At 37.6% G+C, this 115343-nt stretch carries 91 protein-coding genes and 3 pseudogenes (2 of these 94 cut by a window edge); 52 read left to right on the top strand and 42 right to left on the bottom strand.

Annotation, left to right across the window (positions count from 1 at the left end):
* Positions 1-313 carry the beginning of a PRC-barrel domain-containing protein gene (locus ACOWPH_RS12370; RefSeq protein ID WP_015215685.1) on the bottom strand. It extends 677 nt beyond the left edge of the window, so 313 of the gene's 990 nt are visible here — the first part of the coding sequence; it begins with the start codon at positions 311-313; its stop codon lies beyond the left edge, outside the window.
* 194 nt (positions 314-507) lie between these two features.
* A pseudogene (locus ACOWPH_RS12365) lies at positions 508-723 on the bottom strand (hypothetical protein); the annotation flags it as partial.
* Between the two features lie 559 nt (positions 724-1282).
* Between ACOWPH_RS12365 and ACOWPH_RS12360 the strand changes: the two are divergent.
* From ACOWPH_RS12360 to ACOWPH_RS12310, 11 genes are all read left to right on the top strand, one after another.
* Positions 1283-2266 carry a glycosyltransferase family 2 protein gene (locus ACOWPH_RS12360; RefSeq protein WP_015215684.1) on the top strand — a complete coding sequence of 328 codons (984 nt, stop codon included), beginning with the start codon at positions 1283-1285 and terminating at the stop codon, positions 2264-2266.
* A gap of 626 nt (positions 2267-2892) precedes the next feature.
* The gene (locus ACOWPH_RS12355; RefSeq protein ID WP_015215683.1) at positions 2893-4368 is read left to right on the top strand and encodes an NAD(P)/FAD-dependent oxidoreductase; all 1476 of its coding nucleotides are present in this window, start codon (positions 2893-2895) and stop codon (positions 4366-4368) included.
* Positions 4369-4560: 192 nt separating this feature from the next.
* Entirely contained in the window at positions 4561-5439 is an 879-nt protein-coding gene (locus ACOWPH_RS12350; RefSeq protein WP_015215682.1) for a glycosyltransferase family 2 protein, read from the top strand.
* 24 nt (positions 5440-5463) lie between these two features.
* Positions 5464-6642 carry a glycosyltransferase family 4 protein gene (locus tag ACOWPH_RS12345; protein WP_015215681.1) on the top strand — a complete coding sequence of 393 codons (1179 nt, stop codon included), beginning with the start codon at positions 5464-5466 and terminating at the stop codon, positions 6640-6642.
* Between the two features lie 162 nt (positions 6643-6804).
* The gene (locus tag ACOWPH_RS12340; RefSeq protein WP_015215680.1) at positions 6805-8013 is read left to right on the top strand and encodes a glycosyltransferase family 4 protein; all 1209 of its coding nucleotides are present in this window, start codon (positions 6805-6807) and stop codon (positions 8011-8013) included.
* 88 nt (positions 8014-8101) lie between these two features.
* Positions 8102-9373, top strand: coding sequence for a glycosyltransferase (locus tag ACOWPH_RS12335; RefSeq protein WP_015215679.1), 1272 nt, complete (start codon positions 8102-8104; stop codon positions 9371-9373).
* Positions 9370-10260 carry an ABC transporter permease gene (locus ACOWPH_RS12330; protein ID WP_015215678.1) on the top strand — a complete coding sequence of 297 codons (891 nt, stop codon included), beginning with the start codon at positions 9370-9372 and terminating at the stop codon, positions 10258-10260. The genes ACOWPH_RS12335 and ACOWPH_RS12330 overlap by 4 nt, the downstream gene beginning before the upstream one ends.
* Before the next feature lie 3 nt (positions 10261-10263).
* A complete protein-coding gene (locus tag ACOWPH_RS12325; RefSeq protein ID WP_015215677.1) occupies positions 10264-11544 on the top strand; it encodes an ABC transporter ATP-binding protein in 1281 nt (426 codons plus the stop codon).
* Positions 11545-11632: 88 nt separating this feature from the next.
* Positions 11633-12688, top strand: a complete 1056-nt coding sequence (locus tag ACOWPH_RS12320) for a UbiA family prenyltransferase (RefSeq protein WP_015215676.1) — start codon at positions 11633-11635, stop codon at positions 12686-12688.
* An 84-nt stretch (positions 12689-12772) separates the two neighbouring features.
* On the top strand, positions 12773-13639 hold the full coding sequence (locus tag ACOWPH_RS12315; protein ID WP_015215675.1) for a class I SAM-dependent methyltransferase: 867 nt from the start codon (positions 12773-12775) through the stop codon (positions 13637-13639).
* 147 nt (positions 13640-13786) lie between these two features.
* Entirely contained in the window at positions 13787-14968 is a 1182-nt protein-coding gene (locus ACOWPH_RS12310) for a glycosyltransferase family 87 protein (RefSeq protein ID WP_015215674.1), read from the top strand.
* A gap of 471 nt (positions 14969-15439) precedes the next feature.
* Here the strand turns inward: ACOWPH_RS12310 and ACOWPH_RS12305 are convergent, their stop codons facing one another.
* The 6 genes from ACOWPH_RS12305 to ACOWPH_RS12280 form a co-directional block, all read right to left on the bottom strand.
* Positions 15440-15793 carry a MarR family transcriptional regulator gene (locus tag ACOWPH_RS12305; RefSeq protein WP_015215673.1) on the bottom strand — a complete coding sequence of 118 codons (354 nt, stop codon included), beginning with the start codon at positions 15791-15793 and terminating at the stop codon, positions 15440-15442.
* Positions 15790-16074, bottom strand: coding sequence for a toxin-antitoxin system TumE family protein (locus tag ACOWPH_RS12300; RefSeq protein WP_242043186.1), 285 nt, complete (start codon positions 16072-16074; stop codon positions 15790-15792). The genes ACOWPH_RS12305 and ACOWPH_RS12300 overlap by 4 nt, the downstream gene beginning before the upstream one ends.
* Positions 16075-16323: 249 nt before the next feature.
* Complete coding sequence (locus ACOWPH_RS12295) at positions 16324-16674, bottom strand: DUF5615 family PIN-like protein (RefSeq protein ID WP_015215671.1); 351 nt, start codon at positions 16672-16674, stop codon at positions 16324-16326.
* Positions 16671-16907: a DUF433 domain-containing protein gene (locus ACOWPH_RS12290; RefSeq protein WP_015080100.1), complete on the bottom strand. Its 237-nt coding sequence runs from the start codon at positions 16905-16907 to the stop codon at positions 16671-16673. Before ACOWPH_RS12290 ends, ACOWPH_RS12295 begins: the two co-directional genes overlap by 4 nt.
* A 273-nt stretch (positions 16908-17180) precedes the next feature.
* Entirely contained in the window at positions 17181-17900 is a 720-nt protein-coding gene (locus tag ACOWPH_RS12285; protein WP_015215670.1) for a hypothetical protein, read from the bottom strand.
* A complete protein-coding gene (locus tag ACOWPH_RS12280; protein WP_015215669.1) occupies positions 17897-18793 on the bottom strand; it encodes a hypothetical protein in 897 nt (298 codons plus the stop codon). The genes ACOWPH_RS12285 and ACOWPH_RS12280 overlap by 4 nt, the downstream gene beginning before the upstream one ends.
* 567 nt (positions 18794-19360) lie before the next feature.
* Between ACOWPH_RS12280 and ACOWPH_RS12275 the strand changes: the two genes are divergently transcribed.
* Entirely contained in the window at positions 19361-20182 is an 822-nt protein-coding gene (locus ACOWPH_RS12275) for a Uma2 family endonuclease (protein ID WP_015215668.1), read from the top strand.
* Positions 20183-20196: 14 nt separating this feature from the next.
* Here the strand turns inward: ACOWPH_RS12275 and smc are convergent, their stop codons facing one another.
* On the bottom strand, positions 20197-23877 hold the full coding sequence (gene smc, locus ACOWPH_RS12270) for a chromosome segregation protein SMC (RefSeq protein ID WP_015215667.1): 3681 nt from the start codon (positions 23875-23877) through the stop codon (positions 20197-20199).
* Positions 23878-24159: 282 nt separating this feature from the next.
* Between smc and ACOWPH_RS12265 the strand changes: the two genes are divergently transcribed.
* The 3 genes from ACOWPH_RS12265 to ACOWPH_RS12255 all read left to right on the top strand — a co-directional run bounded on the left by ACOWPH_RS12265 (position 24160) and on the right by ACOWPH_RS12255 (position 25929).
* Positions 24160-24672 carry a GNAT family N-acetyltransferase gene (locus tag ACOWPH_RS12265; RefSeq protein WP_015215666.1) on the top strand — a complete coding sequence of 171 codons (513 nt, stop codon included), beginning with the start codon at positions 24160-24162 and terminating at the stop codon, positions 24670-24672.
* Between the two features lie 51 nt (positions 24673-24723).
* On the top strand, positions 24724-25392 hold the full coding sequence (locus ACOWPH_RS12260) for a ComF family protein (RefSeq protein WP_015215665.1): 669 nt from the start codon (positions 24724-24726) through the stop codon (positions 25390-25392).
* A gap of 78 nt (positions 25393-25470) precedes the next feature.
* Positions 25471-25929 (top strand): PPC domain-containing protein, encoded by a 459-nt coding sequence (locus ACOWPH_RS12255; RefSeq protein ID WP_015215664.1) that lies wholly within the window; start codon positions 25471-25473, stop codon positions 25927-25929.
* A gap of 494 nt (positions 25930-26423) precedes the next feature.
* On the opposite strand, the gene ACOWPH_RS12250 is transcribed toward ACOWPH_RS12255, so the two are convergent.
* Complete coding sequence (locus tag ACOWPH_RS12250; RefSeq protein WP_171815803.1) at positions 26424-26582, bottom strand: helix-turn-helix domain-containing protein; 159 nt, start codon at positions 26580-26582, stop codon at positions 26424-26426.
* A gap of 551 nt (positions 26583-27133) precedes the next feature.
* Between ACOWPH_RS12250 and rnhA the strand changes: the two genes are divergently transcribed.
* Positions 27134-28042 (top strand): ribonuclease HI, encoded by a 909-nt coding sequence (gene rnhA / locus ACOWPH_RS12245; protein WP_015215663.1) that lies wholly within the window; start codon positions 27134-27136, stop codon positions 28040-28042.
* Positions 28043-28263: 221 nt separating this feature from the next.
* On the opposite strand, the gene ACOWPH_RS12240 is transcribed toward rnhA, so the two are convergent.
* From ACOWPH_RS12240 to cruF, 3 genes are all read right to left on the bottom strand, one after another.
* The gene (locus tag ACOWPH_RS12240) at positions 28264-31059 is read right to left on the bottom strand and encodes an ATP-binding protein (RefSeq protein WP_422665725.1); all 2796 of its coding nucleotides are present in this window, start codon (positions 31057-31059) and stop codon (positions 28264-28266) included.
* A 141-nt stretch (positions 31060-31200) separates the two neighbouring features.
* Positions 31201-32376: a 2'-O-glycosyltransferase CruG gene (gene cruG, locus ACOWPH_RS12235; protein WP_171815832.1), complete on the bottom strand. Its 1176-nt coding sequence runs from the start codon at positions 32374-32376 to the stop codon at positions 31201-31203.
* 384 nt (positions 32377-32760) lie between these two features.
* Entirely contained in the window at positions 32761-33663 is a 903-nt protein-coding gene (cruF, locus tag ACOWPH_RS12230; protein ID WP_015215660.1) for a gamma-carotene 1'-hydroxylase CruF, read from the bottom strand.
* Between the two features lie 278 nt (positions 33664-33941).
* Here cruF and ACOWPH_RS12225 point away from each other — a divergent pair, with 278 nt between their 5' ends.
* The 9 genes from ACOWPH_RS12225 (at position 33942) to ACOWPH_RS12185 (ending at position 41728) form a co-directional block, all read left to right on the top strand.
* Positions 33942-34373 (top strand): hypothetical protein, encoded by a 432-nt coding sequence (locus tag ACOWPH_RS12225; protein WP_015215659.1) that lies wholly within the window; start codon positions 33942-33944, stop codon positions 34371-34373.
* A gap of 135 nt (positions 34374-34508) precedes the next feature.
* The gene (carA, locus tag ACOWPH_RS12220) at positions 34509-35666 is read left to right on the top strand and encodes a glutamine-hydrolyzing carbamoyl-phosphate synthase small subunit (protein ID WP_015215658.1); all 1158 of its coding nucleotides are present in this window, start codon (positions 34509-34511) and stop codon (positions 35664-35666) included.
* A 128-nt stretch (positions 35667-35794) separates the two neighbouring features.
* The gene (locus tag ACOWPH_RS12215; RefSeq protein ID WP_015215657.1) at positions 35795-36163 is read left to right on the top strand and encodes an STAS domain-containing protein; all 369 of its coding nucleotides are present in this window, start codon (positions 35795-35797) and stop codon (positions 36161-36163) included.
* Positions 36164-36614: 451 nt separating this feature from the next.
* The gene (locus ACOWPH_RS12210) at positions 36615-37097 is read left to right on the top strand and encodes a Mini-ribonuclease 3 (RefSeq protein ID WP_015215656.1); all 483 of its coding nucleotides are present in this window, start codon (positions 36615-36617) and stop codon (positions 37095-37097) included.
* Between the two features lie 96 nt (positions 37098-37193).
* A complete protein-coding gene (gene rlmB / locus ACOWPH_RS12205) occupies positions 37194-38306 on the top strand; it encodes a 23S rRNA (guanosine(2251)-2'-O)-methyltransferase RlmB (protein WP_015215655.1) in 1113 nt (370 codons plus the stop codon).
* An 87-nt stretch (positions 38307-38393) separates the two neighbouring features.
* Positions 38394-38696 carry a DUF1816 domain-containing protein gene (locus ACOWPH_RS12200; RefSeq protein ID WP_015215654.1) on the top strand — a complete coding sequence of 101 codons (303 nt, stop codon included), beginning with the start codon at positions 38394-38396 and terminating at the stop codon, positions 38694-38696.
* Positions 38697-39212: 516 nt separating this feature from the next.
* Positions 39213-39410: a hypothetical protein gene (locus ACOWPH_RS12195; RefSeq protein WP_015215653.1), complete on the top strand. Its 198-nt coding sequence runs from the start codon at positions 39213-39215 to the stop codon at positions 39408-39410.
* A gap of 177 nt (positions 39411-39587) precedes the next feature.
* Positions 39588-40586, top strand: coding sequence for a pentapeptide repeat-containing protein (locus ACOWPH_RS12190; RefSeq protein ID WP_015215652.1), 999 nt, complete (start codon positions 39588-39590; stop codon positions 40584-40586).
* A gap of 176 nt (positions 40587-40762) precedes the next feature.
* Entirely contained in the window at positions 40763-41728 is a 966-nt protein-coding gene (locus ACOWPH_RS12185; protein ID WP_015215651.1) for a DUF4351 domain-containing protein, read from the top strand.
* A 134-nt stretch (positions 41729-41862) separates the two neighbouring features.
* Here ACOWPH_RS12185 and ACOWPH_RS12180 read toward each other — a convergent pair whose 3' ends face one another.
* The 7 genes from ACOWPH_RS12180 to ACOWPH_RS12150 form a co-directional block, all read right to left on the bottom strand.
* Positions 41863-42690 carry an alpha/beta fold hydrolase gene (locus ACOWPH_RS12180; RefSeq protein ID WP_015215650.1) on the bottom strand — a complete coding sequence of 276 codons (828 nt, stop codon included), beginning with the start codon at positions 42688-42690 and terminating at the stop codon, positions 41863-41865.
* Positions 42691-42739: 49 nt separating this feature from the next.
* A complete protein-coding gene (locus ACOWPH_RS12175) occupies positions 42740-43444 on the bottom strand; it encodes a CAP domain-containing protein (RefSeq protein WP_015215649.1) in 705 nt (234 codons plus the stop codon).
* A gap of 277 nt (positions 43445-43721) precedes the next feature.
* The gene (locus ACOWPH_RS12170) at positions 43722-44468 is read right to left on the bottom strand and encodes a DsbA family protein (RefSeq protein ID WP_015215648.1); all 747 of its coding nucleotides are present in this window, start codon (positions 44466-44468) and stop codon (positions 43722-43724) included.
* A gap of 216 nt (positions 44469-44684) precedes the next feature.
* Positions 44685-45560: a sulfurtransferase gene (locus ACOWPH_RS12165; protein WP_015215647.1), complete on the bottom strand. Its 876-nt coding sequence runs from the start codon at positions 45558-45560 to the stop codon at positions 44685-44687.
* 493 nt (positions 45561-46053) lie between these two features.
* Positions 46054-48699 carry a DUF4114 domain-containing protein gene (locus tag ACOWPH_RS12160; RefSeq protein ID WP_042465152.1) on the bottom strand — a complete coding sequence of 882 codons (2646 nt, stop codon included), beginning with the start codon at positions 48697-48699 and terminating at the stop codon, positions 46054-46056.
* A 588-nt stretch (positions 48700-49287) separates the two neighbouring features.
* The gene (locus tag ACOWPH_RS12155) at positions 49288-51918 is read right to left on the bottom strand and encodes a trans-splicing intein-formed DNA polymerase III subunit alpha N-terminal partner DnaE-N (RefSeq protein ID WP_015215645.1); all 2631 of its coding nucleotides are present in this window, start codon (positions 51916-51918) and stop codon (positions 49288-49290) included.
* Positions 51919-52627: 709 nt separating this feature from the next.
* Complete coding sequence (locus ACOWPH_RS12150) at positions 52628-53707, bottom strand: Hpt domain-containing protein (protein ID WP_015215643.1); 1080 nt, start codon at positions 53705-53707, stop codon at positions 52628-52630.
* A 703-nt stretch (positions 53708-54410) separates the two neighbouring features.
* Between ACOWPH_RS12150 and ACOWPH_RS12145 the strand changes: the two genes are divergently transcribed.
* Positions 54411-54638, top strand: coding sequence for a hypothetical protein (locus ACOWPH_RS12145; protein ID WP_015215642.1), 228 nt, complete (start codon positions 54411-54413; stop codon positions 54636-54638).
* Positions 54639-54769: 131 nt separating this feature from the next.
* The gene (locus ACOWPH_RS12140; RefSeq protein WP_150111029.1) at positions 54770-55573 is read left to right on the top strand and encodes a hypothetical protein; all 804 of its coding nucleotides are present in this window, start codon (positions 54770-54772) and stop codon (positions 55571-55573) included.
* A 79-nt stretch (positions 55574-55652) separates the two neighbouring features.
* Here the strand turns inward: ACOWPH_RS12140 and ACOWPH_RS12135 are convergent, their stop codons facing one another.
* From ACOWPH_RS12135 to ACOWPH_RS12120, 4 genes are read right to left on the bottom strand one after another with little or no spacing between them, the layout of a single operon-like run.
* A complete protein-coding gene (locus ACOWPH_RS12135) occupies positions 55653-56543 on the bottom strand; it encodes a restriction endonuclease (RefSeq protein WP_015215640.1) in 891 nt (296 codons plus the stop codon).
* Between the two features lie 60 nt (positions 56544-56603).
* On the bottom strand, positions 56604-56816 hold the full coding sequence (locus ACOWPH_RS12130; RefSeq protein ID WP_015215639.1) for a hypothetical protein: 213 nt from the start codon (positions 56814-56816) through the stop codon (positions 56604-56606).
* A gap of 43 nt (positions 56817-56859) precedes the next feature.
* Positions 56860-57312 (bottom strand): hypothetical protein, encoded by a 453-nt coding sequence (locus ACOWPH_RS12125; RefSeq protein ID WP_015215638.1) that lies wholly within the window; start codon positions 57310-57312, stop codon positions 56860-56862.
* On the bottom strand, positions 57309-57593 hold the full coding sequence (locus ACOWPH_RS12120; protein ID WP_015215637.1) for a hypothetical protein: 285 nt from the start codon (positions 57591-57593) through the stop codon (positions 57309-57311). The genes ACOWPH_RS12125 and ACOWPH_RS12120 overlap by 4 nt, the downstream gene beginning before the upstream one ends.
* 149 nt (positions 57594-57742) lie before the next feature.
* Here ACOWPH_RS12120 and ileS point away from each other — a divergent pair, with 149 nt between their 5' ends.
* Both ileS and ACOWPH_RS12110 read left to right on the top strand, forming a co-directional pair.
* Positions 57743-60625 (top strand): isoleucine--tRNA ligase, encoded by a 2883-nt coding sequence (ileS, locus tag ACOWPH_RS12115; RefSeq protein ID WP_015215636.1) that lies wholly within the window; start codon positions 57743-57745, stop codon positions 60623-60625.
* Positions 60626-60797: 172 nt separating this feature from the next.
* On the top strand, positions 60798-61352 hold the full coding sequence (locus tag ACOWPH_RS12110; protein ID WP_042465149.1) for a Uma2 family endonuclease: 555 nt from the start codon (positions 60798-60800) through the stop codon (positions 61350-61352).
* A gap of 127 nt (positions 61353-61479) precedes the next feature.
* Here ACOWPH_RS12110 and ACOWPH_RS12105 read toward each other — a convergent pair whose 3' ends face one another.
* Positions 61480-62364, bottom strand: coding sequence for a ParA family protein (locus tag ACOWPH_RS12105; protein ID WP_015215634.1), 885 nt, complete (start codon positions 62362-62364; stop codon positions 61480-61482).
* 265 nt (positions 62365-62629) lie between these two features.
* Between ACOWPH_RS12105 and ACOWPH_RS12100 the strand changes: the two genes are divergently transcribed.
* Both ACOWPH_RS12100 and ACOWPH_RS12095 read left to right on the top strand, forming a co-directional pair.
* On the top strand, positions 62630-64141 hold the full coding sequence (locus ACOWPH_RS12100) for an AAA family ATPase (protein WP_015215633.1): 1512 nt from the start codon (positions 62630-62632) through the stop codon (positions 64139-64141).
* A 3-nt stretch (positions 64142-64144) separates the two neighbouring features.
* Positions 64145-65110, top strand: coding sequence for a hypothetical protein (locus ACOWPH_RS12095; protein ID WP_015215632.1), 966 nt, complete (start codon positions 64145-64147; stop codon positions 65108-65110).
* A 36-nt stretch (positions 65111-65146) separates the two neighbouring features.
* On the opposite strand, the gene ACOWPH_RS12090 is transcribed toward ACOWPH_RS12095, so the two are convergent.
* Complete coding sequence (locus ACOWPH_RS12090; protein ID WP_015215631.1) at positions 65147-66094, bottom strand: glycosyltransferase family 2 protein; 948 nt, start codon at positions 66092-66094, stop codon at positions 65147-65149.
* A 246-nt stretch (positions 66095-66340) separates the two neighbouring features.
* On the opposite strand from ACOWPH_RS12090, the gene ACOWPH_RS12085 reads away from it, so the two are divergent.
* Entirely contained in the window at positions 66341-67561 is a 1221-nt protein-coding gene (locus tag ACOWPH_RS12085; protein ID WP_015215629.1) for a glycosyltransferase family 4 protein, read from the top strand.
* Positions 67562-68029: 468 nt separating this feature from the next.
* On the top strand, positions 68030-69199 hold the full coding sequence (locus tag ACOWPH_RS12080) for a helix-turn-helix domain-containing protein (RefSeq protein WP_015215628.1): 1170 nt from the start codon (positions 68030-68032) through the stop codon (positions 69197-69199).
* Positions 69200-69455: 256 nt separating this feature from the next.
* On the opposite strand, the gene ACOWPH_RS12075 is transcribed toward ACOWPH_RS12080, so the two are convergent.
* Positions 69456-69590 carry a hypothetical protein gene (locus ACOWPH_RS12075; protein ID WP_015215627.1) on the bottom strand — a complete coding sequence of 45 codons (135 nt, stop codon included), beginning with the start codon at positions 69588-69590 and terminating at the stop codon, positions 69456-69458.
* A 117-nt stretch (positions 69591-69707) separates the two neighbouring features.
* Positions 69708-70088: a hypothetical protein gene (locus ACOWPH_RS12070; protein WP_015215626.1), complete on the bottom strand. Its 381-nt coding sequence runs from the start codon at positions 70086-70088 to the stop codon at positions 69708-69710.
* Between the two features lie 298 nt (positions 70089-70386).
* Here ACOWPH_RS12070 and ACOWPH_RS12065 point away from each other — a divergent pair, with 298 nt between their 5' ends.
* Positions 70387-71619, top strand: a complete 1233-nt coding sequence (locus tag ACOWPH_RS12065) for a glycoside hydrolase family 10 protein (protein ID WP_015215625.1) — start codon at positions 70387-70389, stop codon at positions 71617-71619.
* A 115-nt stretch (positions 71620-71734) separates the two neighbouring features.
* Here ACOWPH_RS12065 and ACOWPH_RS12060 read toward each other — a convergent pair whose 3' ends face one another.
* A complete protein-coding gene (locus tag ACOWPH_RS12060) occupies positions 71735-73231 on the bottom strand; it encodes a site-2 protease family protein (protein WP_015215624.1) in 1497 nt (498 codons plus the stop codon).
* A 716-nt stretch (positions 73232-73947) separates the two neighbouring features.
* Here ACOWPH_RS12060 and ACOWPH_RS12055 point away from each other — a divergent pair.
* Both ACOWPH_RS12055 and ACOWPH_RS12050 read left to right on the top strand, forming a co-directional pair.
* Positions 73948-75258, top strand: a complete 1311-nt coding sequence (locus ACOWPH_RS12055) for an efflux RND transporter periplasmic adaptor subunit (RefSeq protein ID WP_042466065.1) — start codon at positions 73948-73950, stop codon at positions 75256-75258.
* A gap of 96 nt (positions 75259-75354) precedes the next feature.
* Positions 75355-78522: an efflux RND transporter permease subunit gene (locus ACOWPH_RS12050; protein WP_042466064.1), complete on the top strand. Its 3168-nt coding sequence runs from the start codon at positions 75355-75357 to the stop codon at positions 78520-78522.
* Between the two features lie 48 nt (positions 78523-78570).
* Here ACOWPH_RS12050 and ACOWPH_RS12045 read toward each other — a convergent pair whose 3' ends face one another.
* Positions 78571-79359, bottom strand: coding sequence for a DUF874 family protein (locus tag ACOWPH_RS12045; protein ID WP_015215621.1), 789 nt, complete (start codon positions 79357-79359; stop codon positions 78571-78573).
* Between the two features lie 203 nt (positions 79360-79562).
* Here ACOWPH_RS12045 and ACOWPH_RS12040 point away from each other — a divergent pair.
* Together ACOWPH_RS12040 and ACOWPH_RS12035 are read left to right on the top strand one after the other, a co-directional pair.
* Positions 79563-80462: pseudogene (locus ACOWPH_RS12040) on the top strand (ISL3 family transposase); the annotation flags it as partial.
* Positions 80463-80645: 183 nt separating this feature from the next.
* Entirely contained in the window at positions 80646-81341 is a 696-nt protein-coding gene (locus ACOWPH_RS12035; RefSeq protein ID WP_015215619.1) for a C40 family peptidase, read from the top strand.
* Here the strand turns inward: ACOWPH_RS12035 and ACOWPH_RS12030 are convergent.
* From ACOWPH_RS12030 to ACOWPH_RS12020, 3 genes are read right to left on the bottom strand one after another with little or no spacing between them, the layout of a single operon-like run.
* Complete coding sequence (locus ACOWPH_RS12030; protein WP_015215618.1) at positions 81338-83185, bottom strand: hypothetical protein; 1848 nt, start codon at positions 83183-83185, stop codon at positions 81338-81340. The two genes, ACOWPH_RS12035 and ACOWPH_RS12030, sit on opposite strands and share 4 nt — an antisense overlap.
* Positions 83169-87485, bottom strand: coding sequence for an AAA domain-containing protein (locus ACOWPH_RS12025; protein WP_015215617.1), 4317 nt, complete (start codon positions 87483-87485; stop codon positions 83169-83171). Before ACOWPH_RS12025 ends, ACOWPH_RS12030 begins: the two co-directional genes overlap by 17 nt.
* A 57-nt stretch (positions 87486-87542) precedes the next feature.
* Positions 87543-88460 (bottom strand): histone deacetylase family protein, encoded by a 918-nt coding sequence (locus ACOWPH_RS12020; protein ID WP_015215616.1) that lies wholly within the window; start codon positions 88458-88460, stop codon positions 87543-87545.
* A gap of 492 nt (positions 88461-88952) precedes the next feature.
* Here ACOWPH_RS12020 and ACOWPH_RS12015 point away from each other — a divergent pair, with 492 nt between their 5' ends.
* Positions 88953-89960, top strand: a complete 1008-nt coding sequence (locus ACOWPH_RS12015; RefSeq protein ID WP_015215615.1) for a mechanosensitive ion channel family protein — start codon at positions 88953-88955, stop codon at positions 89958-89960.
* A 24-nt stretch (positions 89961-89984) separates the two neighbouring features.
* Here the strand turns inward: ACOWPH_RS12015 and ACOWPH_RS12010 are convergent, their stop codons facing one another.
* On the bottom strand, positions 89985-91502 hold the full coding sequence (locus tag ACOWPH_RS12010) for an S-layer homology domain-containing protein (protein WP_015215614.1): 1518 nt from the start codon (positions 91500-91502) through the stop codon (positions 89985-89987).
* Between the two features lie 194 nt (positions 91503-91696).
* On the opposite strand from ACOWPH_RS12010, the gene ACOWPH_RS12005 reads away from it, so the two are divergent.
* Complete coding sequence (locus tag ACOWPH_RS12005; protein WP_015215613.1) at positions 91697-92584, top strand: alpha/beta fold hydrolase; 888 nt, start codon at positions 91697-91699, stop codon at positions 92582-92584.
* A gap of 180 nt (positions 92585-92764) precedes the next feature.
* Positions 92765-93757 carry a serine/threonine protein kinase gene (locus tag ACOWPH_RS12000; RefSeq protein ID WP_042465144.1) on the top strand — a complete coding sequence of 331 codons (993 nt, stop codon included), beginning with the start codon at positions 92765-92767 and terminating at the stop codon, positions 93755-93757.
* Between the two features lie 154 nt (positions 93758-93911).
* Here the strand turns inward: ACOWPH_RS12000 and ACOWPH_RS11995 are convergent, their stop codons facing one another.
* The gene (locus tag ACOWPH_RS11995; RefSeq protein ID WP_015215611.1) at positions 93912-94994 is read right to left on the bottom strand and encodes a class I fructose-bisphosphate aldolase; all 1083 of its coding nucleotides are present in this window, start codon (positions 94992-94994) and stop codon (positions 93912-93914) included.
* 676 nt (positions 94995-95670) lie between these two features.
* Between ACOWPH_RS11995 and ACOWPH_RS11990 the strand changes: the two genes are divergently transcribed.
* The 4 genes from ACOWPH_RS11990 to ylqF all read left to right on the top strand — a co-directional run bounded on the left by ACOWPH_RS11990 (position 95671) and on the right by ylqF (position 98795).
* On the top strand, positions 95671-96477 hold the full coding sequence (locus tag ACOWPH_RS11990; protein ID WP_015215610.1) for an ADP-ribosylglycohydrolase family protein: 807 nt from the start codon (positions 95671-95673) through the stop codon (positions 96475-96477).
* 81 nt (positions 96478-96558) lie between these two features.
* Positions 96559-97293: a Uma2 family endonuclease gene (locus tag ACOWPH_RS11985; protein ID WP_015215609.1), complete on the top strand. Its 735-nt coding sequence runs from the start codon at positions 96559-96561 to the stop codon at positions 97291-97293.
* Positions 97294-97494: 201 nt separating this feature from the next.
* Positions 97495-97866 (top strand): glyoxalase/bleomycin resistance/dioxygenase family protein, encoded by a 372-nt coding sequence (locus tag ACOWPH_RS11980; RefSeq protein ID WP_042465141.1) that lies wholly within the window; start codon positions 97495-97497, stop codon positions 97864-97866.
* Positions 97867-97913: 47 nt separating this feature from the next.
* Positions 97914-98795 carry a ribosome biogenesis GTPase YlqF gene (gene ylqF, locus ACOWPH_RS11975; protein WP_015215607.1) on the top strand — a complete coding sequence of 294 codons (882 nt, stop codon included), beginning with the start codon at positions 97914-97916 and terminating at the stop codon, positions 98793-98795.
* An 87-nt stretch (positions 98796-98882) separates the two neighbouring features.
* Here ylqF and ACOWPH_RS11970 read toward each other — a convergent pair whose 3' ends face one another.
* Positions 98883-100412, bottom strand: coding sequence for a VanZ family protein (locus ACOWPH_RS11970; RefSeq protein ID WP_015215606.1), 1530 nt, complete (start codon positions 100410-100412; stop codon positions 98883-98885).
* A gap of 1026 nt (positions 100413-101438) precedes the next feature.
* Here ACOWPH_RS11970 and ACOWPH_RS11965 point away from each other — a divergent pair.
* From ACOWPH_RS11965 to ACOWPH_RS11945, 5 genes are all read left to right on the top strand, one after another.
* Positions 101439-103058: an adenylate/guanylate cyclase domain-containing protein gene (locus tag ACOWPH_RS11965; RefSeq protein WP_015215605.1), complete on the top strand. Its 1620-nt coding sequence runs from the start codon at positions 101439-101441 to the stop codon at positions 103056-103058.
* A gap of 337 nt (positions 103059-103395) precedes the next feature.
* Positions 103396-104763, top strand: a complete 1368-nt coding sequence (locus ACOWPH_RS11960; RefSeq protein ID WP_015215604.1) for an NAD-dependent succinate-semialdehyde dehydrogenase — start codon at positions 103396-103398, stop codon at positions 104761-104763.
* 156 nt (positions 104764-104919) lie between these two features.
* Positions 104920-106563 (top strand): acetolactate synthase large subunit, encoded by a 1644-nt coding sequence (locus tag ACOWPH_RS11955; protein WP_015215603.1) that lies wholly within the window; start codon positions 104920-104922, stop codon positions 106561-106563.
* 302 nt (positions 106564-106865) lie between these two features.
* Positions 106866-107393, top strand: a complete 528-nt coding sequence (locus tag ACOWPH_RS11950; protein ID WP_015215602.1) for a DUF192 domain-containing protein — start codon at positions 106866-106868, stop codon at positions 107391-107393.
* A gap of 516 nt (positions 107394-107909) precedes the next feature.
* A complete protein-coding gene (locus tag ACOWPH_RS11945; RefSeq protein ID WP_042465138.1) occupies positions 107910-108137 on the top strand; it encodes a DUF2949 domain-containing protein in 228 nt (75 codons plus the stop codon).
* A gap of 438 nt (positions 108138-108575) precedes the next feature.
* Here the strand turns inward: ACOWPH_RS11945 and ACOWPH_RS11940 are convergent, their stop codons facing one another.
* The 6 genes from ACOWPH_RS11940 to ACOWPH_RS11915 form a co-directional block, all read right to left on the bottom strand.
* On the bottom strand, positions 108576-109727 hold the full coding sequence (locus ACOWPH_RS11940; RefSeq protein WP_015215600.1) for a pyridoxal-phosphate-dependent aminotransferase family protein: 1152 nt from the start codon (positions 109725-109727) through the stop codon (positions 108576-108578).
* Between the two features lie 232 nt (positions 109728-109959).
* Complete coding sequence (locus tag ACOWPH_RS11935; protein WP_015215599.1) at positions 109960-110208, bottom strand: DUF5340 domain-containing protein; 249 nt, start codon at positions 110206-110208, stop codon at positions 109960-109962.
* 186 nt (positions 110209-110394) lie between these two features.
* Complete coding sequence (trpC, locus tag ACOWPH_RS11930) at positions 110395-111279, bottom strand: indole-3-glycerol phosphate synthase TrpC (RefSeq protein ID WP_015215598.1); 885 nt, start codon at positions 111277-111279, stop codon at positions 110395-110397.
* 99 nt (positions 111280-111378) lie between these two features.
* Positions 111379-112809, bottom strand: coding sequence for a dihydrolipoyl dehydrogenase (gene lpdA, locus ACOWPH_RS11925; protein ID WP_015215597.1), 1431 nt, complete (start codon positions 112807-112809; stop codon positions 111379-111381).
* Between the two features lie 284 nt (positions 112810-113093).
* Positions 113094-113534 (bottom strand): HNH endonuclease, encoded by a 441-nt coding sequence (locus ACOWPH_RS11920; RefSeq protein ID WP_015215596.1) that lies wholly within the window; start codon positions 113532-113534, stop codon positions 113094-113096.
* Positions 113531-113920 (bottom strand): hypothetical protein, encoded by a 390-nt coding sequence (locus ACOWPH_RS11915; RefSeq protein WP_015215595.1) that lies wholly within the window; start codon positions 113918-113920, stop codon positions 113531-113533. Before ACOWPH_RS11915 ends, ACOWPH_RS11920 begins: the two co-directional genes overlap by 4 nt.
* A 116-nt stretch (positions 113921-114036) precedes the next feature.
* On the opposite strand from ACOWPH_RS11915, the gene ACOWPH_RS11910 reads away from it, so the two are divergent.
* Both ACOWPH_RS11910 and ACOWPH_RS11905 read left to right on the top strand, forming a co-directional pair.
* Positions 114037-114624 (top strand): Uma2 family endonuclease, encoded by a 588-nt coding sequence (locus ACOWPH_RS11910; RefSeq protein WP_015215594.1) that lies wholly within the window; start codon positions 114037-114039, stop codon positions 114622-114624.
* A gap of 226 nt (positions 114625-114850) precedes the next feature.
* Positions 114851-115343, top strand: a pseudogene (locus ACOWPH_RS11905) (ISL3 family transposase) (it continues 799 nt past the right edge of the window).

Raw genomic sequence — 115343 nt, 5'->3', positions numbered from 1 at the left:
CCAATACTTCCCCAGTTTCGGTGATGACTTCCCAGTTCATCAAGTTGCTGAGGGCTTCTACTTCAATATCTTCAATCACATCTTCGTTATCAACTAAGATGACATCACCAATTTGGTTGATGCTGTTGAGATACATATATCGTGGCAGACCAGAAATAGAGATCAGGCTGTCTCGTAAACCAAGAGCCACAACCTCTCGCTGATCAATATCAACCCAGACTTGACTGATGATGCCTAGCCGCTTACCGTTGTCGCGGGTAATCACCTGGGTGTTTAATATGTCGGAACGCCTAATTACTTGTTCAGAGGTCATTCTATACCGAGTCCTGATCTCGAATCCGGTTTATGTATACACTATTTTTAACAGAAACTCAAGCTTTTATATTAACTCAAGTTGCTAATTACCTATTTTAGGCTGATTATGGGTAATTGGTAATGGGTGATTGGTAATGGGTGATTGGTGATTGGTAAAAATCATCTTTCCCTGGTCTCCCTGTTCCCCGTCACCTAAATGGAAGATTGGAATTTAATACCCAATATTTGAGTGTAGGCTCCCCGTGCTTGAGTTACGCCTATTGTGCATTCGGCTGATTCTATCATCGGACGATGCGATCTCACAATAATAAACTGTGCTTGTTGCGCCTGTTACTTAATCATTCTAGCTAATCGTTCGACGTTTGCCCCATCTAAAGACATATATACTTCGTCAAAGGTATAGAATGGTCTTAGGTGCATTTAAGCGTCGAGCATTCTGTTTTCGTTGTTTTGTCGCCAGAAGATTCATTAAAACATCGGCAGTTTCAAAGCAATTGTAGGGCGACCAGACGGCACATTCTTGGTTTGTAATATAACCTACAAGTGATTCCTAGAAACCAGATTTGAACGCTGATTCTAAAACGGCTCGGTTAACGGGACAAATGACCACAGACTGCTTGCTCAATGCTGAGAGTATGTTTGCGAGAAATATAGAAAATATCTTTCAGCGTTGTTGCTGTCACACAGCCTGGATGATTTTGCAATGACTCAATTATGGCACTTACTAACGCAAGGCGATAGCGTTGCAGGGAGAAAATAAAACGGTTCTTGCGTCTCTTTGATGATGATTGGGGATTGATTATAACAAAACCCTTACGGGGCAAGAGTTATAAACAATTATGCCCATATTTTCAGTTAAATGCCTACACTATAAGGCTTTCAATGGTTTTGAACCAGGTTTTCCATAAAAAGAACAGAAGAACCAATAAAACTTAATATAAAACTTAATGCCGTTAGGGTGGAAATCATGAATTTGCCAAAAGAGCTATCAATTTCAGTCATTATTCCGGTTTATAATGGTGGCGAGAGTTTCCGCCAGTGCTTGTTACGTATTAGCGCATCTATACTAAAGCCCACAGAGGTGATTGTGGTGGCTGATGGGGATAAGGATGATTCTTGGCAGGTAGCAGCAGACTGGGGTGCAAAAGTCATTAGACTGAAGGAGAATAGTGGACCGGCACAAGCGAGAAATGTAGGTGTTGTTGCGGCTGAAGGAGAAATTCTGTTTTTTGTAGATGCTGATGTGGCGATCGCTCCAGATACCATCAATCGGGTCAGATTAGCGTTTACAGAAGATGCAAGTCTAGCCGCTGTGATTGGTTCATACGATGATACTCCAGGAGCCAGTAATTTTCTATCTCAATATAAAAATCTTTTACATCACTATACCCATCAAAATGCTAATGAGGATGCTTTTACGTTTTGGGGTGCTTGCGGTGCGATTCGTCGTGATATCTTTTTGGCTATGGGGGGTTTTGATGAAAATTATCGCCGTCCTTGTGTGGAAGATATTGAATTAGGTTATCGACTCAAAGCCGCAGGTTATAAAATTCGACTCGACAAGGCTTTGCAAGTTAAACATTTGAAACAATGGGGAATAGTTTCTCTGGTTAAAGCTGATGTATGCGATCGCGCTTTACCTTGGACTCAATTAATACTCCGTCAAGGAGAAATGCGCTCTGATTTGAATCTTGCTTGGTCTAGTCGGGTAAGTGTAATTTTAGTTTACTCTTTATTACTAACTTTATTTGCTAGTTTTTGGCTACATCCGCTACTAATTTTCAGTATGATAATTAGTTTATTACTGATAATTATTAACTTGTCAATCTACCGCTTTTTTCTCTACAAGCGAGGCATTATATTTACCTTCAAGGTTTTACCTTGGCACTGGTTTTACTATTTTTACAGCGGGTTAGCTTTTATCATGGGCATGATTTATGTAAAATTTTGATGAGTATTGCTATTAGCTGTATATCTTGCTCAGTAATTATTCTGAAATTTTGATGAAGATAGCTATTGGCTGTATATATTTATCAGTAATTATTCTGAAATTTTGATAAAGATATCCAGTTGTTGTTTTTTTGATAAATATTTTTTTTGATAAATAATTCTATGGTATGTTGATCTCTATCCATAAATTCAATAGGTGAAACTTCAGTCAACAACCAAATAACCAACAGCAAATAAAAATACTGGATCTTCATTACATAATTATGCTAAATTGCCTTCACCAAAACTATGAAACACTAACTCTTTAGGTGTCTTTCATAGAGCATGGCTTTTGCTTTTATTTCTAAGCGCATTTTTGATGTTTAATTAATAGTTAAGCATACTATGTGCTGAAAACCAAAATACTTAACTATCTTGCTGCACAACAGCTTACCAACACGATTTGGTAACTGGTGTAGTGATTATTCTTAACGGATTTTCTACCTTACTGGTTGTCTTAAACAACAACCTCTAGATAGTTAAAACGTAATTTTTTCATGCTTACTCAGGGCTGACAATCTAATCAGAATAAATTGATCGGTCAGGAGGATGAGGCTGTGATGTATTAATTGAAAAAACCAAAAAATAATGAAACGCAATAAGATTAATAATCTTGAGCATAACAATCGTAATTTCCCCTTGAGTGTAATCATTGGTGGGGGACCGGCTGGATTAACTGCTGCTTATAAGTTGGCTAAACATGGCTTACATTCTGTAGTGTTGGAAAAAAGCGATCGCGTGGGGGGAATCTCTCGGACTGAAACCTACAAAGGCTATCGCTTCGATATTGGAGGACATCGCTTTTTTACCAAAGTTCCCCAAGTCCAACATCTATGGAACGAAGTTTTAGGAGACGAATTTATTAAAGTTAAGCGTTTATCTCGCATTTACTATAATGGTAAATTTTTTAATTATCCTATAGAACTATTTAACACTGTCAGTAACTTGGGAGTTTTGCAGAGTTTCTTAATTATTTTTAGTTATTTAAAAATCAAAATCAGTCCTTTACCAGTAGAAGAAAATTTTGAGCAATGGGTAACAAACCGTTTTGGCGAACGCTTGTATCAAACTTTCTTTAAAAGCTATACAGAGAAAATTTGGGGAATTAGCTGTATAGAAATTAAAGCAGATTGGGCTGCACAACGAATTAGGGGATTATGTCTGAACAAAGCAGTCATTAACGCTTTATTTAGTAGTAATAGCACCAAAACATTGATTAAGGAATTTGATTATCCCATTTTAGGACCAGGGATGATGTGGGAACGATTTCAAGAGAAATTAAATGTTCAAGGCTCTCCAGTATTATTAAATACGGAAGTAATCAGAGTAGAACGACAACAAAAACGTATTACCCGTATCATTGCTCAAAAAGGCAATCAAATCTTTGAAATTACCGGAGATCATTTCATTAATACCATGCCTATTACAGCATTGATGCACCGTTTAGATCCCTTACCTCCTGACAATGTTTTGAAAGCCTGCCGTAGGCTAAAATATCGGGATTTTCTGATAGTTCCCATAGTGATTAACCAAGAACACCTTTTTCCAGACAATTGGATTTATATTCACAGTCCAGAATTTAAAGTCGGACGCATTCAGAATTTTAAAAATTGGAGTCCACAGATGGTAGCAGATACCCGCAAAACTTGTTTAGGAATGGAATATTTCTGTAGTGAGGGAGATGATTTATGGTCAATGGACAATCAAGATTTAATTAGATTAGCCAGTGAAGAAATTGTCAATTTAGGCTTATTAGATAACATCCAAAAAGTTGAAGATGGGACAGTCATCCGTGAAAAAAAAGCTTATCCTGTCTATGATTGTGAATACCAACAAAATTTAAAGCTTATTCAAGACTATGTAGATAGTTTTGAGAATTTACAATCTGTGGGACGTAATGGTATGCACCGTTATAACAATCAAGATCACTCAATGTTGTCTGCATTATTAGCAGCAGAGAATATTATGGGGGCAAATCATAATCTTTGGACAGTCAATACAGAGCGATCCTACCATGAAGAATTTATGGTTACACACAAAAAAGAGCCTGTAATTTCTAGATAATTATTATTCATTTTCCGTAAGCATTCAGCCGTCAGCCGTCAGCTATGTACCTGAAGTATTGAAATACAAAGAATGAACAGAAACAGAAGCATATAAAATTTCTAAGATGAAAACGTCTGAATCCTTGCTATTGGCTGATTACTGATTACTGATAGTTGAATACTTACCATTTTTCATAATAATCAGTTGTGTATGTACAAATTTTCAATTATCATTCCCACCTACAATCGTACTGAACGATTAAAAAATTGTTTAGATTCCCTAACTCGTATCAATTACCCACGAGAGAATTTTGAAGTTATTATTGTCGATGATGGCAGCAATCATCCTCTTCATATCCTAGTGAGTTCCTATGAACACGAGTTTGATATTAGTTTAATCCGACAAACTAACTCCGGTCCTGCTAAAGCGAGGAATGCAGGTGCTAACTTAGCGAAAGGGCAATATTTAGCATTTACTGATGATGACTGCACCCTCGATCCAAATTGGTTTTCAGCCCTCGAAAATGCCTTTTCTAAGCAACCAAATACTCTTTTAGGGGGAAAAACCATCAACGGTTTGCCAAACAACCCTTACTCCACAGCTAGTCAATTACTCATTGATTATATCTACGATTATTACAATATAAATTTTTCTCAAGCTCAGTTTTTCGCGTCTAATAATTTTGCTGTTTCTAGGGAATTATTTAACCAAGTAGGACAATTTGATATTAATTTTCCCTTAGCTGCGGCTGAGGATCGGGAGTTTTGCGATCGCTGGCTATTTCATGGATATTCTTTATATTATGTTCCCCAGGCAATCATATACCATTCCCATGATCTCAATTTAACGAAATTTTGGCGGCAGCATTTTAATTATGGTTGTGGTGCATTTTACTTTCATCAGATTCGCTCTCGACGTAATCAAACATCCCTGAAATTTGAACCATTGCGCTTTTACTTGCAGCTACTAGCTTACCCATTTACGACAAAATACCAAATTATATCCAAAATTTTAATTTCCGGCTTATTATTTATTTCGCAATTAGCTAATATTGGGGGTTTTTTGAGAACAAAATTACCAAATTTTTAGTTGACAATAACTTAGAAAATATCCATGAAAATTCTGTTAATTACTGACTATGCTACCCCAACAGGAGGGGCTGAAATACTAACTATTGCACTTAGAGATGGATTGCGATCGCGTGGTCATGATGCCCGTTTATTTGCCAGTTCTGCCCGTCCTATGAATGCCGAAAGCCAAGCTGATTATCGTTGTTTTGGCACAACATCTAGTTTTCGGACATTACTGCAAACAGCTAACTTTTGGGCTTTTGGAAAATTAAGACAAGTCCTAGCAGAATTTCAACCTGATGTAGTTCACGTAACGATATTTTTAACTCAACTTTCACCCTTAATACTACCTCTACTCAAAAATGTACCAAGTCTTTACTATGCAGTTTGGTATCGGTCTATTTGTCCCACTGGGACTAAAATCCTACCTAACGGAACAGCTTGCCAAGTAAAAATGGGTATGCCTTGTTATCAGAATCATTGCTTACCTTTATGGGATTGGTTGCCATTAATGATACAAATGAAATTGTGGCAACGTTGGAGTAATGCCTTCAACTTATTTGTAGCCCCTAGTCAAGCCGTAAAACAGCATTTAATGGGGGCAGGTATAAATTCCGTCGAGATAGTTTGGCATGGTACACCAATTCAACCCCAACGTCCTCCCCTGACATTACCGCCAACAGTAGCATTTGCCGGACGATTAGTAAAAGAAAAGGGAGCAGAGGTATTATTAAAAGCGATCGCTCTCGTAGTCAATCAGATACCAGAAGCCAGGTTATTGCTAGTGGGAGATGGAGCAGAAAAAGAAGTTTTAAAACAACAGATCATTGACTTAAATATTACCGCCAATGTTTTTATGCCTGGATTAATGTCACGATTGGAGATAGAGAAATTATTCTCTACAGCTTGGGTACAGGTAGTTCCCTCTATTTGGCCAGAACCGTTTGGTACGGTTGTCATTGAAGCAATGATACGCGGAACAGCAGTTATAGTTAGTGCCTCTGGTGGTTTGCCGGAGATTGTTCAAAATAATGAAACAGGTTTGATAGTGCCACCGGGAAATTATCAAGTTTTAGCTGCTGCCTTGTTGCGGATATTACAAAATCGGGAATTAGCAGAACAGATGGGTAAAAAAGCAAGAGAAGTAGCTAAAACTCACTATAGTCAAGACATTTATGTAGATAAATTTTTAGAATTATATCAGAATTTATGTATAATTTGAGACTGGAATTTTCTAGCTTATTAAAGCAGATAAACTGAAATTTTTACTTATTTCCTATATTAAGTATTCAGCTAATACCAAAATACCTATCTATTTGATAATTAACCAATTTCCCAAACATTTTGATGATATTCTATTAAAAAAAATCCAATCAGGCAATCAATGTTAACATTTCCTTCTCCCAATCCAATAGTTGTCAGACAGCTTAATAAGTCTTTGACATTCATTTTTATTAGCTCTTGTGAATACTGGGGTGGCAGTGAAGAACTATGGTTTGAATCGGCTAGATATTTAAAAAGACAAGGTTTCACAGTCCATGCTTTGAAGAATCGCGTCCCCAAAAATAACCACATTCAAGAATTAAAAGCAGATGGAATTGAGGTAAAAAATATTCATTTTTTAGTTCAAGTGCTTCGTAAGTTAAGCTTTTTGATCAATATTCAATTTTTTGTAAAAACCATAAAACTGTTCAAATATAAAAATAACCATCGGCTATTCAAAAACCGACAACCATCTCTAGTCATAATTTCTCAAGGAGAAAATTATGATGGTGTAGAAATCGCTAAAATTTGTCTGGAACTGAATTTACCATATATCATTATTAGTCACAAAGCATCAGACCCAGTTTGGCCACATGGAATAAAACGTCAAATAATGCAGGATGTGTATCGACAAGCAAAGTTTTGCTTCTTTGTTTCCCAACATAATTTATCCTTAACAGAAGCTCAAATAGGCTACAGTTTGACGAATGCGGAAGTTGTCAGAAATCCCCATCAAGCTATAATTCCAGAAGCATTACCTTATCCCCAACCAGAAAATGATTATTTTAAAATTGCTTGTGTTGCACGGTTGTGGATTTTAGATAAAGGGCAAGATGTATTATTAAGAGTTCTAGCTCAAGATAAGTGGCAAAATCGTCATTTACATATCTCTTTTTTCGGAGAGGGAGTTGATCGAGATGCACTGATAGATATGACCAAACTTTTGGGACTAAAAAATGTGAGTTTCCCTGGATTTGTCAACAATATTTTAAATATTTGGTATCATCATCATGCCCTAATTATGCCTTCTCGTGCAGAAGGTTTACCCATAGCTTTAGTGGAAGCAATGATGTGTGGTAGACCAGGAATTGTTACAGATGTAGGAGGTATGGCAGAGATTTTAGAAGATGAGGTTACTGGCTTTATAGCTGCCGGTGCTTGTTTTCAAGAAATTGACAAAGTGTTAGAACGAGCTTGGCAACGTCGTTATGAGTGGGAAAATATTGGCAAGGAAGCATCTATATCTATTCGCAAGCTGATTCCACCCCAGCCAGAACAGGTATTTGCAGATAAGTTGGTGCAATTATGCCAAAGTTCTGAACTGTTATAGCAAGTTTCTTTCCAGAACACATTAACTCATCGTGATTGCAATAGTCCAACCTATATTTTTTGAAAATCATCCACTTTTTTAGCCTTTAATGTTAACAGAAACTATCCGCACCATCAATAACCATTCTTATCCCACACAGGTTGGTTGTTTTGTATTTATTAGCTCTTGTTTTGATGTGTGGGGTGGTAGTGAAGAACTTTTAGCAGCAACTGCTAAATACCTAAAGCAACAAGGACATGAAGTTCATGTCTTCAAATTACAAATTAGTGATCATCCCCGCATTTTAGAATTACAAGCTGCTGGAGTTAAGGTGATTGCTCTAAATTCTTTACGTTTGATGGGGATAAAACATTTTGTTTTCAAATGTATATACCATCTAGTTAGACTACTGAAGTTTTTACCTCTACCGGCAAGCTGGTATTTTATTCACACAGACCCACAGCGAACTTTTATATTACAGACTTTGAGACGAATCAAACCTTCTTTGGTGGTAATTTCCCAAGGAGATAATTTTGATGGATTAAACTATGGAGATATTTGTCTGGAACTTAAATTACCCTATGTGATGCTTTCTCACAAAGCAAGTCATCATATCTGGCCAGTTGATGCTTTACGTCCCATGATGCGAAAAGTATTTCAACAAGCAAAACGCTGTTTTTTTGTTTCTGAGCATAATCTATTTTTAACTCAGATGCAGTTAGGTCAAGGTCTTTCCCATGCAGAAGTTGTCAGAAATCCCTATCTAACATCTGCCACCGAATCTTTACCTTGGCCAGAAATTAAAGATAATTGTTTTAAATTAGCTTGTGTTGGCCGTTTGTGGTTAGTAGATAAAGGCCAGGATATTCTCTTAGAGGTTTTAGCTCAGGAAAAGTGGAAGTACCGCAATTTACAAGTGTCATTTTTTGGGGAAGGTGCTAATCGAGACACTTTAATAGATATGGCAAATTTATTAGGTTTAAAAAATGTAAATTTTCCAGGCTTTGTGGAGAATATTGAGAGTGTTTGGCAAGATTATCATGCTTTAATTTTACCTTCCCGTGCAGAGGGATTGCCGATCACGTTGGTGGAAGCAATGATGTGTGGCCGGATAGCAATTACAACGAATGTGGGAGGAATTCCAGAAGTGCTAGAGGATAATATCACAGGTTTTATAGCCAAGGGAACTTCTTTTGCTGCGATTGATGAAGCTTTAGAACGAGCTTGGCAGCGTTCTGATGAATGGGAAAATATGGGTACGCAAGCATCCATATCTATTCGCAAGCAGATTCCTAAAGACCCAGAGAGATTATTTGCTGATAAGTTGCTGCAACTATCTACTCTGGAAGTTAATTCTGCACATAAAGGAGCAAGAACATGAATTTGCGTCCTTCTCAGACTGATGAAATTAGTAGTGATTTGTCTGGTTTTGTGAAGATTAACAGTGGTAGGAGTCAGCTATTTTCAATCAGAGGATTTCTGATAGGTGCATGGCTAGATTTACGCTCATCATCAGCATTTGCTAAACGGCTATTTTTACAAAATATAGCCCAGCGTTATCGTTATTCGTCTCTTGGGCTATTTTGGGCATTTGTACCTTCAGCGTTAATAGCAATTTTACTGACATTGGGACAGAGGGATGGCATTTCTATTTTAATTGCAGGTACAGTTCCACCACAAGTTTATGGTATCTTTGGGCTAATTATGGCGCAAACGTTTCTGGAAGCTTTAAATATTCAGCGCGTTTCACTTAATCAATATATTCACTTATTGGTCAGACAAAAAATTCCCCTAGAAGCTATCATGATGGCTGGTTTGGCAGAATCCACCTTTGGCTTCTTGATGCGTCTGCCAGTGTTGATTGCTATTCTCTTAGTTTTTAATATTTCTCCTGCTTTGACATTCCCTCTCGCTTTCTTGGGTATTGCCTCAATTATTAGTTTCGGCTCTGGATTGGGTTTATTATTAGCTCCTTGGAATGCTTTAAGTAAGGATTTAGAAAATGTCATGCAGTTTTTCCCTTGGGTTCTATTTCTTGTTACTCCTGTGTTTGTAGCTATGCAACCAGGGAATTGGCTTTATTCTTTACATCAATTAAATCCACTTACCTATCTATTTGAAGGGACAAGATTTCTAGCTTATGGTGTGGGTACAGTCAATATTTTAGCTTTATTCATATTACTACCCATGACTATAATATTGCTTTTAGTAAGCTGGTTATTTTGTCGTTTATGCTTACCTTATATAATCGAGCGATCGCTTAATTAAATTATGAAAAAAATCCTGTTAGAAACAAAGCATTTATCAAAACGATTTTGTCGTGATCCCACGTTATCACTCAATTACACAATCAAAGATATTTTTTGGGAATTTCGCCGCAAACCAGAAGGAGAAAATTGTCTACGACCTGGTGAATTTTGGTCTATTTATGATGTCAATCTACAACTCAGAGCAGGTGAAGTTCTAGGGTTAATTGGACATAATGGTGCTGGCAAAAGTACATTAGTTAACTTAATCACGGGAATTTTACGCCCTACGCTGGGTCAGGTTATATGGCATACTAATCGAGTTATTATGATAGATGGTCAAGCTGGATTAAATTCCTTTCAAACGGGGCGAGAAAATATATATAATCTATTATCAATGTACGGAGTAAGTGAGAACCTCATCAAAAATAAGATTAATGATATTATTGACTATTCAGGTATTCAAAACTTTATTGATGCACCTGTCGGTACATACAGTACAGGAATGCGACTGAGGTTAGGATTTTCTATTTATACTCAATTACAACCAGACGTTTTTATTATAGATGAAGCTTTAGGAGGCGGAGATATTCGCTTTCAACAGAGGTTTCAGAATTATCTCCGGGACTATATTAAAAATGGTGGAGCAATATTACTGGTTTCTCATGAAATGTATCAAATACAATCTCTTTGTCAGCGTGTAATTATTTTTGAGCAAGGACAAGTTTATGACTCTGGTGAACCTGATCAAATAATTTACACATATACTGAATTGATGCAGGCAAAAGAAAATGATTCTCATCCAGTTTCATTAAATATTGAAAGCGAGAAAGTTACCCAACAAATAGATGAAGATTTACTACCTGGAGAAAAATTTGGCTTAGTAGAAATTGAGCAAGTGGAAATAACTGCCGTAGATGGAAAAGAAATTACTCCAGGAAGTAAAGTTCAATTTCAGATGATTTGCAATTCACAAGTTCATAGCTATCCCGTGATGATTCATTTTTCTTTAGGGCAAGATGAACTATTTCCAATGGCAATGATGAACGGGAAGTTTGGTGAGGAATGTTATCAACTCAAAAAAGGACAAAATAAATTTTATTGCGTGGTAGATAAAATACCACTTTTGCCAGGAAAATATCAATTAAAAGTAGCGATAGTAGAAAATGGTACTTATGATATATTAGGCATGAAAGGATACCAAGAAAAGCCATTCTATTTTGAAGTAAAAGGATTCAATAATCTCGAAATAAATTTTGCTAGAAGTTATAAATACCTATTCCATATTCCTACCGAATGGAAGTAAAAGCTTTTGGGAAACTAATATTTATTTGAAGTAGCAAACAAAAATCTAATTTCATTCATAAACCCTTGATGTAGACAGGATTGTCTTCATGAATCAACAAACCCTAAATCGTTTTCAACAGCTTATCAAACTCGTTCGAGCGAAAGAATGGTGGTCATACAAACTGGCTCCAGTTTTGGGAACTGCTTATGCTACGGCGGCAATTCTCAACATATCTTTAATTTCGCTTTGGAGTACGCTGTTATTTCTCCTGTTTGCTTTAGTGATTGGTGCAAGCTACGCGAGTTTAATTAACAATATATGTGATCAAGAAGAAGATCAAATCAGTGGCAAAGCAAACTACTTTATAGGGAGATCTAAATTCCTCATAGCTTTGGCTATGATTGGTTGTATCGTACTAGGTCTTATCGTCTCAGGACTACTAATTCAAGTCCCTCTAGCGTTGTGCTTTTACATAGGCAACTGGCTACTCTTCACTGTTTACTCAGTACCACCTATCCGTCTGAAAAACCGGGGTATTTGGGGGGGGTTAGCAATTGCAATGGGAGAAAGTCTTGTACCGCAAATATTGTCCATATTTTTAATTGCTCACAATACTGATAAGCCCCTATCCGCAACATGGCTAACGATGATTGCTATTTGGGCATTTGCATTAGGATTGAGGAGCATTCTTTGGCATCAAATACTTGATTTTGAGAATGATCATCTTGCCGGTATTAATACATTTGCTGTCAATACTTCTAAACAAACTTTGCAAAGACTTGGTAAATGGGTTGTTTTCCCAATTGAGTTTTTATCGCTGCTGGTAATATTACTGCTTTCTAATAATGTTTTCGGCTGGATTTTTATAGGCATTTATTTTTTCACAGAATTCCTCAGATACTACTTCTGGAAATTATCAATTGTCATTATTGAACCTACTAATAAACACAGACTTTTTCTATTTGAATACTACGATGTGTTCTATCCCTTGAGCTTCCTGGCTTTGTCCAGTTGTCAAGATCCTACGAATTTAATTATTTTGGGATTTCACTTATTATTTTACTATTCACGCATATGGTGGTGGATGAAAGATTTCTGGGGTTTATTAAGATGGGAAATTCCTAACAAATTTCGTAATCACAACAGCCATGTTAAATTGTAATTCAGTAGCACCTGATAATTAATTTCAGGGACTAGTTACAGCATATAATTTGTCATATAAAAACAAATTTCAGCAGAGGTAAAGATGAAAATTGAACAAGTGCTAGAAACTTATGATGAAGTCTATGCAGAGGCTTATAATGAAGCATTTCTAACGGACATTCATTCCCAGACAAAAACAAAGCATGAACTAAAAATATTAACACAGCTTTTGAGTGAGAAAGGTACTGAAGCTCGTTGGTTAGATGTTGCCTGTGGTACAGGGTACTATCTCAGTTGTTTTCCAGAAGTAAAGAAAGCAGGTTTAGATATCTCACCAGCCATGCTCAATATTTCTCGGAGAAAAAATCCTGATATTCCCTTAATTCAAGGTAATTTTAGAGATAAATCTCTGTTTAAAAAAGGAGAATGGGATGTTATCTCCTCAATGTGGTGGGCTTATAGCTTTGCAGAATCAATATCAGAAATTGAAACTTTGATTGAAAATATATGTCATTGGTTGACTGATGATGGTTTTTGTTTTATGCCTATTTGTAATCCTTCTAAAAATCTCTACAGTGGACAGACAAATGTTCCCTATGTTGCAACTGAAGATGCTCCAGCTTATGGAGGAAAAATCTTAGTTACTGGAGTGATATGGTCTTGGATTGAGGCTAGTGGTAAACGCCATGATAATATGCTTGTTCCGCAAATGGAATACATGGTTGAACTGTTTAAGAAATATTTCCAAAGCGTGGAAATTGTTGAATATGCCAATGGCTATTACTGGGGTATTCTCGCTGCTAAAAAGGAAAGACTATTTGACACTATCTGCTCTCAGTTCACTACTGAATCCCTTCATGTTACTACTGAAAAAAACGAAACACTTGTTGATAATCTACCACTAGCACCTGCTCGTCCTGCCAACTTTTTAAAGCGGTTTGTTCACAAATTTCTCAATCTCAACTCTTGATATAGGATTCCTATTTGATTATTGATAGCTTATGCGGAGTAGCCATACAAGACTCAGTACACACTGAAACCCTTTTTTCTTGTTAAGAGTTCTCTATTTTGGTTAGTTTCGCTTACTAAGTTTGGTAGAGCCAAATATTTTTTTCCAATGAATAACCAAGCAATTGCAGTTTTTTTGAAAAAGTTCAATCCTCCAAAAATTATATTTAGCCTGTCACTCGTTTTGAGTTTACTCTGTTTCGCTTATTTGTTCAGAGGGTTTTATTACTTAATAATAGATGAAATTGGTGCAGGAGATTTACATTCTCGTTGGCAAGAACAACAATATATATATCGAGGTTTATATCCTTATGATATTACCAAAGGTTCGCTGTTGATAGATCCCCAACTAGGTGCTGTGACATCTGGGGGATATCCACCTTGGGCTTTTTTCACAGGGTTCATATTTTTCCCACCTATTTCTTGGGAATTAACGCGCTGGTATCATGCTTTATTGAATACTATATCCTTAGTCATATTAGCCATTTTTGCATATCAAATTGGCAAACCTTATGGTAAATTAAAAAGCTGGTTTACAGTAGTTGCTTGTTTATCAATTAGCAGTCATTCTACTACTCTAGGTCTTGGTCAATATGGCATTATTATTAATGCTTTATTAATTGGGGTGTTTTGGCTATTGAAAAAAAACCATAATTTATCAGCAGGTTTGTTTTTAGGACTAGCTTTAGTTAAACCTAGTATTTCGGCACTGTATTTTTTTATTGTAATTATTCGTAAAAATTTTGATGCTGTATTGGCTTGCTGTCTTTATCTAGTTATTGCTAGTTATAGCATTGGAATTGTTACCCAAACTTCTCCTATTTATATGATTGAGAAAATGGTGAAAGTTTCACAATATTATGTTAGTACAGGATATTCGGCAATTAATATTTTTACCAATTTTGGTATTAACCCACTTGTAGCAACAATATTCTTAGCTGTACTTGCTACTGCTATAATTTTAGGCATCTTTTATTTATTTAAGGATAATTCTCTACTGTTTTTCTTTGCTATTGCTTCTGTTATGGGTAGATTATGTACTTATCATTTAATTTATGATAATGTGATGTTAGTTTTTGTATTATTAGCAATAATAAGTTTAGCTTTTCATAAGCCAAATAAATCAAATATTTTGATATTAATCTTGGTTCTCTTGAGTTTATTACTTCCTGGTAAATCTATGGATTTACCATTTGCGAAAATTCTTCAAAGTATAATTTGGATTGCTGCTTTCTTTTACCTTTTAATTAACCAAAAACAATTTCATAATTACTCGAATAATGTCAATTAGATAATACCTTGTCCTTATGATGGTAAGATTTTAAATCCTGCTTGACGAAAATGATTATCTAAGGTCAAGACTGTAGAAATTTTTCGATCTTGCATTACAATGAAGGATAAACAATCTGTGCAAGAGTAAGATTTATCGTGATATTTTTGAAAGTATTCCCATACTTGGTTGAATAAAATCTGATCTATCTAGTAACTGATTGCCAATTTCAACAGCTTTATGATGAGGATTTCGGCTGTTTAAAAAAGTGACTATTTCATCGAAAACTTGTAGATATATGAGAATTTTAGCGTGTTGTTGGGTTTTTCGCACTTGGTCAAGGCATAAATAGCGATTCCTGCGGAGCGCTTCGCTATCGCACTTTATTAATCCAACCTAAGAGCGATCGCACTTTCTGCACTAATCGCACAAATTATGTCAACCAGCAAGCGATTCCTGCGGAGCGCTTCGCTATCGCACTTTATCAATTTCTCACGCTGCTTTCGCTAGTGGCATGAATATTTCAACGGATTCAAACGGTACAGATATTTTGTCTTCTTCTGTCCGTTCAATTAATCCCAGTTCTTCCAGGCGATTTACGTCTGTGTGTACGTTTGAATAGTTTCTTTCGGCTGTTTTTGCCAGCGCGTAAATACTGCATGGCTCTATTTTGCTTAAAGTATCAAGCAAATCAAGTCGAGCAGGCGTTAGCTCGCTAAAAAGTGATTTTGCAGATTCAAATGAAAGTCTAAAATTTACTGGCCTTCCAATTTCGGAGTCTTTAATTTGTTGACGAGCGGCTCGGATTGCAGAACCACCTTTGGCTACTTCAATAATTGCTTTCATGATTCACTCCAGGTTTCAATGTCTTTTTCAAAATCGTCAAGCAATTTATCAATGCTTGTGAATTTGTAATCTATTTCGTGTGAGTTTATATGTTTATGATCTCCTTTTCCGCGTTCGTTGTCATATCGAATTCTACATTTTCCATTCTGCCCGTAAAATAATCTGTATTTGTATTTATGTGTGCTTGGTGGTATTGGTTCTGGTAATTCCCATATAACAACCTCGACGATTGATCCGTCGTCATGAACTTCTTTTGCTTTGGCGATTAGAGTGGCCTTCATATATTGCATTGTAGCAATATATTTAACTTCTGTCGAGTAGCAATATTATGATCCGAACGGCACAGTTGAGCGATAGCGTAAGCGCTGACTTGTCAGTTCGCTGATTACACTTAACCCCAAAAGGCGATTTCTAGGTCGTGCTTTACTGCGGAACACTACGTGAGCGCGATCGCACTTTATCAATCCAACCCACGAGCGATCGCACTACAAAATCACCGCTCGCACTTAACCCCAATAGGCGAACTCGCACTAATGAATAATCAAACTATCTCTGGTCATTTCTAAAAAATCATACGTCAAAAATAATTCGATTATTTGAGTAATATTTTGTAGAAAAAGTTGTTCAATTTGTTTGTTACTAATATTACCTGTCGTTATTAGTAGTAGTTTATAAGGTTCTTGTTTGATTAAAAAAGAATCTAAAAAATCTTTATCTTTGGTAATAACAATTCTCTGTTCCAGGATTGATAGTTTGTTGATTTCCGAATCTGGAGTTGCATTTTTTAAAGGAAGATTTTTGGTATGTATAACATCACAACCTAAGTTCTCTAATAAACTGGCAATTCGCATTGGTAATTGAGCATCAATCAAGAATTTCATGAAACTAATTGAAGGATACTTTTAACTTGAGTGAGTCGAGTAGCAAAGCTGAGAACCGCTAAAATGTCTTCGTATTCTAAATCATCATAATCTTCTAAAATATCATCAATATTCATGCCTGAACTCAAAAGTTCTAAGATCATTTCCACCGGATAGCGCAATCCACGAATACATGGTTTACCGTGACAAATATCATGGTTAATTGTTATTCTATTTAATAGAAGGTTATTCATGATATTAGATGTTATGTTGGCACTAAATTAATTGTACTTGATTTTTCGAGTTCTATGACAATAGAGAAAAGCGAACTGAAAATCAGCGTTGCGCGATTCCTAGGTCGCGCCTAGCGATCGCACTTGGTCAATCTAACCTATGAGCGATCATACTTTGGTCAACTCAACCTAAGAGCGATTCCTGCGGAGCGCTTCGCTATCGCACTTGATCAATCTAACCTATGAGCGATCGCACTTTATCTTGTAAATCCTGATTCAGATATTGAATTATCATTAAGTATGATGAACTTCCTGTTTTTGACGGATAAATTGAGAACGTCTCATTTTCACGATTTCGGGGATATATTCATTTTTATGCTCTTGTCCCTCAAATCCCAACCTTAAATAGACATTACCTCCTATTCCTGGAATTACTTCACCTTGTTCGGTGCGTTTATCGTCTTTAGCAAAGTAGAAAAACTTAAATTTATTATATATATTTTCTGCAAATTCATTTTTAAGTTTTTGCTCTGCATTTTGATAAATGACAGGTGCAACTATAAATATTTTCTCTGGCTCTATTTTTTGAATCAGGTTAACTAAGTTAGTTCTGACTACACAAGCACCAGAAATAATAGATTTAATTACAATCAAATATTTAACTTTCTCATGAGCAGGTTCTTGATATTTCTTGAGAATAGGAGCTACTTTTAAATCTTCTATTTCAAAAGGAGAAAATCGCTGATTCCAGAAACAAGCAAAACCAATATGATGTAGATTTTCTTCTAAAGTTAACATTATACCTTTAGCTAAGAAATCAGCATCTTCTACGGTACAAGCTAGGTATACATCAGAATTTTTATCATTAATTTCAGATAGTAGAAAATTACCAAGATTCATCCCTATCTTGGTCATAGTGTCTTTGTATTGGTCTGGTTTAACATTCTTATTGGCTAATGTTTCCAGTAATTGCTGAATATCTTGATTACAAATATCTGAATATAGTCTAGTCATATCAAGAATACCTCCAATTCTTCAAAGGAAGTGGGGTGATGTTTTTTGATAAGTTCCTGAAATTTTTGAAACCTTGTGGTTTCGATACTGTAAGATATTGTTCCTTCATTTAGTCCGTCGAAATACTCCCATTTTAAAAAGCCTCTGGTTAAATTATATGTGAAACTATCTATTTTATCAAAAATATCTATTACTTCTGGGTCTAGCTGTAGTTCTGCTTGAAAGGAACGAATATATGAAGGGATGCAATGTTGAGCTTTTTTGAGAATATCCATAAGAGATACTTTCGATTTATTAATTGCTTCCCAAGCACCAAGTAAAACTGTAGCCAGACATTCAATTTTATCTGGATCTGGATTATCAAAAGCACACAAATACTCTAATGAACGTCTAAAATCAGGTTCTTGAGCAATTATTTTAGGAAGGCTATCGGCAAAATAGAAGTAAATAACTTGGCTATAATTTTTAATATCATTGGGAATATTCGTTTGTAATTTATCTCGGATTTCTGAAGAAGAGACTACCAGCGCAAGTTCTGATGCTTTAGAAATTGATTTATTTAATTCATACTGTTTTTTAAAGTCGTCATTTATTGATTTTTCTCCTGTTCCCCAAGTTACAGCAGAACTATTTTTAAGTTGATAGTGTTGCAGCGAGTTTTCTGAGACAAGTTCAATAATTAAGTCATCAATAAAAGATAGACATTGGCTTAATAAGTAAATTTCTTTGTTACATTCTAAAACGCATTTAGATAATAAGGATATTTTGTAAATAGCAAAGATATTTTCGTAAGTGTTACCTTTACTGTTACTAACACCTCCTGTATTTTTATTTTTTATGTATTGTACCGTTGAATCTCCAAATAGATTTTTGATTTGCTCTTCTGTATACATGAGGTTTTTTATAGGCTATTATCATTAGTGACAAGATAAGGAAAAAGGCAGATTATCAAAGCAATTGCTGTTGGTATAACGGCACAATTTCGCGGCAAGCGATCGCCCCCAACTCAAAACTAAAATATAACAACATTGTCCACTTTAATGCTTTTTTATGCAGCGATCGCTTCACAATTATCTATCTTACGCAATTCTGCGGACTGGTTCAATGATCAGATGATTGTAGTTTAATACCCAAAACTTGAGTATAAGCACCTCTGGCTTGAGTTACGCCAATTGTGCGCTGTGCTGACTCTATCATCGGACGACGCAAACTCACAACTATAAACTGTGCCTGTTATCTCATGATTTTAGTGCAAGATGTGAGCTTTGGTCACGTCTATGTTAAGCTAGGTGCTTATAATAAGTTTAAATGCACAAATTGTGGACATTTTATTCTTAGAGATAGAAACGGCACACTACATCTGAGCATATCCACATATATTCAAGTTTCACGTATCTGAAGATAATTCTTAAATCACAATATCTTCAATCAGCGACGCTAAGGCAAGGAGCTAATCAATCATGTATCAAATAGATCCACCATTATCTCCTCAAGAAGTATTGCCAACTATGTATGATTTACCTAGTGAAAATCAGGAGGAACCAGGATTGCCAGATGAATTTCACCTATTACAACCAGAATTACTACGCAGTACATTTCGTCCGCCCAACTATACTGAAGATAATGTATTTACAGGTAGTGATTTAAACTTATATTATGATTCCCGCCATACCCAATGGTATAAACGCCCAGATTGGTTTGCAGTATTGGGGGTATCTCGATTTTATCAAGAAACAGAACTCCGATTAAGTTACGTTACTTGGCAGGAGGGAGTAAATCCTTTTGTCGCTATAGAATTGGTATCACCAGGTACAGAAGCGGAAGATTTAGGGAGAAGTTTAAGGGAAGTTAATCAACCTCCTAATAAATGGTCTGTTTATGAACAAATCCTGAGAATCCCTTATTATTTTGTTTATAACCGTTATAGAGATGAGTTTAATTGTTTCGGGTTGGTAATGAGTCGTTATCAACCTTTGCCCATCAATGGACTAGGAGTATGGTTAGAAGAAGCAGAATTGGGTTTAGGATTATGGCATGGAGAATATCAAGGATTAACCAGATTGTGGCTACGTTGGTATGATCGAGATAATAACTGGTTGCCTACACCAGTAGAACAAGAAAAACAACTTGCAGAACAGGAAAAACACCGCGCAGAACAGGAAAAACACCGCGCAGAACAGGAAAAACACCGCGCAGAACAGGAAAAACACCGCGCAGATTTAGCCGAAGCAGAATTAGCTAAATTAAGACAGTTACTAGCAGAAAAAGGGGTTAATTTATAGCATTTTTAGCCATATCATCTGTCACTTAACTTAATCCCCAAAACTTGAGTATATGCGCCTCTAGCTTGAGTTACACCGATTGTGCGTTGCGCTGATTCTATCATCGGACGGCGCAAACTCACAACAATGAATTGGGCTTGTTCTGCTTGTTGTTTAATCATTTTGGCTAATCGTTCGACGTTTGCACCATCTAAAAACATATCTACTTCGTCAAAGGCGTAAAATGGAGATGGACGATAGCGTTGTAGGGAAAAGATAAAACTTAATGCTGTTAAAGATTTCTCTCCTCCAGACATAGAAGCCAATCTTTGTACAGGTTTACCTTTGGGGTGTGCAACTAGGTTTAAACCACTGTTAAAGGGATCTTCTGTATTATCAAGTTGTAGGTAGCCGTCACCGTCGGAAAGGGTGGCAAAAATAGTTTGGAAGTTTTCGTTTACTGCGTCGAAAGCTTCTTTGAAGGCAATTTGGCGTAAGGTGGTAAAGTTTTCAATTCGTAAAAGTAATTCTGTGCGTTCTGCTTCTAATGTTTGCAGTTTATCTGTGAGTTCTTGGAGACGGCTTTGGACTTTTTCATGGTCTTCTAACGCTAACATATTCACAGGTTCCATCGCCTGTAAGCGTTTGGATAAACTTCGCAATTCTTTTTGTAGTTCTTCTAAATCGACTTGATTCGGAACTTCTGGAACAGGACTTGGTAATTCTGCACCTAATTCTCGCAATTGGGTTTGCAGTGCTGTTAGTTCTTCCCGGCGTTTTTCCTGGGTTTCTTGGAGTTTTTCAATTTCCCATTGTAGTTGTTGTTGACGCAATAAAAGCGATCGCACTTCGGTTTCTGTAATATCCCTTTTCTTCTTCTCTTCTCCTAAGTTTTCCTCCATTTTCTTCAAACTAACTTGAATTGCACTAATTTGATTATTCAGTTCTACTAGTTGACTGTTGACTGTTGACTGTTGACTGTTAAAAGTTGACTGTTCTTGCTGATATTCTAAAACCCGCGTTTCTGCTTCTTGGATTTTTTCTTGTAATCGCTGTTGTTGATTTTCGAGATTTTTTAATTGTTGTTGTAAATCCCTTAAAGCAGTTTCCTTTTGTTGTAATTGTTGCTCTTGGGTTTTAATGATTACTTGGATTTGTTGCCATTCGCTAGGGGTTTGGGAAGATTCCAACTCAGACAATGTATGTCTTAATTCTTGCAGTTGAGATTCTTGTCCCGGTAATTCCCGATCTAAAACTTGCAAACGAGATTGTGCAGTGGTGAATTTTTCAGTATTTTGGGCAAGTTGAGCGCGTGTAGCTTCTAATTGCGCTGTCAAAGCCTTCACATCTTTCTGCAACTGTTCCAACTTTAACTGCTGTTCCCGTCTTGCTTGGCGAGTTTCCGTCAGTTCTAGCGTCAGAAGTTTAGTCCGACTGGCTAAATTAGCGATCGCTTCTCCACAACGTTCTAAAACGCGTTCAATATCTACCAAGCGAGTTCTTAAATTTACTACTTCTTCAGATTCAGAAGGTTCTCCCGTACCAAAACGCAAAGCTGAACGCTGAGTATTACTTCCCCCAGTCATCGCCCCGCTAGTTTCTAACAATTCCCCTTGTAAAGTGACAATGCGATATAAACCTAGCTGTTTTCGCGCTTGTGGGAGACTGGCAAAAACTACCGTATTACCAAAAACATAGTTAAACACATCTCGATAACGGCGATCGCACTCCACCAAATCAGCAGCATAATTAACAAAGCCATCAGCATAACGCAAAGTTGCATCTTGAATAGCTTTCGATGTTTTAATTTTATTCAAAGGTAAAAAAGTTGCTCTACCGGCGCGTTTTTGTTTGAGGAGTTCAATACCTGCCGAAGCAATGCTATCATCTTCCACTACAATATGCCCCAAACGTCCACCAGCAGAGATTTCTAACGCCAACTGATAACGAGGATCTACCGTTCCCAACTGCACAACCAAACCACATAAACCAGGCATTCCTGACTGTAAAATTACCTTACTCGCCTGTGTCCCTTGTACCTCTTGTTGTGCCTGGGTTTGTGCTTCTAATTTATCTAATTGACGTTGTTTTTCCCGCTGTTCTTGCAAAAGACGCTTTTGGGTTTCTTGTTGAATTTGTAACTCTTGTTCAGTAGCAGCGAGATTTTCAGCTAATTTTTGGATAGGTTCACTAGAACGATGAAATTCTGTTTCCACTCCTGCACATTCAGCTTGTTTTTGAGCCAATTCAGGTTCTAAAGTAGCAATTAGCTGAGATTGTTCCTCAATAAGTTGCTGTAGCTGAGTATTTCGTTCTTGTAGTTGTGCTTGTTCAGTGCGTTGGGGTTCAAGAGTTTGCAACAAAGTCTCAATTTGCCGATTTAATGCCGTTTGTTGCTGTACCCACGCTTCCGAAGCAGTCGCAATTTCTGCAGCTGCTTGACGAGAAGAATCTAAAGCTTGTTGTGCGTCATTTCGTTCTTGTTGTAAATTCGTCACCTGCAAAGTTTCAACATTTTGTTGTTGTACAGCTTGAGTGAGAGACAACTGATATTGCTGAATTTCTTGCTGAGTTTGAATTAAACGCCTTGCAGATTCTTGTAAAGCCGTTTCTAAATCTCGTTGTTGACGCTGGAGTTGTTTACGTTCAGCCTCTTGAGTAGCGAGGTGAGACTGTACAGATAAAAGTTCATCTTCTCCCAAAGCTTTAACGCGGATATTGAGTTCGTCAAGTTCAGCAGTTTTTTGAATAATTTCCGCATTAGCAGTTGTTAATTGAGTAGTAAAATCGGTAAAATTGCGATCGCCTGTTTGAATTTGCGCCGTTAACTTTTCCTGCTGTGCTTGCAGAGAACGCCAAGATAGAACCGCTTCCCAAGACTGCTTCTGTACAAACTCCGTTTTTAGCTTTTGATATCTTTCCGCCTTAGCCTTATCTTGTGCCAAGCGATCGCGTTGTACAGTTAATTCAGTCTCAATAATTCGACAACTATCTTCCTTTTCCTTCACCTCATCCAAAGTTGACTTAGCTTGGATAATCCTTCGATCATACGCAGCCACCCCAGCCAACTCATCAATAATTTCCCGACGTTCCCGCGCATTCATCGAGATAATGCTAGTCACATCACCTTGCAACACCACATTATACCCTTCAGGATAAACCCGCAAATCCTGTAATTGCTCATGCAACTCCGTCAGAGTACAACCAACACCATTGATATAATAATTCGACGTATAAGTCCCTTGAGGAGTAACCCTTAACCGTCGAGTAACACTCCATTCTCTTGGGGACTGGGGACTGGGGACTGGGGACTGGGGATTGAGGACTGGGGACTGGGAACTATTCTCCTCTTCTCTTACTTCCCCAACTTCCTCATCCCCCCTGCCCCCTGCACCCTGCCCATCTGCCTCTTCACTTTGCGCCTTTGCGCCTTTGCGTGAGACATCATCCCCCAAATCAAAAGTCACCGTCACACTAGCTTCAAGTGACGAACGTCCCTTATGCTTTTGAGCATTATTTACCAAATCCGGCAAACGTTCAGCCCGCATACCCTTAGAACTAGCCAGCCCCAAACAAAACAGCAAAGCATCGAGAATATTGGATTTACCCGAACCATTAGGCCCAGATATGACAGTACACCCCGGCAGCAAAGGGACAGAAGTAGTACCGCCGAAGGATTTAAAATTGGTAAGTTCAACGCGCTTGACGTACACCATAGAGGCGCTGCCCAACTTGTAACTAGGCTGAAAGAACAAGTGTATCAATTATTTGCATATTCGCAACTCTTGAGAAGAGGGAATTTTGATTTATAGTATCCTATAATTGTAAATTATGTATTCAAGTTGTATAGTTTATGGCTAATATTCTCATTAAAATAAGTATTATTATATAAAATATAAGTTATGGATAATCACTTAATAATAAACTTATTCTAGCTAATTTGCTAATTATTTTCCCAATTACCGATTACCAATTACCCATTACCAGCCTCAACAGACATGAAACAATATTACCAAGATTTTTTAATTCGTAATTGGCAGGAAAGCGATGATCGCACACAAGCCGCAGAAGTCATTCGTTTTGTACTATCAGAATATGGTTTAGGTTGGGAACCTAACGGTGCGGACAGAGATGTATTGCAAATAGAAGAATGTTATTTAGCTACCGGGGGCGAATTTTGGGTAATTGAACACCAAAATAAAATAGTAGGTACAGGGGCATATTATCCTATTAAACGGGGTGAAAAAGCCGTAGAAATCCGCAAAATGTATCTTTTACCTAATGTGCGCGGTTTAGGTTTAGGGAAATATTTGTTACACGCGCTAGAAACAGCGATCATATCCCGTGGATTTCAGCAAATTTGGATAGAAACCGCCAGTTTCTTAACAGAAGCCGTCATTTTGTATGAAAATAATGGTTACATCCCTACCACAGGAGTAGAAACACAAAGGTGCGATCGCATTTATGTTAAATACCTTCAGACTAATAAAGAAAAGGATACAACCCCATAAATAAATTTAGGAGGATTTACCCTGTTTCCTATTCCCTGTTCTCTTTTCACAATGACCATATTCAAAAGCTTACTAAATCTCTTTCTGCAAGCCAATTGCCCCTTATGTCAACGCAGCACAGAAAGCGAACTATGTCAATATTGTACCAAGCAACTGCAAAGTTGTCATCTCAAAAATCCTCACTATTTATGGCAACAACCATTACCAGTATTTAGTTTGGGTAGTTATGGAGGTGCGTTAAAAAGAGCGATCGCTGCCATGAAATATGACAATCAACCCCAAATTGCCAGACTTTTAGGTAATTATTTAGGGGAAGCATGGTTATTACATACTCCATCAGCAAATCAAAACCCTGTAATTGTACCCATTCCACTCCATCCCAAAAGACTCAAAGAAAGAGGTTATAACCAAGCTGCACTAATAGCTCAAGGATTCTGTCAAACAACGGGTTTAAAGCTACAATTAAATGGGTTAGAAAGAATTAAAGATACAAAAGCGCAGTTTAGCGTTTCCGGTTTCGAGCGAGAAAACAACCTCGCAGATGCTTTTTCTGTAGGATCAGATTTTCGTCGTCATCCAAATGCACCAGTACTACTAGTAGATGATATTTATACAACAGGTGCAACCGCCAAATCTGCTGTGTCTGCACTCAATCAAAATGGCATATCTGTCCTTGGGTTAGCTGCTGTTGCCATTACCATCAAAGATAGATCAACCTAGAGTTGATGGGCAAATCCTGTCTGAGAAATCTATAATTAACGAAATTACACTGTATTTTTGGCAACACTATTTTAATTTATGAGTATAGTTTTTGCAGCGGCTTTACAAAAAATTATTATCCCTCCTGCTTCCATACTAGCTATAGGTATTAGCATCAATACAGCTTTTGCTCAAAAAAATTATTTGTATAGTCCCATTCCTTTAAATAGTAATATAGAACTTACTGATACTTTATCAATCAATGATATTCCCACAGGTCAAGGTGGATTTGCTCGTGATTACACAGTGAAGTTAAATAAAGGTGATAATCTAGCAATTGATTTATCGTCAGAAAACTTTGACAGCATTATTACACTATTAGCACCTGATGGTTCAACAGTGTCAGAAAATGATGATGGACCAGATGGTACTAGCAATTCTCTCTTATTTGCTCGCATCAACGAAACAGGAACCTACATCGTTCGCGTCCGTTCTTTTGGGGAAACTGGAGTGGGTACATATAAACTTAAAGTGACAAAACTGCAACCAGTGAAATAAAAAAGGCTTATAAATGTCCTTATTCCTTGGTAATGAAAGGAATTAGCTTTGTTTTATATCAAATTACGTCTGACTACGTTTTGTGTAGTAGCTAACTAACTCAGTCATAAAATTAAATAACATTCTATAATGGTAGTTAGTTGCATAAGTGTCTAATACTTTGCCTTCTGTTTGAAAAGAATATTAGGTAAGCTACACCCTAATTTCTTAACAGCAGAATGTAGAGGCTTTGACAGATTAACTTACTGGGAGAAGATTCATGTCTAAGGAAAAAAAAGGTAACAAAGAAGCTAAGAAGCCTAAAAAAGATCCCAAAGACAAAAAGGAGAAAAAAGATCCCAATAGATATGACGGTTTAACTAAATAATTGCAACAAAAACTAACTCTTGCATTGTCTAAACAAGCAGGAGTTTTTGTTTGCTTTAGATATAGCAATCCTATCCCTCTTCTGTCACTTTCCGAATAAAGCAAGTAGTAAATAAACTAATAGTCTGTCAAGAACTAATTGGATGAGGTACAAGGGCATTCTCTAAACTTTCTTCCACAAACCTCTGCCGGAAACGTTCAATCGTTCTGGTACTAATTTTGAAAACGTCGCCGATAGCTTGATCTTTCCATCCCCCATCTGGATTATTTACATCTGCCTTCAGCAAGATATGAGCGTGACTAATTTTGGACGCAGCAGCGTTACCTGTTCTGATTAATGTTTCTTTCCTTACCGCCAGCAGCAGTTAATCTTCTGGGGTTTCCTTTTGTTTATGATATGTATGCAAAAGTAAAATTTCTGAAAAATGCCGGATTTTTTAAAGGATAAAACATAGGATTATTTAATAATTTTAAAATATTATATTTTCTGATTTTATTTTTTGTAAACCATCAGTTTTTGTAGGTTGGATTGAACGATAGTGAAACCCAATAAATACCTGTAAATGTTGGGTTTTGTTCCATTGCTTCGCAAAGAAGAAAGCGAACAAACCAACCTACGTAGTTTCATTTTTTGAGCTTAACCGATAAGTATTGGATTCCTACTAAGCACTGTACGCGATCACAGGTGTCTCACTCAACCGAGAAGCGTCATATCATCACCCCACCTTTTACTTCAGCATTCTAACTGGAGTGATTGTCAGTATAATAGCCTGGATATTATTGACTCAAATTCGTCGCTAACCCTTTCCTTTATCTTCTTTGCGATTCCATTATTACCATGTCTACTCAACCCATAATTCAAAGCATATATACAGATGGTGCTTGCACCGGCAACCCTGGACCTGGAGGTTGGGGTGTCGTTGTCTACTTCCAAGATGGCTCAATTCACGAAATGGGAGATGCATCGAGCCATACCACCAATAATAAAATGGAAATGCAAGCAGCGATCGCAGCCTTGGAATTTCTGGAAACATCTGGACAAACTCAACCCATCACCCTCTACACCGATAGCGAATATCTGATCAACTCCGTTACCAAATGGATGCCAGGCTGGAAAAAGAAAGGCTGGAAAAAGTCAGATGGCAACCCAGTCCAAAACCAAGACCTTTTAGAAACCCTCGACCAACTCAACAGCCGACTCGTAAAATGGCAACACGTGCGCGGACATTCTGGTAACATAGGTAACGAACGTTGTGATGTGATTGCTCGCTCCTTTGCCAGCGGCAAAATCCCATCTCTTCAACAATTATCCTCTGGAAATGTTTACCAAACTTTACCCAACACGAAGGAACTAAATGTAATAAAAGGATCTGATTCTGCAATAAACTCCACAAAAATTAACAAAAACATTCTCGAAAGCAGTACTTTTCCATCAGACACAACCACTATGGAACCATCTACAGCATCAGCTGCAACTACAACCGATGAAAAACCTTCTGAAATGAGAGTTTTACAACTTCGCAACTTGGTTGAAACTCTGCGGATTGCTGACGAAATTTCTGAAAAAGGCTACTTAATCACTAGTTCTGAACTAGCAGACCTGATGGATGTCCACGCCAGTGCCGTCACCAGTCGGGGAGACCAGTGGCGTTGGCGCAACTGGATAGTTTCACGGGTACGACGTGAAGGTAATCAAATTCTGTGGGAATTAGAACGAGGTGATCAACTAGAAAGTGAAGCTGACTGAAGATATAGCCGGAGTTAGGAGTCAGAAGTGAAACTGGCTTGATGTATGGCTGTGAATTTAGACTCTGTAACTCATTTATCTGCAATCTACTGTAATTAATCACGACTTTGATGCAGAAGCAAGTAAATCCAAAACTGATTTAGCCGCTAAAAGTTGAGAAAATAGATCACCCTGACCGCAATCGCAGCCAAAATTTCGCAATTGAGCTAATAGCAGATATTTTACTCATTATTAATCTGGGTTAATTGCATTATTTTTTTGAATTGAAAATTGAGTGCTAATTCCCTCAGAGTAGTAGCTAAAATCTGATTTTCTGGAGTTATTTGTGTAATTAATTCTAAAACATTTTCATCACTACATTGAGAAGCAGCAAAATTTAAATGCTGCCGCCATTCACCAGACATTTTTAATAAAAGTAAAACTACTTGTGCTTCTGAAACTTTTTCTTGGTGATGAGATTCAATAATCTCATCATTTGTATATATATATTGCACTCCTATGTGCTGGCTAATCTTCTCTAATAAAATTTCCTCTCGGAAAGGTTTAGCAACAAAATCATCACAACCAGAAGCTAAAATAGTTTGGCGATTTTCTTCAAAAGCACTGGCAGTTAAAGCCACAATTTTAGTAGCTTGACCTTGTGGTGTAGCTTTAATTTGTTGTGTAGCTAAAAAACCATCCATTACAGGCATTCGCATATCCATAAAAATTAGATGAGGTTGCCAATTCTGCCAATCATTAACTGCCTCTTGTCCATTTTCAGATTCACGAATACTAAAACCTACTCCTCTTAGCAATTTAGCTAATAATAAACGGCTATCTTTGACATCATCAGCAATTAAAATGCGGTATTCTGGTTGATTAGGTGCTAAAGAGATAGGTTTACAATTTAGTTTGCGGACGGGAATTTCGTTAGCACTAGCTTCGTAAATTGGAATCTCAAACAGAAATAAACTGCCCAAACCGAGACGACTGCTAACTTGAATATCTCCTCCCATTAGCTGTACATATTTGCGACTAATAGCTAATCCTAATCCTGTACCCTGTTGATATTGGATACCTTTTACTGTTTGTTTAAAAGGTTCAAATATTGAGTTAATTTCTTCGCTTGCAATACCATGGCCAGTATCTTCTACTTCAAAGCTAATGTTGTAAGAGTTAGCTAATTTTTCATTTTTCAGATTTTCTTTTTGCTTCAAAAATCTAGCTTTGACTCTCAACTCAACACTACCGTTAGTTGTAAATTTAATGGCATTTCCTAATAAATTGAGCAAAATTTGCCGCAATTTACCTTCATCAGTACGCACATAGAGAGGTAGAGATTGATCATAATTAAAGATGAGTTGCAACCCCTTAGATTCGGCTTTTAATTGCAACATTTTTTGTAAATTTTCTATAAACACTATTAAATTAAAGCTGTTTTCGTTGAGTATGGTTCTACCTGCCTCAATTTTAGACATTTCGAGAATGTCATTAATTAGTGTCAGCAAATGTTCACCAGCCCGATTAATAATTCCTATTTCTTCTTGATGTTCTGTAGATAAAGAATTGTCACGGCTCAATATATGTGTAAAACCAAGAATAGCATTTAGTGGAGTTCTCAATTCATGGCTCATATTCGCCAAGAATTCTGATTTAGCGCGGTTCGCAGCATCAGCATCTAACAGAGCTTGTTGCAGTGCTATTGATTGTTTTTGAGTCCGTTCTAATAATTCAGCTTGTTGCAGTGCAACCCCTAATTGATTGCCAATTTGCACGACTATATTGACTTCGGATTCCTGCCATTGTCGGGGAACAGAATTTTGATAAATTGCCAATAAACCCCAAAGTTTATTGCTAGAAAAAATTGGTACAATAATATAAGCTCTAGCTTGAAATTGCTCTAAAAGTTGAATATAACAATCGTCAAATCCTGCTTGATAAATATCTTCTACAATTCGGTAACTCGTTCCTTGGCTATAAATACCACCTTGGGTTTGTTGGAGATAAGTATCTTTGACTAATATGGAATTTTTATTAGCGTCATCTTCATTATTACTATTAAAATCTCTGACTACACACCTTTCGTTTGATAGTGCATTTTTCTGTAGTTGGGCATTATTATTTTGTTCTTCCCATAAAGAAATCCAGCCCATACCTACAGATTCAGCAATGAATTCTCCACTCCAGTCAGAATTAAAACCATAAACAACAACGCGATCGCAATGGATAACTTGCCGTAATTCCGAGGTGGTAGCGGCAAAAATGGTTTTGATATCTAATGTTTGTCGCATTCTGCGAATTGCTATCGCTAATGCTTTTTCTCGTTCTGCACTTTTTTGTAATGCTTCTTGAGCTTGTTTTTCTGGGGTGATATTGCTGAAAGTGCAAACTAAACGCTCTAACTTTTTCTGTTTAGATATTTGTGGATCAATATTTAATAATAACCAGAGTATATTGGTTGCAGAATTGTGAGATAAACCAATTACATAATTACGTACAGGTTGCTGTTGGGTAAGGGCTTCTCTGATAGGTAAAGTTTTAGAGGTTAAGGGTTTACCATCTTTGTCTAGCATTTGCCAATTGAGTGCAAAAATACTTTTATTTTGTAAATCTGCCTCTGTTAGTAACAGCAGTTCTCTAGCAACGTGGTTGCTCAAAATTATTTTACCCTCTGCATCTAAAAGCAATACACCTACAGGCATTTCCCGAATTAGTGAGCGAAAAAGTTTTTCGCTTTCTTGTAATGGTTTTTGTCGGATTAATTGGTCTGTATATTGTCGATATAATATTAAAGTAACTAAAGTCCCAACTAGTATAAGTAGGATAGCAATACTAATTTGAATTCCCAACCAATAATTTGATGATTGCTCACTGATTGACCAAATACCAGCACCTATTGCTACAGAACCAATGAAGATCCGCAGCGATGATTTCAGTGTAACCTTCCCCGCCAACTTTACATCTGTATAAAAAGCTATCACGGTAATGATAAATGAGATCACTACCAAAAGGGTTTCGTGACTGTCAAAAATCATTTTATACATAAGTAAATCAGGCACTAGCTAGAACAGTGCAATTCAAAAATCGAATACTTAATGTTTCAGCCAAATTGCTAAGTAGGTAGGCAGAATAAAACCCTTGTTACCCTGCTCCCTTTCACTTTTCCTCCAACTAGATTAACTGGTGTACTTCCTTCCTCGCCACTCTTGGGGGACGCGGAACGCAGATAAAAAGATTCGTAACACCGCCACAGGATCAGCCAAGGGGGAAAACCAGAATAACCAACCTCCTTTGGCATTGTGCAGGTCATAGGAAGGAGCGATCGCTAATAATAAAGCAAAACGAATTATTAATAAAAATATATTCAGTCCCAATAGAAGGCGCAGGGGGAGTAGGAGAGGCAGTGGGAGCAGGGGAAGAAAACCGAATAAAATCAATATAGGTAAACCCTGAACTGACAATAATAGCCATAAATCACCCCAAATCTGAGCGCGGGAAGAAGCATCTTTTAAATCAAGGCTGCGCCCCCATTCCTTCCAAGTTTCCATTGCCCCCTCATACATCCTTACTTTCAGCACTTTTGCTCCATCCAAAAACCCCACTTTAAAGCCTTGAGCCGCAATATGTCGTGCCAAAGTCACATCATCACAAAAAGAACTCCTAGCACTGCTATAACCATTTACAGATGCTAAAACTGAGCGACGACACAAAAAACATTGTCCATTTGCCATCACTCTTTCTGGTTGTTGAGTGTGAATACCAGCAGGGTCAAATCTATACAACAAGGTCATCAATAAAGCTGGTTGTAACCAACACTCTCCCGGAGATTTGAGAATAAACTGAGGGGAAAGAGAAACTAAATCATAGCCCTCCGCTTGGGCTGTTTTCACCAGACTAGCTACCAAACCGGGATCAGGCTGGGTATCAGCATCCATTCCCAAAAACCACTCACTGGCCTCAGAGCTAAACAAAAAGCCGTTATGTAACGCCCAAGGACGACCCACCCAAGCAGGGGGTAAAGGATCATCTGTGATCAGGCGAAACCGGGGATCTTGTTGCTGTTTAGCTTTAACCAAGTCGGGAGTACCATCCTGGGAATTGCTATCCACCACAATAATTTCTCTGACTTCGTAGCTTTGCTGACTTAATCCAGTTAACAGTGGACTAATTCGCAGTGCCTCGTTTAGTGTAGGCACAACAACGCTTACACTCCCTAATAAATCTAGTGTTGGTTGTTCTGGTTGAAGCGGGGGATGTCGTCTTGGACCTTTCAACAGGCGTGAAAGTAAAATCGCCGTTGCGGGTACTTGAAGTAGTAGTAATAAGAGGGAAATAACGCTTTCTGTGATCAAGTTACTTAGTAGTTGCAATTTATAATTTTGACAATACCCGACCTCAAGGTGCAAGGTTTTTTAGTTCAATGAGTCTAGAATAGATGAAGTTGGACTTTCTTTTAATTACGAATTACGAATTAGGTATATTTATTTATCCACGTTTTTAGTTTATGTGGCTTACGCCACGCTTACGCTATCAGCAAGACCTATTGAGCTTTAAATTATACATAATTACAACTTCTTAGGCGAGCGAAGCCGCGTGCCGTAGGCAATGGGGGATGAATGGCTTTCTCGGTGAAGAGTCCCACCCCTGACTAATAACGACTGTTACTCGTAGAGGGATGGGGACGGGCGACGAGAAACGCCAAACCTTGAACTAGGGTTCTCAACGCGCTGGTTAGCTTACTTGAAAGCAACTTTAACACTGGCGACAGAAACTTCTTTTGTTGCTGGTCCAATAGATGCGGATGCGTCTGGGCCTCTTAACCAAAGTGCTACGGCTGGTGCAACACCAAGTCCCAATCCTAGTAATACAGGGATGGAGAATCCAGCAGCCAAGCTCATAACTGTAGCAAAACCAAAGTTAGCCAAATAAACTACTAAAGGAATATTAAGCTGCGATCGCTCTAATTTGATGGGGTTGTTTCTCCACAACAGCGCCGCTACTGTCATAAACAGCGCACCAGTACCCATCCAACCAGCAAAGTTTTGATAAGGCATTCCAAAGAAAGCCCCTGGTTGTTGCCAATACCAGAAGGGAAGAGTAGTTTGACTCATGGCCGGATCTAGGACAAAATCCCAAGATGTCAGCAATAAAGCGCCCACTGCGATCGCACTTACATGACGCAATAAGCTGGGTTTTTTGTCTACTTCTAAACCTACCCGCGCCAATAGGTAAGAAACGCATCCTACATAAAACCAGGACAAAGGAATTGTAAACGGTACTAAACCCGCAATTTTATAACCTAAGCCACTCAGATAGCTGTAGTGACCAAAAGGAAATCCTGTACTAGTTCCCAGTAATTCACTAGTCAAAGAAATTAAGATTGAAGGCACTAGAAACCCTAAAGTGCGACCTAAACCCAAAGTCCGGTTAGCATACAAGAAAACACCTGCTGCACCGAAAATCATATAAGCCACACCACCACCAGCCATGCTCCACTGCATGACAGTTTGCCCAACCTCAGATAAGCTCAAAATTACTTCGGCATTAGGAATAACTAGTAATATCCCTACTAGTCCAAATACCATAGACACGATATGACCAATCAGGCATACGCGCTCAACAATAACAAGTTTTTTCATGAACCAGTCCTTAACCTTAATAAAATGTGATATGCGGCCATTCGACTGCTAACAGTTTACAAATGTTTAAGATCATAATTTAACTAATTTTTACAAAATAATCCGGGAAAATTGAAACTCCATCAGTGATCTTGATTTGAAATAGTATAAATGCTTATTAATCGAGTACATATTTATTAAAATGGAGAAGGGACGATTATGAGTCGAATATGCGTATCTTTTGCTCTTAAATTTTAACTCCTAACACCGAACTCCTAACACCGAACTCAGGTCAATCTATGTCAGTCTTAAAAAGAATTCCTTGGTTTTCCCTAGCACTAGTACTACTGAGTTATAGTACCTTAGGCTGGGTGATATCTGAAACAAAAGCTCCTTGGTTCGTGTGGTTAATTGTGATTGTTACTATCTTGTTGTTGCTAATTAGCTTGACAACTCCTTGGTCAAAACTGGCAGAGTATTACAGCGTATTTTTTAGATCCAATGTCAGAACTTTTGGTATTACCGTTTTAGCAGCTTTCCTGTTTTTTATGATGCTGGCCTGGTTTCGAGTGTTTCTTGATACTTTACTTATCCTTTCAGCAACCATTTTAGTCAAAATAGACTTTCAGGCAGCTGGATTCAAACAAGGACTATCTTTCTGGTTCACGTCGATTTTTTCACTAGCAGGTTTAGCAGTAGGCGCTCTCCTGTACCAAATTAAATTAATTTAATAATTGCTATCAGCGTCTAATCATCGGAACTCATGGGATAATAAACAGTCGGAGATGGGGAGGTTAATAACCCTTATAATTACCCATTACTAAATCTCCAATTACGAATTACAAATTACGAATTACGAATTATTTATGTCTTTATCTGATGCAATACCAGCTTTACTTGTCTTAGCAGATGGCACCACATATCGCGGTTGGTCTTTTGGTGCGATGGGAACCGCAATTGGTGAAGTGGTGTTTAACACTGGCATGACTGGATATCAAGAAGTTTTGACCGACCCTAGTTATAGCGGTCAAATTGTCATTTTTACCTACCCTGAATTAGGGAATACTGGCGTTAATCTTGAAGACGAGGAATCAGCCAAACCTCATGTTCGGGGTGCGATCGCTCGCAACATCTGTCACAAACCCAGTAATTGGCGCTCTACACAATCCTTACCAGACTACCTCAAACAACACCAAGTCCCAGGCATCTTTGGCATTGATACCCGCGCCCTCACCCGCAAAATTCGGATGTTTGGGGCGATGAATGGTGGTATTTCTACATCTATCCTCGATGAAGCAGAACTATTAGAACTAGTGCAAGCTGCTCCCAACATGGCAGGATTAAATCTGGTGCAGGAAGTCACTACCCCAACAGTTTATGAATGGTCTGAGGCCACAACCGCTGCTTGGGAATTTAACCCAGAAAATGTGGCGAAAATTAGTGAAACCTTTACTGTTGTTGCTCTTGACTTTGGTGTCAAACGTAATATCCTCCGCCGTTTGGCTAGTTATGGCTGTCGAGTGATAGTTGTTCCAGCCAATACACAACCAGAAGAAATTCTTAAATACAATCCAGATGGAATTTTTCTCTCCAATGGCCCCGGTGATCCAGCCGCAGTCACAGAGGGTATTACTACCGCTAAAGCACTGCTAGAAAGCCAAAAACCCATGTTTGGTATTTGCATGGGACACCAAATTTTAGGTCATGCTTTGGGAGCAGAAACCTTTAAACTTAAATTTGGGCATCGTGGTTTGAATCAGCCAGCCGGGTTACAACAAAAGGTAGAAATTACTAGCCAAAACCATAGTTTTGCTATTGATCCGGATTCATTACCATCAGCAGTGGTAGAGGTTAGTCATCTGAACTTAAACGATCGCACTGTTGCAGGGGTACGTCACAAATCTCTACCTGTATTTTCTGTACAGTACCACCCAGAGGCTAGTCCTGGCCCCCACGATGCAGATTACTTGTTTGAGCAATTTGTGTTAGAAATGCAAACAGCACGACAAGCTGCGATCGCTTAAATGAAGTAAAAATAGAAAAATGGCAAGATTGGTAATGGGTAATGGGTAATGAATTAGCAACCTAGACAACTTACTCAAAAACCATCTATACTTGAGCGTTTACTTTCAGTTAAAAGGACGAGGAGGGAATTATTGCTGAACCACTAAATCTAACTGTAAGCCTGAGAGGCACTCGTGAAGTCCGGGATAACTGTCAGCTATTCCGCCTCACAGGTTTGTTAGACGCTTTTTCTGAGCCGACATTTCGCAAGGTATTAGGCAGTAAGATTGACGAAGGCCCAAAGCACATAATTCTAGATCTCTCACAAATTGACTTTGTTGATAGTTCTGGTCTGGGTGCGCTGGTACAATTAGCCAAACAAGCAAACACCGCTGGCACCTTGCAAATTGTCACTAATGCCCGTGTAACTCAAACGGTCAAGCTTGTTCGCTTGGAGAAATTTCTCTCCCTGCAAATAAATGTCGAAGCGGCTTTAGAAAACATCGAGTCACCTTAATTGCTTGACCGGAAAAAATCAATTTGGCTATCCAGATGCACAGTATTGGATAGCTTAATTTTTACAATTTCTGCAAAATAACCTCTCTCCTTGTGGGAGAGGCTTTTAAGAAGCAGTACTGAGTTAGGAGTACCGAGTACAAACAGGGGAATTGAAGTCAGGAATAATTATTTCCCCTAGACTTGGCATCGAAATAAATCTTTTTTCTGTTTGCATAGCAGCCAGCGTTTCCAAGAGTTATTGATTAAATAATCGAAAATTTTAGCCTTAATTAAATTACAAAAATTAAATAGGCTTTACAGGACTCAAGACTCAGGACTTTGCCATAGCTTCAGTAATTTTTGTTAGTGTTGAATATTCTCAGTATGCTATGATAGCTTACTGCACAAAAAATAAACGTTAGCGAAGACAATCTCCCCCAATGTTTAGTAGGTCAAGGAATTATTAACTTGTGAAGCCCCAGGAGGAAGAAGCTAAAAAAAGAGGAGATGAAACTGCTCGGCAAGATTCATCTGAAATTCCTGCATTGTTGGTAAACACGACGCAATTACCCCAAACAATCATATCCCAGGCACAAGTGCGACAACTATCTCCTTCTGCCTTAGCTTACTTGGGGGATTCAATTTACGAACTTTATGTTAGAATGTTCTTTCTGTTGCCACAGCAACGGCCAGAAATTTACCATAGTTTGGTAGTGGCGCAGGTCAGAGCGGAAACACAAGCGCTACATTTGCGATCGCTGACTCCCGAATTAAGGAGTAACGAATTAGAAATTGTCCGCCGAGGTCGCAATGCAGCCACAAGCCGCCCCAAGCGACTTAATCCTGAAATTTATCAACAAGCAACTAGTCTAGAAACTTTAGTTGGCTATTTATATCTCACTGATTACCCTCGGTTAATGGAACTTTTACAAAAACTCCATCTAGAGAAATAGTGAATAGCTCAATCTCCTGATAGGAAAATCAATCGTAAAGGTTCATTAAATTGAGTTAATTAGGATGTCCACTTATCTGCTACAACCAATACTCCCATGACTAATCAACCAAGAAAAATCAATACTACTAGCGAACCAAAACGTATGCAACCCATTAAAATCAAGGGCAAACGAGTTATAGCTAATCCTACTCGTCATCAAGGCAAAGCAGAAGGAAAATCCTTCTCTGGTAGACAACGCCCATCTCATCAGTCTGCCCTACCAGCCCCGACAATCAAATCAACAGAAGATAGCAACCCAATTCCTAATCCTACTCGTCATCAAGGTAAAGCAGAAGGGAAATCCTTCTCTGGTAGACAACGCCCATCTCACCGAATTTCTTTACCAGCCCCAACAATCAAATCAATAGACGATAGCAATTCAACAGAAGATAATGACCTAATTTATGGTCGTCATCCAGTTTTAAGCGCTTTAGAAAGTCACCGCAATCTTAACCGCCTCTGGATTACAACCCGTCTCCGTTACGATCATCGCTTTCATCATTTGATCCTCCAAGCTAAGGAAAATGGCACAGTCATTGATGAAGTTGAACCCAAACGCTTAGACCAAATCACCGACGGTGCTAATCACCAAGGCATAGCAGCACAAATTGCTCCTTATGCCTATACAGAAATCGAAGATTTAATTACAGAAGCAAAATCCGTCACCGATGCTGTAATTGTCGTGGCTGACGGTATCACTGATCCTCATAACTTAGGGGCAATTATTCGCACAGCAGAAGCAATAGGCGCTCAAGGTTTAGTTATTCCTCAAAGACGGGCTTCGGGGATCACTTCAACTGTGGTAAAAGTAGCAGCAGGTGCTTTAGAAAACTTTTCTGTAGCTAGAGTCGTTAACCTCAGCCGTGCTTTAGAACAACTCAAAGAAGCTGGTTTTTGGATTTACGGAACTGCGGCCACTGGTAGCGAACCTCTGCATACAGTGAATTTCAGCGGCCCTATTGTTTTGGTAATTGGTGGAGAAGGCGAAGGTCTGAGTATGTTGACACAACGTTCTTGTGATGTTTTAGTGTCAATCCCCTTACAGGGTAAGACTCCCAGCCTGAATGCATCAGTAGCTGCGGGTATGGCGCTTTACGAAATTTATCGTCAACGTTCCTTAAATACCCTCTATCTTGATAAATTACGCACAGTTTCTTTGAAAAAATAGCCTAAAAGTGTATAAAGAAATGTAAAAAAGAATAAATCTAACATATTGTTTAACACCCTGTAACCCGTTTATAAATTGGTGAAAACCATGAAAACTATTTGGCATAACCTCAAGGAACAGCTGATTAGTATATCTAACAGTTTTGGATTTGCTTGGTGGGTAGAGATAGTCACCCAGAATCCCCGTTGTACTTACTACTTTGGGCCTTTTTTCAGTTCGGTGGATGCCACATTCGCCAGCAAGGGCTATGTAGAAGATTTAGAAATTGAAGGAGCGCAGGGTATTGTCGTCAATGTTAAGCGTTGTAAACCTGATGATCTAACAATTGCTGAAGACTTGGGGGAAAGGATTGACCGTAAAGTAAAGCCTGCCTTTAGCGGTCAAGTATAATCTCAATCAATAGGCCGTCATCGTTCTGGGGGTGGAATCCTGAGAACGATGGCAAATACAGTAAAATTCAGAAGTCAGCCCTATGGCTAACGCCACGCTACTCTATCGGCTTGTCTTCGACACACTACGTAAACGCTCAGGGCAAGGAGTCAGGAGTCAGGGGTCAGGAGGAAAATCTTCTTGATACTTGAACTGTCTTCTATTTCTGTGTGATCCAGAAAATATTTTCCTGTAGATTTAAGTTATCCAGCAGCATTCATTTACTGTAGATGCGATTGACGCGGATATTGATGATGTAGAAATATTTTTATGATTAATTATATTTGATTAATGTTGGGTTTCGTTCCTCAACCCAACCTACGGGGAATTGCGATTCCACTACAGCGAGGAACGATAGCGTAAGCCCTGCGGCAAGTAGATCGTAATTACTCTATATTTCTCCCAATTGATAAAATTATGTATATGTTTCATCCTTGGAATATTTTAATATTAACTTGATGATAGGAGATAACCAGCATGAATGCTCATAAAATAGAAACTATTTTAACAGAAAATGGGCAATTAATTCTAGAAAATTTACCTTTTAAAAAAGGAGAATCTGTCGAAGTCATTATTCTCGAACATCGTCAACTATCTTCTAATTTGAATAATTATCCTTTAGCGGGAAAAGTAATTCAGTATGATGAACCTTATGAACCTGTTATCAAGAATTGAAGCGGATATTAATGATGTAGAAATATTTTTATGGTTAATTATATTTGATTAATATTGGGTTATGCCTCCGGCACACTACGTGAACGTTCCTCAACCCAACCTACGAGGAATTGCGATCGCACTGAAATATTATATATGCTTGTGCTTGAAATTTGGAAAGAAACATAAATTAATTTTATGTCTGAGAATAATACAGAAAGTTTCAAGAATTTGTTGATAATTCTAGCGGCTGTTTTTTCTATATTCCTTTTCACTGTTATTTTGATATTTTCTTTTTCGGATTTTGCATTTTTAAATCCTAAAGGTTTAGAAATAGAGAAGAGATTACAGTATGGTATTTCAGCCGTAACAACTACTGGAACTATTTTTGCTGGAATTGCAGTTTTTTTCAATGCTTACCAAGCATCGAGAAGTGCTAACGCTGCTAATGAAAATGCTAAAGCTGTATACAAAAACGCACAAGCAGCAGAAGATAAACAAATTACAGAACGTTTTTCCAAAGCGATTGAATTGCTTGGTAATCAACAGATTGAAGTAAAATTAGGCGGAATTTATGCACTAGAACAAATTGCTAAAGATGCGCCGGAAAAATATCATTGGACAATTATGGAAGTCCTCACAGCTTTTGTACGAGAAAATGCACCTTTGAAGAAAGAAGGAGAAGAGAAGGAAATACAAAAATATTGGACAGCTATTCAAGCAGCCCTTACCGTTATAGGACGGCGTAATTGTGAACATGAGAAGGAAAATCAGAGATTGGATTTAACTTTTATTGATATCAGAGAGGCAAATTTTGATAGAGCAAAAAACTTAACCAGAATTGACCTCTATTGCAGCAACTTAGACCGTGCTTCGTTCCAAGAAGCTAGTTTGCAAGATGTATCTCTTTGGAGTTCGAGTCTCCAATCGGTAAATTTTTCAGAAGCCATGTTGGAAAGAGTGAACCTTGCTGGAGCTAAATTGTGTCAGGCAAAGTTTAATAAAGCAAACCTAAAAGAATCATTTCCTTTAGACTCAACAGACCTGCATTTAGCAAACTTGTTTCAAGCAAACCTGCAAAAGGTAAACCTTTCTAAAGCTAAAAATCTAGAATTAAACCAGATTGAATCAGCAAATATCGATCAAGATACTAAATTACCTGATCATATTGAAGAAGTAATCCGATGTGAATGGTGAATTTACTTGCGACAGAATTTTTCATTTATTTAAACCAAACTCTTGTTTCTCTCTTCCTTTGCGCCTCTGCGTCTCTGCGTGAGATAAAAAAATGTAGTTCATTTATCTAAAAACCTCTGTAAACAGACTTTCTTAACCCATCACTAATAATATAAAATAACCATACTATTTAACAAATGACAGAAGACCGCGAAAGAGCCGACCAAGACAGCCCGTGGAAAGAAATATTAGAAGCATACTTTCCCCAAGCAATGCAATTTTTCTTCCCCGAAACAGCCGCATTAATCAACTGGGAACATCCCCACGAATTTCTAGATAAAGAATTTCAACAAATAGCCCGCGACGCGGAACAAGGAAGAAGATATGCAGATAAATTAGTCAAAGATTGGCAACACCAAGGAGAAGAAATTTGGCTGCTGATACATATAGAAATTCAAGGAAAACCAGAAGAAATCTTTCCTCAAAGGATGTTCTCCTACAACCTGCGGATTTTTGACCGTTTCGGTAAACCTGTCATTAGTGTCGCTATTTTATGCGATGCAGATCCAAAATGGCGACCACACCAATACAGTTATAATTATCCTGATACCAAGCTTAACTTTGAATTTGGCACGGTCAAACTGCTCGATTATCAAAGCCGTTGGGAAGAATTAGAAGCTAGTAAAAATCCTTTTGCAACGGTGGTAATGGCACATTTAAAGACACAACAAACCAGTAAAAAACCACAAGAACGCAAAACCTGGAAATTTAGCTTAATTCGCCGATTGTATGAACAAGGTTTACAAGAAAAGGATATTCGTAATCTTTACCGCTTTATAGACTGGGTTATGATGTTACCAAAAGCATTAGAAGCGGAATTTTGGCAAGAGTTTAAACAATTTGAGCAGGAGCGAACTATGACCTACATCACTACAGGTGAGCGCATTGGCTATGAGCGAGGAATAGCAGAAGGTAAACAAGAAGGTGAGCAAAATCTTGTGATAAGACTACTACAAAAACGGGTGGGAGAGTTACCAGAAGAAATTAGGACGCGAATTCAAACTCTTTCTTTAAATCAGTTGGAAGCACTTGGTGAAGCGTTGTTAGATTTTACAGCTATTGATGATTTGTTTAACTGGTTTGCAGATTATCAACCAGAGTAGGAAGTTTAGCTTTTATCCCACATTCCGTAAATGTGACTCAGATTATTGATATTTTTGAAAAATCCCAGCCAGAAAAATTTTATTTACCTAACTTTTCTGGTTGACTTTAACTTTATCTGCCACTAATTCCATATCTAAAGTTGTGCTATCTGTGGGTGTGCTTCTAGCCAATGGTCAATATCAGAAAGCAACTGTTGGGGAATTTCCCAGGGGAAAAGATGGGCTGTATTTGGGTAACATTGCCACTGAGAGTTTTTGAGATGTCGCGCTGTTTCTAAGCTGGAATCGGCAGTAATATGGCGGTCTTGGGAACCAGCGAGTACTAAACTGGGGCATTCTATGTTTTGTAGGTCTGGGAGTCGATTGTACCCGGCTCGAATGGCGCTATAAAGGGCGCGAGTTGCATAGGGAGAAGTTTGTAAATAAGCTGGTACGGCTGAGTTGGCGATGTAACCGTAAGCAGTGGGTGTATGTTGTTGGATTAAGTGACGAAAGAGCGATCGCTTGCCAAATGTTTCAATATTCCAATTCCAACTGGGTTTGAGATAATTTAATAGTGCCGCAACGCCAGTATAAACATTATCTTGCCAAGAAATGGGCGGATGATCTCCCCAAGGTCTAGCTGAGGTTGCTACCAAAATCAGCCCAGTCACTCGCTTTGGTAAACGCAGTGCCAATTCCATTGCTAAAATACCACCTAGTGACCATCCTAATACCAGACATTTTTCAATCTGAAAACGGTCTAGGAGAGCTTCTAAGTCATCTAAATGGTCTTGCATAGCAAAATTGCTATTGCAGCGACTTTTGCCATATCCGCGCAAATCAGGGGCAATAGTTTGAAAGCGGTTTGATAAGTGATTTGTAAAGACAGCAAGATTACGGCCAGTACCAGGATGTCCATGTAAACCCAGAATAGGAAATCCTTGACCTTGAATGTAGACGTGAAGAGGTAAAGCATTCATAATTCGTAATTTGTAATTCGTAATTCGTAATTACTAACCAGTCCCCTATCTATTTTTCCCGATAACCCCCAGCGTAGGTAATGACGCACATATTTCGATAGGATTTGTGAGTACCGTAAGCCACACCAGTCACTTTAAAATCAGGGTTAAAAATATTGGTACGATGACCCCGTGATGGCACACCATCATCAATAATTAACTGCATGACGATTTCTTGGGCGTTGTCTACGCCATAGCTGATGTTTTCTGCCGCTGTGATTTGCCATTTCCCATGACGATTAATCCGTGTAAAAGGACTGCTACCATCACTACCATCATGACCTAGCGCACCTTTTGCACCTTGGTCTTTGACGTGATCCCTAGCACCTAGAGACATTCCCTTAGATGCGCTTAATGCACCTACAGGACGAACTGACTTGAGAAATGCGATCGCTTCATCAACAGGTTTTACCCCTTCTTGAGTGATTAGATAGGTATTTTCAGCAACTTTAATTTTTTTACCTTCAAAACGCTGACGATAGCTTTCTAACATGGGTAAGTATGAACGAGGATTTGTTCGCACTTTGTTTGTTTCATCAATTACTTTTTGTTCTAAAGCTGACAGGTAACTTGCTTTTGCTAACAAAATAGAATCATCATTTTCAATCATATCTGTTTTCACTTGTGCTATTGGTTGTTGAGATTTTAGTAATTGATATGAATAGTTAATCACTAAGGTAATAGGGAGCAATATCCAAAGTTTAAAAATATTCATTCATCACCTCAAAATTTTATTTTGACAAATTTCTGTAGTTAGTAAATAGACATCAAGGTTTAAATACGCGTGTTCAAAAACTCTTAGTAGAGGATGTCTAAAAACTTTGTCGTCTGCTATCTAACACTTGTAGATTCCCTCAACCCGCCTTTTTAAGGGGAGGCTAAATTTCTCAAAATCCCCCTTAAAAAGGGCGATTTAGGGGGATCTCAATCAATTCTGATACTTTTTAAACATCCTCTTAGCGAAGTTCCATAGAATGTCTCTACTTTTTTACCTATTTTCCACCCTGTAAAATACTTTCAACTTCTGATAACTGAATTGGCCCAGAAACATTTTTGCTATTGATTATCAAAGAAGGTGTGCCAGAAAGTCCCAGTTTATAAGCCATCTGTAAGTCTTGTTTAATTGCTTTATCGGCTAAATTGCGGTCGGTTTTAAATTTCGCCAAATCTAATTTGAGATTTTTAGCAATATCTAAATATAAGGTTTCACCCAATTGTTTTTGATTAGTAAATAGGGCATCATGATATTCCCAAAATTTACCCTGTTGATATGCTGCCCAAGATGCTTTTGCAGATGGTAATGCTTGGTCATGAATTTGTACTAAGGGAAAATGTTTATAAACTAAGGTAAATTGATTTGGGTATTTTGCTAACAAGTCTTTGAGAGTTTTATGTGCTTCGGCACAATATGGACATTCAAAGTCAGAAAATTCTAACAGCACAGTGTTTAATTGAGTCGAACCTGTGGTAGGAGAATCACCAATTACAGCTTTAGTATTGGTTCGGAAATTCTGTAAAAACTCTTGTCTGACTTGCTGTACTTTTTGCTGTTGTTCTTGCTGATATGCTTGAACAGTCTCGATAATTACCTCTGGATTTTTGCGAATAATTTGTAATACTTGCTGTTCTAGTTGGGGATCGATTTTGGTATCAGCTTGTGCAGGAAGCGACCAGCTAAGGCTGAAGCAGAGTAAGCTGGTAATTGTCCAGATACGCAGGTTTTGAAAGATTTTGAGCATGGGATAGTACTAAATAAGTCCATACTATCTTAGTATTTCTGAGGTTTGGTCAGTGCGAACTGCTTGCAGCAGCGCTAGTTCCCTCCGGGACGCTCCGCGTTGGCGTTAGACTTGCGTTAGCAATACGCTATCGCTACGGTGCTGTATTTTTTGAAAGCTTTTTAAACGCAAAGGAACGCTGAGGAAAAGCAAAGGTTCGCTGAGTTTAGTTTGCTACTAGGTGGTGGGATTTTGTACTTGGAGAATTTGACTATCAATAGGTAATGAGAATTCACGGGACCATTCATTCCAAGAACCAAAATAATTTTTGGCTTGAATTCCTACCTGTTGCAGTGCAATCAGTGTATTAGCAGCCCTAGATCCTTTGAAGCAGTAAATATAGACGACAGAATCTGAGGTAATACCGACAGACTGACAGATTTTGAGAATTTCTGCTGGTGAGTGAAACATGGGAATTTGAGCTTCAGAATTCATCAGCAGATGCCATTCTAGCCATATAGAGTTAGGGATTCTCCCTTTGCGGGGACAGAAATCTGGACTGTAGGGAGAAGAACTCAATCCTTGCCATTCTATGCGATCGCGCACATCTAATTTGATAATGGCAGGATTATTAATTGCTTGTAACATTTCATCTTTTGTCACCATGATATCCGTGTTGGGATGCAATCTAAATATGCTGCTTTCAGTTTTAGCGACTTCATTGGTAGTTGGCAATTCAGCAGCAAGCCAACCTTGATATCCTCCGTGCAGAATATAAACCGCAGCACAACCCAAATAATTAAGTAAAAAAGCTGCTCGACAAGATTGGCCATAGCCTTTATTTAAAACATCTTCATACACAATCAATCGTTCTGTTCCCGATACTCCAACTTCGCTCATAATCTCAGCAAAATATTCTTGTAATTTCTTTAATCCTGCTGCTGAAGAGTCATCTAAAAGATAGGTGAAAAATTCACGAATATTGATTGCACCAGGAAGATGAGAAATAGCATATTCTTCTGAACTTCGCGTATCTATGATAACAATTTGTGGGGAGTTTTCTGCTAATAAACAAAAAAGTTCTTGGGGAGAAATGAGAGTTTTTGTATCCACTTTTCAATTCTTCTGCATTGTGACATTTGGCATTATCACGCTCTAGAGATTGGCACTGTGGAGTTAAAATTACAGAAGAATAAATTGGGATTGTGATGGAATAACTTTTATATAATTAAAGCTAGATAGAGCAAGGTGAAATGCTACGCTACACAATGTAATTTACAGGTAGCAAGTGACAACATTAATTTTCAAATATCCTCTAAGTCCCATATTAATATTATCAGAAAAGGCTGAGGGCATTCTGCTGGAGGCAGAAGGGGATTCAAACTCCTTCTAAATTGAACTTTCTGCCCTCTGTCTCCTGCCTTCTTCAATGAGATTTCTAACACTTCAAGCTGGGGTAATAATGAGCTAGAGCGCCCTGTTAACTAATTCATCGCCCAATATGTGAGCTATACTCAATAGCTGACTTCAGGTCTACAAAACTGTAAAAACTGAATTTTGAAACTCTCGGTCTAAAGACTTTGAGTTTCTCTCTTACCACGAGATATTATAATAGTTGGGGTGGTAAATTGCCAGTATTAAAGTAGTTAGTCAGATCACTACCTATTTGTGTATCCACCCAATTATGATAGTGAAGCATGACATCTTTGATGTCCGTGATACCAATACTCTGAACTCCTTTAACGGTAAGTACAAAATCGTTGTAGTCTCGATCAGACTTAGGATGAAGTGCAACATCTTCAAAACCGATCATCATTTTATTAGATCCTGTCAGCACTTCTGCTACTTGTACATTATCGTTTAAGTTAGCTGCCGACATCGAGAACACAGGTCTATTGCTGTTTGTAAAACTCTGTCCAGTTAAAGCATCTTGAAGAGTTCCATTGGACATGAGTACAAAACCAAACGCATCCCCAGCTTTGAGGTTATAAATTTGCTCTCCTTGATACTCTTCACCATTAAAGTTTGGTTCCCAATAGAGAATGTTACTATTGTCACTGTAAAGACCCCCTTCTTCAGCATCTTTGACTACAACGTAGCCATCTGTAGAATTGCTGGTGGCGCGGCGAAGTGCTTCTCTAATAAATGCGTTTGAGCCAGCTTCGTACATATCCATGCCTTTGAGGCTAAATATTCCCACTTCTCCCTGTTCATACTCACCACCATCGTAGAGGAAGTCAATTTTTACTTGGCCAGTTTGATTAGCAACGAAAACGCCTTCATCAAAAATCGCCCGATTAGAATATTCGAGTAATTGTTTTCCTACAGCCGTGTTACGCCAGTTACGCTCAGAGTTGGAGAAAGTATCTATCGACTGAGCGACACCTTTAGCTCCTTTGATTTGGAAAACAAAATCATTATAATCACGATCAGAAGTAGAAGAGGCTGTAGGAATATCTTCAAGAGCAAAAGTCCCGTTACCATCTACATCTACCAACTGTCCAACAGCCATACTAGGATTAGCTTCGGGGATAGAGAATAGAGGCAATTTACCGTATTGCCACATCTGACTCGCTTTACTGATACCCTTGGTTTTGTTGATTTCCTGAACACTTGTATTGGGTACGAACATAAAGGCAAATTTATCACCTGGATTCATCTCGAAGCTTTTGACTCCTAGATAGTTTCCAGCATTGAAATTGGGTTCCCAAGGCATTTTTTCAGTAAAACGCGCTCCTTCGCTGGGGTCTTTAGCTAAGACGTAACCTAATTTAGAATTGCTGAGAGCGCGATTAGTGGCTTGTTTAATAAAAGCTTCCGAACCAGGTTGGTAGTTTTCCATCCCTTCGAGACTAAAGACGGCGAACTCTCCTTGATACCAACCGCCATCGTAAAGAAAGTCAAAATTTACCTGGCCAGTTTCGCCAACTTGAAAAACTCCTTCGCTATATGTAGATCGGTCAGCGTATTTGAGTAAGTCTTGCCCGATAGCAGTAGTTCTCCAATCCCGATTAGGATTAACTTCTGCGTTCATGTTGGCGATATTATTGCTTGTTAGTCCTTTGACTTGGAAAACCAAGTCATTGAAATCTTTATCTGATTTAGCAGATCTAACGCTGATATCTTCAAATGCTAGGGTGCCATTTTTGTCTACAGCAACTATCTGATTTTTGTCGATAGAGAAAATAACTTGTTTGCCAGCTTGAGCAGTAACATAGGGTTGGCTATAAATCTCGTCAAAGGTAGTATTCTGGACGAGCATAAATGCTACTTCGTCCCCAGCAGTCATCTGAACAGACTTAACTCCTTGGTAATTACCTGCATTAAAGTTAGGTTCCCAACTGGTAGTACCGCTCAAACGCGCTCCTTCTGTGCGATCGCTAATCAGAATGCGACCTTGTGTAGAGTTACTTAAAGCGCGAGAGGTAGCTGCTCGGATAAACTCTAAGGAACCTGGTTGGTAATTTTCCATCCCTTTGAGGCTAAATACCGCTAGTTGCCCCTGATACCAACCGCCATCATAGAGATAGTCTACTTGAACTTGACCAGTACCATCGACGATAAAAGTACCTGTTTCAAACCGAGGACGGTTAGCATACTGCACTAATTCTTGTCCGAATGAGGTATTTAACCAATTCCGGTTAGTGTAGACAGAATCTTGTAGCGTCGATGCTTTGGCTGTTGCACCAGACACTTGAACCACCATATCGTTGAAATCGCGATCGTTGGATTTTAAGGTATTAATATCTTCCCAACCAAAGGTATTTCCCTTGCCAGTGATATCTGCGATTTGGGGTGCAACTTTTCCGGTGGTTTTATCTACTGAACCAAAAGAAAATAGAACTTTATCTGTACTAATAGAGGTACTTTGAGCGATCTTAGCCACTGTAGTATCAGTAACTAACATCATGGCAAAGGTGCTTCCTGCTGTCATCTTAAACAGTTGGGGACCCTTGTAAACACCACCATTAAAATCTTTTTCCCAGGGCAATTCATTATTTAGATTGCTGAACCGAGCGCGATCGCTTTCATCCCGCACTGCTACATAACCTAAATTAGAATTGCTGAGAGCGCGTCTGCTTGCTTCCAGCATGAATTCTGTCGAACCTACCGTCAGTCCTTCCATACCTTGAAGGCTAAAGATCGCTAGTTCTCCTTTATTCAGGCCTCCATCATATAGAAAATCGACGCTAACTTTTCCAGTTTCATTAACTGTAAAGATGCCATTATTTAAGTTAGAAATTGTCGTCATCTTCTTTGTGTCTTTTTTTACTAACATCCAAGTCTTTTTTTTATAACTTTTATTAAGTTATAAAGATAACTGTATAAATACGCCTTTTTTTGATCAAGACTTACGCACGAATTACGGAAGAAATAACCGTATAAGACGCAAAGGACACGGATAAATCTAAATTTTGAAAATTTTTTGCGTAAGTTCTAGTTATCAAGTAATTATCCAGAACATACTTTATTTTTGAGAGAATTTTGCAATTTGTATTCAGCCGATATAGTGGCAATACCTGCTATATCTACATTTTGAATATGTCTAGTAGTAAATTAATAACAACCTTTCATGGTTGAGGAATAAATATTATGTAAATTCACTAAATAATCTCTAGAGATTTTGATGATATCCTTTGTTAGGAACATACTTAAATGAAATTATTTAGATATTTTTAGGTACGGATGAAATCACTATATTTCTCAATTTTACTCGTTGAAAGTTCTCTATTCTCTTAAAAAGTTTCGCATGAGTACTTAGTTGGCTAAATACTTAAATAGAACTATTTAGATATTTCTAAGTACGCATGAAATAACTATATTTAATCTGAATACTTCATTATTCGGGTAAACCCTCTACCTTTAGCAAATCCAAATCCCGCTCAAAAATCTCATCAATCGGCAACATTTCCCCCGCAGTTGTCATAAATTTATGGTCTTTAGTTGCTCGAATTTTTGAACCATCATCTAAACAATATTCATATATTTCTTGCCTTCCTCGGTTATGCCATTGGGCAATGGGTTGAGTGTAAACATTTCCATTTTTATCAACACTAAAAATACTACACTCGATTCTCTTTTCTACAATTTCCCCAATAGGAATAAAACCATATTCCACAGTTAAAACTTCTGTATCATAACTTAAACAATATTCTGCAAACTTCAACATATCTCCAAACAAATGTTCAGCAACTTGGGGTTTTACACCGTTTTTGGCAGAACCGTCAATAAAATTTTGCTTTTGTTTCTCCATTTCAGAAACTTTCTTTTTACCCATAGCCCGACGCAGCAAGTCAGCTTGTCCTAAAGAATAACCAGCCATATCTTGAGCAATTTTCATAATTTGCTCTTGATAAACCATAATTCCATAGGTTTCATTTAAAATTGGTTCTAAAATACCTGTTTCATATTCAATCTGTTCTCGTCCATGTTTACGATTAATAAACTTAGGAATTAATCCCGCATCTAATGGGCCTGGTCGATAAAGTGCCAAAATAGAAGAGATATCTTCAATATTAGAAGGTTTCAAATCTTTAACTATTTCCTTCATTCCTGAAGATTCTAGTTGAAATATTCCTTCTAATTTACCTGATTCTAATAATTCGTAAGCCTTTTCTACATCTTTTGGTAAAGTGGTATGTCCACCTTTTGCTAATATTTTTTGTGCTTTTCTTTCTTGACCTGTAATTTCATCGGGGTCAATTTTATAACCCTTAGTTTCTTCAATCAAATCAATAGTTTTTTGAATTAGCGTGAGGTTTCGTAAACCCAAGAAATCCATTTTTAACAAACCCAATGATTCCAAATCTTCCATGAAATATTGGGTAATCACAGAACCATCATTATTGCGTTGTAAGGGAACAATTTCATCAAGAGGATCAGCAGAAATTACCACACCCGCAGCATGGACACCAAAGGTTTTATTAGTACCTTCAATCCGCATGGCCATATCTAGCCAATGACGAACATTTGGGTCATTATCATATTTATCTTTAAACTCTTGTGCTGGTGTTTCATTAGAAACCATGACTTTGAGTTTAGTTGGTTTTCCTCGCACTACGGGAATTAATTTCGCCATTTTATCAGCGTCACCATAGGGAATATTTAACACTCTAGCGACATCTTTTAAAACTGCTTTCGATGTTAAACGGTTAAAGGTGATAATTTGGGCAACTCTATCAGCACCATATTTATCAGTTACATATTCAATGACTTTATCCCGTTGTTCAATGCAAAAATCTGTATCAATATCAGGCATTGATTTACGTTCGGGATTGAGAAATCTTTCAAATAATAAACCATGATGCACAGGGTCAATATTAGTAATTCGCATGGCATAGGCAACCAAAGAACCAGCGGCTGAACCCCGACCTGGACCCACAGGAATATTATTATCTCGTGCAAATTTGATGTAGTCCCACACTACTAAAAAGTAGGTAGAAAAGCCCATCTTTTGCAACATTTTTAATTCATATTCTAATCTTTCTTTATAAACTTGATCTACTTCGTTACGGGATTTACGATTTAATCTATCTAAAAGTCCTTGCCAAGCAATCTCTTCAGCATAAGTGTCAGGAGTGTGACCAGAAGGAATAGGAGGAGTAGGAATTTTCGGGTCATCCATGATATGGTAAGGCTCGACTTTATCCGCTACTTCGACCGTTGTGGCTATAGATTCGGCAATCACATCATCTGGTAAATGGTCACGAAATAGCATTTGCATTTCTGCGGCAGATTTGAGGTATTCTGTACCGCTATATCGCATTCTTTTATCTTCGCTAATTAGCTGCCCGGTTTGAATACATAGCAAGGCATCGTGTGCTTCTACATCAAAACAAGAAATGTAATGAGAATCATTGGTAGCAATAAATTTAATTCCTAATTCCCGTGCAATTTTGACAATTTCGACATTAACAATTCTATCTTCTTGGGAACCGTGGTCTTGAATTTCTAAGTAAAAATCTTCGCCAAAAACTTCTTTGTACCATTTGGCAACTTTCCGGGCTGCATCTGGTCGATTACTAAGAATTGCTTGGGGAATTTCTCCACCTAAACAAGCGCTGGTGACTATTAAGCCTTCATGATATTGTTTGAGTAAATCTTTGTTAATACAAGGGCGAGAAAAAATACCTTTACCTTGGACACCTTGAAGGTGAGAAATTGTGGTTAATTTAACTAAGTTTTTATAGCCTTTTGTATTTTTAGCTAAAACGACTTGATGATATTTAGGACGGCGTTCTTGTTTTTCAATATCACCATTAATAATATACATTTCGTTGCCAATAATTGGCTTAACGTTTTTGTTGCGGCAGATTTTAATTAATTCTACGGCACCATACATGACACCATGATCTGTGAGTGCGATCGCTTTCATCCCCAGTGCGATCGCTTGATCCACCAACTCCGGTAGCTGACTGGCCCCATCCAACAAACTGTAATCACTATGAATATGCAAAGGAACAAAAGACATAAGCACCTCCAAAACAAGTCAAGCAGGGTTGAGATTTGTGATTAACTCCACCCACACAGGAGATTTATAGACTAACAGTTTTTATCTAAAATTGTTCCCAGAATTTTGACTTTGAACTGCTAAGAAGCCCATCCTAACAGAGTTTCATTTAAATATACCTTGCAAAGTTATGCTTTTGCGCTTATAAAAGTCAATACTCTACTTGATAGCAAAAAGTCCCGTTCCATAAACGAGGCTTAAAATCAGTTATAGCGGTATGCATTTGAATGAAATACATCATAGCCCCCTCATCGCTTGCGGGGAGGGGGTTGGGGGTGGGGTTCTTGTATCTTACTCAACCGAGAACCGCTATATCACCAATCATCTGTTAATTAATGCTGTTGTGGTCCCTTGGCATCAGAATGTTTAGCCAAGCAACGTTCTAAAAGTTCAATTCTCCAAAGTAAAGCGAATCGTTGTGGACTCCATATTACTTTAGTCTCATGATTGAATAAGGGCTGATTCAAATACTGCCAAAGAGGAAATTGAATTTTTGTGTGTTTGGGAGCCATAGGAGGAACAAAATATTATAAAATAGCTTCGGCAGTAGCTGGCATTGCGTTTAATAAATGTCAACTAGTAATACCTTTATATTTAAAGATTAAACCAGTATTTTGGAATTGTCTTGGTGGTCATTGCGTAAGTTAAGAAAATTTTACTTTTGCAGATTTTAAGTAATTGTCAGCAAACTCTGAAATTCTCTCTGGTAGGAATTCTGGAACGGTGGAAGACTAAAAAGAAAATTTTGATATGCCATAGACATTTGTCTAGCCACTTCATCAACAGGAACACTACCAGGACTATTACCCAAACCAGGAAGGGCAACTGTATTAATCTGTTTTTGTAAACAATTACAGTACAATCTATTATGTTGGCGAATAGCTAACAGAGTTGCCCACAAACCTTGATAAACATGATCATTACCAGCCATAGACACCTGCATTCTCAAAGTAGGAGTATGAGCAATAAACGGGTGTAAAGGATGATTGGTTTCCACAATTAAAGACGTACCTATAGGTTGATCTCCCAAATACTCTTCTTGAATGCGGTTTTGTAAGAGTTTTTCGACATCTTCACCAAAGAATCTCAGAATCGCCCGATCAATACTATTAGCAGAAGGTAAAGCACTAGCTGCCGTAACTATGCAGTCAAAAAAAGGCAAATCTTCAAAAGTACCATTAACTATTTCTATATTGGGTAGACCTTCAAAATAATCAGCAAAGGTTCTACATAAAAACGTTTTTGTATCTAATAAAATTAGTTTTAATGGTATTTCATAACCCCATTTTTGATAAGCATCTACATGGGTAACTTTAGTTTTATAATTAGATTTATCAATTAAAAAAAATAAATGGGAATTGAGGACTGTAAAAATAGTCTCAATATTAAAAGTAATATCAGCTACTTTGGTTGCTGTTAAACCCTCATAAGTTTTAATTTCTATAATTAACCTTTCGAGGGTATGGTAAATATCTAAAAATAGTAATTGTAGTGGTTCGTCGGCAATAATCGGATAATGCAGTAATTTTAGACAATCTTCTAAACGAGATAGAATTTTCATCATGCTGGTAAATCCTAGCATTCCTGCTGTACCTTTGAGGCAAAAAGTAGCTCGGAACATTACTTCTAATTCATTTCGGTCATCAATTGTATTTTGTAAATTGGATAAACCTTTGTAGATTGTATTGAGGTATTCTTGTGATTCTTCAACGAAGTAGCCGAGAATTCTGTTAAATTCTTCTGGTTTCATAACTGTACAATGCTGCATTTTTATGGTACTGGAGATAAAAAACAGCTAAAGAATATCTCTATAGCTTGGTTTGATGGATAACAACTGCTGAATAATTACAACAGAGGAATCCACTTTTCCCAGCAGGAATATTTAAAAGTTCAGACTTGAAAAATTTCATCATATTTACAAATTTTTATGATTCATAAAAGGATGGCTTGATTTAGTGCTGTGTTTAGACTACCCACTTTTAACTTGATTCATATCCTGAGTAAACCCAAACTAGATTAATTTCTGGTTGCAGCCTAGCAGTTAGGACTTTTCGCTAAAGAATGTGTAGTTTTGAAGATGCCGCATTAAGTATAAAAAATATCAATAGCCATACGTAAAAGAGTGAAAGTTGCTTACATCGTTTTATGCAGTTGAAATTCTTGACAATAGCAGCGAAATTTTACCCCTTGATAAAGACTTGGGGTAAATCTCCACGAAAATTAGTATTAAAAAAACAAAATTTGTAATTTACTGCTTAGGTGGAAATTTAACTTTAATAGAATCTCCAAAGGTATTTTTTCTTCGTTCATTAACAGGTGGTTCGGTAGTATAAAACACGATTTTATTTAAAATATATTTACAGTCAACAAAGAATCAAGTTGTCTTATGAAAGATAAAATGAATATAGTTTTATCAATTTACCAAAATTTTTGATAATGACGACAAAAAATCTATGACTAATCTCTTACAACAAGCTTATGCTGTCGTCTCACAACTACCTGAAGATGAACAGAATAAAATTGCTCAACTTATTTTCCAGCAATTAGCACAGCGTCAACAACTAGTGCCTCCAACAAATATAGATTTTATGCAATTTGCTGGTATTGCCAATTCTGAAGAAACTCTACTTTTACAAAATCTCGAACATGAGACTGAATTAGCAAGGAGTAGGTTGGGTTGAATGAAATGAAACCCAACATTAAATTTAAAATACCAATGGTTGATGTTGGGTTTCGTTCCTCAACCCAACCTACATTTGCTACATTTACCAGAATATGATATGGTAATTTGCATTCTTTGAATATGCAGTTTATGTTAGATAATATAGTTGAAATTAGATTAGGAATTAAACCCAACTTAAATGAAAGTGGAAATACTATCAATGGAGGTAGGAGGAATATTATTTGTACGTTTAAAGGAGCAGGGGGTAGTATTTCCACACTGGAGAATCGAGTAGGAGATACTACTTATAGTGGGATTATTCCTTTTCAGAAAATTATTGATCATGAATATCTTGATAAATCAATAACTCATAATTTATTAGCTTTACAAAATGGTAATATCTTAGATTTATGTCGGACGCTAGTTTATAATCATCAAACATATTTACCTAATAAAATTAGATATAAAATCGATGATGATTATTCTCAATGGGATGATTTAGCATCAGAACTAGAAAGCATAGATGAACAATTAACGCTGAGTTTATATTTTGATATATCCAGAATTAATATCAGTAATTACCAACTTATTCAAATCAGGGAAGAATCGTATTTAAATATAGTTATTAATCCGATTTCATTTGAAATAAAAGAAGAAGTTTACTGGCTTCCAGAAGCAGGAAAAGCTTTACAATTTCCAAGATATGAAGATCCAGAAAGTAATTTTGGTTTTTATGGAAATGATCAACTCTATCCCATACCCAAAAGAATATTAGATGTTGTTTGTAAAGACTATTACCTCAACATATTGATCAAATTGGAACAGGTAAGAAAGCGCATAGAACTTTACAAAAAGCATTATTTGAAGCTTCTGAAAGAGGAACTTGGAATAAAGCAGTTGAAGATTTATTACAGAAAATTGTTGATAGAGGAAAAAATCCAGCCTATCAGTTAATTAATCATTGTCACACGATTGCAAAAACGCGAACTATTCAAGCTGAATCATTGAGAAATCAGGGACAGAATCAACAAGATTAAAAATTATGTTCCTGTATATCTAATAATCTTTCACGTTCTTTTTCGGTCATTTCTCTAAAGACTATTTGCCCTAAAGATGCCAAGAAGTATCTCAATTTTTGAAGAGATAGATCCGTGTATATAACCTCTTTTTTGTGAATTTCGTTTATTACTCCAAGAACAAATTGTAAGTATTTTGCTGGAATTATCAAATCACTTATATCTTCCCATTGGGTAGCATATCCATACTGTTTAAAAATTTTGCTTTCCAAAGTATTATTACAATCACCTTTACAAGCAAAGTAGATATCATGGATAAAATTTTTCTCGTCCACAATAAAACTAATTACACCTTGATATGAAGATAAATTATTTAAATCTAATAAGTCCTTATGACAGCAGTCACATTTCAAATCTAACCACTGGGAGAAAATTTGATGTCTAGGCTTTATTCTTTTATAAGACTCAGGGAAATATCTAAGACATAGAAAACTGAAACCCTTTGATATTAAAATACTTTCGATTTTCCTCCGATCATAAATTTGATATTCTCTGATCTTCCCATTTGTCTTTAAAGAGTCTAATCTCTTAACTAATCCTGAACTTGCTAGAGTGGAATAAAAACCAATAAATCCATCAACATTAAATGATTCACATCTCTCTAATAGATTTTGTTCAATTGCTTCATTGACAGACTTACCAGAAGTTGCATTGTTTTTACAACTAACCAACCATCTAAAACGATATGTATTTTCTATACCTTTAGTAGTTTCAGATATAATCAAGTCTTTCCCATCATCTGCACCTCTAGATACTTCCGACTCTATGCGGAAACCAATTTCTTTTAGAAAGTCGCGTGCAAATAACTCCCAATCTTCGCCACCCTCTATTTCTTTAAAGTTAATCATTCCTTAAAATATCCTAGACAATTGCTAAATTATAATGCAGAACCAAAATTTTATCAGCACTCAAAGTCCGTCCCACATGATACGCTGAGAACGTAAGGAAAGCAAAGATAAAAATTCCGCCAAATCAACTAATCCTTCAGCTTCATTTCTTTCTGCTAAAGTCAATTCTTCACCGTCATCTTGACGATATAATAAAAATTGTAACCGTGCTTGCACAGCTTCAGGAAGTTGAAAATAAGTCAAACTAACGGGTATCTCAATTACTTCAGTCATATAATATTTCCCTACAGTTTAGAACAATTTTATACAATGTTATTCAGTTTATTTGAATATTTTGCCATAAATCAGCATTAACAAACCTTGACAAATGACCAACATTAGTTGTGGCAATTACAACATCTGAAACATTTAAATTTATAGCTTGAGCTACTAAGATTATATCTCCATCAATCGTTTTATCACCGGCTGTTGGTTGTCCTTTTTGTCGAGCTTGCGCCCATAATAAAGCAGCTTGACGCATTGAATTTGTTGTAATTGGTAGATATTCTACCAGTTGAGTTAATTCATCTAAACGAGCAATACCTTTAAGTTTATTTGCTCTTAATAATTCTCGTCGCACTTCATAATCAGCAATTTCAGGAACGATAACTCTGACACTTGAAAAAATTAGCATTTGTAGCCATTTAGCGCAAGCAAGGCTTTCATCTGACAACTTTGGATTTGTGACTAAACCTATTGGTCCAGCATCTAATAAAATAACTCGATTCACCAAGTTACACCTTTTAATTCAACTGGAAATAATTGACGATTGGATAACCGATTTTCATCTAAAGCATTAATTAAATATTCTCCTGTTTCTTGCTGTTCTTGTTCATCACTTTCATCTATCCAAGACTGAAGTACATTAACTATTTTCAATTGTTTTTCTTTTTGTAGAATAGATTTTTGGATCAGACCCAATGTATAAGTTTCCACAGAAAGTCCTTGCTGTTGTGCTTCCTGTATTAAATACTGTTCTAATTCTGGTGGTAAGCTGAGGGTTAGCGTCATAGGTTTATTGTGGGTAACTTTATATATTGTAAACCTGCAAAAACAAAAGATTAACTCCAAAATACCAATAAGCGTTGTTGGGTTTTCTCAACCCAACCTACGACTTATAATTGATCAAATAACTGCAAACATATCTTAGGCATGAAACTGTGACTGAACCCGGACAATACAAAGATACCGTCAATTTACCCAAGACTAACTTCGATATGCGGGCAAACGCAATCAAGCGCGAACCCGAAATCCAAAAATTCTGGGAAGAAAACAACATTTATTCTCGCCTCTCTGAAGAAAACCCCGGCGAATTATTTATACTGCACGATGGGCCTCCCTATGCTAACGGTCAGTTGCATATTGGTCATGCCTTAAATAAGATTCTCAAAGATATTATTAACCGTTACCATCTATTACAAGGTCGTAAAATTCGCTACGTTCCTGGTTGGGATTGTCACGGATTGCCGATTGAGTTGAAAGTTCTGCAAAATATGAAGCAGGCAGAACGGCAAAATCTCACTCCTTTGCAATTGCGTCAAAAAGCGAAAGACTTCGCACTAAAGACCGTAGACGAACAACGAGAAAGCTTTAAACGCTATGGGATTTGGGGTGATTGGGAAAATCCTTATTTGACTTTAAAGCCTGAATACGAAGCGGCGCAAATTGGCGTTTTTGGGGAAATGTTCCTCAAAGGTTATATCTATCGCGGTTTAAAGCCGGTGCATTGGAGTCCTAGTTCTAAAACGGCTTTGGCTGAAGCGGAGTTAGAATATCCTGAAGGTCACGTTTCTCGAAGTATTTATGCCGCTTTTCCGGTGGTGAAGGTTTCCGAAGGGTTAAAGGCTAGTTTGGATGCTTTCTTGCCTGATTTGGGTGTGGCTGTGTGGACTACTACTCCCTGGACTATTCCCGGTAATTTGGCTGTGGCTGTGAATGGTGCGTTGGAATATGCGGTGGTGGAGGTCTCACGCAGAGACGCGGAGGCTCAGAGAGGATGCAAGTATCTGATTGTTGCTGCTGAGTTGGTGGAAAGGTTGGCTGCGGTTTTGGATAGTGAGTTAACGGTAAAAGCCAAATTCGCAGGGAAGGATTTGGAAGGGACTACTTACCGTCATCCTCTTTTTGACCGTGAAAGTCTGGTGGTGGTTGGTGGCGATTATATCACTACTGAGTCGGGGACTGGGTTGGTTCATACTGCGCCTGGTCATGGTCAAGAGGACTACATTGTTGGTCAGCGTTACGGTTTGCCGATTCTTGCTCCTGTTGATGATAGTGGGAATTTTACGGATGAGGCTGGTAAGTTTGCTGGCTTGAATGTTTTGGGTGATGGGAATCAAGCGATTATTGATGCTTTGAGTGAAGCGGGTTCTCTGTTGAAGGAGGAAGCTTATCCTCACAAGTATCCTTATGATTGGAGAACGAAAAAACCAACGATTTTCCGCGCTACTGAACAATGGTTTGCTTCTGTGGCCGGTTTTAGGGAAGATGCTTTAAAAGCGATCGCATCTGTGCGTTGGATTCCCGCTCAAGGTGAAAACCGCATCACCCCTATGATAGCGGAAAGATCAGATTGGTGTATCTCTCGTCAGCGTTCTTGGGGTGTTCCTATTCCGGTGTTTTATGATGATGCAACTGGTGAAGTTTTGCTGAATGCGGAAACCATTAACCACGTTCAAGCTATCTTTGCTGAGAAAGGTTCTGATGCTTGGTGGGAGTTGTCGATCGCTGAGTTATTACCAGAAGCATATCGTAATAATGGCAAAACTTACCGCAGAGGTACGGATACAATGGATGTCTGGTTTGATTCTGGTTCTTCTTGGGCAGCGGTAGCCAAGCAAAGACCGGAGTTATGCTATCCTGTGGATATGTATTTGGAAGGTTCTGACCAACACCGAGGCTGGTTTCAATCGAGTTTGTTAACGAGTGTGGCTGTTAATGGCATTGCACCTTACAAAACGGTTTTAACTCATGGTTTCGTTTTGGATGAAAATGGACGAAAAATGAGTAAGTCGGTGGGGAATGTGGTTGATCCTCAATTGATGATTCAAGGTGGTAGTAATCAAAAACAACAACCAGCTTATGGTGCTGATGTGTTGCGGTTGTGGGTTTCTTCGGTAGATTATTCTGGTGATGTGCGTTTGGGTAATAACATCATCAAGCAATTAGCTGATGTACGGAATAAGATTCGCAATACGGCACGGTTTTTGTTGGGTAGTTTGCATGATTTTGATCCTCAAAAGGATGCTGTGGCTTTTGCAGATTTGCCAGATTTGGATAAGTATATGCTGCACCGCATTCGTGAGGTGTTTAATGAGGTAACGGAAGCTTTTGATAGTTTTCAGTTTTTCCGATTTTTCCAAACGGTGCAGAATTTCTGTGTTGTGGATTTGTCGAATTTCTATTTAGATGTTGCCAAGGATAGATTGTATATCAGTTCTACTGATGCTTTCCGTCGTCGCAGTTGTCAAACGGTGTTGCAGATTGCTTTGGAGAATTTAGCAAGAGCGATCGCACCAGTTTTATGTCATACTGCTGAGGATATCTGGCAATTTATCCCCTACAAAACAGCCTATAAGTCAGTGTTTGAGGCTGGTTGGGTGCAGGTAGATGATGAATGGGAAAATGAAGATTTAGCCGAATTTTGGGACACTCTGCGTACACTCCGCAACGATGTTAATAAGGTTTTGGAACAAGCGCGGATAGAAAAATTAATCGGTTCTTCCCTGGAAGCGAAAGCTTTGATTCATATCCCTCACAAACAGTTAAACGATGCTATCAAAGCCTTTAACCCTGTTAGCGGTAACGGTATTGATGAACTGCGGTATTTATTGCTGACTTCCCAAGTGGAAATTTTAGATTCTGCTGAGGGACTCCAAGGATTGAAATATACAGCAACCACAGAAGACTGGACTATAGCAATAGTAAACGCAGATGGTCAAAAGTGCGATCGCTGTTGGAACTATTCTACCCATGTTGGCGAATCTGCGGAACACCCCCTATTGTGTGAACGCTGTGTTCCTGCTTTAGCTGGGGAATTTTAAAATCATGTAGGGGTAGGGGTTTAGCACTGCTAAACCCTTACAAAATCAAGACCAACGCAAAGTATTTATAAACCCTCATTTCTCTGTGTCGCGCCAGTTGCTACAACGGGGGGAACCCCCGCAACGCACTGGCTTCTCTGTGTCTCTGTGGTTCGTTCCAATAATTCTAAAAATGCAACCAAATATCATCATGACTGATGATCAATTTTTTGATTTCTGTCAATTAAACCGTGATTTGAGAATTGAACGTAATCACCTGGGAGATTTATTAATTATGTCACCTACAGATTCAGAAACAGGTGAACGTAATTTTAATTTAATTGGTGAATTAGGTATTTGGACAAAGCAAGATAGTACAGGAGTAGGTTTTGGTTCTAGCGGCGGTTTTACCTTACCGAATGGTGCAGTGCGTTCGACCGATGCAGCATGGATAAATAAAGCCAGATGGGAAGCAATACCAGTAGAACAAAGAAAGAAATTTGCACCTATTTGTCCTGATTTTGTTGTTGAATTGCGTTCAGAAACAGATAGTTTAAAAACATTACAAGAAAAGATGCAAGAGTATATTGAAAATGGTGTTAAATTAGGTTGGTTACTCGATAGAAAACAACGGAAAGTATTTATTTATCGTCCTGACCAACTTGTGGAAGAATTAGATAATCCAAAAACATTAAACGGTGAAAATATTTTACCGGGATTTGTTTTAGACTTAAGAGAAATTTGGTAATTAATCATAGCATTTCCTACTATAACAAATTACAAAATTATCTGCGTCCATCTGCGGTTAATTCTTTCTTCCTATCTTCAACCTTAATAGAGACGCTTGATCAAACGCCTCTATAATTTCAACCTTCTTACAACTTCTGCAACAATTCCTGAGTCAATTGCATAAAAGCCTTAGAACCAGCAGTATTTGGACTCAGCAAAGAAACAGGCATAAAACTATCAACAGCCTTAGCCACATTTACATCAACTGGAATTTGTGCTTTACAGATTTTCTCAACACCAAAATCTTCTACAACCCGGTGCATTACCTGTTTATAATATCTACCATTCAATAAATTAGAACTGTACATACTAAAGACAATTCCTAACATTTTGATATCTATCTTTGCTTCATGTTCATGACTATCTTTTAATTGGGCAATACGTCTTTCTAACAGTTGAATTCCTACCACAGACAACGGTTCTGGTTTAGCTGGGAGAATATAAAAATCACTTGTAGCTAAAGCACTACGAGTCATGAGATTATAACCAGGGGCGCAATCTAAGAGAATAAAATCATATTCATCACGCACTGGTTTGAGAATATCTCTAATTAAAACTCTTTCAAAGCGATTCCAAATAGTTTCAAAGTCATTTTCACCCAAAGCTACAGACTGATTATGTAGCATTTCCGAAACAACAAATTCATCATATAAGTCAATATCACCAGGTAACATATCCAACCCTGGGAGATTACAAACTTGGGGATAAACAATATCATGAATCGTCAATTTAGCATTAGGATCAGGGTTAATAATCTCATCTATTAAATACCGAAAAGTTTTTCTTTGTTTGCGACGTTTAGCAAACTCTACTGGTGACATAACACTAAGTGTGGCACTAATTTGACTATCTAAATCTAAAACAAGTACCTTTTTTCCGTGATTTTTGGCTAAACAAGTAGCAATATTGACCGTAAGCGTAGTTTTACCCACACCACCTTTCATATTTGCAGTTGCAATTACATATCCCATTGGTTAATTCCTCTGCTGACGCTTTCCCATTGAGGTAGCGTACATATTATCTAATAGATTTTAACTTTTGCTAATTTAGTCTTTTGGAAGATGTGAAAAATTTATTTTAGCGATATTCTCTCGCTGAAAGCAGTCAGATTATAACAGTGATGTACCTCCCACTAGACAGTAGACTTGCGTATTACAATCAATATTACATTTTACTGAATAGTAGGGGCAAAAATTTTTACATCAGATGCATGATCATATATAATTGGAAAATTCGATGCCTCTCGGTATTAGTATGATTGCTGATTATGGTTCTAAGCTGCAAAACATTTTTCAAGCGATTACCTCGAATAGTAACGAATCTGATGTAGAGCAAAAGGTTATAGTTCCTCTATTGCGTATCCTTGGTTACAGCAGTGAAGATTGGCAGTCTCAAGTAGTAGTTCTACAATCTAAGCTTGACTTCTTAGTAGGTCAGCCAGACTCAGCTTTAATAAAACCAGCTTATTTAGTTATCGAAGTAAAAGCACCAAACAAGAATATTGCCCGCAGTGTTTGGCAAATTAATAACTATATACGTCGAACTGGTGCTGTTCTTGGTCTATTAACCAACGGCTATGAATTTCGTATATTTTATAACTATGAAGAAAAGATCACGACAATTTGTGAATATTCACAAATTATGTTGGTTAATGAAAATAGTTTTTTTTACAGAATTTTATCCAAAAACACTTATTTAGCATTCAATGCTAGTTTATACAAAAATCAACAAAAGGTTCGATTGAACTTTTTGAATTTAATCTCAAAAGCAGTGGAGCAAGAAGATATGTTGCGCTTATTTCACAAAGGTAAGATTTCTCCCACCCAAATACAAGAACCCAGTGAAAAGAAACCATTAATACCAGAAACTACAGAAGAACGGAAAGCAATGATTATTACTGTATTTAATAACAAAGGTGGAGTCGGTAAAACTACAACAACTATTAACCTTGCTGCGGCTCTTAACAAGTTGGGTAAGCGGGTTTTACTAATTGATATTGATGCTCAGGCTAACCTAACAATGGGATTAGGAATAGATCCTTTAGATGATGTGGAACAGCAAGGTAAGAAAGATATTACCCATCTCCTGACTGAACCAAGAACTAGTGTAGAAGATACAGTTATTCATAAACAATGGGATGATGTTGAACTAGATATTATTCCATCTCATATTCGTTTGAGTGATATGGAAGCGACATTAGTTAATACACCTGATATTGATCGTGTATTAGAAAAGAAGCTTAGGAAATATCGTAATCAGTACGATTATGTTTTAATTGATCCACCGCCATCTTTTGGTAAAGCTAATACTATTTCATTAATGGCTTCATCAGGAGTATTGATACCTACCCAGTTAGCTCCTTACCCGATCAGAGCATTAGAATATGTTATTAAAAGAGCTTTTGCAGTTGAGGAAACTAAAGATGAAATTTTGCCAATTTTAGGTATTGCAGTCAGTATGTATAATAGAGCAGCACCTAAGATTGCTGAAAATATGAAACAACAAATTTCTGAGGTTATAGCTAAGGTATCTAATGGTAAAAATGTAGAATTATTTCCTCAAGATACATGGATTCCCAACCTGAGTATAGTTGCAAATACACCTAATAAAGGATATCCACTTTGTTTTGCAGAGTTTGATCGTGAATTAAGTTCTAAAGATAAAGAATCTGCACAAGATTCTTTTATATGCTATACCCAATTAGCCAAACATTTGGTTTCTGTTACTAAACATAAACATCAGGAGTAAAAGATGGACGCAGCAGAACGCCATGCTCGCATTGTTGACTATTTACGCATTAAGCCAATTTCCCACGGACAAATTTACACTTTCCAGATTGCTGTACCAGCGTATGAAATTGTAGAAGTTTCTTTGGAAAAGCAAAACTATTTAAAGAACAGTCTTACGCAACAAGGTACTAACTTAATTCCTTTAATTGTGCGTCGTACCGAAGAATATACTGAAGAAGAAGAGTATGAAGTTGTCTATGGTGCTGATTGGTGTTTGGTTGCTAAAGAAATTGACATAGAGAAACTTTGGGTTTGGGTATTTGATCTGACTGATGAACAAGCTGTTGCTGTTAAACAAGAAATGCAACAGTTGCTTGGTAATATAAATTCCGGTGAAAAAATTGAACCTGAAGAAGTAGATATTGGTAGCTTAATTGAGCAAAAACTGAAACCAATTTATGCAATGATAAACCAATTAGTTTCTAACCCTGCTCGTAATGCAGCAAAGTATGATTCTGATGATAATTTGAGAGTAATTGAAAGTAAAATTGAAAATTTGTTATCTGCTTTTGAAGCAGTTACTACATTTATTAAAAAAGTTCCATCTAATTCTCCTACTAATATAGAAAAATCGCATTCTACTGAAAATATCAATGTCATTGAAAATAGACTAGACCATCTTTTATCTGCTGTTGAAAAACTGACTACTCTGGTTGAACAACTGATACCTCCGCCACCTCCACAAAAGTTTAATTTATTAACAGCAACAAATGATGAAATTAAGAGTGCTTTAAAAGAGGCTAAAGTAAATAATGATAATCACATAAAAGGAGTATTAGACGCGATTAAGTATTGGCAACAATCAGGTAGAACTTTAACCTGGGAAAATCTTCAAAAATCAACTAAATCTGGACAGCATAAGATTAAAAACTTTGCCAATGGGACTTACCAAAAACTAAAAGATGTCGCAGATATACGCACGGAATAGTTAACCTTCTCTTCCTCTGCGCCTTTGCGCGAAACATCACCCCCGCACTTGGCGTAAAAAATTAAACCCCCAACCTCTTAACCCAACAGGTAAAAAAGATAAACTTAAACCAGTCCAAGCCTTAGCAGTAGAACAAGACTTACCAGCCAAAACTAACTCTCTTCCCTTTTGAGTCTCACCCTTTTCAATCAAACGCAAACCTAAAAACAACTGCGATTCTGCTAGACGACTTTTCCTAATCTTCTCTAATTTCTCAAACTCAAACTTATAACTTTCTAAATATCGGATTTTATCAAATAAATAAGGAATAGCTCGATTAATACCCTGCTGTTCTGCATGAACCCGATATTCCATTAATAATTCTGGTAAATAATAACCCTTTTTCCCAGCTACAGCTAACCGCACAAATAAATCATTATCTTCGCAATTTTGCCAATTAGGCATCATAAAACCTAATTCTTGCAAAGTTTTACGGCGAAACAAAGTTGCTCCAATTTGAAAACTTTGGCGCACAAACACAACTTCTAATAAATTATCTACCATACCTGCTGGTAAATTTTTCCTACCCCAACGATGAGAATTTTCTTGAGTTGCTTCCTCATCCCGAATGTTATTAATATCAATTATCCAATGGTCTGTACCCACAAAATCAATACTAGAATCTTGTTCTAATATCGCCGCAGTCTGTGATAAAAAATTAGGTGTTAACCGATCATCATCATCAAATTTAATAAAATATTTACCACTGGCCGCATCAAAGCCTGAACGCATATTATTACTTTTGCCGATATTTTGCGGATGACGAATATATTTAATACGGTTATCTGTGTATTGTGACATCAAATCCGGTGTGTCATCACTAGAACCGTCATCACAAATAATTAACTCAAAATCTTGCTCAGATTGATTGAGAACACTTTCAATTGCGTAAGGTAGAAGTTGAACGCGATTAAAAGTAGGGATACAAACAGTAATTTTAGTCATAAATTTAAAAGATAGAATTTTTGACTTTATTAATTAATAGTTTTTTGTAACAATTGGCTTGGGTCAGATTATTAGGAGTGAGAACTAGGGGTTTTACAACATTATTAACAAAAATGTAAATACCGCAAGATTCCATGTCACAAATCCTTTATCCGATCAAAATGACATCAGGCCTCAATTCAAAGCTATTGTAGTATATTATGTTATTGTTTTACTCAGTAAAATACTAAACTTCACGTCACGTTTATGAAAATCCTTATGCTATCTTCAACCTTTCCCTATCCACCAACACGGGGGGGAACGCAGGTAAGAACCTTTAATTTACTGAAGCACCTCAGTCAACGCCATAATATTACTTTAGTAACTCAGCGTGAGTCTGATGTGACAGATGCTGAAATAGCAGATTTACGAGATTGCGTAGATAACTTAGTCGTTTTTGAACGTCCCCCAGATGAGGGAAAAACAGCAGGATTAGTAGAAAAAATCCAGAGATTGGGTACGTTTTTGCTAAAAGGAACACCCCCAAGTGTCCTCAACCGCTACTCACTTGAGATGCAACAGTGGGTTGATAACTTTGTTGAAGCTGGTAAATGTGATGTAATTACCTGTGAACATAGCGTCAATGAAATTTATATTCGTCCCCATTTTCAAAAGTATATAAAAACTCTTGTTAATGTTCATAGTTCTGTTTATGGTACTTGTTTAAATCAATTGGCAACTGGTACATCTGAAAATAAATTTAGAGATAAAATTAATCTGCCTTTATTGCGTCGCTATGAGCAAAGTTATTGTGCAAAATTCTCGAATATTGTAGTTACTACAGCAGAAGATAAACAACAACTGCAACAGTTTAATTCTAACGCTGGAATAGCTGTTATTCCCAATGGTGTAGACTTAGTTACCTTTCCTAATCGTCCTTCAGATCCGGGAGGAAATCGAATAATTTTTATCGGGGCGATGGATAATTTAGCTAATATTGATTCTGTCTGTTTTTTCAGCAATGAAGTCTTACCAGAAATTCAAAAAAAATATCCATCTACAACATTTGATATTGTCGGTTCTCGTCCTGTAGCAGAAGTTTTAGCACTCAAAGAAAAACCAGGCATTAATGTGGTTGGACGTGTACCTTCAATGGCAGAATATTTGCATAAATCGACAATTTGCGTTGTGCCAATGCGGACAGGATTTGGTATAAAAAATAAAACGCTAGAAGCGATGGCTGCGGGTATACCGATAGTTGGGAGCGATCGCGGTTTAGAAGGACTAACTGTAGATGCTCAAACAACCCCACTACGGGCATTACGCGCCAATCAACCCGCAGAATACATAGCTGCTATTTCTCAACTTTTTGAACAGCCAGAACTCCGATTTCAACTCTCTGCTAACGCCAGAAAACTAGTAGAAACCGAATTCACTTGGGAAATTGCCGGTCAATACTATGAACAAATCTGCCAAGGAGAAGCGTAAGCATAGTTACGCATATTCAGCAGATTGCAGATCAATGAGGCTTCCGTGAGCGTCAGCCAATATTACCACTACACAGAACTTGTGTACTATTTTTACTTTTTGCATAATATCTTCAGAATACTTATCATAAATTTATATTTATTAGAGCCATTACACTAGTATTTTTTTATTTAAAATAATTTAAGTCTCATTGGATTTAGAGATTTAGATAAAAATCCCTACCTATGGAGCTTCTCTATTAGACATCCCCAAACAAGAATGTAGAGACGAGAACCTCTCCAGGTCACGTCTCTACGAGGATTCTAGGATTTATTTAAATTCGGTCGATGTCTAATAGGGTTCCGGATAACGCATATTTAATTTTCACTGCTATGTCTATAGCTTTTCCCATTCTAGAAAAGAGAATTTATCTCTAACTTGGAAGTCTCTTAAACCTCTGTAAGCAGCAAGTAGGAACGTAAGATTCAGATGAATATACAAAAATTTATTCAACGAGCAGAAGTATTAAACAACCGTTTAGCAGACTTGTACCAGACCGCTACTGTATTGCCTTTTATTCCCTCTGATCTGCTACCAGACGCGTTTAAAGACCTATACAGCACCTCAAAAATGGTACAACTGGCAGTTGAGGAACTTTATCAACAAAATGAAGAACTAATCGAAACACGCAACTTGTTGGAAACAGAACGCCAACACTACCAAGATTTGTTTGAATTTGCACCAGATGCCTATTTAGTCACTAATCCAAAAGGTATCATCAAACAAGCCAACACAGCCGCAGCACAGTTACTCAATATTTCTTCAACTTTTCTGGTTGGTAAACCAATAATTACTTTCATCAACCGCGAACAACACCCGTACTTTTATGATGAACTGATCCAAATATTCAAATCCCTACAAGTCCGAAAATTATTATTACCTTTCAATCCAAGAGATGGTGATTCTTTTAATGCTTCTGTAACTGTGAAAGCCATCTCCAATAAGCATGGAAAACTTACTAATTATTACTGGTTAATACATAAAACTTATGAGTATCAGCAAGAACAATCAACAACTCTTGATAATCACAGTCACTTAATTGAAAATCTTCCTGTACATAAATATTCTCAAGGAGACACTATTCCCCTCTACTCGCAATTAATTTGGTATGTGCGTCAGGGTTTAGTAAAGCTCAATACATTTTGTGAAACAGGTAAAGAAGTGCTGACGGGGTTAGCAACCGCAGGAATGGTTTTTGGCTCTAGTATGACATCTCTATCCATTTACCAAGCTACAGCCCTGAAAGACGTGGAATTAGTCTCAATCAATATATCAGAAATCAACGTTTTGCCTAACCTAAGTCACATCCTGTTACCCAAGATTCAACAGCGATTACAACAAACAGAATCTTTTTTATTTATTGCTGGCAGAGGACGAGTACAGGACAGATTACAGCATTTATTAGAACTTTTAAAAGACCAACTTGGGGAACCAGTTCCAGAAGGAACTCGCCTCACTTTTCGCTTCACTCATGAAGAGATTGCTAGTGCTTGCTGCACCACCAGAGTCACAATTACAAGACTACTCAGTCAATTACAACAACAAGGTTTTATTAGTTTTGATGCTAAAAAACATATTATTATCAAAAATTCGCCTTAATTAATTTGGTAATTGGTGATTAAGAAAACACTTTCCCTATTTCCTTGCCTCTTCCCACCTCTTGTAAAGAAATTGGGGCGCTCCTCAACGCCCCATCTATGCAATCAAATCTAGTGTTAGCCAATCATCCGAGGTTTTGGCAATTTGGCAGACAAAATTTTTCCGTTACCGTTTTAATGGAAATATCAACAAAGAAAACGAGACTGTTAAAGATAATTCAGAGGGAAAGATTGCCGTCTGCCCTCAGAACTTACACTTAGTCGCCAGTTGTTGATGAAGCACTGTACAACACCCCTAATGTTGCAACAGTTAATTGATAACGCTTTGTTGTCGCTTCACCACAACTGGCTAAAAATCCCACAGGAAATATATAAATATTTAAGCAGTTCATCCAATGGATACCTCGATTTTTTGAGTAAAGAACTGAATGGTGTTAATGACCATTTTTTTGCTTGGCGTTGTTTGATTTTGCAAAAAAAACTGAAAAAAACTTGATATTCATCATTTATTAATCACGCAGCATTTGGGATATGATCCTATCCGCTTGTAATCGCTGGTAAGTTAAACGGATAATGTTTGCCGCATCAAATAAACCACGGACATAGCAAGCAAAACCCAAGGCATCCAACAACATTAAGGTAGTCACACCTTCTCTTGCTAGGGATGAGATAAATTCTGTAACTCCTGGAGCGCTTGTATCTATTGGCATTGTTGCCAACAAGAAACGTATACAATCAGCCGATACAATAGTTCCTTCTAATTCTTTGCTATCCGTCGCTAGACGAACGATACCCACCATAATTTGATTTGGTGTCATGCCTTCTTCCATGAGAAGGACAAATAAAGATGCCAGATTATCTGGAGTGTGTTTGTCGAGTTTGATATTCATCATGCTTACATATTTACGTGTAACAATAAACGTAAATTTTTTTGCATATCCGGAAAAATTCGGCAAATTTTTTACTATCTAGAAGTGAAACGGCTTAGTAATCGGTTTGACAACAATTACTGAGTCAAGGAAAGAAGCAGACGTAATTACTAATACTGAAGATATGTTTTTGCTCAAATTAAACTATAAGTGTAAGTCCTGAGATAAACTTACACGACTCAGCACTTTTTACTCTTTAGGCAACTTCTTAGCAATTATGCCAGTCTGTAACTAGAGCTTTTTAGTGTGCTTATAGTCAATGAGTGAAACTTTTCTGAGATGGAATGGGCGACAACGGATAAAATCAGGGTTGTTTGCGGCTATGATTGTGCTGAGTATGGTAGCGGTGGTGATGCTATCTTTACCCTTGAATGCTCAAACTGCTATTTCTCAGCGGACAACATCCGAATTAAGGGGAGTGTGGTTAACCAATATTGACAGTGATGTTTTGTTTGAGAGCCAAAGCTTGCAGAAATCTCTACAACGCTTAGATGATCTGAACTTTAATACAGTTTATCCCGCTGTTTGGAATTGGGGTTATACACTTTATCCTAGCAAAGTTGCAGCTAAAGTAATCGGTAAATCCGTTGATCCCACACCGGGATTACAAAAGCGGGATATGCTCAAAGAGATTGTCAGCGAGGGGCATAAACGAGGCTTAACCGTCATTCCCTGGTTTGAATTTGGCTTTATGGCTCCTGCTGATTCTTTGTTAGCCAAAAATCGTCCCCAGTGGCTCACTAGTCGCAGTGATGGTACTAAAATTGTTAAAGAAGGTACACATGAGCGCGTTTGGCTCAGTCCTTTTCGTCCAGATGTCCAAAGTTTTATTCAAGACTTAATTGTAGAAATCGTCAAAAATTATGATGTTGACGGTATTCAATTTGATGACCATTTCGGCTTACCATCAGAATTAGGATATGATGCCTACACTGTAGGATTATACAAAAAAGAACATAGAGGGAAAGCGCCATCTAAAAACCCCAAAGATCCAGAATGGGTGCGCTGGAGAGCTAATAAAATCACCGATTTTATGAAGCGGGTATTTATAGCAATTAAAGCTAATAAAAAAGATTGTTTAGTTTCCGTTGCACCTAATCCTCAACGTTTTTCTTATGAATACTTTTTAGCAGATTGGCAGAAATGGGAAAGAATGGGGTTAGTTGAAGATCTAGTTTTGCAGATATATCGCAATGATTTAAATGTGTTTATCAGCGAATTAGAATACCCAGAAGTGAAAGCTGCGAAAAGCCATATTCCTGTCAGCATTGGTATATTGAGCGGCTTGAAAAATAAATCAGTTCCCATGCAACAGATTAAAACACAAGTAGAGAAAGTGCGCGATCGCAATTTTGCCGGAGTTTCCTTCTTCTTTTATGAAACCCTCTGGAACCTCAGCCAAGAAAAAGCCCCAGAACGTCAAGCAGGTTTCCGGCAAATCTTCCCCAAACCCGCAGGTTATCCTAACTTACTAACAGGCTGGAAACCATAGGGATTAGGTACTGGGTACTGGGTACTGGGTAATGAATAGGTAATTGATATTTCTTCCCCTGCTCCCTGCTCCCTGCTCCCTGCTCCCTGCTCCCTACTCCCTGCCCCCTGCTCCCTCAACCTATTCCCAAACGTCCAGCTAAAGAGGGTGTTAAAGGTAAAAGAGTGCTAATCATCAAGAACAGAGCTAAAAGACCCAAAGCGGCTCTAGCATCATCCGGTTCAGTGACTTCATTTAAACTGGGGCGTTCTGCATCCCTTTGTAAAAAGAAAATGACGATCGCCCAATACATCGCTAAAGTATTACCCAGAGACACCAACGCCAGCAAAGCTAAAGTCGCAAACGTAGCCCTTCCTGCGGTTTTGCGTCCATAAATTGCCTGTACAATACGACCCCCATCTAATTGTCCAGCAGGCATTAAGTTTAAAGCCGTAATCACCAACCCCAACCAACCAATGATGACTAGGGGATGGACATTTACTAAAGGTGCTTTTACAGCCGCACCTAGCACAACCCGCGCCAAACTACCCACCAAAATCGAGCCTTGAAAAAACTGATTTGGCAACTGAAATAAACTACCTGGATGGGAAAGCAACAAGCCTGTCACCAACATTAGCAAAGAAACAATCCCGCCAAAAGCTGGCCCTGCCAAAGCAATATCAAATAACGCCTTGCGATTAGGTAAAAGAGACTCAAACCTGGTAATTGCCCCAAAAGAGCCAATTTGTACAGCTGGTAGAAAAAACGGTAAACTCAAACGGACTTGGTGACGCTGCGCCAATATCCAATGACCAATTTCATGGGCTATCAAAATTGTACATATGCCCAAACCAATAGGCAAAGCTTCAGGAAAACGTGATGGGCTGGAGAATAAATCAAAATTCAGTAATAAACCTGATGCTTCTAAACTAGTGGCGATAGTTGCTAATAACAAAATCACTGCAAATACCTTTTGGGGTAACTGCATGGGACGTGGATCATTGCGACTAGGCAAAACAATCATTACAGGTTTACCATCAGTGTTCTCAACTAAAAACAGGCGATATTTATCACCTAAACGTCCCTGTAAACTTTTAGTGAGTCGGTTGTGAACTTCTTCTGGTTCTCCTCGTAAATTACCTTTGAAAATTGCTCCTTCTTGATAAGGAATAGTCTCGGTAGCAAAAAATGTGTCAATACCAAAAATACCTTTAATGGTATGCAAATCTTCTTCTGGTATTGTCATTTCTTCTGGTTTCAGTTCTGCAACTACTGCGGAATTGTTGCCATTTTTTGGGGAATTTGCTGCTTCTGAGGTTTCAGCCGCGAGTCTTTCTGTGGCTCGTTGCTTGAGAATGGCATCTTGACCAGCATCACGTAACTGTTTACCCAAGAAAATATACACCCCGGTTGAAGCTACCAGCAACAACAATACACCCGCTATATTGATATAAATGCCAGCGGCAAAGCAGCCAAAGAACAGCAGCCAAGGAGCCATCAATACTACCGACTGTAACCAGGCTAAGATTCCCAGCTTACCAAAGGGTTTGGCTCGATAAAAGCCCCAACCCAAAATGCCGAAAGCGACTAGCACAACTGCTGCAATTATAGGAGTTTCTGATGAAGTAAACATCTTTAAACCTTTGCTATTGAGACCGAAGCTCGTACAAGTCCGGTTTTGTAAATACGGTTAATCAGTAATATCTTACGCAGGTTGTAGTTTACCAAAATAATGCTATTATTTGCAGTTGATCAGAATAAATTGACAAATTTAGCCTTTTATGGTTAAGATTTTGCCACATTGGGCAGTTGTCACCCAAATTATGTATGATATTAATTATTATATATAAAAATTATTGAGAATTTCACCGAAAAGTCTCTTATTTGTGTTCTGGTATTTGAGTCATAGAAATTTCAATCACAAATTCTGTTCCTTTTCCAAGGGTGGAATAAAAAGAAGGCGATCGCACTGGTGCAGAAAGGCAAAACACCGCAGCCTTGATATGTCATAGTTTCGATTCATTATTGGTTAGTTATTGCTAATAAGCCCCATCATCAATAATATTCTATGTTCATAAACCTGAATACTCTTGGGAAGTAAGACTAACCCGAATAAGTAAGTAGTAGATTAACAAATATGAGCATAAACCTGATGTTAACGGCTATGAAGATAATTAACTATATAATTAACCTTCCGGTAGATTGTAAAAAATTATAAACCTTGTATATTGAGATGAGCTAACACATAATTTTTTTTAGTACCTCATGCTAAATGAGGAATTTCAAAATCAATATAATACAGTTCCAGATAGCGTTTTAAATATCCCCTCCTTCAACTTTCTATCAGCCATGACATCTCCTGAGCCTCAAACTGATTTTGAAGATATTCCCCAGCCATCATTTGAGCCACCGCCACCATCAAGACGGTGGCTACGCTTATTGTTAGCTTTAGTCCTAGTAATTGGGGGTGGAAGTGCGATCGCTTGGAAGTTGCTAACTCCTAACCAAAATCCAGCCGCAGCTAATGCTCAACTCCCAGCAGTAAAAGTCAAACTATCGACAGTGCAAACAGGCACAGTTGAGGATGCTACAGAATATATTGCCAGTCTAGAATCTAGACGCTCAGTCAATCTCCAACCCAGAATTCAAGGTCAAGTCGCCCAAATATTTGTAAGATCAGGAGATCCTGTCGTAGCTGGTGCATCCATTATGCAAATAGATGCTAGACAGCAACAAGCCGCAGTAAATAGTTTGTCTGCTGCTGGTCAAGCTTCTCAGGCACAACTAGAAAATGCTCGCGCTACCCTCAAATCTCTGCAAGCAGAACGCCTAGCCAATGTGGCTGATGTGCGCTTAAATCAGCAAGATTATGATCGCTACTCTGAATTAGCCGCACAAGGGGCAGTATCTCGTCAAACTAAAGATCAATATGCTAATAGGCTGGCTACAGCGAAAGCCCAACTAGGAGCTATAGATTCTCGAATTCAAGCCCAGCAAGCGACCATATCTCAGGCAGAAAAATCCTTACTACAAGCTGATGCTAATGTCAGACAACAACAAGTAGAACTTCAGTATTACAAAATTACTGCTCCCTTTAATGGTACCGTCGGCGATGTCCCGATTAAAGTAGGCGATTTTGTCAGTACTTCCACACCATTAGCTACTATCACTCAAAATCGACCTTTAGAAGTTAACATCCCTGTTCCCCTAGAACGAGGTTCCCAATTACGTCAGGGATTACCAGTGGAATTGATTACCGCCCAAGGTCAAATTCTTGGTACTACAGAAGTATTTTTTATCTCTCCAAGCATCAGTAATAATTCTCAATCAATACTCGTTAAAGCACTTTATAACAATTCCGCAGGTCAACTACGGGCAGATCAATTAATTCGAGCCAGAGTGATTTGGGATCAACGTTCTGGAGTTTTGATTCCCACAACGGCCGTATCTCGGATAGCCGGAGAAAACTTTGTGTTTGTAGCTCAAACAGAAAAATCTCCTGAAGGTGCTTCTCAATTAATAGCCAAGCAAAAGCGAGTGAAACTGGGCAATATCAAAGGTAATGATTACCAAGTAATTGAAGGATTGAAAGTAGATGAAAAACTAATCGTCTCCGGAATCCAAAACCTCAGAGATGGACTACCGATAATGCCTGAGTGATTGATTGGGAAGAGGCAGGGTGTAAGGGGAAAGAATTATTCCAATCACCAATTACCAATTACCAATCACCAATTACCAATTACCAATTACCAATTAATTATGGTTGATTTCTTTATCAAGCGACCTGTTTTTACCAGTGTCTGCGCTATTATCATTTTACTGGTTGGTGCAATTAGTATTCCTACACTGCCCACAGCACAGTATCCAGAGATTAGTCCGACGCAGATTATTGTCAATTCTAATTACGTTGGTGCTAGTGCAGAAATTGTGGAAAGCACGGTTACAACTGTTTTAGAACGTCAGATTAATGGTATCGAAGGCATGAAATACATGACTTCAAGCAGTAGTAACGATGGCAGCAGTACTATTACTGTCACATTTGATGCTTCGCGGGATAAAGATATTGCCGCCGTTGAGGTACAAAACCGCGTTTCTTTGGCTGAACCGCAGTTACCAGATTCTGTAAAGCAAACAGGAGTCACTGTCAGTAAACAGTCGAACAATATCCTGTTGGCAATGGGTTTGTATAGTGATAATCAAGAATTTGATACTGTCTTTTTAAGTAATTACGCTGATTTATATTTAGCAGATGCTCTAAAACGCATCAAAGGTGTAAGTGAGGCGCGGATTTTTGGTGAACGCCGCTATGCAATGCGTCTGTGGCTTGATCCTAATAAACTTGCTAGTCGCAACTTAACTACTCAAGATGTTGTTGATGCCATCAATGAGCAGAATTTACAGGTGGGTGCGGGGCAAATTGGACAGCAGCCAGCACCAGATGGTCAGATGTATCAAATTGACTTGAGGGCAGTTAGTAGGCTGACAGAACCGAAGGAGTTTGACGATTTAGTGATTAAAACTACTGCTGATGGTAGTTTGATCAAGTTGAAAGATGTAGGTAGAGCAGAACTTGGCGCTCAAAACTATAGCTCATTTCTGAGATTTAAGGCTCAAGAAGGTGTAGGAATAGGGATTTTTCCGACACCGGGGAGTAATGTTTTGGACGTTGCTAAGTTAGTGAAAAAGGAAATGGTGCGATTGTCTCAAAGCTTTCCACCGGGGATGAAGTATCAAGTGGCATTTGACACCACTACAATTGTGGAAGAGTCCTTAGCGGAAGTGGTGAAGACTTTATTCGAAGCGATCGCTCTCGTGACTATCGTCATCTTTATCTTCTTACAAGATTGGCGCACTACTTTAATTCCTGTCATCACTATTCCTCTATCCTTAATTGGCACTTTTGCCTTCGTGAAAGCCTTTGGGTTTTCTATCAACATCTTGACTATGTTTGGTTTAACCCTATCCACAGGTATGGGAGTTGATGATGCAATTATCGTGGTGGAAAATACCTCCCGCTTAATTCAAGAAGAAGGAATGTCATCCCGAAAAGCGGCTTCCACGTCGATGCAAGACCTATTTGGGGCTGTAATTGCTACTTCTCTGGTATTAATGGCCGTGTTTGTCCCAGTAGCCTTTTTCCCTGGATCGACTGGAGAAATTTACAAACAATTTGCACTCACAATTGCCTTTTCTACGGTCATTTCTACATTTTTAGCCCTGACACTCACACCGTCTCTTTCGGCTTTGTTGTTACGTCAAAGACCAGTACCTGGAGGAATTTTAGGTTGGATATTTGGTTTATTTAACGGGTTTTTAGAAGCCGCGCGTCGTGGATATGAGCGCTCTTTAAGGTTTTTGGCAAAAATAAAAGGGATAGTAGCGATCGCATTTATTGGTTTATTGGGTGTTACGGCTTGGCTTTACATGACCGTACCATCATCATTTCTACCCGACGAAGACCAAGGTTATTTCATCACCATCATTCAAGGGCCAGAAGGTTCTTCACTTGAATACACCAGCAACGTCATGAGTAAGGTAGAAGCCGAAATCCTGAAATTGCCAGAAATTACAGGTACTTTTGCCATTGGTGGCTTTAGTTTTAGTGGGAATACTGCTAACAGCGGCGTAATTTTCTCTACTCTCAAATCCTGGGACGAACGCACCAAACCAAATCAAACAGTACAAGCCCTAATTGGTCAATTAGCACAAACATTCTCAGGAATTACCGAAGCCAGCGTTTTTCCAGTTAATCCTCCCGCAATTCGTGGTTTAGGTAGTTTTAGCGGTTTTCAGTTTCAGTTACAAGACATATCTGGCACTAACACCTTAAATTCTCTACTGGAAACCGTCGGTCAGTTTATGATGCGCGGTAATCAGACTCCAGGATTGCAAGCTGTATTTAGCACATTTAAAGCCAATACACCCCAAATTTTAATTGAGGTTGACCGGAATAAAGCTAAATCTATGCAAGTTTCCATTGAAGATATCTTCACAACCCTACAAAGTTACTTGGGTTCAAGATATGTCAACGACTTTAATTTTCTATCTCGCACATATCGGGTATATATCCAAGCAGATGCTCAGTTTCGGTCAAATCCAAATGATATCAATTCATTATATGTGCGTTCTGATAATGATCAAATGATTCCTCTCAGTAATTTAGTCAAATTGACTCCTACAACTGGAGCTCAAACCATCAATCACTACAACTTATTTCGCTCAATTGAAATTAACGGTTCTCCGGCTCCTGGTTTTAGTTCTGGACAAGCAACTAAAGCTATGGAACAACTAGCAAAGGAGATTTTACCCACGAATATGGGATATGAATGGTCGGGTATTGTTGCAGAGGAAAAAGAATCTGGTGGACAAGCACCAATCATTTTTGGTTTGGGCTTACTTTTCGTCTTTTTAGTATTAGCTGCTCAGTATGAAAACTATGTAGATCCTTTGATTATTCTGCTTGCAGTTCCTCTAGCTATTATGGGAGCTTTAGCATCACAATCACTACGGGGTTTAAGTAATGATGTATTTTGCCAAGTAGGGTTAGTTATGTTAATTGGTTTAGCAAGTAAAAACTCGATTTTGATTGTTGAATTTGCTAACCAGTTGCGAGAACATCAAGGTTTATCAATTACGAAAGCAGCAGTAGAAGCAGCACAAGGTCGTTTGCGTCCAATCCTGATGACTTCTTTTGCGACTCTGCTGGGGATTTTTCCCCTCGTAACTGCCACAGGTGCAGGTTCAGCAAGTCGTCAATCTTTGGGTACTGCTGTATTTGGAGGTATGTTTGTTGCGACTTTTTTAAGTTTGTTTATTGTGCCAATTTTGTATATCATTATTGGGACAATTCGCCAGCGTTTGCAACCTGTTCATAAGTATCCGCTTTTAGAAGTACATGAAGATGGGAAGGTTGCATCAAGATAGCATTCATTCCCAGTCATAGACTGGGAATTAGAGAACAAGAGATTATATCTAATCTAAATCAGGTTCAACACCAAGCGATCGCAGTTGGGCAATTAATCTTTCTGTTTTCTGCCTTTCTTGTTCAGCTTTCTGCCTTTCTTGTTCAGCTTTCTGCCTTTCCTGTTCAGCTTTTTGTCTTTCTCTTTCTGTACTGGTTAAAATCCAATTACCGTCTTGATCATACCAACGTAACCAAGGCATTTCCACATTTTTATAAGTGCCTTGCCACACCCCTAAACCTAATTCTATTTCTGAAATCCAAACCCGATCATCTGATAAATTTATTTCAGCATAACGAGCGCCTTTTAACTGAAACATTCTAAATTCAGATTTATAACGGTCAAAAATGGCGTAATAGGGTATTCTTAAATTTTGTTCATAAACTTCCCATTTACCAGGAGGTTTTTCAACATTCCTTAATGCTTGCCCTAAGTCTTCTTTTTCTGTTCCAGGTGAGAGTAATTCAACTATAATATGAGGGTTTACTCCTTCTTGCCACACTACATAACTTAATCTTAAATCTCTATTTTCGTACAGATATGGTACACCTAAAACTCCAAACCAATCTGGGCGTTTATACCATGAAGGATGACGCAAATCATAGTAAAGATTCAGATCACTGCCTGTAAATATTTCTTGAGTGGGATAATTTGGTGGACGGAATGTTTCTGCTAATAATTGTGGTTGCAACAAATGAAATTCATCTGGCAAGCCTGGTTCCTCCGGGTCTTCGCTAGGAAGATCATACATTGTAGGTAATGTTTCTTTAGGGGAAAGTGGCGGATCTGTTTGATACATTCTTGACAATCCTAAAGATAGAATTTCGGCTCTTGCGTCCTTTTTATGGTGAAAAATAAAATCACTAAAATTTAATGCCGATAAAATTAAATTATAAAAGCTGAAAAGTCTATCTATGTAAAGGTTTACGAAGTTTTAAACATATGGGAATAAGCATATCATTATAATCATAATTATTAAAAACAAATTTTTTAGGGATAATTATGAAATTTAGCGTAGATCAAATTCTCAATCTCCCAGATATGAAAGTGTTAGATTTTCAAGAACTTGTTGGGGCGGAAATAATTATAACAATAGAGAAGGCTGTCAAAGATTCTACTTGTCCAGATTGTGGAAAAACCACCCATAGTATACATCAAAATCATTGGCGAATGATTCATGATTTATCTTGGAGTGAAAAAACTAGTATTGTTAAAAATCAATCGCCGTCAATTCAAATGTAACAAGTGCAAAAAAGTCTTCTCTTGCAAAGTTGCTCCTCTTGGGGAGACCCCAAGACCGCACTTTGCGCTTAGTGAAAAGCTAAGTTTTGTAGATAAAAGTAAAGGATATACTAAAAGATTAGCCATAGATATAGTTGCACAAGTATTAGATAGTAATATTCATAGTGTTGCCGAAAGAAATGACTTGAGCGATGAAGAAGTTGAATCAATGTTAAAAGCACAAGTATCACAAATATTAAATATTAATTTAAGTCAGGTAAAAGGTTAGGCATAGATGAAATTGCTTTGGTGAAAGGTCAAGGAAATTATTTGGCAGTACTAGTAGATTTAGATACTCGTAAACCAATTGAATTGGTGAAGTCAAGAAGAATAGAAGAAATACGTGAAGTTGTTGTCAAATGGGGATCTCAGGTACTTGAGCAAATAGTTGAAGTGAGTATCGATCTTTGGTCTCCTTATAAAAGTTTAGTAGAAGAATTAATGCCAAATGCAAATATAACTGCTGATAGATTTCATGTAATGAAACAAGTAAATGATGAATTAGATGCTATGCGTAAATCTGAAAAAAAAGCCGCCATGTCTTTAGACAATAAATCAGAGCAAGACCGAATATTAGCAGGATTAAATAAAAGCAAATATAGCTTAATAAAAAATGAAGATTGAGGAATTAAACAGAATGCTGATTGCATTATCCTGAAAATCCTTAAATCCTGGAAATCTTGATTCAGACAAAATAAAGATTGAGGAATTAAACAGAATGCTGATTATATCATCCTGAAAATCCTTAAATCCTGAGCATCCTGATTCAGACAATATTGTTTTTTATCTAAATCATATTTACCTATGTCTTTAAACTTACTAATTCCCCATTCTCCAACAAAAGAATATTACTGTAACATTGACCTAAATCTATACGATTCTCCTGAATGCAACCGCTTGGCAACCCAAGCCGCAACAGGAAGATATTTACGAGTAACATCAAATCATCAAGATACAGCAGTTGCAGTTTGTTTATGTGAAGACGACTATCCCGGATGGTTATCTGTTCAAGATTTGCAGTTTCTCAAACCAACAAAAGCAGTATATCAACCCCAATTCATCTCAGCCGCAGAAATTCAACAACACATACCCGCAGTTATCGCTTTTACTCAAGCAGCAAAACAAGAAGATAATTATTACCTTTGGGGTGGTACAGTTGCACCCAATTATGACTGTTCTGGTTTAATGCAAGCAGCATTTAAATCCGTAGGTGTTTGGCTACCGAGAGATGCTTATCAGCAAGAAGATTTTACTCAACCAATTGATTTTATTGAATTACAGCCAGGAGATTTAATATTTTTTGGAACTCCCCAAAAAGCAACTCATGTAGGTTTGTATTTGGGTGATAGTTGCTATATTCATAGTTCAGGAAAAGAACAAGGACGCAATGGCATTGGTATTGATCAACTTTCGGAACAAGGAGATCAAGTTAGTCAGGCTTATTATAAACAATTGCGCGGTGCTGGTAGAGTTATCAAGTGCTACAAACCGCAGAATTAACCCTGTTCCAACTTCTTTTTAGCAATTTTCTTCTTCACAGGCTTTTGAGTTTCATTTTGGGACAATATAAAGGTATCTAGCGACTCTGTTGGTTGAACTATTTGGAGACGCAAAAACTGTTCCCATACACCATTGCTAAATAAGTCTACAGCAGTTTGAGGATTTTGACTAGCAATATTACTAATCACTCTACGCCATCCCTGAACCAATAAATCAATAAATATTTCTTCACCAGAAAACTTATTTAACAACACCAATGCAGTTTGTAAACCAGCGGGTAAAATTTTTGCCCTTAGTCTCTGAATTACCACATTTAACCAAATCGGTACAAGTTCCAACCAGTTATTTGCTTCTATCTCTTTGATTGCTATTTCTTCCATACCCATAGCACCCCAAATACACAGAGACTCTACAGCCAATTGAGAATTGTAGTTTTGAACAGCAATCACCCATAATTTTTGGGCATGATTTTGACAGCGATTGGCAAAAAATTGATATGCTTCTTGAACAAGTTCAGGAATTGTGACTTTATAAACTGACTCACCTGTGGGTAAATAGCCACCACGATAAAAAAGCTGATTATAACAACCACAAAGATGAATTTGCTGATCAACTATGACTTCTTTTATATGAGAATTTTCTGACCAAAAAATTTGTACACCGGGTAAACCTTCAAGTGTTTTTATTGATTGTAATTTTGCTTTAACTTCGGGTGGTATTTGCCTTTCTTCATCTTCTTCTGGTTGTGCAATTCCATAACCGATTAAAATCCCAACACCACCATTAACTAATTTTTGAAGCAGCGTTAAAAACTTATCATCGACAACAGCCTGACTTATCAAAGGATAATAAAAGAGAATTTGATTTTTTGCAGAATTCAAAACTTCTAAAAAAGCTTGATTAATTTCTCCATCGCGCAACTGCACTGCTGTACCTGCTTCCTGCACAGTTTCTAACACCTGCTGACGAATCTTTTCTAATCTAGATTCTATTTCTTCATTTTTCTGCTTCAGAATTGCTTGACGCTCAAAATTGATGGTTTGGTCTGATACTTCACATAATGTTTGTAAAGATATTTTACCTTGATTTAGTAGTGATTCTAGCCAATTTGATGCCGCTTCTAAAATTTGCTTTCCTTTTCTGAGTTGAATACTCAATTTATCTTCTAAAGCATCAAAAATAACAAATAATGATACAGTCTTCCAAAAAATTTGAGTTGGTGGTATCACCTTAAAAGCAGTAACTATTTTACCTTCTTCTGGTACATGAAACGCCAAATCTGAATCTTGAAGAATTTGCTGTATTGTTTCTAGTGTTAAAGAAGAAATATTGTTGATTTTATTTTCAATATTTACAAAAGTTGCTAAATCAGGTAATTTTGTAGTGACATCACTTAAAGATTCAGATTGAAAGGAAATATTACCACCTAAAAAATCAGTGACGGCATAAATTTGTACAGAATATGGTGGTTGAGGAACAGTTCCTTTTTCATAAAATAAACGCCCTTCTGTAGTAACTGTAATTGGTGATGTTACGGCTAAAGTTTGTAATGACTGAAGAGTAGAAATTGTACTTTTTACAAATACAGCATCAAGACCAAGTATAGATGCTAATTCGTCCGCTGTTGGTGCAGGTTCAAACTCAATACCAGCGCGGATAATAAATTCTTCAAGTACATTAAATTGACGTGGTTCTTTGATGGTTAATTCTACAGTATTTTGCCGCAGACTATAGCGTAATTGACGCGCTGCTAAAACTGATAAACCAGCACTTTGCGCTTCAATTTTATCTACTAAATTTTTAAGATTGTCATCAATAGGTTTAGCATCAGAAGCAAGAAACATCAATAAAACCTCCATGACGACTGACAATATTTGCCACTTCTGAATACATTCCACCAACTGTCCCTGGTTTACTGGTAAATAAATCGTGACAACCAACAATTACCAATAATTCTTGAGCGCGGGAAAATGCCACATTTACCCGTTCTGGTTTTTTAGCAAATCCCACATCTCCTTGATGATTATTACGCACCATACTCACAATTACAACTGGTCTTTCCATTCCTTGAAATCTGTCAACTGTACCTGTTCTAATTTGCAGTGAAGGGAAAATTTCAGATTGTAAACGTTCATCAATTTTTCGCAGTTGAGAACCATAAAATGTAATTACGGCTATTTCTTTTTTGGGTTCACCATTAGCAACTTTAGAACTCCATACATTTTCAAATTGATGACAGATATTTTCTATGACATCAATTTCTCGGATATTAAAAAACGAAGTTCCCAAACGTTCTTCTTGAAATTCCTGTTCTCTAGGCATTTTCACCCAAATCAGATGATGTTCTGGTTTAATTATCTCCCCTGCTAAATGATGAGCGCGTTTGCTGTCAGGTTCTAAAATACCACATTCTAATTTACCATCATAAAATTGATTTATTGCTCCCATGATATTGGGGTGCATTCGATATTGGGTATTTAACATTTGTTTGATGCTATTATCAGCAGTTTCAAACTGACTTTTAAATAATGATTCTTCTAAAAATTGTAATTCTTCTCTAGTATTGCCAATTTTTTGAGCAACTTCTTCAACGGTGCTAGTATCAAGCATAGGTGGTAATTGTCGATGATCTCCCACCATGACTAATTTTTTACCTTTTAAAGCGGGAATTAATAACTCTGGGGGAGTGCATTTACTAACTTCATCAATAATAACAACATCAAAAGATTGAAATTCTTCAGAAAAATTATAATTTGCAGCTTGAACACAAGTGATACCAACGACGTTAGCATTGTCTAAATAAATTCGTCTCAAATCGTTACTATCGCGTTCTGATGGTTGACGTAGTTTATTAATCCAATCTTGAACAAAATTTTGATATCTTTGCAGATAATTTTCTTCATTTTGCAATTGTTGTTGCCAAATATCAAACTTGTCTTTGACTAAGTTTAAAAATTCTAGATTGAATAAGTCACTTTCGGTATTTTTAACCTTGAATTGAGCAGGTATTTCTTGCCATGTTATTTGCCACCAATTTCGCTCTATAATTAAAGACTCTGGTATCTGGAGTTGCAATTGCTGTTCTAGTTCATTTAGCTTAATTTGTGATTTATCAAGTTTCTTTTGAGCCGTTTTTGTTTCTTTTTTTAGTTTGATTAATTCCTCATGTAATGAATCTTGAATCATCTCTAAAATAGCAATTGGTTCTAATGATGAAATCAAGGGTTCAAGTTTAACTATATTACTTTCACAAATTTTTATTTGCTTGGAAAATTCTTGATGTTGTTCCCAAATATTTGATTGTTTAGCGAGATATTTTTCAGTTAGATTACGCAATTTAGCAGGTATATTAGGTTTTTTGTTAAGTTCTTCCAACATATTTACAACTCTTGCCAGTTGTAAATTAGCATCTTGACTGGCTTTTTCTACTTGAGATTGAGTCGCAAATATTTGTTCTTGGGTAATGCCATTATTTGGCAGTTCATTTAATTGGTTTTGTTGTTTTTGTAAAATATTAAGTTGTTGTTCAGCTTCAGTTTTGACTTTTGCCACACATTGACGAGAATTTGCCAGAATTATATCTAGTAGTTCTTGTGTAATTTGGGTAAGAGTAGAATGGATATTATCTAGTTCATAAGCTGCACCATATGTTCTTTGCAGTTTAGTTAAAAAAGATTGGGTATTTTCCACCAACGATTTACGCTGTTTGGAGGTAAGGAGTTGATAATCATTTAATTCTTGATATGTTACCTGCCATTGAGTGCGATCGCTTTTTGATAGAACTAGAGGAATTTGACTAAAATTTTCCTGTAAGAAATAACTAAAACTATGCTGTTTACCTCGTCTATCTGTGAAGTTACCTTGAATTTCATACGATATTGCTTTTGTCAATAATTTCCAATCTGGCAAGCTAATTTTATAATTTTTGGGGACAAGTGGTAATTTTAAATTATTAGCAAACATTAATAAACCTAGTGGTAAATCTATCATATTATCTGTTAATGGTAAATCTGATTGCTGACAGTTTTTTACAACTTGATACAGATTGTTATAAGCTGTAGATTTCCATTCGATAACTGCTTCGATAATATAATCAATTTCTCGCTTGCGATTTTCCCATAGTTGAATTGTTGGCTGTAGACTTTTATCCTTATTTAGAAATTGCTGATACTCTGTTTGTAATTGATGCAAATATGTAGAATCTTTTTTGAAAGCCTGTACTAATGTGGTTAATTCTGACATAGTTACAATTACGTCATCAGCATAACTAAATATTTTTTTTAATTCATCAATTTCAGTTGCTACTGTTTCACTTAACCAAGCTGCTAACCCAAATGCACCACGCGCAGGACGAACAAAGCCAAGTTCATCTACATATTTAATAGCTTGACAAACATTTTCCCGGAAACTTTCTACTTGATGAATATTTTTTGTATATGGTTGCAGACAGGGTAAAAAATCTTTAACTTCTGCTGAATCCCAGTTTACTGGGACATTTTTGAGCAGATTCTTTAATCCAATCTTGAGAGATTCAATTTTATTTTGATTTACTAAACTTTCCTGATAAGCTATTTCTTGAATTTGACAGATTTCCTTTAAATTTTCTTTTTCTAATTTTGATTCATTTTGTTTGTGATTAAATTCTTCTTCAGATTCAAGATAAGCTTTAAAACGTGTTGATGATGCTAATAATTGAGTAAATATTTTGATATTTTCTTGACGTTGAGCGAGATTATTTTCACAGTCAGTAGCGGTATTTTCTAGCCATCTGCCAATTACTTGATCTTCTAAAAATGGCTGTCCTTCTTCTCCAACTTTTTCGGCTCTTCCCTTGCGTACAGCCCGAATTACAGGGTTATGAACTAATCTGCTTAAAGCATTATCAACTGCTAAATTAGCCTGAGAAGTAATTAATGTGCGTCCACCCCGCAAGGCTACTTGATAGCAAATTTCAGCAATTACCGTAGTTTTACCTGTCCCTGGTGGCCCTTGAATCAAAACTAAATCATCTGCGGCTAGTACCTTTTCTACAGATGCTTTTTGACCTGGATTTGCAGCAGATAATAACAAATCTTGTGATTTAATTTTGACAGTTTTTTTAATAGATCTGGCTTGAGAAGCATCAAATAAGAAGTTACCTAAATAAGGATTTTGAGTGCGTCCTTGTCTTAATTGTTCCAAGGCTTTTTCTTTGCGTTCAATTTGTTTTATATCACCAGCAGCATCAAAAAATAAATATCCAGTTCCAGGAAGTTGATAATTACCCGCTGCTATATATTCAACCAAATCGCGTTCTAGTCTAATATGAATAATATTATATTTTTGATCAATTTTTTCAATAGTTCCTAATTGACGACTACTGCGACGATTTCTTTCGCTAGGAACGGTGTCAGAAAATTTGATATCTTGGTTTTTTGCCTGTTTCACTCGTTCCCAAAAATTTTCTACATCTAAATAATTTTCTTCAGAACCGTCAAGAGTGGCTGAGTTCAAATTTATCTCAAAAGCGATTTGCTTTTTATTATTACTGTACTTGTAATTGACAAAAACCACACAAAATTGCCGTGCTTTAGCAATGCGTTCTTCAACTTTTAAAAATGCTTTCCATGCTTGTAGTTGTTCTTCTGTGGGTACATGATGACCACAAACTGGCATGGTTGCTATTTGTGCTAATACCTTGGGTGGAATAGCGGAAGGATGATGATGATTGGGGACTAATTGTAAGCGTAAAGGTAGGGCATAGCCATCACCTTGTCCTCGTGAAGGTTGTAATAAATAAGCTGAGAGAATTTTTAAACCGCCAGTTCCATTTTTTTGGACTGCTGCTCTAAATCCTAGGGTTTTTCTCAGTTCTTTTAGTCTTTTTGGTAATTCAAATTCACTTTCATCTGTGGCTATTGTTAAGTCCCAAATTTCTTCTCCTGGATCTTTTCCCGAACCTTGACGACGAATATAAAATAAGCAAGATTTTTTACCGACACATTCAAATATTAATTCATGGGCGCGTTCTCGTCGTTCTCGAAATTCGGGGTATAATTCTACTGTTGATTGACCTTCAAAGTTACGAATTAAACTATCAATTGTAGAGTTTAGTAAGGTGTATCCCCAGGTTTCTGATTTTTGATTGTTTGGTAAAGTTGGCATGAATACTCCTGGATTTTTTTTCACGCAGAGTCGTAGAGAAGAGTTTGTTTTTTGGCGTTAAAGATGAAATTGGTGATAGGTTTGACTGGCGGCTCGATGTAATAAGGAGTGTCTCCAAACTAGGGATTTCATATCTTCTGCATAACCACCACCGATAACGCAAGCGACGGGATAACCTGCGCTGACACAGGTATTTAAAACTTGCATTTCTCGCCGAAAAATTCCTGTGTCTGTTAAGGCTAGTTTACCTAGTTTATCGTTTATATGGGTATCAACGCCAGCATCATAAAATACTAAATCTGGTTTTATTTGTGATAATAGATCGGGGAGATAATTTGCTAATGTTTGCAAATAAGCTTCATCTTCCATTCCTAATGGTAAGGGAATATCTAAATCACTTTTTTGTTTTGTGCCAGGGAAGTTGTCTTCACAGTGCATGGAAAAGGTAAAAACGCTATTGTCATTGTGAAAAATAAAGGCTGTTCCATCTCCTTGATGTACATCTAAATCGACAATTAAAATGTTTTTAGCAAGCCCTAATTTTTGGATAACACGGGAAGCAACTGCTAAGTCGTTGAAAATACAAAAACCAGATCCATAGTCAGGAAAAGCATGATGAGTTCCACCAGCAGTATTACAAGCTAAACCATGATTTAGTGCTAATTGAGCCGTTAGTATTGTCCCACCTAAAGCCACGCAGGTACGATTCACCAAAGCTGGACTCCAGGGTAAACCAATGCGTCGCTGTGCTTTTGATTCTAAGGTTCCCTGACAGTAAGCTTGTACATAGTTGGGGGTGTGAACTAATTCAATTAATTCTGTTTGTGGACGTTCAGGAATGTGAAACTGTTCTGAATGTGCTACTCTGTCAGCTAACAGCAATTCATGGAGTTGACTGAATTTAGACATCGGGAAACGATGCCCTAGGGGTAAAGGAGCAATATAATCTAGATGGTAAACAATTGGTAAATCCATTACTAAGGTGAGTTACACCGATATATTTTTAGGTAAACAATTTAGTCAAGATAAGTGGAAAATATCAGTCTGGGGGTAGATTGTTTTTAATATAAAAATAATTTATTTATCTTAAAAATTACAAAGATAGCTTTTTATGTAAGTCTTGTACCGAATAATAATGTACCATATCTTTTTTTCAATAGTCTACTACTATAGCGGTTGTCGGTTGAGTGAGATACAAGAACTCCACCTCCAATCCTCTCCTCCTTCGGATAGTCACCTACGGTGGGAAAACCGCCTACAGCGCTAGTTCACCGCACAAAAGATAAAATTCATAGTTCATATTCCATATTTGATAGATTTTGTCAATGCGTAAGTTCTGGAAATATAAATTACTTTGCTGAAACAGCATATTCGTAGATTGTCTGGAAAGTAACAAGGTAAAATTTAGCCACCATAATTATATTATTGCTGTTATCTTAATTTTAAGTTCTCAATTTTCAATCAATTATGATCGAATGGATTATACCCCTTGGATTTATTCTAGCTGGATTATTTGCTGGATTAATTGGCGAGAAAGTTTTTTTCAAAAAATTGAAAATGTTTGTTTCTAATAGACAAATTCCTGGCAGTGAAATTATATTCCAATCACTGCACAGAATGACGTTTATATGGTTTGTAATTGCAGGCTTTTTTTGGGCTATTCTCAGTTCTCCTCTCAAGCCAGATATTGCTAACGTTCTGCAAAAAATTCTCACCATAATTTTGCTGTATTCAGTGACTTTAGTCTTAGCTAGATTAACATCTGGTTTTGTGAGTTTATCAGTTCGCAGAACAGAAGGAGTTCCGACATCACTACTGTCTAATCTTGCTAAAATTGCGGTTTTAATTTTAGGAACATTAATCCTTTTACAAACTGTAGGTATTCAAATTACGCCGATAATTACGACGTTAGGGATTGGAGGCTTGGCGGTAGGTTTAGCACTTCAAGATACTTTGGCAAATTTATTTTCTGGTTTTTATTTACTTATTTCTCAGCAAGTAAGAACTGGTGATTATGTGAAGTTAGATGATGGTAATCAAGGTTATGTTACTGATATTACATGGCGAAATACAACGATTAAGGAAATTTCAAATAATGTGATTATTGTCCCTAATTCTAAGTTGGCTTCGGCTATTTTTACTAATTATCATCTCCCTGCTAAAGAAATTACTTTAACAATCAATGTGGGTGTTAGTTACGATAGCGATTTGGAATTAGTCGAAAGGGTAACAGTAGAAGTTGCTAAAGAAGTGATGAAAGAAATTGCACCGGAATTACTTCAGAATGAACCGTATATGAGATTTCACACGTTTAATGATTTTAGTATTGATTTTACTCTTTATATGCGTGTAAGTGAGTTTTTTGACCAGAGAATTGGTAAACATCTATTTGTGAAGAAGTTGCACAAGCGCTATCAGCTAGAAGGAATTCAAATTCCTTTTCCTGTCAGAAATGTTTATATGCATGAAAGCTAAACAGTTTTCTTGTTGTCGTTATTTTTATTCCCTGATTGGTTGAATAGTGTATTTTGATGCAAAGTCTGCTACTTCGCCAGCACTAACCATCGCTCTATATAATAAAGCACAGACTTCTGCTCTGGTGGCGACTTTTTTCCCATTCAGCAATTTTCTATTGGGATAATTGACAACGACACCATTTTGTGTTATCGCAGCTATTAAATTACGATGTTCGTTTTGGATGCTAGAAGCATCGCTATAAATGGATAAGATATTTTTTGTAGAACCGGTGAATTGATAATTTAATCCCTTGGCTAAGGTTATCAAAATATCTAGGCGGGTGAGCTTTTGTGTGGGGTTGAAGTTTTTGCTGCCAAGGGTGGTGAAAAAGCCCATTTCATAGGTTTCGCGGATGGCATTTTCAGCCCAATATCCTTTGGGTATATCTCTAAATGCGATCGCATTTCTGACTTTACTTTTAATAAAGATTTTTTGCAATAGGGCAGCTAATTGAGCGCGTGTCACTGGTGCGTTAGGGCGGAATGTACCATCAGGGAAACCGTCAATAATTTCCATTGCGGCTAATTCGGCGATATAATCTTTAGCCCAGTAGTCTTTGGAAATATCAGAAAATGATACTTTGATATCCTTCGCTACACCTACTTGGCGATATTTACTCAACAATTGGCTGAGTTGATATGTGGAGTTGTTGCTGAGTTGAGTTAACTGCACCAAGCTACCAGGAACAGCAGTTAAGGCTTTGGCTAAGTTAGAATCAACGATATTAATGGATTTACCTGCTAAAGCAAAATCACCTTCGGTAAAAGATACAGGATAAACGCCGGTTGTGGCAACTTTGGCAAATCCTGCGGCTTGGTACTGGGTAATATTGATATTTTCTGAACTTTTGAGGAAGGTAACTTTTTGGTTACTAACTTGGGTGAAGTAATCGTAGCTGGTGGTGTTAGTGTCAACAATGCTATCTTCATTGTCATCAACGCCATAAAAAACACGAACTACTTGATATTCTTTGGGGTTGGCAGATAAAATCAAGTTTATTGCTGTGTGACCGGGTAAACACGCAAATTCTGTGTAGCCAATAAAGCGGTTTGTGTTATCATATAATCTAACGACGATGCGATCGCCCAATTTAAACCCATTTATAAACTTGGCCTTTTGTTTGATTTTATACTTATAGTCACCTAAAAATCTTTCTTTGTAATATTTGTTGCCATGCTTACCTTTAATAGAAACGCGGGCAATCACTTCGGAAATCGTCCCACCGGGTTGCCAAATAGCCAGAGTAAAACCTGATTTTTCCCTTTTGACAGAAGTAGTAGTAGTTACAGTTTCCCCTGGAATATTTGTTGTACTATCTGTATCTACTTCCTCACTAATAGTTTTTTGTGTTAAAAGCTGCTGATTATAATTACTAAACTCTGATGGGACTGTAGCAGATAAATCTGATGCTGCCAAAGTAGAATGTATTGGCGACAACGCTATCATAGAGACTGCGGCAATAGCTACTTTCCTAAAATGAGTTAATTTACTTAGAATCATGGTATTTGTTTCACACCGTATCAATTCACCTAGAATGTTAAGTAGGCAATCAGCTTGCTTAACTGATTAATTTTTTTGATCTAGGTGAAACTTACAGGTGATAGTGTACGTCATATATAGCTTTTTCCATAATGTTTTGTCGAGAATGCTAGGAGTATTACCATAAAGAAATAATACTTTAGGAATCTTTACTAATGACGATATCAATCCAGCAGTCACCAACATTAGAAAAACAGCTTTGGACTTGGCGAGATTACAAAATTCAATATACTGTGATGGGTAGCGGTCAGCCTTTGGTACTAATTCACGGTTTTGGCGCTTCTATTGGTCACTGGCGTAAAAATATCCCTGTTTTAGCTGATGCTGGTTATCGGGTGTTTGCTGTGGATTTGTTGGGGTTTGGTGGTTCTGATAAAGCAGCTATTGAATATAGCATGGAAGTGTGGGTAGAACTATTAAAAGATTTCTGGACTGCACATATCCAAGAACCTGCCGTATTTATTGGCAATTCCATTGGCGCACTTTTGAGTTTAATCGTTCTGGCAGAATATCCTGAAATTGCCTCTGGGGGTGTGTTAATCAACTCTGCCGGTGGATTGAGTCACCGTCCCCATGAATTGAACCCAGTTCTCAGAATCGTCATGGGAACTTTTAATAAGTTAGTCGCTAACCAAATGACTGGTAAATTCGTCTTTAACCGCATTCGCCAAAAATCGCAAATTCGCCGGACATTGTATCAAGTATATAGCGATCGCAATGCAGTCACCGATGAACTAGTCGATTTACTTTATACACCATCCTGTGATCCAGGCGCACAACAAGTTTTCGCTTCCATCCTCACAGCACCACCTGGGCCTACACCCGATGAATTATTGCTTAAGGTAAAATTGCCTTTACTAGTGATTTGGGGTGCTGATGATCCTTGGACACCCATCACTGGCGCTAAGATTTACGAAGAAGCGCGAGAAAATGGCCAAGATATTAAAATTGTACCTATTCCTGGTGCAGGTCATTGTCCCCATGATGAAATTCCAGATGTTGTCAATGCTCAAATTGTCGATTGGTTAGCGCAAAAGGCATAATTTCGCGTTCAAACCCAGAAAAAGGGTAAAACACAGCTAAAAAGTCTGGGATTGGTAATTGGTAATTGGTATTTAGTAATTAGAGTCAAGGATTACCGATTACCTAATTCCTAATCAGCTAGGATAGGGTACTTCCTTTCAATTGCATCTTGACAAAATCCACATTATGTGTGTTGTATGATGGAGTTTGATGTCAATCACGATGCCGATTTTTCTAAAGTTGGGTATCAAGTAATTCGAGAATTAGGACGTAACCCAGAAGGAGGACGCATTACTTATTTAGCCAATAGTCTGAAATCTCAACAAAAAGTAGTTATTAAAGAATTTTGTTTTGCGAAGATGACTGCTAATTGGTCTGGGGTGAAAGCTTATGAACAAGAGATTGAACTTTTGCAACAATTGAATCATCCCCGCATCCCTCATTATATAGATTCTTTTGCCAAACCAGGATTTTTTTACTTAGTACAAGAATATAAAAATGCTCCATCATTAGGATTAAAACGCTGCTTTCACCCTGAAGAAATCAAGCAAATCGCTTTGTCTATTTTAGAAATTTTAGTTTATTTACAACAGCAATGTCCTGGTATAATCCATCGAGATATCAAACCAGAAAATATTTTAGTAGATCAGCAATTAAATGTTTATCTAGTTGATTTTGGTTTAGCACGTGTACAAGATGGAAAAACAGAGTTAAGTACTTTGGTTGCAGGTAGTCCTGGCTTTATGCCACCAGAAGAACAACTTGGTTATGTGTTGACCCAAGCCTCAGATTTATATAGTTTAGGTGCAACATTAATTTGCTTACTCACTAATACTAGTGCTGCGGATATCGGAAAATTAATTGATGATAAATATCGCATTGATTTTCAGAAATTAGTTCCCCATATTAGCCTGCATTTTGGATTATGGTTAAAGAAAATGGTAGAACCTAATTCCAAGCGTCGTTATCCTAATGCTGCGGATGCTTTAGAAGCACTCAAACCAATTCAGGTGCTGGCTTCTGGCAAAAAGTTAGATAATTTAGTAGCCGCAATACATCAGAGAAAAAATATAATTATATTAGGGTTAGCCGCTATGGGCATTTTAGCTATACTGGGAACAAATTTAATGGTTTCTCAACCTGGTGGTGCTGCTAATTCGATGAAAATAGAAAATTTTCCTAAGAGTAATTAACTGGGTAATTGGTGATTAGTAAAGGGGAAGAGATTTGTAAATCAAAAAATATTCCAACATTTCTTGTGGTGCAGGACGAAAAGCCTGCTAATAATACAAGGACGGGCAGGATGCCCATCCCACAAGATTGGATGATTTTGTTTTTGATGTTCTCTTAAGCTATAGTTACATCAGGGGACAAATAAACATCTTGAATAGCGTGAAATAGCTTTACACCTTCTGCAAATGGACGCTGAAAACTCTTCCTTCCAGAAATTAAACCTGTACCTCCAGCACGTTTATTAATTACAGCAGTTCGTACAGCTTCCGCAAAATCATTTTTACCAGAAGCACCACCAGAATTAATTAATCCTACTCGTCCAGCGTAGCAATTTAATACTTGATAACGAGTTAAATCTATAGGGTTGTCTGTTGTTAATTCTGTGTAAACTCGCTCATCAGTTTTACCATAACTGTTACCAGTCGCTTTAGCAATTGCCCCATAACCATTATTGCATTCTGGTAATTTTTGTTTAATGATATCAGCTTCAAGACTTACACCTAAATGATTAGCTTGTCCAGTTAAATCAGCAGCTAAATGATAATCTTGATCTTGTTTAAAATTGTTATTTCTCAAATAACACCAAAGTACTGTTGCCATACCCAATTCATGGGCATTTTTAAATGCATGACTGACTTCCTGAATTTGGCGACTAGATTTTTCTGAACCAAAATAAATTGTTGCCCCCACTGCTGTTGCCCCCAAATTCCAAGCTTGCCAAACATCAGCAAACATAATTTGGTTAAATTGATTGGGATAAGTCAACAATTCATTGTGATTTATTTTCGCAATAAAAGGGATTTTGTGAGCATATTTACGGGCAACATTGCCTAATACCCCCACTGTAGTAGCGACAGCATTACAACCTGCTTCGATTGCTAACTTGATAATGTTTTCCGGGTCAAAATAAATAGGATTAGGTGCAAATGAAGCCCCGGCTGAGTGTTCAATTCCTTGGTCTACAGGGAGAATGGAGAGATAGCCTGTATTGGCCAATCTTCCTGTAGAATAGATTTGTTGTAGGTTTTTCAAGACACGCGGAGTGCGATCGCTATTTAGCCAAACTCTATCTATAAAATCCGCACCAGGCAAATGTAGCAAATCTGAAGAAACCTTGGCTTTATATGTCAGTAGATCTTCAGCTTCCTTCCCCAGCAATGACTCAATGGAATTAGCTTCTAAGAGAGTTGTCGTCATGGGATTTAGGTAATTTTTATGGGTAGTCAAAGTCTATTTTTTAACCTGTACAGTAAAAAATTTATTTCTTAGACACTAATACTATTTGATATATTGAATTATAATTTTGCCCACTATCTATAGACATATATTATTCTTCTTTTGCATCTTTGCAGTGAGTGACCAGCAGGAAGCCTATCGGCATCTATATCTAATCCATATTTTTTTAATGGAAAAAAAGCAGCAATTTTCTAGAAGTTTTACCCAAATTAGGAGTCAGGAGTCAGGAGAAGGAAGGAAAAAGGAAGAAAGAAGAATATTTTTCTCTTCCGTTACCTGTTCCCTGCCATATCAAACATTCTGTGTCCTGAATCCTTACTGTAAAACAGACAGATATTATGGTATTATTACTTGCTACAACTCGTTATAAAATACCAAGAGAAGTGCAAGAGAAAATACGCAAGCCAGAGTAATTTTTAGTCCAGAAATTCCGGTTACACGTATTAGTGAAGCTAGTCCTGAGTGAGAAGTATTTAGTGTATATTGCACCTATTCAGTCAGGGAATTTGCAGGTGCATTAGTCTGGAGGTAATGTTTTACTAGTTAAGAGTCAGCATTCTGGGGAAAAAGAACCAGAAACGCTGTTATCAATCTGGAAAAACTAACTTAAATATTATTTACAGCTTGGAGATTAAGTATGCTGGGTGCGATCGCAGGTGATATTATTGGCTCAATCTATGAGTTTAACAATATTAAAACTAAGGACTTTCCCCTTTTCGATGATAGATGTCATTTCACCGATGATACAATATTAACCCTGGCAGTGGCAGAAGTTATTCTCAACGCAGACGAATTCCCTGACAAAACCAAGTATATTGATAAATTCCAATATATTCAGCAATTCAAATCTTATTACGGTGAATATCCCCATGCTAATTATGGTAATCACTTTATGAAATGGGCAGATTCCGGTAGTACCGAACCGTACAATAGTTGGGGTAATGGTTCAGCTATGCGTGTTAGTCCCATAGCATCTGCATTTGATAACCTAGATATTGTCTTAGAAGAAGCAAAACATTGTGCAGAAGTTACCCATGACCACCCTGAAGGTATTAAAGGCGCACAAGCAACAGCCGCATCTATCTTTTTAGCCCGTACTGGCCATGATAAAACTACCATCAAATCCTATATCCAAAAGACTTTTGGTTATAACTTAGAGCAAACCTTAGACGAAATTAGACCTAGTTATGAATATGATATGTCCTGTCAAGGTTCTGTTCCTCAAGCAATTATTGCTTTTTTAGAATCAACTGATTTTGAAGATGCAATTCGTAACGCTATTTCTATTGGTGGAGACAGTGGCACTATTGCTTGTATTACAGGTAGTATTGCCGAACCATTTTATAGTGGTGTTCCAGAAGATATTGCAGAATGGATTTTTACTAAATTAGATGATCATCTCTGGACTATTACTGATAAGTTTATGTCTCAATATTACGCATAGGGTATACTGATAAGTACGGATTGAAAAATTTGTAAGTTCTCCGTGCTACTCTAAAATTAAAATATCCTCAAATTTACTGCTATGTCTATCTCCCAAGATTTTGAACTCCCACAAGATGCAATTTTTCCGACTGGAGACTTATATAGTGATGAACCACCATTAGATTTTGAACTCCCAAGAGATGTAATTTTTCCGACTAAAGAGTTAGAAAGTAATGAACCACCATTAGAAAGTGATTCACATTTACGCCAGATAATTCTGCTGTTGCAATGTTTAGAATTGTGGTGGGGAAACCGCAATGATTTTTACGCTTCTGGTAATTTAACTGTTTATTACAGTTCCCGTCAGCCTAAATCAGAAGACTTTCGTGGCCCAGATTTTTTTGTAGTCAAAAATGCAGAACGCCATCCTCGTAAAAGTTGGGTTGTTTGGCAAGAAGATGGTAAATATCCTAATATAATTATTGAATTGATTTCAGATGCAAGCGTATCAATTGATAAAGGGTTAAAAAAACAAATTTATCAAGATATTTTTCGCACCCCTGAATATTTTTGGTTTGACCCCAATAATTTAGAATTTGCTGGCTTTATTTTAGTTGGTGGTACTTATCAACCTCTAGAATTTAACAATCAAGGTTGGTTATGGAGTCAGCAGTTAAGTTTATATTTAGGTATTCATGAAAATAAATTGCGCTATTTTACAAATGAAGGATTAATCATCCTCACTCCTGAAGAATTTGCTGAACAAGAAAAACAAAAATCGGAACGTTTAGCAGCAAAACTGCGAGAATTAGGAATTGACCCAGATACAATTTAGAAATAATTATGTTTTTCTGATATACTAAAAACGGATTAAAAGTGTCATTCTGAACGAAGTGAAGAATCTCCGAGATACTTCGCTGCACTACGTTCCGCTCAGTATGACACAGATATTTTATCGTAAGTGATTAGGCAGACACGATATTATATATGATTCTGACTCCTGAATTCTTCCGTTTGGATGTCCCTAAAAATAAATATGCAATATAATGATATATCCATCACCATTGCCACGATAAATTTTGATAATTTGGTGAATTTTTATATTCAGCTACTAGAACAAGAACCAAAAAACCTCATTTCCAACGTCTATGCTGAGTTTCAAGTCTCAAACCTCAGCTTAGGTATTTTTAAACCCAAAAAAGATAATGAAGCAGAATTTGCAGTAAATACTAAAAGTCCGCTTAGTTTGTGTTTAGAAGTGAGTAATTTAGAAAATGCCATAAATCACCTACAATCTTTAGGCTATCCCCCTCCAGGAGGCATTTCTACCGCTTCCCACGGTCAAGAAGTTTATGCCTACGACCCTGACGGCAACCGCTTAATTTTACATCAATCTCATCATCGGTAACTGAGAAATAATTATCAGTTCCCAGTTCCCCATTCCCCAATTCCCCAATGTCAATAACTCAAAACTACAAATTAAATCTGATTCAATGGTATCCCGGTCACATTGCCAAAGCTGAAAAAAATCTCAAAGAACAGCTAAAACGGGTAGATGTGATTTTAGAAGTGAGAGATGCTCGTATTCCCTTAGCTACAAACCATCCGCAAATGAATGAATGGGTGGGGGATAAGTCAAGGATATTGGTGATTAACCGATTAGATATGATATTGCCACAAGTGCGATCGCACTGGACAGACTGGTTTAAAAACCAAGAACAAATCCCCTACTTTACCAATGCTCAACACGGTCAAGGTATCACAGCTATCACCAAAGCCGCACAAGCCGCAGGAATAGCACTTAATCAACGCAGAAAAGATCGAGGAATGTTACCCCGCGCAGTCCGTGCTGTCGTCATAGGTTTTCCTAACGTCGGTAAATCAGCATTAATTAACCGTCTCTTAGGCAAACGAGTAGTTGCTAGTGAAGCGCGTCCTGGAGTCACTCGTCAACTGCGTTGGGTGCGAATTTCCGATCAATTACAACTACTAGATGCTCCCGGTGTCATTCCCTCCAGAATGGAAAATCAAGACGCAGCAGTCAAATTAGCCATTTGTGATGATATTGGTGAAGCCTCTTACGATAATCAACTCATAGCCGCAGCATTTGTAGATATCGTTAACCAACTTCAAGAAACCCACCCTCATTTATTGCCAGCACACCCCTTACTTTCACGCTACGAAGTTGACTCCATTATTCATACAGGTGAAGAATATTTGCAAGTCTTAGCAGAACATCGCTACAAAGGAGATGTAGAACGTGCAGCAAGAACTCTCATCACCGATTTTCGCAAGGGACTTTTAGGCAGTATACCTTTAGAAGCTCCACCTCAATAATGACAATAGATTATCAATAAATAAGGTACAAAATGAAAATTAAGATATGGCATACCTCACCCTGTGCTATCAAATAGCAAGTGGCTTTCACTCCGAACTCCGAACTCCGAACTCCGAACTCCTGACTTTTAAGCTATTTGCTCGCATTTTCAAAATTAGCATTGTTCCTGATGTAAATAATATTCCTAGTAAAATGTTTTTCCAACTTAGGCTTTTATCACTTTCATTTATCAAAATAACTTCCAATATGACAGAAGGTAATAAAATGCCACTAGGAACCAATATCTGAGATAATATCACCCTATTTTTGGTAAAAAGACTCAGCAAAGCTAAAACTGCACCCAACGGAATAAAAGTCAGAGCGTAATAAAATACTTTTTGATGAAGGGGAATCAATTCTAATAAATTGAAAGAGTAAGAACGTTGTCTATTATCTATATAGACTTGAATGGTTCCTCTAGAATATGTCATGAGAATTTGGTGAAATTCCTTGTCTGTAAAAACATTGGGAATCATCAATTGTAAATCTGTGCCATTTTCCCCAGTAATTGGTGTTCTCAACCTTAATTCTAGAGAATCTTTTTGTTGCGAAAGAGTCAAATTACGCCGCAAATAATTATTAGAGATGGAAATTATTCGCCCTGGCCCCGTCTGTTGAATATTGTTAGTTGCAAGAGTAGTACTTAGAGTAAATTCAGATTTTTTACTGATATTTTTACTGATATTTTTTACAGGCTTGGCTGTTTGTAACCACTGGCTAGAACTCAAAAAAACGCCTTTACCCTCCCGTATATTTGTAGGCTTTCCCTTCCATAATAGTTTTGGTGAATTTCCTTGTTTTTCCTGACCACAACATTTATTATCTAATTGATAACTAGCTAAAAGAGAATTACCGATGCTCGAAAAGTAATTAGCATCATTTAAACCTCTGCTTACTTCATAATTTGATATTGCTTTATCAGTAATATAAAGTTCTGAAATATATCCTTGCCAAGGTCGATCTCCTGTCCTTTCATTACCAAGTATCAACGGATAATTGAAATCCCAATTATTTAAGTTTGTTGTGCTTTGCCAGATAGATGAAATCAGTATAATTAAAAATATATAAGCTAAAATCAAGCCTGTGATTCGTTGATTTAATTGTTTCAAACTACCAGTTTGAAGTTGCAAAAAGCTTCTACTTAGACTTTGATAATTCCAGAGATAAAAAACTGCAAAACCCAAACATCCTCCAAAGGTATTATTGAAGATATCTGCTGGAGTTGGAGTTCTTGAAGAAATAAATATTTGCAAAACTTCGACTGTTGAAGATAAAGCAGCACTCAGCAGAAAAACTATAGTAATTTTTAATGCTGGTTTGATTTTCAATTGATGTAGTAAATTAGCACAACAAAAACCCAAAGGCATAAATAATAAAACATTATTTACCTGATCTTGAAAAGAACTGGCGTTGTTAAAACTAGCAAAAAATTCAGATCTAGAAAAACTCTGAGGTAATGAAAAATTAAACGGGTAAAGTGTAGCTACAGATACTACCAAAATGCTAAATACTACAAATAGCAAATTTACTAGATATAATTTTACACAGAAATGTTTTCGATTTTTATCTTGAGTCATAATCATACCTTTGCCAATTTTTAAAAGACCTACAGAATCAAACTATCGGACTATACAAACTAAGTCCACTTTCGTGGGCTGAAATCTGGAGAGTTTGAGGAGGGTAGCCCTTGTTTGTATAGCCCCATTGTTATAGAGTGAAGGTATTTTAGTAAAAGTATTGTCATAAGTAACACATTTTAATTGACTGACTGTAAATATAAGCTGTTGTGCAGCACTTTTCAGGTAGGTGAAGTGGTCGTGAACCTCTATGATAAATAAATATTATCGTAATAATTTAGGAGTCATGAGTCAGGATAAAGAAGGAATAAGAATATTTTTCTCTTCTGTTAAGAGTTCCCTGTTATATCAAAAATTCTGTACACTGAATTCTTACATAGATAAAATTAGGATTTATACAAAAACTCTCCCTTTCCTCTTTATTTTTTCTTTCTGACTCCTGAATTCTTACATATTATCCAAGACCAGCATATTTAAATTAAACTACATTCAAAAAATCTATTTTTGTAGCTTTAATTACAAAAAAATCCGGTTATGAAGTGGTATTAAATGCTTGCAGTTTTATTTAACTATAGTTAATTATCACAACTTTTTTATATTATTAATTTATGTAATAACATGGTCAACCAACTAACAATTGTTACTACTTTTTTATCAACTAAGGCAGAAGATAAAGTACTGTCTTACTGAAGAAAAACTGCTTCCTGCTACGTCTACAGAGAGGAAAGGTTGTAGTTGGCTGAGAGTAGGCTATCCCCTGTTTATTTGCTCCTGGGTAATGCCCACTCTATAAAATTATTTCTTTTGTAGAATTGTACTATTTAATACAGCTATACTTGTCGTAATGCCGTTAACAGTGTCATAAAGAAAAGGTAATGTTATAACTTACACCAATCAGCCCAGCCTGGTTTATCCCTAAAACTGGTGTAGCAACTAGATGTCTGATATCTAAACGTGTAAAAGTTCTGAAAAAAAGTTAGCTTTAATACTTGTGTTTCTAACTGCCCGTATAAATGTATTACACCCATGACAGAACTCATACTACTCCTAACAGAGGGTAATACTGAGACTTCGGTTTCAGTAAATCAAGATGTATTTATTATCGGTCGTTTGCCAGAATGCGACTTGTTTTTACCTTTTGGGGGAGTTTCCCGTAGACACGCCCGCATAGCCAAAACTATTGATGATACGTGGGTTATCGAGGATATGGGTAGTAAAAATGGGACACAAGTAAATCTAACACCTGTTACCTCGGTCCAAGAGTTGAGTGACGGAGATGTGATTTGGTTGGGTAATGTGAGATTGACAGTCATGTTTTCCGTAACTGAGTCACATTTACCCGCTCAATATGTACCAATTACAGAACCTAATGGTCAACAAATAACTATTTTTCGAGATGTTGAAGAACTCCAACAGCAATGGATAAAAGCTAGTGATATTCATGACATTAATAATAATAAAGATAAAGTTATTGCCCGTCTGAAAGATTTGGTAGATATAGCTAAAAACCTCTGTGCAGCAGCATCTATTGAAGAGATTTTTTTTCAAGTTCAAGAAGTAGTTTTTCGTTATATAGATGGTATGGAACGCTTGGCATTATTAATTGATGTTGATGGTTCTGGTTATTTAGATTTAATAAATTCGGCAACTAAGGATATTTCTCAACAGAAAACTTTACCATTAAATGGTAACTGGATTAGTCGCAGTATTTGCCAAAGAGTATTTACTGATAAAGTGGCTATTCAAAGTGCTGACACTCAAACTGATGAACGCTTTTCTGGTGAATCTAGTATTTTATTTAAAGGTATTATGAGTGTCATGGCAGTACCTTTATGGGATGAAAATAAGGTGGTTGGTGTTCTTTATGCCGACGGTAAACTTTATTCTTCCCGCTGGGAACAAGAAGGTGAGGAAGAACTGAGCTTTTTTTCAGCTTTAGCAAATATTGTTGCTTCTAGTGTTCAACGTTGGTTATTGGTAGATAAACTCAGAACTGAAGAGGTGATTCGTCACCGTCTAGAACGGTATCATTCTCCAGCAGTGGTAAAGCAGTTGATCTCAGTTAGAGGCATGAAGAATGGACGATTGGCTCCTGCTGAAAGTGAAATCAGTATTTTGTTTGCTGATTTGGTGGGATTTACTGCTATTTCTGAACGACTTACACCCACAGAGATTGCTGAATTATTAAACAATTTATTTGAGGAAATGCTACAAGAAGTATTTGCTTATGGTGGTACTTTAGATAAGTATATTGGGGATTGCATTATGGCATTTTTCGGCGCTCCAGAAACACAACTAGATCATGCCGACCTTGCTGTTGCAGCGGCTAAGGGAATGCTGAATCGTCTGCAAAATCTCAATGCTAATAATTTTTGGTACGAACCTCTACAATTACGCATTGCTATTAATAGTGGTAAAGCTGTTGTGGGTGATGTTGGTAGTTCCCAAAGAGTAGACTATACAGCATTAGGAACAACCATAAATATAGCAGCCAGGATGGAAGCAATCTGTCCTACTGGTGAATGTGTGATTAGTGAAGTTACTTATAAGATGCTCTCACAAAGCTCGGAGTTTCAGGAAATGGGAGATTATCGTTTTAAAGGTATTAATCGTTTCATTAAGGTTTATCAGACAAGAATGAATTAATATAATTCGTAATTCGTAATTCGTAATTCGTAATTCGTAATTCGTAATTTGTAATGATTTAGGATTTACGCAAAAACTATCCCAATCTCTGATTTTATGATGTTCTCTGCGTCTTTGGTGGTTAATGATTACATAAATCACGCGTAAGTTCTATACTATTTATTTTAAGTGTTTGTACGCAAGTAATTGTATATTTTATTTTAAATTAAGTTGCGAATTTGTAATATTAACCAACTGTCTCGGAATTGAAAGATTAAAATTCTGATGTAGCTACGGTGATTAATCTGTGTAACACTAGGAAGCTACCTCAAGCTATTTTTAAACGGGAGGTCAGGTCATGGCTATAGCCACCATTAATCCCGCTACCGGGGAAACTATCAAAACCTTTGAGCCGCTGAGTGATGGAGAAATTACGGCTAAATTAGATTTGGCACAGCAGGCTTTTGAAAAGTATCGAAAGACAAGTTTTACAGAGCGATCGCTCTGGTTGCAACAAGCAGCGATAATTTTAGAACAAGAAAAGGCAGATTTTGGCAAATTAATGACCCTGGAAATGGGTAAACCATTGAAAGCTGCGATCGCAGAAGTGGAAAAATGCGCCTTTGTTTGTCGCTATTATGCCGAAAATGCACCTGGTTTTATGGCTGATGTTCCAGTCAAAACCGATGCTAGTCATAGTTTTATCCGCTATCAACCATTAGGGATAATTTTGGCTGTCATGCCTTGGAACTTTCCTTTTTGGCAAGTTTTCCGTTTTGCTGCACCAGCACTAATGGCTGGCAATGTCGGCTTACTCAAACACGCTTCCAATGTCCCCCAGTGTGCCTTGGCAATAGCAGATATTCTCCACCGTGCAGGTTTTCCAACAGGTGCATTTCAAACTTTGTTAATCGGTGCTGCTAAAGTTGCCGATTTAATGGCTGATGACCGCGTAAAAGCTGCTACCTTGACGGGAAGCGAACCAGCAGGTGCATCTCTAGCTGCGGCCTGTGGTAAACAAATTAAAAAAACCGTCTTGGAATTGGGGGGAAGCGATCCCTTTATCGTTTTAGAAAGTGCAGATTTAGAAGCAGCAGTTACCACCGCAGTCACAGCCCGAATGTTAAATAGTGGGCAATCTTGTATTGCAGCTAAACGCTTTATTGTTGCCGAAGCAGTTGCTGATAAATTTGAAAAACTACTTTTAGAAAAATTTCAGGCGCTAAAAGTTGGTGATCCCATGCTACCAGATACCGATTTAGGCCCATTGGCAACCGTCGATATTCTGGAGGATTTAGACAAACAAGTCAAAACTGCTGTGAAAAGCGGTGGAAAAGTCCTCATTGGTGGAAATCCTATCCCAGATTCTCCTGGCAACTTTTATCCGCCAACTATTATCATAGATATCCCAGTAGATACAGCAATTGCTCAAGAAGAATTTTTTGGCCCAGTAGCGTTGTTATTCCGGGTTCCCGATCTCGACGCTGCCATTAAATTAGCTAATGATAGTCCCTTTGGTTTAGGTGCAAGTGCCTGGACAAACAACCAACAAGAAAGCGATCGCTTGATTCAAGAAATTGAAGCAGGTGCAGTATTTATTAACAGCATGGTCAAATCTGACCCCCGCTTACCCTTTGGCGGCATTAAGCGTTCTGGATACGGACGAGAATTGAGCATTCAAGGCATACACGAATTTGTGAATATCAAGACTGTTTGGGTTAAATGATAGGGAATAGGTGACAGGTGACAGGTGACAGGTGACAGGTGACAGAAAGAAAGATAAAGATTCTTTCCTCAACTCCCTCATCTTCCCCATCCTCCCCACTTCTCCAATCCCCAATCCCCAATCCCCAGTCCCCAGTATTATTTTTGAGGAAATCAAATGAATACGGCAGAATTATTAGTACAGTGCTTAGAAAATGAAGGAGTAGAATATGTTTTTGGACTTCCAGGTGAAGAAAATCTTCATGTTTTAGAAGCCTTAAAAAATTCATCCATTCAATTTATTACAACTCGTCATGAACAGGGTGCAGCATTCATGGCGGATGTTTATGGACGTTTAACAGGAAAAGCGGGAGTCTGTCTTTCCACTCTTGGCCCTGGGGCAACTAATTTAATGACCGGTGTTGCAGACGCTAACCTAGATGGTGCGCCCTTAGTGGCAATTACAGGACAGGTGGGAACAGATAGAATGCACATCGAATCCCATCAGTATTTAGATTTAGTGGCCATGTTTGCACCAGTCACCAAATGGAACAAGCAGATTGTCAGGCCAAGTATTACACCAGAAGTCGTGAGAAAGGCATTCAAGCGATCGCAAACCGAAAAACCCGGTGCAGTTCACATCGACTTACCAGAAAATATTGCCGCTATGCCCGTCGAAGGCAAACCTTTGAACAAGAATAATAGCGAAAAAACCTATGCCTCTTTTGCCAGCATTCGTGCCGCTGCCGCCGCAATTTCTCAAGCCGTTAACCCCATCATCTTAGTAGGCAATGGAGCGATTCGCGCCCAAGCTAGTGATGCCGTCACGCAATTTGCCACTCAAATGAATATTCCCGTTGTCAATACTTTCATGGGCAAAGGCGTAATTCCTTATACCCATCCATTAGCATTATGGTCAGTGGGATTACAACAACGAGATTTTATTACCTGCGGCTTTGATAATACAGATTTAGTCATCGCAATTGGCTACGATTTAATCGAATTTTCTCCCAAAAAATGGAATCCTGAAAGCAAAATTCCCATTATACATATAGCTGCAACTTCCGCAGAAATTGATAGTAGTTATATTCCCAAAGTAGAAATTGTCGGTGATATTTCCGATTCCCTCAATGAAATCTTAAGATTAGCAGACAGACAAGGTAAACCTAATCCCTACGCCATTAGCTTACGTTCTAATATTCGTGCTGATTACGAAGAGTATGCCAATGATGACGGCTTCCCGATAAAACCACAAAAACTAATTTATGATTTGCGACAAGTAATGGGGCCAGATGATATTGTTATTTCTGATGTTGGCGCTCATAAAATGTGGATTGCAAGACATTATCATTGCCATAGTCCTAATACTTGCATTATTTCTAATGGATTTGCCGCCATGGGAATCGCAATTCCTGGCGCTTTAGCCGCAAAACTTGTAAATCCTCACCGCAAAGTTGTCGCTGTAACCGGTGATGGTGGATTTATGATGAATTGCCAAGAATTAGAAACAGCTTTGCGTGTAGGTACACCCTTTGTCACTTTAATTTTTAATGATGGTGGCTATGGTTTAATTGAGTGGAAACAGGAAAATCAATTTGGTAAAGGTAACTCCTCTTTCGTGCATTTTGGCAATCCTGATTTTGTTAAATTCGCAGAAAGTATGGGATTAAAAGGCTATCGAGTTGAATCTGCAACTGATTTAATTCCTGTGCTTAAAGAAGCTCTAAGTCAAGATGTACCTGCTGTGATCGATTGTCGCGTAGATTATCGGGAGAACCGTCGCTTTACTCAAAAAGCTGATGACTTACATTGTGATATTTAGTGATGTCATACAGTCGAGTCGAGGACGAAGAAACCCTGTAGGGGCAATTCATGAATTGCCCCTACGGTAAATCAAGGCTTTCACCACCTTTTGGTTATAGTTCTGTTAAACTTCCCATCCTCAACAGGGGTGGGATTTTTTCTAGGGGATTTCACTACAAAAAAATAATTTAAAATAGCGGGCTATTTTTCTGAAATTTCTGTAAAATCAAAATCTAAATCACAAAAATCGTAATTATTCAAACAATGTGTCTTGAATTTGCAGGAAATCGCTTGAACCATTGAGTAAAAATTGAATTACTTATGTTGCGTCGGCTAAGTTTGTTTCCTATATTGCTGAGTGTTTTACTGATGGGTTGCTCTCCAGCAACTACAGCTAAACCTCCTACTGTGACATCAGGTTCCCAAATTCAAACATCAATACCTAAAGGTCAAAATTTGCCAATTTCTGCTGAAGCGACTCTTCCCAAGGGGACAAAAATAAAGTTAGAAGTTGCAGAAACACCCGAACAACAGATGATGGGGTTGATGTATCGACCTGCTTTACCAGATGACCGGGGAATGTTGTTTGTTTTTCCTTCAGCACAACCGGTTAAATTCTGGATGATGAATGTACCTGTATCTTTGGATATGGTCTTTCTCCATAATGGGGTAATCAAGTATATTCAAACTGCTGCACCTCCTTGTAATAGTCAGCCTTGTCCCACCTATGGGCCTAATGTACCAATAGACCGAGTAATTGAACTTAGGGCGGGACGAGCTACTGAATTAGGCTTACAGGTAAACGATCAGGTCAAAATTAAATTCTTAAAGTCTGGTGCTTCTGAGTAATTAGTTATCTATTATCCTCATAATCTGTTTACTTTATGAAAAATCCATCAAGTTTTGATGAAGATTTTTTGTAAAAAAACTATTCCGTAGAATAGTAACAATAATAGTTAAGAGGTTAATATTTCGCTGTAGTGCTAATAACATCAACCTTGCCTAGTTTCCAACTAAAAATCCCGGCTTCAGAGTTTAGTTGGAAAAATCCTCCCTTTGACATAAGTGTAAATAGTCATCAATAGAGGAGTATAGGGCATGGAATCTTTTTTACTCGATGTGTAATTACATCAAGCACAACGAAGTAAACAAGATGAAGCAAATTTGACTAGGAGTTAGCGCTACTTTCAGATTTAGGCAAAGAAGCCAGACGAAAGTTACTTTTTTGCAAAAACTCTCAGAGTAATTAATCTAATTTGCTCTGAGAGGAATAATAAACAAGCTGTGCTGAATTATTGATCAAGTCACAGCATAGTGACACATAAAATACTGGCTTTAGATCACTAAGAAAAGAGGGAACGATAGATGATAATACACTCTACCCAAGGAGGTGAGATAAAAATGGCACCATCAAGATATTCTCGTTTGATTAATTTTCTCCAAGAAGATTTGGCGATTTCCGCTGCTTCCCTTGCTGTAGCGCTGCGTCACCGTGAGCAAGACCCAGGTTCTTTAACTATGATTCTTTGGCAATACGGGTTGATTACTCTAGAGCAATTAGAACAAATTTATGATTGGCTGGAAACGGCATAGGTAAGGAATTCAAAATTTAAAAATCCATTGTTAGTAATACCCAAAAAGAAGAATGATGGCGACAGATGGATCTACAGAATTCAGATATAGAAAGGAATTCCAATCCAAAATCTAAAATCCAAAATCTAAAATGGTATAACTGTATGCAAATTAAATGTGGAACGGTTGAGCTACTTCAGGAGAATTGAGGTATGTCAAATCGACTCTGCCTTGTGCAAAGTTTGATAGATGGAAAAATTTGCTTTGAGCATTTTTACTTATTGAAATCCAAAATAAAAGGGCGAGTTATTTGATTAACTCGCCCTTTTGTTGTTAGGAGTAGGGGCGAAGCATTCGGGCGATCAATTATCAGTTTTTGGCAAAGGCTATTTTCCGAATGCTTCGCCCGTACAGGATTTAGGAGTCAGGAGGAAGAAAAATATTCCCAATCACTAATCACTAATTACTAAAAACTCTTGCTGCTGCGGCTACACCTGCGCCAGAATTGAAGTTTTCATGGCCGAGTTCTAAGAGAACTACTTCTAGTGAGGCTATACAACTGAGGATATCGCGATCGCTCACAAAACCCAAGTGACCAACACGGAAAATCTTATTACTCAGATGGTCTTGTCCACCAGCTAACGCAATATCAAACCGCTTTTTCATCAATGACCGAATTTTATCCGCTTCCATTCCTGGGGTTGCTACGGCTGTAATTGCTGGACTCGCACATTCATCAGCTGCAAACAATGGTAAATTTAGGGCTTTCATTGCTGCACGAGTAGCATTTTTTTGCCGTTCATGACGAGTAAAGATTGATTCCAACCCTTCTTTTTTCATCATCCCCAAAGTGGTGTGTAGTGCCACCATTAAGTTAACTGGGGGAGTAAAAGGAGTTGTATTTTTAGCGGTAGCTTTGCGATATTTACCTAAATCTAAATAGTATTTTGGCAATTTCGCAGTTTTGTAAGCTTCCCAAGCTTTGGGACTGACAGACACAAATCCTAAGCCAGGGGGAATCATGTAGCCTTTTTGGGAACCGGAAGCGACTACATCCAAACCTAAAGCATCAACAGGTACATTGTAAGCACCTAAGCTGGTGACAGCATCAACAATAATTAAAGCTTGACCATGTTCTTTAACATGGCTGTTGATAGCTACCAAATCATTAATTACACCTGTGGAAGTTTCGCTGTGGGTAATAATGACAGCTTTGATTTCTTTGTTGGTGTCAGCTTGCAACTTTTGTGCAAACTTGTCTGGATCTAAGGGTTGTCCCCATTCTGCGGTGATAGCTTCGACATTTAGCCCAAAAGCTTGGCCAACTTCTACCCAACGTTCACCAAATTTACCATTAGAACCAACTAAAATGCGATCGCCTGGTGAAAGGAAATTAATCATCCCAGCTTCCACAGCACCAGTACCGCTAACATTCAGCATTAGCACATCACTTTCAGTTTGATGCAGCCATTTGAGGTTTTGAGTCACCTCACCCATCATGTTGCTGAATTCACTGGTGCGGTGTCCAATAGGATGCTTGGCCAATGCCAGTAAAGCCGCTTCTGGAACCGGAGTGGGGCCAGGAATCATCAACATCAACTTGTCATCCATTATGTCTATCCTAAAACTCAAATAAAAGTCAAAATTGTGTGAGAATGGTTAAATCTGATGGCAAATTTTAGATATTCATCTACTCACATCTTGCTCCCAGCGATGATTAATCAAAGCTACACAGGCAAGACACTACACGTCTTACTGAAGAAGCAAAGGCCACCTGACTGAATTTGAAACCAAACCAGTCATCAATTTATGGTAGCTGAGAGAGTGACATATTCAGTAGGTATTAATCGGGAGTGATGACTTTTCCGCCATGATGATTAAGTGACCAACGGTGGTCAACAGTAACAGCAGAAGCTTGACAATTTTCTTCTAGTCGCTTTTGTTGTGACGCAGCTTTCCGCAGGGTAACAATTAGCTGACTGACTTGATGCTGTAAATCTGAGTTCTGACTTACTGCATTCATGGTTTGCTTTTCTAAAAGTTGAAGTATAAGTTCGTAATGGATAGGTGCAGGTAAAGGAAGTTGCTCCATGAAGTTAATTTAAGATTTTAGATTTTGTCTAATTCAGAGTTGATCTCTGGTAAATAAATTGTTACACAGGAAACAAATTTTGGTAATTGGTAATTGGTAATGGGTGATTGGAAATATTTTCTTCCTTCTTCCTTCTTCCTCCTGACTCCGAACTCCGAACTCCGAACTCCGAACTCCTATTGCTTACTATTTACCAAAAAGATTAGTAATCGCCAATTTGGGATCTGGTTGTTTTACCAAAGACTCACCAATGAGTACGGCTGATGCACCGGCTGTTTCTACTACACTTAAATCCTCTGGGTGATGAAGTCCTGATTCACTAACTACGAGAATATTTTTTTCCTGCAATTGACTACCTCTTTCTTTCAGTAATTGACAGGTAGTTTGCAAATCAACAGAGAAATCTTCTAAATTGCGATTATTGATACCGACTAAAGAAACACCTTCTAAGGCTAAAACCCGGTCAAGTTCTCCCAAACTATGAACTTCTATCAAAGCTGCCATCTTTAGCTTGTTAGCAATTTTGACAAAGTATTGTAAATCTTGATCGCTGAGAATTGCTGCAATTAATAAAACTGCATCTGCGCCATTAATTCGCGCTAAATACATTTGATAAGGATAAATGATAAATTCCTTACATAGTAATGGCAAATCTACGGCAGCACGAACCAAGGATAAGTTCTCAAAACTACCTTGAAAAAACTTAGTATCTGTGAGAATAGAAAGACAACTAGCACCACCAGCTTGATAAGATTTGGCTATTTCTACGGGGTCAAAATCTGCACGTAAAACGCCCTTACTAGGAGAAGCTTTTTTAACTTCTGCAATCAGTGCGGGTTTGGTTTTACCTTGACGAAGCGCGGCGATAAAATCACGGGTTGAAGGCGCAGTGACAAGCTTTTTCTGCAATTCTGCCAAAGGCTGCCTTTCCCGCATTTGCTCAACTTCTATTTCTTTCTGCCAAACAATTTCCTCTAAAATATTATTTGGTGTTGAATTTGGCATAGCTATCTGATAGCGCAATATAGAAATATCAATAGCCTGACTAGGTGAACGACGACGGATTTGCATTTTGGGAAATAGGTAATAGGTAATAGGTGACAGGTAATAGGTAATAGGTAAGAGGTTATTGAATGTTTATCCCATTACCAATTACCAATTACCCATTACCTAACTTGCGATCGCTCTTTTATAAGCTTCATCCAGTACTTCTGATAGTGTAGGATGGGCGTGAACTAAGTAAGCTAGTTTCTGCACAGTTTGCCGATTTGCAACTGCGGCTGAGGCTTCGTGAATTAAATCTGATGCGTGTAATCCGAAAATATGCACACCTAAGACTTCACCTGTATCTTTACGGTAAATCACTTTAGCAATACCATCAGCTTCGTTTTCTGCCAAAGCTTTAGAATTACCTTTGAAATAACTCTTACTGGTAGCAATTTCAAATCCTTCAGCTAAACCCAATTCTTGGGCTGCTGTTTCTGTTAAACCCACATAACTAACTTCTGGATGGGTAAAAGCGGCTGCGGGAATACTGCGATAGTCTACTTTTTTATCTCTACCAAGGATATTTTCTACAGCAATGATACCTTGAGCAGAAGCCGCATGTGCCAGCATCATCTTCCCATTTGCGTCACCAATAGCCCAGAGGTGGGGGACAACTTCACCTGCTGATAGTACCGCCATACTGTCATTAACAGGGATAAAATTCCGTTGATCCAGTTCCACACCCACAGCATCTAAACCGAGATTTTTGGTAGCGGGAATGCGTCCTGTAGCTACCAAGCAAGCATCTACTTCTAAAACTTCTAAATCTTCTTTAGTTTGGAAGTTTGCTAACTCAATCACGACTGGAGAACCAGGAATTATCTTTTTCGCATATATTCCCACTTTGGTTTCAATATCGCGGGGGGCGATTAAAACCCGTTCTGCCAGTTTAGCAATATCGCGGTCAAATCCTGGCATTAACACATCCAGGGCTTCAATCATGGTAACTTCACAGCCCAAAGCGGTGTAGATATCAGAAAATTCTAAACCGATGTAACCACTACCAATAATTGCTATCCACTTGGGTAGGGATTCTAACTTTACCCCTTGGTCACTGGTAAAGACAGTTTTACCGTCTACTTCAATGCCGGGGGGAACGAAAGGAACGGAACCGGGGCAGAGAATGATATCTTGGGCTGTAATTGTTTTTTCACCGCTATCTGTAGTGACGGTGACTTTTTGCGCGCCGGCAATTTTTCCCCAACCGCGAATGATATCAACTCCCAAGCGTTTGAGACTGTTGGTTAAATCGCCTTGAATTTTAGAAACCAGATTATCGGCATGATTAGCGATCGCTTGCCGATCAAATTCTACACTACCAATTTGAATTCCCAAAGATTTCAGGTGATGGGCGTTGCGTAACTCCCGCACCCTTCCAGAAGCTGCCAGCAGCGCCTTAGAAGGAATACAGCCCCGGTTGACACAGGTTCCCCCCATATCTGCTGCTTCGATAATCGCTGTTTTCAGACCGTAGTTAACAGCGTGTAGGGCTGCGCCATGTCCACCTACACCCGCGCCGATAATCACTAAATCGTAATCAAATTCAGAACTCACGTTAGTCTCCCCGTTTTTTTAGCCTACTTGTTTTAACTGTATATCCCCTCTGTGACAACATTTCAGCCGATGCGTTAGTGTTCAGAATGGGGATGACTGGGTAAAATTATAGTTATATTTTGATAATGGGTTTTTCATCACACTGTGCAATTTTAGCGGATTTTCCAATATTTTTGAGTTTTGGTAAGGCTGATTAGTTGAATACTTAGAGTTTAGGTAATATTTATCCAGAGTATAAATTGATAGAGTTGTTCAAAGAATGCGGTATGGGTTGAGTGAAATTGCTACTCCTTCACATTATCTTTAGGTGGATGCCAACCAGCAGTAACCCATGCTTGTCTGACAGTCACTGCGTAGATATTATTAAGTTGTAAAGCTAAAACTGTGACACGACCACAGGCAGTCAATCCCATGATGTGTGTACCATTATTAGTCCAAGCAAAGTGACGTGACCACTTTTGTTGACGAGGATTAAATAACTTTATCTTGCGGTCAGTTATTTGGTCTAGTCCATGAGTTTGAGTACCTTTATAACTGTTGCATAATCTACAGGCCAGCCATAAATTTTCCTCGTCATCAGTGCCACCTTTAGCTTTGGGGATAATATGCTCTATCTCCAAAATTCCCAAAACATACTTTTGCAGACTACGACAATAACCACATTGATGATTAGCCTGGGTTCGCACTCTAACCCGTACTTCTTCAGAAATTTGACTAGAACTCACGCACCTAACTCTTTTATTAATCCACGTTTGACAGCTTCACTTAATGCAGTAGCTTTTCTTAAAAGCCCTTCCTGATAAATTTGCATGAGTGCTTGTAATTCAGAATGTTCTGACTCTGTAAGCATACCAGCTTGTTGTTTGTCTAGTAATTCACTCAAACAGCTATCTTCTTCAGGTTCCATTTGCAATTCTGTCAAAGCTAAAACTTGCTCATCAGAAAGTGTTGATACAGGTTCAAGGATTGCTGCTTCTAAACTGACGGGTGGGATAGAAAATTGAATAGTATCAACTAAGACGCTTGCTAAATCACGGTTTGCTAAACGTGCAAAGTGTTCAGCTTTTTGATAAATGTCATCTGGTAGAGTAATTGTAATTTGGTTACTCATATTTTTAGATAGTTTTTCTTTATCTTAACATTATCAAGAGTTAATTTGGTGTATCTTCATTTAACTCAACCTAGTACAATAGAGTATAATTAAGTAAAAAGTATGGCGGTTTTTCTATGAAAATTCCACTTTTAGAACAGAAAGAAGGAAAACTGGTAACTGTACCTGGTGTTTCTTGGCAACAGTTTAAAACTATTGAGGTGCAGTTACAAGAAAATCATGCTGTGAAATTGGCATATTTAGCAGGGGTGCTGGAAATTATGTCTCCTATTGGTGATAAACATGAATATGTAAAAAAAACGCTTTCTTATTTATTAGAAGCGTACATGAGACATAAGGGGATTCGATTTTATGGTAGGGGTGGTTTTACTTTAGAAGAATCTGGTTATGCTTCGGGAACACCTGATGAGTCTTATTGTATTGGTACTAACAAAGAAGTTCCTGATATTGTCATTGAAATTATAGTTAGTAGCGGCACAATTAAGAGAACTGAGTTGTATAAACCTAAGCGAGTTCCAGAAATTTGGTTTTGGAAGAATAATAAAATCCAAATTTTTAGTTTAAATGCTGTTTTTGAATATGAAGAAGTTAACCGTAGTCGCTTTCTAACAGATTTGGATAAGGAGTTGTTGTTGCAGTTTTTAGCAATTCCTGATCAATATGATGCTGTATCTCAATTTATTGAGTTTATTAGTGAAAAATAAAAATTTATTCCAAATACTTATCCACAAATTCTTGAGGAGTTAAACATTCAGGCTCTTGCGTCCTTTTTATGGTGAAAAATAAAATCACTAAAATTTAATGCCGATAAAATTAAATTATAAAAGCTGAAAAGTCTATCTATGTAAAGGTTTACGAAGTTTTAAACATATGGGAATAAGCATATCATTATAATCATAATTATTAAAAACAAATTTTTTAGGGATAATTATGAAATTTAGCGTAGATCAAATTCTCAATCTCCCAGATATGAAAGTGTTAGATTTTCAAGAACTTGTTGGGGCGGAAATAATTATAACAATAGAGAAGGCTGTCAAAGATTCTACTTGTCCAGATTGTGGAAAAACCACCCATAGTATACATCAAAATCATTGGCGAATGATTCATGATTTATCTTGGAGTGAAAAACTAGTATTGTTAAAAATCAATCGCCGTCAATTCAAATGTAACAAGTGCAAAAAAGTCTTCTCTTGCAAAGTTGCTCCTCTTGGGGAGACCCCAAGACCGCACTTTGCGCTTAGTGAAAAGCTAAGTTTTGTAGATAAAAGTAAAGGATATACTAAAAGATTAGCCATAGATATAGTTGCACAAGTATTAGATAGTAATATTCATAGTGTTGCCGAAAGAAATGACTTGAGCGATGAAGAAGTTGAATCAATGTTAAAAGCACAAGTATCACAAATATTAAATATTAATTTAAGTC

It is taken from the genome of Anabaena sp. PCC 7938 (assembly GCF_049315035.1).
GTDB classification, from domain to species: Bacteria; Cyanobacteriota; Cyanobacteriia; order Cyanobacteriales; family Nostocaceae; genus Anabaena; species Anabaena cylindrica.
This window is presented reverse-complemented; position numbering and strand designations above follow the sequence as displayed.

Coding starts and splice junctions, on each gene's coding strand:
- ACOWPH_RS12360 (WP_015215684.1), top strand. CDS start 1,283: ATGAATTTGCCAAAAGAGCTATCAATTTCAGTCATTATTCCGGTTTAT.
- ACOWPH_RS12355 (WP_015215683.1), top strand. CDS start 2,893: ATGAAACGCAATAAGATTAATAATCTTGAGCATAACAATCGTAATTTC.
- ACOWPH_RS12350 (WP_015215682.1), top strand. CDS start 4,561: ATGTACAAATTTTCAATTATCATTCCCACCTACAATCGTACTGAACGA.
- ACOWPH_RS12345 (WP_015215681.1), top strand. CDS start 5,464: ATGAAAATTCTGTTAATTACTGACTATGCTACCCCAACAGGAGGGGCT.
- ACOWPH_RS12340 (WP_015215680.1), top strand. CDS start 6,805: ATGTTAACATTTCCTTCTCCCAATCCAATAGTTGTCAGACAGCTTAAT.
- ACOWPH_RS12335 (WP_015215679.1), top strand. CDS start 8,102: ATGTTAACAGAAACTATCCGCACCATCAATAACCATTCTTATCCCACA.
- ACOWPH_RS12330 (WP_015215678.1), top strand. CDS start 9,370: ATGAATTTGCGTCCTTCTCAGACTGATGAAATTAGTAGTGATTTGTCT.
- ACOWPH_RS12325 (WP_015215677.1), top strand. CDS start 10,264: ATGAAAAAAATCCTGTTAGAAACAAAGCATTTATCAAAACGATTTTGT.
- ACOWPH_RS12320 (WP_015215676.1), top strand. CDS start 11,633: ATGAATCAACAAACCCTAAATCGTTTTCAACAGCTTATCAAACTCGTT.
- ACOWPH_RS12315 (WP_015215675.1), top strand. CDS start 12,773: ATGAAAATTGAACAAGTGCTAGAAACTTATGATGAAGTCTATGCAGAG.
- ACOWPH_RS12310 (WP_015215674.1), top strand. CDS start 13,787: ATGAATAACCAAGCAATTGCAGTTTTTTTGAAAAAGTTCAATCCTCCA.
- ACOWPH_RS12305 (WP_015215673.1), bottom strand. CDS start 15,793: ATGAAAGCAATTATTGAAGTAGCCAAAGGTGGTTCTGCAATCCGAGCC.
- ACOWPH_RS12300 (WP_242043186.1), bottom strand. CDS start 16,074: ATGAAGGCCACTCTAATCGCCAAAGCAAAAGAAGTTCATGACGACGGA.
- ACOWPH_RS12295 (WP_015215671.1), bottom strand. CDS start 16,674: ATGAAATTCTTGATTGATGCTCAATTACCAATGCGAATTGCCAGTTTA.
- ACOWPH_RS12290 (WP_015080100.1), bottom strand. CDS start 16,907: ATGAATAACCTTCTATTAAATAGAATAACAATTAACCATGATATTTGT.
- ACOWPH_RS12285 (WP_015215670.1), bottom strand. CDS start 17,900: ATGACTAGACTATATTCAGATATTTGTAATCAAGATATTCAGCAATTA.
- ACOWPH_RS12280 (WP_015215669.1), bottom strand. CDS start 18,793: ATGTATACAGAAGAGCAAATCAAAAATCTATTTGGAGATTCAACGGTA.
- ACOWPH_RS12275 (WP_015215668.1), top strand. CDS start 19,361: ATGTATCAAATAGATCCACCATTATCTCCTCAAGAAGTATTGCCAACT.
- smc (WP_015215667.1), bottom strand. CDS start 23,877: ATGGTGTACGTCAAGCGCGTTGAACTTACCAATTTTAAATCCTTCGGC.
- ACOWPH_RS12265 (WP_015215666.1), top strand. CDS start 24,160: ATGAAACAATATTACCAAGATTTTTTAATTCGTAATTGGCAGGAAAGC.
- ACOWPH_RS12260 (WP_015215665.1), top strand. CDS start 24,724: ATGACCATATTCAAAAGCTTACTAAATCTCTTTCTGCAAGCCAATTGC.
- ACOWPH_RS12255 (WP_015215664.1), top strand. CDS start 25,471: ATGAGTATAGTTTTTGCAGCGGCTTTACAAAAAATTATTATCCCTCCT.
- rnhA (WP_015215663.1), top strand. CDS start 27,134: ATGTCTACTCAACCCATAATTCAAAGCATATATACAGATGGTGCTTGC.
- ACOWPH_RS12240 (WP_422665725.1), bottom strand. CDS start 31,059: ATGATTTTTGACAGTCACGAAACCCTTTTGGTAGTGATCTCATTTATC.
- cruF (WP_015215660.1), bottom strand. CDS start 33,663: ATGAAAAAACTTGTTATTGTTGAGCGCGTATGCCTGATTGGTCATATC.
- ACOWPH_RS12225 (WP_015215659.1), top strand. CDS start 33,942: ATGTCAGTCTTAAAAAGAATTCCTTGGTTTTCCCTAGCACTAGTACTA.
- carA (WP_015215658.1), top strand. CDS start 34,509: ATGTCTTTATCTGATGCAATACCAGCTTTACTTGTCTTAGCAGATGGC.
- rlmB (WP_015215655.1), top strand. CDS start 37,194: ATGACTAATCAACCAAGAAAAATCAATACTACTAGCGAACCAAAACGT.
- ACOWPH_RS12200 (WP_015215654.1), top strand. CDS start 38,394: ATGAAAACTATTTGGCATAACCTCAAGGAACAGCTGATTAGTATATCT.
- ACOWPH_RS12195 (WP_015215653.1), top strand. CDS start 39,213: ATGAATGCTCATAAAATAGAAACTATTTTAACAGAAAATGGGCAATTA.
- ACOWPH_RS12190 (WP_015215652.1), top strand. CDS start 39,588: ATGTCTGAGAATAATACAGAAAGTTTCAAGAATTTGTTGATAATTCTA.
- ACOWPH_RS12185 (WP_015215651.1), top strand. CDS start 40,763: ATGACAGAAGACCGCGAAAGAGCCGACCAAGACAGCCCGTGGAAAGAA.
- ACOWPH_RS12180 (WP_015215650.1), bottom strand. CDS start 42,690: ATGAATGCTTTACCTCTTCACGTCTACATTCAAGGTCAAGGATTTCCT.
- ACOWPH_RS12175 (WP_015215649.1), bottom strand. CDS start 43,444: ATGAATATTTTTAAACTTTGGATATTGCTCCCTATTACCTTAGTGATT.
- ACOWPH_RS12170 (WP_015215648.1), bottom strand. CDS start 44,468: ATGCTCAAAATCTTTCAAAACCTGCGTATCTGGACAATTACCAGCTTA.
- ACOWPH_RS12160 (WP_042465152.1), bottom strand. CDS start 48,699: ATGACGACAATTTCTAACTTAAATAATGGCATCTTTACAGTTAATGAA.
- ACOWPH_RS12155 (WP_015215645.1), bottom strand. CDS start 51,918: ATGTCTTTTGTTCCTTTGCATATTCATAGTGATTACAGTTTGTTGGAT.
- ACOWPH_RS12150 (WP_015215643.1), bottom strand. CDS start 53,707: ATGAAACCAGAAGAATTTAACAGAATTCTCGGCTACTTCGTTGAAGAA.
- ACOWPH_RS12145 (WP_015215642.1), top strand. CDS start 54,411: ATGACTAATCTCTTACAACAAGCTTATGCTGTCGTCTCACAACTACCT.
- ACOWPH_RS12140 (WP_150111029.1), top strand. CDS start 54,770: ATGTTAGATAATATAGTTGAAATTAGATTAGGAATTAAACCCAACTTA.
- ACOWPH_RS12135 (WP_015215640.1), bottom strand. CDS start 56,543: ATGATTAACTTTAAAGAAATAGAGGGTGGCGAAGATTGGGAGTTATTT.
- ACOWPH_RS12130 (WP_015215639.1), bottom strand. CDS start 56,816: ATGACTGAAGTAATTGAGATACCCGTTAGTTTGACTTATTTTCAACTT.
- ACOWPH_RS12120 (WP_015215637.1), bottom strand. CDS start 57,593: ATGACGCTAACCCTCAGCTTACCACCAGAATTAGAACAGTATTTAATA.
- ACOWPH_RS12110 (WP_042465149.1), top strand. CDS start 60,798: ATGCAACCAAATATCATCATGACTGATGATCAATTTTTTGATTTCTGT.
- ACOWPH_RS12105 (WP_015215634.1), bottom strand. CDS start 62,364: ATGGGATATGTAATTGCAACTGCAAATATGAAAGGTGGTGTGGGTAAA.
- ACOWPH_RS12100 (WP_015215633.1), top strand. CDS start 62,630: ATGCCTCTCGGTATTAGTATGATTGCTGATTATGGTTCTAAGCTGCAA.
- ACOWPH_RS12095 (WP_015215632.1), top strand. CDS start 64,145: ATGGACGCAGCAGAACGCCATGCTCGCATTGTTGACTATTTACGCATT.
- ACOWPH_RS12090 (WP_015215631.1), bottom strand. CDS start 66,094: ATGACTAAAATTACTGTTTGTATCCCTACTTTTAATCGCGTTCAACTT.
- ACOWPH_RS12085 (WP_015215629.1), top strand. CDS start 66,341: ATGAAAATCCTTATGCTATCTTCAACCTTTCCCTATCCACCAACACGG.
- ACOWPH_RS12080 (WP_015215628.1), top strand. CDS start 68,030: ATGAATATACAAAAATTTATTCAACGAGCAGAAGTATTAAACAACCGT.
- ACOWPH_RS12075 (WP_015215627.1), bottom strand. CDS start 69,590: ATGAACTGCTTAAATATTTATATATTTCCTGTGGGATTTTTAGCCAGT.
- ACOWPH_RS12070 (WP_015215626.1), bottom strand. CDS start 70,088: ATGAATATCAAACTCGACAAACACACTCCAGATAATCTGGCATCTTTA.
- ACOWPH_RS12065 (WP_015215625.1), top strand. CDS start 70,387: ATGAGTGAAACTTTTCTGAGATGGAATGGGCGACAACGGATAAAATCA.
- ACOWPH_RS12060 (WP_015215624.1), bottom strand. CDS start 73,231: ATGTTTACTTCATCAGAAACTCCTATAATTGCAGCAGTTGTGCTAGTC.
- ACOWPH_RS12055 (WP_042466065.1), top strand. CDS start 73,948: ATGACATCTCCTGAGCCTCAAACTGATTTTGAAGATATTCCCCAGCCA.
- ACOWPH_RS12045 (WP_015215621.1), bottom strand. CDS start 79,359: ATGTATCAAACAGATCCGCCACTTTCCCCTAAAGAAACATTACCTACA.
- ACOWPH_RS12035 (WP_015215619.1), top strand. CDS start 80,646: ATGTCTTTAAACTTACTAATTCCCCATTCTCCAACAAAAGAATATTAC.
- ACOWPH_RS12030 (WP_015215618.1), bottom strand. CDS start 83,185: ATGTTTCTTGCTTCTGATGCTAAACCTATTGATGACAATCTTAAAAAT.
- ACOWPH_RS12025 (WP_015215617.1), bottom strand. CDS start 87,485: ATGCCAACTTTACCAAACAATCAAAAATCAGAAACCTGGGGATACACC.
- ACOWPH_RS12020 (WP_015215616.1), bottom strand. CDS start 88,460: ATGGATTTACCAATTGTTTACCATCTAGATTATATTGCTCCTTTACCC.
- ACOWPH_RS12015 (WP_015215615.1), top strand. CDS start 88,953: ATGATCGAATGGATTATACCCCTTGGATTTATTCTAGCTGGATTATTT.
- ACOWPH_RS12010 (WP_015215614.1), bottom strand. CDS start 91,502: ATGATTCTAAGTAAATTAACTCATTTTAGGAAAGTAGCTATTGCCGCA.
- ACOWPH_RS12005 (WP_015215613.1), top strand. CDS start 91,697: ATGACGATATCAATCCAGCAGTCACCAACATTAGAAAAACAGCTTTGG.
- ACOWPH_RS12000 (WP_042465144.1), top strand. CDS start 92,765: ATGGAGTTTGATGTCAATCACGATGCCGATTTTTCTAAAGTTGGGTAT.
- ACOWPH_RS11995 (WP_015215611.1), bottom strand. CDS start 94,994: ATGACGACAACTCTCTTAGAAGCTAATTCCATTGAGTCATTGCTGGGG.
- ACOWPH_RS11990 (WP_015215610.1), top strand. CDS start 95,671: ATGCTGGGTGCGATCGCAGGTGATATTATTGGCTCAATCTATGAGTTT.
- ACOWPH_RS11985 (WP_015215609.1), top strand. CDS start 96,559: ATGTCTATCTCCCAAGATTTTGAACTCCCACAAGATGCAATTTTTCCG.
- ACOWPH_RS11980 (WP_042465141.1), top strand. CDS start 97,495: ATGCAATATAATGATATATCCATCACCATTGCCACGATAAATTTTGAT.
- ylqF (WP_015215607.1), top strand. CDS start 97,914: ATGTCAATAACTCAAAACTACAAATTAAATCTGATTCAATGGTATCCC.
- ACOWPH_RS11970 (WP_015215606.1), bottom strand. CDS start 100,412: ATGACTCAAGATAAAAATCGAAAACATTTCTGTGTAAAATTATATCTA.
- ACOWPH_RS11965 (WP_015215605.1), top strand. CDS start 101,439: ATGACAGAACTCATACTACTCCTAACAGAGGGTAATACTGAGACTTCG.
- ACOWPH_RS11960 (WP_015215604.1), top strand. CDS start 103,396: ATGGCTATAGCCACCATTAATCCCGCTACCGGGGAAACTATCAAAACC.
- ACOWPH_RS11955 (WP_015215603.1), top strand. CDS start 104,920: ATGAATACGGCAGAATTATTAGTACAGTGCTTAGAAAATGAAGGAGTA.
- ACOWPH_RS11950 (WP_015215602.1), top strand. CDS start 106,866: ATGTTGCGTCGGCTAAGTTTGTTTCCTATATTGCTGAGTGTTTTACTG.
- ACOWPH_RS11945 (WP_042465138.1), top strand. CDS start 107,910: ATGATAATACACTCTACCCAAGGAGGTGAGATAAAAATGGCACCATCA.
- ACOWPH_RS11940 (WP_015215600.1), bottom strand. CDS start 109,727: ATGGATGACAAGTTGATGTTGATGATTCCTGGCCCCACTCCGGTTCCA.
- ACOWPH_RS11935 (WP_015215599.1), bottom strand. CDS start 110,208: ATGGAGCAACTTCCTTTACCTGCACCTATCCATTACGAACTTATACTT.
- trpC (WP_015215598.1), bottom strand. CDS start 111,279: ATGCAAATCCGTCGTCGTTCACCTAGTCAGGCTATTGATATTTCTATA.
- ACOWPH_RS11915 (WP_015215595.1), bottom strand. CDS start 113,920: ATGAGTAACCAAATTACAATTACTCTACCAGATGACATTTATCAAAAA.
- ACOWPH_RS11910 (WP_015215594.1), top strand. CDS start 114,037: ATGAAAATTCCACTTTTAGAACAGAAAGAAGGAAAACTGGTAACTGTA.